Annotated in this window: 107 protein-coding genes, 1 other RNA gene and 1 riboswitch (1 of these 109 running past the window's edge); of the genes, 42 read left to right on the top strand and 66 right to left on the bottom strand. The window is 68.5% G+C overall.

Features of this window, described 5'->3' with window-relative positions; all coding sequences use genetic code 11:
- Positions 1-1,031, bottom strand: partial view of a DUF7224 domain-containing protein gene (locus H590_RS17195; RefSeq protein ID WP_051238204.1) — the 5' portion only. 226 nt of this gene lie to the left of the window's left edge; 1,031 of the gene's 1,257 nt are visible here — the first part of the coding sequence; it begins with the start codon at positions 1,029-1,031; its stop codon lies beyond the left edge, outside the window.
- Positions 1,028-1,756, bottom strand: a complete 729-nt coding sequence (locus H590_RS0105420; protein ID WP_027588144.1) for an ATP-binding cassette domain-containing protein — start codon at positions 1,754-1,756, stop codon at positions 1,028-1,030. Before H590_RS0105420 ends, H590_RS17195 begins: the two co-directional genes overlap by 4 nt.
- 1,141 nt (positions 1,757-2,897) lie before the next feature.
- Between H590_RS0105420 and H590_RS0105410 the strand changes: the two genes are divergently transcribed.
- The 3 genes from H590_RS0105410 to map all read left to right on the top strand — a co-directional run bounded on the left by H590_RS0105410 (position 2,898) and on the right by map (position 5,695).
- Entirely contained in the window at positions 2,898-4,031 is a 1,134-nt protein-coding gene (locus H590_RS0105410) for a sensor histidine kinase (RefSeq protein WP_036925738.1), read from the top strand.
- The gene (locus H590_RS17835) at positions 3,997-4,662 is read left to right on the top strand and encodes a response regulator transcription factor (protein ID WP_084149290.1); all 666 of its coding nucleotides are present in this window, start codon (positions 3,997-3,999) and stop codon (positions 4,660-4,662) included. Before H590_RS0105410 ends, H590_RS17835 begins: the two co-directional genes overlap by 35 nt.
- A 292-nt stretch (positions 4,663-4,954) precedes the next feature.
- Complete coding sequence (gene map / locus H590_RS0105400) at positions 4,955-5,695, top strand: type I methionyl aminopeptidase (RefSeq protein WP_269471513.1); 741 nt, start codon at positions 4,955-4,957, stop codon at positions 5,693-5,695.
- Between the two features lie 23 nt (positions 5,696-5,718).
- On the opposite strand, the gene H590_RS0105395 is transcribed toward map, so the two are convergent.
- The 5 genes from H590_RS0105395 to H590_RS17190 form a co-directional block, all read right to left on the bottom strand.
- Positions 5,719-7,434, bottom strand: a complete 1,716-nt coding sequence (locus H590_RS0105395; RefSeq protein WP_028702766.1) for a dipeptide ABC transporter ATP-binding protein — start codon at positions 7,432-7,434, stop codon at positions 5,719-5,721.
- Positions 7,434-9,104 (bottom strand): ABC transporter substrate-binding protein, encoded by a 1,671-nt coding sequence (locus tag H590_RS0105390; RefSeq protein ID WP_028702765.1) that lies wholly within the window; start codon positions 9,102-9,104, stop codon positions 7,434-7,436. The genes H590_RS0105395 and H590_RS0105390 overlap by 1 nt, the downstream gene beginning before the upstream one ends.
- Before the next feature lie 46 nt (positions 9,105-9,150).
- Positions 9,151-10,137, bottom strand: a complete 987-nt coding sequence (locus H590_RS0105385) for an ABC transporter permease (RefSeq protein ID WP_028702764.1) — start codon at positions 10,135-10,137, stop codon at positions 9,151-9,153.
- Positions 10,134-11,144, bottom strand: a complete 1,011-nt coding sequence (locus tag H590_RS0105380; protein WP_232020980.1) for an ABC transporter permease — start codon at positions 11,142-11,144, stop codon at positions 10,134-10,136. The genes H590_RS0105385 and H590_RS0105380 overlap by 4 nt, the downstream gene beginning before the upstream one ends.
- 160 nt (positions 11,145-11,304) lie before the next feature.
- On the bottom strand, positions 11,305-12,000 hold the full coding sequence (locus H590_RS17190; protein ID WP_051238203.1) for a rhomboid family intramembrane serine protease: 696 nt from the start codon (positions 11,998-12,000) through the stop codon (positions 11,305-11,307).
- A gap of 166 nt (positions 12,001-12,166) precedes the next feature.
- On the opposite strand from H590_RS17190, the gene H590_RS0105370 reads away from it, so the two are divergent.
- Positions 12,167-13,261 carry a magnesium and cobalt transport protein CorA gene (locus tag H590_RS0105370; RefSeq protein WP_028702762.1) on the top strand — a complete coding sequence of 365 codons (1,095 nt, stop codon included), beginning with the start codon at positions 12,167-12,169 and terminating at the stop codon, positions 13,259-13,261.
- Here the strand turns inward: H590_RS0105370 and H590_RS0105365 are convergent.
- The 3 genes from H590_RS0105365 to H590_RS0105360 all read right to left on the bottom strand — a co-directional run bounded on the left by H590_RS0105365 (position 13,193) and on the right by H590_RS0105360 (position 16,303).
- Positions 13,193-14,485, bottom strand: a complete 1,293-nt coding sequence (locus H590_RS0105365) for a hypothetical protein (protein ID WP_028702761.1) — start codon at positions 14,483-14,485, stop codon at positions 13,193-13,195. The two genes, H590_RS0105370 and H590_RS0105365, sit on opposite strands and share 69 nt — an antisense overlap.
- A 682-nt stretch (positions 14,486-15,167) precedes the next feature.
- An RNA gene (gene rnpB / locus H590_RS17215) (RNase P RNA component class A) lies at positions 15,168-15,548 on the bottom strand.
- 14 nt (positions 15,549-15,562) lie between these two features.
- A complete protein-coding gene (locus H590_RS0105360) occupies positions 15,563-16,303 on the bottom strand; it encodes a zinc ribbon domain-containing protein (RefSeq protein ID WP_028702760.1) in 741 nt (246 codons plus the stop codon).
- A gap of 370 nt (positions 16,304-16,673) precedes the next feature.
- Here H590_RS0105360 and H590_RS15035 point away from each other — a divergent pair, with 370 nt between their 5' ends.
- Both H590_RS15035 and H590_RS0105350 read left to right on the top strand, forming a co-directional pair.
- The gene (locus H590_RS15035) at positions 16,674-18,056 is read left to right on the top strand and encodes an APC family permease (RefSeq protein ID WP_084149289.1); all 1,383 of its coding nucleotides are present in this window, start codon (positions 16,674-16,676) and stop codon (positions 18,054-18,056) included.
- The gene (locus H590_RS0105350; RefSeq protein WP_028702759.1) at positions 18,053-18,925 is read left to right on the top strand and encodes a carbon-nitrogen hydrolase family protein; all 873 of its coding nucleotides are present in this window, start codon (positions 18,053-18,055) and stop codon (positions 18,923-18,925) included. Before H590_RS15035 ends, H590_RS0105350 begins: the two co-directional genes overlap by 4 nt.
- 61 nt (positions 18,926-18,986) lie before the next feature.
- Here H590_RS0105350 and gabT read toward each other — a convergent pair whose 3' ends face one another.
- Positions 18,987-20,318: a 4-aminobutyrate--2-oxoglutarate transaminase gene (gene gabT / locus H590_RS0105345; protein WP_028702758.1), complete on the bottom strand. Its 1,332-nt coding sequence runs from the start codon at positions 20,316-20,318 to the stop codon at positions 18,987-18,989.
- 228 nt (positions 20,319-20,546) lie between these two features.
- Between gabT and H590_RS15030 the strand changes: the two genes are divergently transcribed.
- Complete coding sequence (locus tag H590_RS15030) at positions 20,547-22,082, top strand: aminopeptidase P family protein (RefSeq protein WP_051238202.1); 1,536 nt, start codon at positions 20,547-20,549, stop codon at positions 22,080-22,082.
- Between the two features lie 133 nt (positions 22,083-22,215).
- Here H590_RS15030 and H590_RS17830 read toward each other — a convergent pair whose 3' ends face one another.
- Together H590_RS17830 and H590_RS0105330 are read right to left on the bottom strand one after the other, a co-directional pair.
- Complete coding sequence (locus H590_RS17830; protein WP_084149287.1) at positions 22,216-23,046, bottom strand: COX15/CtaA family protein; 831 nt, start codon at positions 23,044-23,046, stop codon at positions 22,216-22,218.
- 229 nt (positions 23,047-23,275) lie between these two features.
- Positions 23,276-23,782, bottom strand: a complete 507-nt coding sequence (locus tag H590_RS0105330; protein WP_028702756.1) for a YflT domain-containing protein — start codon at positions 23,780-23,782, stop codon at positions 23,276-23,278.
- Between the two features lie 198 nt (positions 23,783-23,980).
- On the opposite strand from H590_RS0105330, the gene H590_RS0105325 reads away from it, so the two are divergent.
- From H590_RS0105325 to H590_RS0105315, 3 genes are all read left to right on the top strand, one after another.
- Positions 23,981-25,255, top strand: a complete 1,275-nt coding sequence (locus H590_RS0105325) for a magnesium transporter MgtE N-terminal domain-containing protein (RefSeq protein ID WP_051238201.1) — start codon at positions 23,981-23,983, stop codon at positions 25,253-25,255.
- 34 nt (positions 25,256-25,289) lie between these two features.
- Positions 25,290-25,838: a DUF1003 domain-containing protein gene (locus tag H590_RS15020; RefSeq protein ID WP_097799897.1), complete on the top strand. Its 549-nt coding sequence runs from the start codon at positions 25,290-25,292 to the stop codon at positions 25,836-25,838.
- 128 nt (positions 25,839-25,966) lie between these two features.
- Positions 25,967-27,127 (top strand): Mrp/NBP35 family ATP-binding protein, encoded by a 1,161-nt coding sequence (locus tag H590_RS0105315; RefSeq protein WP_028702754.1) that lies wholly within the window; start codon positions 25,967-25,969, stop codon positions 27,125-27,127.
- A 144-nt stretch (positions 27,128-27,271) separates the two neighbouring features.
- Here H590_RS0105315 and H590_RS0105310 read toward each other — a convergent pair whose 3' ends face one another.
- Positions 27,272-27,697, bottom strand: coding sequence for a Sec-independent protein translocase subunit TatB (locus H590_RS0105310; RefSeq protein ID WP_028702753.1), 426 nt, complete (start codon positions 27,695-27,697; stop codon positions 27,272-27,274).
- A 62-nt stretch (positions 27,698-27,759) separates the two neighbouring features.
- Entirely contained in the window at positions 27,760-28,641 is an 882-nt protein-coding gene (gene dapA, locus H590_RS0105305) for a 4-hydroxy-tetrahydrodipicolinate synthase (RefSeq protein WP_028702752.1), read from the bottom strand.
- 89 nt (positions 28,642-28,730) lie between these two features.
- Here dapA and H590_RS0105300 point away from each other — a divergent pair, with 89 nt between their 5' ends.
- Positions 28,731-29,393 (top strand): O-methyltransferase, encoded by a 663-nt coding sequence (locus tag H590_RS0105300; protein ID WP_414973646.1) that lies wholly within the window; start codon positions 28,731-28,733, stop codon positions 29,391-29,393.
- 71 nt (positions 29,394-29,464) lie between these two features.
- Complete coding sequence (locus H590_RS0105295; protein ID WP_028702750.1) at positions 29,465-30,064, top strand: vitamin K epoxide reductase family protein; 600 nt, start codon at positions 29,465-29,467, stop codon at positions 30,062-30,064.
- A 152-nt stretch (positions 30,065-30,216) separates the two neighbouring features.
- Here H590_RS0105295 and glgC read toward each other — a convergent pair whose 3' ends face one another.
- Positions 30,217-31,443 carry a glucose-1-phosphate adenylyltransferase gene (gene glgC, locus H590_RS0105290; RefSeq protein WP_028702749.1) on the bottom strand — a complete coding sequence of 409 codons (1,227 nt, stop codon included), beginning with the start codon at positions 31,441-31,443 and terminating at the stop codon, positions 30,217-30,219.
- 118 nt (positions 31,444-31,561) lie between these two features.
- Between glgC and glgA the strand changes: the two genes are divergently transcribed.
- On the top strand, positions 31,562-32,749 hold the full coding sequence (gene glgA, locus H590_RS0105285) for a glycogen synthase (RefSeq protein ID WP_028702748.1): 1,188 nt from the start codon (positions 31,562-31,564) through the stop codon (positions 32,747-32,749).
- Between the two features lie 100 nt (positions 32,750-32,849).
- On the opposite strand, the gene H590_RS17610 is transcribed toward glgA, so the two are convergent.
- The 4 genes from H590_RS17610 to dapE form a co-directional block, all read right to left on the bottom strand.
- A complete protein-coding gene (locus tag H590_RS17610; protein ID WP_071161704.1) occupies positions 32,850-33,017 on the bottom strand; it encodes a DUF3117 domain-containing protein in 168 nt (55 codons plus the stop codon).
- Between the two features lie 40 nt (positions 33,018-33,057).
- Positions 33,058-33,420, bottom strand: coding sequence for a DivIVA domain-containing protein (locus H590_RS19345; RefSeq protein ID WP_071161703.1), 363 nt, complete (start codon positions 33,418-33,420; stop codon positions 33,058-33,060).
- Entirely contained in the window at positions 33,420-34,127 is a 708-nt protein-coding gene (locus H590_RS0105270; protein WP_051238218.1) for an LOG family protein, read from the bottom strand. Before H590_RS0105270 ends, H590_RS19345 begins: the two co-directional genes overlap by 1 nt.
- A gap of 179 nt (positions 34,128-34,306) precedes the next feature.
- On the bottom strand, positions 34,307-35,398 hold the full coding sequence (gene dapE, locus H590_RS0105265) for a succinyl-diaminopimelate desuccinylase (protein ID WP_028702746.1): 1,092 nt from the start codon (positions 35,396-35,398) through the stop codon (positions 34,307-34,309).
- A 53-nt stretch (positions 35,399-35,451) separates the two neighbouring features.
- On the opposite strand from dapE, the gene dapD reads away from it, so the two are divergent.
- From dapD to H590_RS17185, 3 genes are read left to right on the top strand one after another with little or no spacing between them, the layout of a single operon-like run.
- Positions 35,452-36,396 (top strand): 2,3,4,5-tetrahydropyridine-2,6-dicarboxylate N-succinyltransferase, encoded by a 945-nt coding sequence (gene dapD / locus H590_RS0105260; RefSeq protein WP_028702745.1) that lies wholly within the window; start codon positions 35,452-35,454, stop codon positions 36,394-36,396.
- Positions 36,397-36,402: 6 nt separating this feature from the next.
- Positions 36,403-37,317 (top strand): hypothetical protein, encoded by a 915-nt coding sequence (locus H590_RS0105255; RefSeq protein WP_414973635.1) that lies wholly within the window; start codon positions 36,403-36,405, stop codon positions 37,315-37,317.
- 52 nt (positions 37,318-37,369) lie between these two features.
- Positions 37,370-38,236, top strand: a complete 867-nt coding sequence (locus tag H590_RS17185) for a serine hydrolase (RefSeq protein WP_051238199.1) — start codon at positions 37,370-37,372, stop codon at positions 38,234-38,236.
- A 65-nt stretch (positions 38,237-38,301) separates the two neighbouring features.
- On the opposite strand, the gene dapC is transcribed toward H590_RS17185, so the two are convergent.
- The 18 genes from dapC to H590_RS0105155 form a co-directional block, all read right to left on the bottom strand.
- Positions 38,302-39,429 carry a succinyldiaminopimelate transaminase gene (dapC, locus tag H590_RS0105245; RefSeq protein WP_028702743.1) on the bottom strand — a complete coding sequence of 376 codons (1,128 nt, stop codon included), beginning with the start codon at positions 39,427-39,429 and terminating at the stop codon, positions 38,302-38,304.
- Positions 39,426-39,746, bottom strand: coding sequence for a ferredoxin (fdxA, locus tag H590_RS0105240; RefSeq protein ID WP_028702742.1), 321 nt, complete (start codon positions 39,744-39,746; stop codon positions 39,426-39,428). The genes dapC and fdxA overlap by 4 nt, the downstream gene beginning before the upstream one ends.
- 142 nt (positions 39,747-39,888) lie before the next feature.
- A complete protein-coding gene (locus tag H590_RS0105235) occupies positions 39,889-41,622 on the bottom strand; it encodes a VanW family protein (RefSeq protein WP_028702741.1) in 1,734 nt (577 codons plus the stop codon).
- A gap of 115 nt (positions 41,623-41,737) precedes the next feature.
- A complete protein-coding gene (locus H590_RS15005; protein ID WP_051238198.1) occupies positions 41,738-42,997 on the bottom strand; it encodes a serine hydrolase in 1,260 nt (419 codons plus the stop codon).
- Between the two features lie 8 nt (positions 42,998-43,005).
- Complete coding sequence (locus H590_RS0105225; protein ID WP_028702740.1) at positions 43,006-44,439, bottom strand: NAD(P)(+) transhydrogenase (Re/Si-specific) subunit beta; 1,434 nt, start codon at positions 44,437-44,439, stop codon at positions 43,006-43,008.
- Between the two features lie 3 nt (positions 44,440-44,442).
- A complete protein-coding gene (locus tag H590_RS0105220; protein WP_028702739.1) occupies positions 44,443-45,984 on the bottom strand; it encodes a Re/Si-specific NAD(P)(+) transhydrogenase subunit alpha in 1,542 nt (513 codons plus the stop codon).
- 136 nt (positions 45,985-46,120) lie between these two features.
- A complete protein-coding gene (locus H590_RS15000) occupies positions 46,121-47,425 on the bottom strand; it encodes an MFS transporter (protein WP_051238197.1) in 1,305 nt (434 codons plus the stop codon).
- Complete coding sequence (locus tag H590_RS0105210; protein WP_028702738.1) at positions 47,422-47,865, bottom strand: MarR family winged helix-turn-helix transcriptional regulator; 444 nt, start codon at positions 47,863-47,865, stop codon at positions 47,422-47,424. The genes H590_RS15000 and H590_RS0105210 overlap by 4 nt, the downstream gene beginning before the upstream one ends.
- A 60-nt stretch (positions 47,866-47,925) precedes the next feature.
- The gene (locus H590_RS19290) at positions 47,926-48,966 is read right to left on the bottom strand and encodes a hypothetical protein (RefSeq protein ID WP_126412632.1); all 1,041 of its coding nucleotides are present in this window, start codon (positions 48,964-48,966) and stop codon (positions 47,926-47,928) included.
- A 162-nt stretch (positions 48,967-49,128) separates the two neighbouring features.
- A complete protein-coding gene (gene tkt / locus H590_RS0105195; RefSeq protein ID WP_036981171.1) occupies positions 49,129-51,207 on the bottom strand; it encodes a transketolase in 2,079 nt (692 codons plus the stop codon).
- Between the two features lie 48 nt (positions 51,208-51,255).
- Entirely contained in the window at positions 51,256-52,020 is a 765-nt protein-coding gene (locus H590_RS0105190; RefSeq protein WP_036981169.1) for an L-ribulose-5-phosphate 4-epimerase, read from the bottom strand.
- Complete coding sequence (locus tag H590_RS0105185) at positions 52,013-53,743, bottom strand: ribulokinase (RefSeq protein ID WP_028702734.1); 1,731 nt, start codon at positions 53,741-53,743, stop codon at positions 52,013-52,015. Before H590_RS0105185 ends, H590_RS0105190 begins: the two co-directional genes overlap by 8 nt.
- A 72-nt stretch (positions 53,744-53,815) precedes the next feature.
- Positions 53,816-55,177, bottom strand: a complete 1,362-nt coding sequence (locus H590_RS0105180; protein ID WP_028702733.1) for a sn-glycerol-1-phosphate dehydrogenase — start codon at positions 55,175-55,177, stop codon at positions 53,816-53,818.
- 173 nt (positions 55,178-55,350) lie between these two features.
- Positions 55,351-56,913: an FGGY-family carbohydrate kinase gene (locus H590_RS0105175; protein ID WP_028702732.1), complete on the bottom strand. Its 1,563-nt coding sequence runs from the start codon at positions 56,911-56,913 to the stop codon at positions 55,351-55,353.
- Between the two features lie 95 nt (positions 56,914-57,008).
- Positions 57,009-57,863: an HAD-IIA family hydrolase gene (locus H590_RS0105170; RefSeq protein ID WP_028702731.1), complete on the bottom strand. Its 855-nt coding sequence runs from the start codon at positions 57,861-57,863 to the stop codon at positions 57,009-57,011.
- Between the two features lie 45 nt (positions 57,864-57,908).
- Positions 57,909-58,988, bottom strand: coding sequence for a DUF7973 family transport facilitator (locus H590_RS0105165; protein ID WP_028702730.1), 1,080 nt, complete (start codon positions 58,986-58,988; stop codon positions 57,909-57,911).
- Positions 58,989-59,205: 217 nt separating this feature from the next.
- On the bottom strand, positions 59,206-59,697 hold the full coding sequence (locus tag H590_RS0105160; protein ID WP_028702729.1) for a ribose-5-phosphate isomerase: 492 nt from the start codon (positions 59,695-59,697) through the stop codon (positions 59,206-59,208).
- Between the two features lie 152 nt (positions 59,698-59,849).
- Positions 59,850-60,680 (bottom strand): DeoR/GlpR family DNA-binding transcription regulator, encoded by an 831-nt coding sequence (locus H590_RS0105155; protein ID WP_028702728.1) that lies wholly within the window; start codon positions 60,678-60,680, stop codon positions 59,850-59,852.
- A gap of 81 nt (positions 60,681-60,761) precedes the next feature.
- Between H590_RS0105155 and H590_RS0105150 the strand changes: the two genes are divergently transcribed.
- Positions 60,762-61,265, top strand: coding sequence for a phosphoribosyltransferase (locus H590_RS0105150; RefSeq protein ID WP_028702727.1), 504 nt, complete (start codon positions 60,762-60,764; stop codon positions 61,263-61,265).
- Between the two features lie 7 nt (positions 61,266-61,272).
- Here the strand turns inward: H590_RS0105150 and H590_RS0105145 are convergent, their stop codons facing one another.
- Complete coding sequence (locus H590_RS0105145) at positions 61,273-62,973, bottom strand: dihydroxyacetone kinase family protein (RefSeq protein ID WP_028702726.1); 1,701 nt, start codon at positions 62,971-62,973, stop codon at positions 61,273-61,275.
- 192 nt (positions 62,974-63,165) lie between these two features.
- Between H590_RS0105145 and H590_RS0105140 the strand changes: the two genes are divergently transcribed.
- Positions 63,166-64,233, top strand: coding sequence for a zinc-binding dehydrogenase (locus tag H590_RS0105140; RefSeq protein ID WP_028702725.1), 1,068 nt, complete (start codon positions 63,166-63,168; stop codon positions 64,231-64,233).
- 3 nt (positions 64,234-64,236) lie between these two features.
- Here H590_RS0105140 and H590_RS0105135 read toward each other — a convergent pair whose 3' ends face one another.
- On the bottom strand, positions 64,237-67,800 hold the full coding sequence (locus H590_RS0105135) for a bifunctional proline dehydrogenase/L-glutamate gamma-semialdehyde dehydrogenase (protein WP_028702724.1): 3,564 nt from the start codon (positions 67,798-67,800) through the stop codon (positions 64,237-64,239).
- A gap of 384 nt (positions 67,801-68,184) precedes the next feature.
- On the opposite strand from H590_RS0105135, the gene H590_RS18265 reads away from it, so the two are divergent.
- The 17 genes from H590_RS18265 (at position 68,185) to H590_RS0105050 (ending at position 83,554) form a co-directional block, all read left to right on the top strand.
- Positions 68,185-68,610, top strand: coding sequence for a hypothetical protein (locus H590_RS18265; protein ID WP_027588104.1), 426 nt, complete (start codon positions 68,185-68,187; stop codon positions 68,608-68,610).
- Positions 68,611-68,640: 30 nt separating this feature from the next.
- Positions 68,641-69,711: a hypothetical protein gene (locus H590_RS0105125; RefSeq protein ID WP_126412633.1), complete on the top strand. Its 1,071-nt coding sequence runs from the start codon at positions 68,641-68,643 to the stop codon at positions 69,709-69,711.
- Positions 69,708-70,406 carry an ABC transporter ATP-binding protein gene (locus tag H590_RS14995; protein WP_051233047.1) on the top strand — a complete coding sequence of 233 codons (699 nt, stop codon included), beginning with the start codon at positions 69,708-69,710 and terminating at the stop codon, positions 70,404-70,406. The genes H590_RS0105125 and H590_RS14995 overlap by 4 nt, the downstream gene beginning before the upstream one ends.
- Positions 70,406-71,572, top strand: coding sequence for a hypothetical protein (locus tag H590_RS0105115; RefSeq protein WP_028702721.1), 1,167 nt, complete (start codon positions 70,406-70,408; stop codon positions 71,570-71,572). The genes H590_RS14995 and H590_RS0105115 overlap by 1 nt, the downstream gene beginning before the upstream one ends.
- Positions 71,569-72,333: a hypothetical protein gene (locus H590_RS0105110; RefSeq protein ID WP_027588101.1), complete on the top strand. Its 765-nt coding sequence runs from the start codon at positions 71,569-71,571 to the stop codon at positions 72,331-72,333. The genes H590_RS0105115 and H590_RS0105110 overlap by 4 nt, the downstream gene beginning before the upstream one ends.
- A gap of 57 nt (positions 72,334-72,390) precedes the next feature.
- A complete protein-coding gene (locus tag H590_RS0105105) occupies positions 72,391-73,851 on the top strand; it encodes a purine-cytosine permease family protein (protein ID WP_028702720.1) in 1,461 nt (486 codons plus the stop codon).
- A complete protein-coding gene (locus H590_RS0105100; RefSeq protein WP_028702719.1) occupies positions 73,851-74,402 on the top strand; it encodes a cysteine hydrolase family protein in 552 nt (183 codons plus the stop codon). Before H590_RS0105105 ends, H590_RS0105100 begins: the two co-directional genes overlap by 1 nt.
- Before the next feature lie 167 nt (positions 74,403-74,569).
- Positions 74,570-75,493 carry a metal ABC transporter solute-binding protein, Zn/Mn family gene (locus H590_RS0105095; RefSeq protein WP_028702718.1) on the top strand — a complete coding sequence of 308 codons (924 nt, stop codon included), beginning with the start codon at positions 74,570-74,572 and terminating at the stop codon, positions 75,491-75,493.
- A 99-nt stretch (positions 75,494-75,592) separates the two neighbouring features.
- Complete coding sequence (locus tag H590_RS0105090) at positions 75,593-76,462, top strand: metal ABC transporter ATP-binding protein (protein WP_028702717.1); 870 nt, start codon at positions 75,593-75,595, stop codon at positions 76,460-76,462.
- Positions 76,455-77,309, top strand: a complete 855-nt coding sequence (locus H590_RS0105085; protein ID WP_028702716.1) for a metal ABC transporter permease — start codon at positions 76,455-76,457, stop codon at positions 77,307-77,309. Before H590_RS0105090 ends, H590_RS0105085 begins: the two co-directional genes overlap by 8 nt.
- A 119-nt stretch (positions 77,310-77,428) precedes the next feature.
- Complete coding sequence (locus tag H590_RS0105080; RefSeq protein ID WP_232020981.1) at positions 77,429-77,794, top strand: PadR family transcriptional regulator; 366 nt, start codon at positions 77,429-77,431, stop codon at positions 77,792-77,794.
- Position 77,795: 1 nt separating this feature from the next.
- A complete protein-coding gene (locus H590_RS0105075; protein WP_051238195.1) occupies positions 77,796-79,313 on the top strand; it encodes a permease prefix domain 1-containing protein in 1,518 nt (505 codons plus the stop codon).
- Positions 79,314-79,486: 173 nt separating this feature from the next.
- On the top strand, positions 79,487-80,425 hold the full coding sequence (locus H590_RS0105070) for an ABC transporter substrate-binding protein (RefSeq protein ID WP_028702713.1): 939 nt from the start codon (positions 79,487-79,489) through the stop codon (positions 80,423-80,425).
- 43 nt (positions 80,426-80,468) lie between these two features.
- Complete coding sequence (locus H590_RS0105065; RefSeq protein ID WP_028702712.1) at positions 80,469-81,410, top strand: ABC transporter substrate-binding protein; 942 nt, start codon at positions 80,469-80,471, stop codon at positions 81,408-81,410.
- 5 nt (positions 81,411-81,415) lie between these two features.
- Positions 81,416-82,357, top strand: a complete 942-nt coding sequence (locus tag H590_RS0105060; RefSeq protein ID WP_028702711.1) for an amino acid ABC transporter permease — start codon at positions 81,416-81,418, stop codon at positions 82,355-82,357.
- A 56-nt stretch (positions 82,358-82,413) separates the two neighbouring features.
- A complete protein-coding gene (locus H590_RS0105055) occupies positions 82,414-83,175 on the top strand; it encodes an amino acid ABC transporter ATP-binding protein (RefSeq protein ID WP_028702710.1) in 762 nt (253 codons plus the stop codon).
- A gap of 163 nt (positions 83,176-83,338) precedes the next feature.
- On the top strand, positions 83,339-83,554 hold the full coding sequence (locus tag H590_RS0105050) for an RNA-binding S4 domain-containing protein (RefSeq protein WP_028702709.1): 216 nt from the start codon (positions 83,339-83,341) through the stop codon (positions 83,552-83,554).
- Between the two features lie 82 nt (positions 83,555-83,636).
- Here the strand turns inward: H590_RS0105050 and meaB are convergent, their stop codons facing one another.
- The 4 genes from meaB to H590_RS0105025 all read right to left on the bottom strand — a co-directional run bounded on the left by meaB (position 83,637) and on the right by H590_RS0105025 (position 90,419).
- Positions 83,637-84,665 carry a methylmalonyl Co-A mutase-associated GTPase MeaB gene (gene meaB, locus H590_RS0105045; RefSeq protein ID WP_028702708.1) on the bottom strand — a complete coding sequence of 343 codons (1,029 nt, stop codon included), beginning with the start codon at positions 84,663-84,665 and terminating at the stop codon, positions 83,637-83,639.
- Positions 84,666-84,935: 270 nt separating this feature from the next.
- Complete coding sequence (gene scpA / locus H590_RS0105040) at positions 84,936-87,128, bottom strand: methylmalonyl-CoA mutase (protein ID WP_028702707.1); 2,193 nt, start codon at positions 87,126-87,128, stop codon at positions 84,936-84,938.
- Positions 87,125-89,032 (bottom strand): methylmalonyl-CoA mutase small subunit, encoded by a 1,908-nt coding sequence (gene mutA / locus H590_RS0105035; RefSeq protein ID WP_028702706.1) that lies wholly within the window; start codon positions 89,030-89,032, stop codon positions 87,125-87,127. The genes scpA and mutA overlap by 4 nt, the downstream gene beginning before the upstream one ends.
- Before the next feature lie 82 nt (positions 89,033-89,114).
- Positions 89,115-89,380: riboswitch (cobalamin riboswitch) on the bottom strand.
- Positions 89,381-89,492: 112 nt separating this feature from the next.
- Positions 89,493-90,419, bottom strand: a complete 927-nt coding sequence (locus H590_RS0105025) for an alpha/beta fold hydrolase (protein ID WP_028702705.1) — start codon at positions 90,417-90,419, stop codon at positions 89,493-89,495.
- 96 nt (positions 90,420-90,515) lie between these two features.
- On the opposite strand from H590_RS0105025, the gene H590_RS0105020 reads away from it, so the two are divergent.
- Complete coding sequence (locus H590_RS0105020) at positions 90,516-91,691, top strand: nucleotide sugar dehydrogenase (protein ID WP_036981162.1); 1,176 nt, start codon at positions 90,516-90,518, stop codon at positions 91,689-91,691.
- A gap of 64 nt (positions 91,692-91,755) precedes the next feature.
- Here H590_RS0105020 and tpx read toward each other — a convergent pair whose 3' ends face one another.
- The 3 genes from tpx to H590_RS0105005 all read right to left on the bottom strand — a co-directional run bounded on the left by tpx (position 91,756) and on the right by H590_RS0105005 (position 94,698).
- Positions 91,756-92,259, bottom strand: a complete 504-nt coding sequence (gene tpx / locus H590_RS0105015) for a thiol peroxidase (protein ID WP_028702703.1) — start codon at positions 92,257-92,259, stop codon at positions 91,756-91,758.
- Positions 92,260-92,452: 193 nt separating this feature from the next.
- On the bottom strand, positions 92,453-93,424 hold the full coding sequence (locus tag H590_RS0105010; RefSeq protein WP_028702702.1) for an aldo/keto reductase: 972 nt from the start codon (positions 93,422-93,424) through the stop codon (positions 92,453-92,455).
- 68 nt (positions 93,425-93,492) lie between these two features.
- Positions 93,493-94,698 (bottom strand): PQQ-dependent sugar dehydrogenase, encoded by a 1,206-nt coding sequence (locus H590_RS0105005; protein WP_084149284.1) that lies wholly within the window; start codon positions 94,696-94,698, stop codon positions 93,493-93,495.
- A gap of 85 nt (positions 94,699-94,783) precedes the next feature.
- On the opposite strand from H590_RS0105005, the gene H590_RS14990 reads away from it, so the two are divergent.
- Positions 94,784-95,590 (top strand): hypothetical protein, encoded by an 807-nt coding sequence (locus H590_RS14990; protein WP_051238194.1) that lies wholly within the window; start codon positions 94,784-94,786, stop codon positions 95,588-95,590.
- 58 nt (positions 95,591-95,648) lie between these two features.
- Here H590_RS14990 and H590_RS0104995 read toward each other — a convergent pair whose 3' ends face one another.
- Both H590_RS0104995 and H590_RS0104990 read right to left on the bottom strand, forming a co-directional pair.
- Complete coding sequence (locus H590_RS0104995; protein ID WP_028702700.1) at positions 95,649-96,167, bottom strand: glycine cleavage system transcriptional repressor; 519 nt, start codon at positions 96,165-96,167, stop codon at positions 95,649-95,651.
- A gap of 27 nt (positions 96,168-96,194) precedes the next feature.
- Positions 96,195-96,827 (bottom strand): peptidyl-tRNA hydrolase, encoded by a 633-nt coding sequence (locus H590_RS0104990; protein WP_028702699.1) that lies wholly within the window; start codon positions 96,825-96,827, stop codon positions 96,195-96,197.
- Positions 96,828-96,924: 97 nt separating this feature from the next.
- Here H590_RS0104990 and H590_RS0104985 point away from each other — a divergent pair, with 97 nt between their 5' ends.
- On the top strand, positions 96,925-97,557 hold the full coding sequence (locus tag H590_RS0104985) for an HAD-IA family hydrolase (RefSeq protein WP_028702698.1): 633 nt from the start codon (positions 96,925-96,927) through the stop codon (positions 97,555-97,557).
- 143 nt (positions 97,558-97,700) lie between these two features.
- Here H590_RS0104985 and H590_RS0104980 read toward each other — a convergent pair whose 3' ends face one another.
- From H590_RS0104980 to H590_RS0104965, 4 genes are all read right to left on the bottom strand, one after another.
- Positions 97,701-98,111, bottom strand: a complete 411-nt coding sequence (locus H590_RS0104980; RefSeq protein WP_028702697.1) for a hypothetical protein — start codon at positions 98,109-98,111, stop codon at positions 97,701-97,703.
- Positions 98,112-98,305: 194 nt separating this feature from the next.
- On the bottom strand, positions 98,306-99,160 hold the full coding sequence (locus H590_RS0104975) for a CHAD domain-containing protein (protein ID WP_028702696.1): 855 nt from the start codon (positions 99,158-99,160) through the stop codon (positions 98,306-98,308).
- Between the two features lie 12 nt (positions 99,161-99,172).
- A complete protein-coding gene (locus H590_RS0104970) occupies positions 99,173-100,690 on the bottom strand; it encodes an MFS transporter (protein WP_028702695.1) in 1,518 nt (505 codons plus the stop codon).
- A gap of 77 nt (positions 100,691-100,767) precedes the next feature.
- A complete protein-coding gene (locus H590_RS0104965) occupies positions 100,768-101,493 on the bottom strand; it encodes a response regulator transcription factor (RefSeq protein WP_028702694.1) in 726 nt (241 codons plus the stop codon).
- 181 nt (positions 101,494-101,674) lie between these two features.
- Between H590_RS0104965 and H590_RS0104960 the strand changes: the two genes are divergently transcribed.
- The 3 genes from H590_RS0104960 (at position 101,675) to H590_RS0104950 (ending at position 103,984) form a co-directional block, all read left to right on the top strand.
- Positions 101,675-101,854 (top strand): hypothetical protein, encoded by a 180-nt coding sequence (locus tag H590_RS0104960; RefSeq protein ID WP_028702693.1) that lies wholly within the window; start codon positions 101,675-101,677, stop codon positions 101,852-101,854.
- 45 nt (positions 101,855-101,899) lie between these two features.
- On the top strand, positions 101,900-103,132 hold the full coding sequence (locus tag H590_RS0104955) for a sensor histidine kinase (RefSeq protein ID WP_084149283.1): 1,233 nt from the start codon (positions 101,900-101,902) through the stop codon (positions 103,130-103,132).
- 285 nt (positions 103,133-103,417) lie between these two features.
- Positions 103,418-103,984, top strand: a complete 567-nt coding sequence (locus H590_RS0104950) for an isochorismatase family protein (RefSeq protein WP_028702691.1) — start codon at positions 103,418-103,420, stop codon at positions 103,982-103,984.
- A 95-nt stretch (positions 103,985-104,079) separates the two neighbouring features.
- On the opposite strand, the gene H590_RS14985 is transcribed toward H590_RS0104950, so the two are convergent.
- From H590_RS14985 to H590_RS14965, 11 genes are all read right to left on the bottom strand, one after another.
- Positions 104,080-104,607: a methylated-DNA--[protein]-cysteine S-methyltransferase gene (locus H590_RS14985; RefSeq protein WP_197720493.1), complete on the bottom strand. Its 528-nt coding sequence runs from the start codon at positions 104,605-104,607 to the stop codon at positions 104,080-104,082.
- Positions 104,604-104,981, bottom strand: coding sequence for an iron chaperone (locus H590_RS14980; RefSeq protein ID WP_051238192.1), 378 nt, complete (start codon positions 104,979-104,981; stop codon positions 104,604-104,606). Before H590_RS14980 ends, H590_RS14985 begins: the two co-directional genes overlap by 4 nt.
- 86 nt (positions 104,982-105,067) lie before the next feature.
- Entirely contained in the window at positions 105,068-105,367 is a 300-nt protein-coding gene (locus H590_RS18875) for a hypothetical protein (protein WP_197720494.1), read from the bottom strand.
- Positions 105,368-105,409: 42 nt separating this feature from the next.
- The gene (locus H590_RS18870; protein WP_197720495.1) at positions 105,410-105,667 is read right to left on the bottom strand and encodes a hypothetical protein; all 258 of its coding nucleotides are present in this window, start codon (positions 105,665-105,667) and stop codon (positions 105,410-105,412) included.
- Between the two features lie 16 nt (positions 105,668-105,683).
- Complete coding sequence (locus H590_RS14970; RefSeq protein WP_051238191.1) at positions 105,684-107,579, bottom strand: ABC transporter ATP-binding protein; 1,896 nt, start codon at positions 107,577-107,579, stop codon at positions 105,684-105,686.
- Between the two features lie 28 nt (positions 107,580-107,607).
- Complete coding sequence (locus H590_RS0104925) at positions 107,608-107,946, bottom strand: hypothetical protein (RefSeq protein WP_127843543.1); 339 nt, start codon at positions 107,944-107,946, stop codon at positions 107,608-107,610.
- A 278-nt stretch (positions 107,947-108,224) separates the two neighbouring features.
- On the bottom strand, positions 108,225-108,764 hold the full coding sequence (locus H590_RS0104920) for a GNAT family N-acetyltransferase (protein ID WP_028702689.1): 540 nt from the start codon (positions 108,762-108,764) through the stop codon (positions 108,225-108,227).
- Positions 108,765-109,013: 249 nt separating this feature from the next.
- Positions 109,014-109,268, bottom strand: coding sequence for a Txe/YoeB family addiction module toxin (locus tag H590_RS0104915; protein ID WP_028702688.1), 255 nt, complete (start codon positions 109,266-109,268; stop codon positions 109,014-109,016).
- The gene (locus H590_RS0104910) at positions 109,269-109,529 is read right to left on the bottom strand and encodes a type II toxin-antitoxin system Phd/YefM family antitoxin (protein WP_028702687.1); all 261 of its coding nucleotides are present in this window, start codon (positions 109,527-109,529) and stop codon (positions 109,269-109,271) included. It abuts the gene before it with no gap.
- Between the two features lie 281 nt (positions 109,530-109,810).
- Positions 109,811-110,131 carry a HigA family addiction module antitoxin gene (locus tag H590_RS19085; RefSeq protein WP_028702686.1) on the bottom strand — a complete coding sequence of 107 codons (321 nt, stop codon included), beginning with the start codon at positions 110,129-110,131 and terminating at the stop codon, positions 109,811-109,813.
- Between the two features lie 486 nt (positions 110,132-110,617).
- Positions 110,618-111,265 carry a TetR/AcrR family transcriptional regulator gene (locus H590_RS14965; protein WP_197720496.1) on the bottom strand — a complete coding sequence of 216 codons (648 nt, stop codon included), beginning with the start codon at positions 111,263-111,265 and terminating at the stop codon, positions 110,618-110,620.
- Between the two features lie 87 nt (positions 111,266-111,352).
- Between H590_RS14965 and H590_RS0104895 the strand changes: the two genes are divergently transcribed.
- Complete coding sequence (locus H590_RS0104895; protein WP_028702685.1) at positions 111,353-113,110, top strand: oleate hydratase; 1,758 nt, start codon at positions 111,353-111,355, stop codon at positions 113,108-113,110.
- A 295-nt stretch (positions 113,111-113,405) separates the two neighbouring features.
- Here H590_RS0104895 and H590_RS14960 read toward each other — a convergent pair whose 3' ends face one another.
- On the bottom strand, positions 113,406-113,885 hold the full coding sequence (locus tag H590_RS14960; RefSeq protein ID WP_197720497.1) for a hypothetical protein: 480 nt from the start codon (positions 113,883-113,885) through the stop codon (positions 113,406-113,408).
- Between the two features lie 189 nt (positions 113,886-114,074).
- The coding region (locus H590_RS0104885; RefSeq protein ID WP_028702403.1) for an integrase core domain-containing protein at positions 114,075-114,428 on the bottom strand (354 nt) is incomplete at its 5' end.

Here is a 114,428-nt window from a genome sequence, read left to right as displayed (position 1 = left end):
TGGTAGGAGGCCGTGGCGAGAGCCTGGCTCACCTGGTTGAGAATGTCGAAGTCCGTGTCGTATCTGGCGTTGGCCACGAGCGCGGCGGCATCCCGGCTCCCCGGCTCAAGGCCGGTCGCCTCGGTGAGGGAGGTCGGCGTGCGCACCCCGTACACCTGCCATCGCGAGAATGCGGCGTCCGCCAACGAGACGATGTGGCGCGCCTGTCCGTCATGCTCAGGCAGGACGCAGACGGTGACCCGCTCGCCCGTCGTGCATGCGACGGCGGCGTGGCGTGGATCAACGGGCTCCCACCCGAGATGGTGGACCTGCACACCACCGAGTACCAGTCCAAGCGCCAGCGCCGCGACCACCCCGGGGCCTATCGACAGCCGGACCGATCTGCTCATGGTCCGGCTCCGCCCCCAGATTGCGAGTCCGGCGGCCACGAGCACGCCTGCCAGCACAGTGAGCGTCCCGGTGACCGCCGCTGGAGCCAGCGTCTGGTCGACCTGGCAGCAGACAACCCAGTCTCCGTTGAGATGACGCAACCACGGCACCGAGTTGACCGGGGCCAGGATCAGCCACAACACGGGGACGGCGAATGAGACCGGCAGAGCGACGACTGGCGGGGACCACAGGCCGGCGGCGATTCCCGCCAATGCCCACACCCACAACGACAGGATGGTCGTGGTGACCACGGCCATGGAGGCCCCACCCGAGAATGCCCGGTGCCGGGCGAAGACGATGACTGCGACGGCGGTGGCGGAGACCACCGACATCAGCCAGGGTGCCGCCAGGACTCGTGGAACGGATCGCCTGCGGGGCCAGGTGAGAACTCCCGCCCGCCTCAACCTTCCGCCTTCCCACGCCCCGGCAAGCGCACAGAGACCGGTGGCCAGCAGCAGATCGAAGGAGTCACGGGTGGCCACCGCCAGCCGGTATCCCTCGCCGGAACCCTCCTGACCGCCGAGGTTGGCTGCGACCAGCAGGGCGACGAGCGGGGTCAGCCACATCCCGGCGGAGACGCGCACTCTGGTGAGCCACCTCACAGCGCGATCTCCTCTGATCGGAGCAGGCTCAAGTAGGCTCGTTCCGCCTGACCGGGGCCGGGACCTGCGAGCCCGAGGAACTCTTGGGGGGTGCCGGTGAATCGCATCTGCCCCGCCTCGATCACCGCCACGACGTCGTAGAGCTCGCTGATGTCGTCGATCTGGTGGGTGGAGACGATGGTCACCCGGTCTCCGGGAATGGAGCGGAGGACGGACCGGAATCGCAGCCGCTGGGCCGGATCGAGGCCGGCGGTGGGCTCGTCAAGGAGCAGCACCTCCGGTTCGGCGACAATCGCCTGGGCCAGCCCTACCCGACGCAGCTGTCCCCCTGAGAGCCTTCCCGCCTTGGCGTCAGCCTTGCCGGCCAGATCCACCTGCTCGAGCGCATCCCCCGCGCGTCGCGCGGCCCGCCGGGCCGACAGTCCGGCGAGCCAGCCTGCATAGGCCACCTGCTCGGCGACGGTCAGGCCCGGCACTGGCGCGATGGACTGCGGCATGATTCCGACTCGTGATCGCAGCTCACGGCGGGAGGTCGGGCTGTCGGCTCCCGGCAGCAGGACCGCGCCGGAGCGTGCCGCGAGCGCACCCGACAGCACGCCGAACAGGGTCGACTTGCCGGCCCCGTTCGGACCGAGCAGCACCGTTCTGGAACTGCCGAACTGGCAACTGAGGGATCGTAGGACAGGCGTCGAGAAGTAGGAGAAGTCAAGTCTGTCGATCCGCAGCGATCCACTGGTGCTTGCGGAGAACACTTCAACCATCCCCTGAATTCGTGAAACTTGGGTTTGGATGACCTTACGACGACGTTTCACTCCGGTACAGATACGAGACCAAGATCGGTACATTTGGACACCTCTTCCGGCTCTCCGGGAACCGAGGCCATCACCGCAAGAGATCACGGACCCCCCGGGACCACGCCATTGCGTCATCTGCTACGCCGCCGAAAACCTTCATCGGTACCCTCCCAAGAGTCCCATGCTGTCCATGCGGCCACCCAACGCCAGCGCCAGGAGGTGGCGCCAGTTCCGTCCACCGGGGTCAGGGATGTCCCGCACAGTGGTGTGGCACGGTAGCCGAGATCTCTCTCGGAGATCGCGCGGGTCGGTCGCTGCCCGGTGACAACCCTGCGCACCCGAGGCGACGAGCGGCTCAGATGCCGGAGCCTTCACTCGGCTCGAGTGGATCTTCCAGGACGCCCACGACCAGACGTCTTGGCAGACGACACCGTCGGCGGGCGCATCATCAAGGCTGTCTGAGACGGAACCACCTTCACGAAGGCCTCGGACTCACGGTCCCCCTGGTGATGACCGACAACGACGCCTGCCTATGATCAGCTCTGCCGCAGGACGTCGAACGGATCCATCCGGGACACCCTGCGAGCTGAGTAGAGTCCAGCAGGGCCGTCGACCAGCAGGCCAGCAACATCGCTGATGACTGCGAGACGCAAGCACAGGAAGACCATCCGCTGTTCAGCCCAGCAGGTCAACACAACTATGACCGTCCCCAGGTCGGCACCTGCGCGAACCCGCGCCCACAGCGTGAAGCGGCCGGCACCGAGTAGTTCCGAACAAAGTCCCACCGGACCGCACTCACCTCGATTGTCCGCCGCCACGGGCATCAGACGATCGATGTCTGCCGCGTCTGCCTCCCCAATCACCGGCTGTGTAGCTCGCCGGCAGAACTCCCATCCGGACCGATTCCAGAACGGCCAACGAGCCGGACAACCACATCCTCCCCCCACCGCCTCGATCATCAACCATTCCCCGACCGGCTTGCGCTCTCTACTTGATCAAGCGCTACTCTCCACCTGTGAACGCGGGGGGACTGAAGCGACTTCGAGCGAGACTCCGCACCTTCGAGAGTATCGTGACCGCGGTCGCAGCCGCGATCGCAATCCTGTTCATTGCAGTGCTGATGACAGCGCCTCCTCGGCACGGTGCAGAGGTCGCGCCGTTCGCCTTGGAGATCGCCCTGTGTACCGCGGCGGCCTTCTCTGGCCGCTGGCCGCTCCTGGCCGGATGCGTGGCCATGGCCTTCCAGGGAGCATTGCTCCTCTTTCCAGGTACTGACTCGACATTCGCCACCCTCGCGGGCCTGCTTCCGGTGGCCAGTTGCAGCGCCCTCGGGCGGTGGCGATCAGGAGCCTCCCTCACGCTCGCGTACTTGACGCTGAGTTGCATCGCAGAGACCCGTGCTGTTCCTCCTCAGTCACTCAGGAGAGTGGTCTTCGCCACTTTCGGATGGGCATTCATCCTTTCCCTGACATGGTTGACAACATTCGGTTTTCATCAGCTTCAACGCGCACTGAAGTACAAGTACGCATCCCAGCGACAACAGCAGCAACAGATCATCGCTCGCCAGTTGCACGACACAGCCTTGCAGTCGTTGTCCCGGATCTCGCTCATTGCGGCCTCCGCCGATGCGTCCGCCCAGCCTGACCCGAACATCCGAGGCTCCCTCGAGAAGGTGGGCGATCTCGCTCGCGCCACCGCCGATGATCTCAACGAGATCCTGATCGCCCTCCGGGATCCGGATCCCGATCTCGACTCGGCCTTCCTCAACCACTCCCCCCTCCAAGAAGTCCTGGACTCAGCAGCCGAGTCACTCCGCGGCGATGGATTCCAACCCGTGGTAGTGGGCTCAGCGACCGGCTTGGCGCTCAGCCCGGCGTGCCATGGCTGCCTGGTGGCTGGGATCCGCGAAGCGGCGCGAAACATCGCCAAGCACGGAGCCCCAGGGATCTGCACGCTGCGCCTCACCGTCAATGCAGAGCGACGCTCGGTCACGTTCACCGCTGCGAATCAACTCGCCACCGGTCGCCAGGAGTCACGTGTCGGCGGACACGGCCTCATTGGCATGCGAGAGCGAGTCGCGATCCTCAACGGACGATTCAGTAGCATGAGGAGCACATCTGATCCCACGACATGGCTGACATCGCTCTCCCTACCGATTGGAGGTGATTCCCATGACTCGTCCGATCACCGTAGTCATCGTCGATGACGACTTCATCGTCCGCGACTCATTGATGTCACTACTGAACGCAACCTCAGGAATTCATCCAGTCGCCGCATTCGGAAACGGAGATCATGCGATTCGATATGCCTCCGAGCATTCCGCAGATGTTTATCTTGTGGACCTCGCCATAGGTGAGACCAATGGATATGACACCACCGCTCAACTTCATTCCATCTCACCATCATCATCGATCGTGATTCTGACAAACAGTTCCAGTGCCAGTGCCGAGATCGCCGTCAGTGCTCTCGGGGCATCCGCCTATTTGCGGAAGACAGCAAATCCCTCTGCAATAGTCTCAACTATTCAGAACTTGGGTCGACGGATCACCAACTCGAGCGAGCCACCACCCGGGACCGAAGACAGACTATTCCCCGTGGCAGAACTCACCGAACGCGAACACCAGGTCCTCACCCTTCTCGGTCACGGCCTCTCCAACAGGGAGATTGAGGAGAACCTATTCCTCAGCAGCTCCGCGATAAAGAAGCACATGTCGGCTCTGTTCAAGAAATTCGAGACACAATCTCGCCTGGAAGTAGTTGTCAAGGCAGCCGAGCTCGGAATGATTCGCCTTGCAACACTGAGAGATTGGAGCTCAGACGACAAGAGGGAAAGCTAGGAAATAGGTTGCAGAAGGAGTTTTCAGGCCCTTGACTGGGAGGGGCCAAGAAAGTGACAGTCAAGAAAAGAACAATACCTGCAGTGTAGGTTCTCCACGAACGCATGTCGGTCGCCTTCCAAGAGACGGTTGCAGAGTAGTACACGTCCCGATCGACGGCCTCGTACACTAGGCAGACGTGACTGCCATCAAGCCCTACCCCGTGAGTCCCCGTCTCGACGTCCCCGCATCCATCCCTCGGCCCCCCTATGTCGGCCTGGGCGATGTCGATGAGGACTACCAGGGCTCCCATGTGCAGACCCCCGAGGTGATCGAGGCCATGAAGGAGGCCGGCCGGATCGCCTGCGGTGCGATGCACGAGGCGGGCAAGGCAGTGGCCCCCGGCGTCACCACCGACGCCCTGGACAGGATCGCCCACGAGTACATGTGTGACCACGGCGCCTACCCGTCGAGCCTGGACTACCGCAACTACCCCAAGTCGATCTGCACCTCGGTCAACGAGGTGATCTGCCACGGCATCCCCGATGCCCGCCCGCTGGAGGACGGTGACATCGTCAAGATCGACGTCACCGCCTACAAGAACGGCGTCCACGGCGACAACTGCTACACCTTCCTGTGCGGTGATGTCGACCAGGCCTCCCGCGACCTGGTGACGCACACCCAGGAGTCGATGAACCGGGCCATCAAGGCGGTCCGGCCCGGCCGCTCGATCTCCATCATCGGGCGGATCATCGAGAACTACGCCAAGCGGTTCGGCTACGGCGTGGTCCACGACTACACCGGCCACGGCGTCCACACCGCCTTCCACTCCGGTCTGATCGTCTTCCACTACGACGAGCCCCGCTACGACGTCACCCTGGAGGAGGGTATGACGCTGACGATCGAGCCGATGCTCACCCTGGGCGACTACCACTCCCACCAGTGGGACGACGGCTGGACGGTCATCACCAATGACGGCTCCCGGTGCGCCCAGTTCGAGCAGACCATGGTGATCCGCGCCGACGGCGCCGAGATCCTCACCACCCTGGACTGAGTACTCGCGGGGACCGCCCGGGCTCAGACCCCCGCCGCCCGCCTGGATCTCTGCACCCGGGGATCGGGCACCGGGACCGCGGCCACGAGCCGTCTGGTGTAGTCCTCGCGAGGATGCGCCAGCACCTGGTCGGTCGGCCCCTCCTCGACGACCCTGCCCTGGCTGAGAACCACTGTGCGGGCGGCGACCTGCTCCACCACCGCCAGGTCATGAGAAACGAACAGGCAGGCGAACTCCAACTCGGACTGCAGGGAGGCGAGCAGGTCGAGCACCACCGCCTGCACCGAGACATCCAGCGCGCTGGTCGGCTCGTCGGCGATGACCAGGCGCGGCCGCAGGGCCAAGGCTCGGGCGATCGCCACCCGCTGGCGCTGTCCGCCGCTCATCTCGTGGGGATAGCGCTCGGCCATCGAGACCGGGAGCCGGACCTGCTCGAGCAGCTCGCGGACCCTGGCCCGCCGCTGGGCGGACTCCATCTCGGCATGGAGCATCAGCGGCTCGGCGATGGAGGCCCCCACGGTGCGGCGGGGGTTCAGCGCCGAGGCGGGGTTCTGGTACACCACCCCGGTCTGGCGGCGCACCGGCAGCAGAGCCCGGCGGGAGGCCCCGGCCACCTCGACACCGTCGACCCGTACCGATCCCGAGGTCACCGGAACCATCCCGGTCAGGGTGCCCGCGATGGTGGACTTCCCCGAGCCGGACTCCCCCACCAGGCCCAGCACCTCACCGGGGGCGATGGTCAGCGAGACACCGCGCACCGCGTGGACGGGCCGGCGCCCCCGGGCCCGGTAGACCACGTCGAGGTCGGTGACCTCCACGACCGCCGAAGCCTGGCGGCCGGTCTGCTCCGACTCCCTCCTCGCGGGGGCCTCGCGCAGCGCGTCGAGCCGGGGCACGGCCCCCAGCAGCTCCCGGGTGTAGGGGTGGCTCGGTCGGCTGAAGATCTCGTCGACCCCACCGCGCTCGACGATGTGCCCGCGCCTCATCACGGCCACCTCATCGGCGATGTCGGCCACCACTCCCATGTCATGGGTGATGAGCAGGACGGCCATCCCGTCGCGGGTGAGGGCCCGCAGCAGATCGAGGATGCCGGCCTGGACGGTGACGTCCAGGGCGGTGGTCGGCTCATCGGCGACGATCACCGGCGGATCGCAGGCCAGTGCCAGGGCGATGCAGGCCCGCTGCTGCTGCCCGCCGGACAGTTGATGGGGGTAGGAGGCGGCGATCCGCTCGACCTCCGGCAGCCCGACCCGGGTCAACAGCTCCCCGACCCGCTCCCTCAGCCGGGAGCGCGAGATCCCGTGGCGGTCGCCGTGGGCCCTGATGGCCTCGCTGATCTGCGCCCTGATGGTGAGCAGCGGGTCCAGGGCGCTGGCCGGTTCCTGGAAGATGGTGCCCACCAGGCGGCCCCGGGCGTCGTCGAGAACGGGGCGGGCGGCCCCCACGAGTTCCACCTCCGAGGTGCCACCTCCCTTGTCACCGGGTCTGCTGAGCAGCGCCGAGCCGCTCACCCGGGCGGTGGTGGGCAGCAGGCCGAGGCTGCCGAGCGCGGTGACCGACTTCCCCGAACCCGACTCCCCGACCAGGGCCAGCACCCGGCCGGGGGTCAGATCCAAGTCGATCCCCTCGGAGGCCGCCACCGCCGAGCCGCCGAAGTGCACCGACAGGTCGCGCAGCCTCAGCACCGGCTGGTCGGAGTCGGACTCTCCCGACGCCCCGGCCTGCTGCCCCGCGACCATCAGGCCGTCACTCCCAGGGTGAGGTAGTTCGGGTAGGAGGGGAAGGGGTTGACGAAGAAGTTCGACACCCCGGACCCGTGCAGGAAGGAGTTGCGACGGTAGACCAGCGGCACCACCGGCGCGTCCTGGGCGATCCGCTTGTCGATCGCCGCCCACTGGGACTTGGCCTCGCTCACCGACAGGGCCGCGGCCGAGGCCAGCAACTTGTCCACCTCGGGGTTGCGGTAACGGGAGACGTTGTAGCCGCCCGAACCGATCTCACTGGATGCGAAGAGAGGCTGGAGGTTGGCATTGGCCGACGGGTAGTCGGGATTCCAGGCGCTGATCGCCAGGTCGTAGGCCGACCCGTTGCCCTGGGTGGCGCGCTCGGTCCAGGTGTCGTCCTCCACCGGGCTGATGCTCACCGTCAGGCCGACCTTCTGCAGGGACTGCTGGACGGCCTGGGCGATCGCCACCGAGGCGTCGTCGTTGGCGGTCAGCAGCACGAGCTTGCCGACCTTCCTGCCCTTCAGCAGCTGCTCGGCCTTGCTGGTGGAGGTCGGGTAGAGGTCGTACTCCTGACGTCCGGGGACGCCGGGGGTGATGTAGGTGCTGGCCACGGCGGCGCCGAGGCTGCCTCCCAGAGCGGCCTGCACGGCCTTCTTGTCAACGGCGTGGGAGATCGCCCGACGGACATCGACGTCAGTGACCCGTTCGACGTTGATGGCCAGGTAGAGCAGGGGCCCGGCGCTGGCGGTGGCCAGCCTCGACCTGGCCGACGGATTGCCGGTCACCTGGGCGAGCTGGGCGGCCGCGACCCGGTCGGCGCCGAATGCGTTGCGGTCGGCTCCCGAGTCGGCGATCAGCCGCTGGGAGGCGACCGACTCGTCCTGGCCCATCGAGACGACGATGGTGTCGGGAAGGGCGGTGCGGATCGTGTCGGTGGAGGCGCTCCACCTCGGATTGCGCTTGAGGGTGGCGGAGACCCCCTGCTTGTACTCGGCGACCCGGTAGGGGCCCGAGGCGACCGGCTTGCGGGTGTAGGTGGCAGGGTTGTCCCCGGCGGGCACCGGGGAGAAGGCCGGGGTGGAGGCGATCCAGGGCCAGTCGCCGTAGGGCTTGGTGAGGTGGAAGACGATGGTCCTCGCGTCGGGGGTCTCCACCGATGCCAGGTGCTTGCCCTGGTAGGGGCCGGTGTACCCCTTCGTCCCGGCGAGCAGCGCCTTGTGGTAGCCGAGACCTCCCGACAGCGAGTCGGCGAAGGTTCGTTCGATGCCGTGCTTGATCTGGGCGGATGTGATCGCCGAGCCGTCCTCGGCCACCAGCCCGTCCTTGAGGACATAGGTCCAGGTGAGGCCGTCGGCCGAGACCTTGCCGGTGTCGGTGGCGAGGTCGGGCACCACGGCGGCCTCCTGGCCGTTGACGATCCGCCAGGTGGTGAGTCGCCGGTGCACCAGGGCCAGCGAGGTGACGGCCATCGACTGGCTCTTAGCCGGGTCCCAGTTGATGTCGGTCGCCGACTGCAGGATGGTCAGCGTCCCGCCCTTGGTGGGGGTGGCCGAACCGGTTCCGGAGGCCGATCGTTCGTTGGCCCCGCAGGCGGCCAGGGCCAGCGTGAGTGCGGTCGCCCCGGTGCCGGCCAGGAAGCCGCGCCGGGAGAGGGCCTTGGAGGGGTGGATGGGATTGACCATGTGACTGTCCTTGTGGTGTCGGAAGGGTGTCGGGAGGAGAGAGGTCTCAGACCCGTGGGTCGATCGCCGCCGCGAGCACGTCGGCGACCAAGTTCATCAGGATGACGGCGGCCGCGGCGACCAGGGTGATGCCCATCACGAGCTGGATGTCGGTGGCGCCGACGGCGTCCATGAACAGGGCGCCCAGGCCCTGGATGGAGAACACCTTCTCGGTGATGACCGCGCCGCCTAGAAGGCCGCCGAAGTCCAGTGCGAAGTAGGTGAGGACAGGTACCGAGATGTTGCGCAGGACGTGGTTGCCGATCACCCGGCGCTCCGGGAGACCCGCCGCCCGGGCGGTGCGCACGTAGTCCTCGCCGAGGTTCTCCAGCATCTCGCCGCGCACCATCCGGGCGTAGACCGCCGCCGAGATGAGGGCCAGCACGGTCCACGGGAGGGCCAGGTGCCAGGCCCAGTCGACCGGGCTCTGGGAGAGCGGCACATATCCCGAGACGGGGACGATGTCGGCGGTGAACCCGAGCAGCAGGATCCCCAGCAGCCCCACCAGGTAGGAGGGCGCCGAGACGCCGAGCACGGTGCCGGTCATGATCACCCGGTCCAGGGTGGTGCCGCGGCGCAGCGCCGAGGCGATGCCGGCGACGACGCCGATCACCATCCACAGCACGGCGGCGCCGACGGCGATGGAGAAGGTGATCGGGAACCGGGAGGCGATGAGTTCGGTGACCGGGGCCGACAGCCGGAAGGAGTAGCCCAGGCAGGGAGCCGAGCACCGGACGAGATCGGCGCCGGAGCCGTAGCTGGTGCCGGTGATGATGCCGGACAGGTAGTCCCAGAACTGCAGGTACCAGCTCTTGTCGAATCCCATGTAGGCCCGGGCCCGGGCCAGGCTCTCGGGGGTGCAGGGTTTGCCGCAGGCCAGCTGCGCCGGGTCGGCGGGGAACAGCTGGAAGATCGCGAAGGTGATGAAGGTGATGAGCACCAGGACCAGCAGGGTCTGGAGCAGCCGGGAGGCCAGGAATCGCAGGCGGTTCATCGGGCCTCACCGGTCCTGGGGTCGATGGCGTCGCGCAGCCCGTCGCCGAACAGGTTGAAGGCGAGGGTGACGAGGAACAGGGCGGCACCGGGGAACAGCAGGTACCAGGGATCGGTGCTCACCCAGGTCACCGCCGAGCCGATGGTCCGTCCCCATGAGGGGGTCGGCGGCGTCACCCCCACCCCGAGGAAGGACAGGGCGGCCTCGGCGCCGATCTTGCCCGGGATGGAGATGGTGGTGAAGACGATGATGGTGGCCACCAGGTTCGGCAGCAGCTGGGTGGCCAGGACGTGGAACTCGCCGGCCCCCATCGCCCTGGAGGCCTGGACGAAGGTGCGTCCCCGCAGCGACATGGCGCGGCTGCGCAGCACCCGGGCGGTGGAGGGCCAGCCCAGGACGCCGATGATGAGGATCATCATCGGGACCCGTGGCGCACTGGCCGGGACGACCGCGGAGATCGCGATCATGAACACCAGCTGCGGGAATCCCAGCACGACGTCGGTGGTCCTGGAGGCCAGGGCGTCCCACCAGCCGCCGAAGTAGCCCGCGGTGACGCCGACGACGATGGCGATGACCATCGACAGGATGGTGGCGCCCAGTCCGATGAAGAAGGAGGTACGGGTGCCCTCGACGACGATGGCGAACAGGTCGCGGCCGGTCTGCGGCTCCACCCCGAACGGATGGGCCGCGCTGATCCCTCCGAACGGCCCGAGCGGCAGCCCGGATCCGTCGAGGGCGGACAGGTTGTAGCTGTAGGGGTCTCGCCCGCTGAGTCGGGTGATCAGCCGCGCGAACACCGCCACCAGGGTGGTGAGGACGACCACCACCCCGCCGGTCACCGCCCAGCGGTCGCGGCGGAGACGTCGCCACACGTGGTGGGTGGACACCGGGCGCCCGTCGGGGGACGGATCGGGAGTCCCGTCGTGGGACGGCGCGGAGGGGGTGTCGGGATGGTGTCTGTCGGCGTTGTCCACGTCAGACAGGGCTCCCGGTTCGGGGGTGGTCACAGAGTTACCTCAGAGGCGGAATCGACGAATGGTGCAGTGGTGCTGTCTCAGCGACAACAACAACACATTCGCTCGTGCATCGTCCTCTTCCCGGATCTCCCGACGGCCCGCAGGTGCGGTCCGGAGTTGTTGTGACATTATCACCGCTTGAGACGCGAGCTCAATCCTCGAGACCTTCGCGACTGCCCTGGGAGCCCCGGCGAGAGCCCTGGTGAGGGCCCTGTGGGTCCGGGTTCTGGGGGCGCGGACCGTGAGGAGGCACCAGCCCGGCCGCCAGCCCGATCGCACAGGAGACGGCGTGATAGTCGCGTCCGGCCGCCATGAGCGCCATGCAGGCGATCGCGACGCCCGCCCAGAGGAGGGCACGGCGGTCCGGCCGGGAGAGCAGCAGGTTCGAGACGAGAGCCGAGCCGAGAGCGAACACCGCCATCGAGTTGCCCCCGCCGACCGGTTCCAGGACGGGACCGACGGCGAGGTTGGAGAGGACCGCCCCCGACCAGAAGGTGATCCAGACCCGCCCGGCCGACCAGTACCGCTGGGCCGGGACGAGGACCAGGGTCAGGCAGAACAGATTGAACACCAGTCCGAGGGGGCCACCGTCTTGCACGACGACGGAGGTGACCAACCGCCACAGCTGCCCCGAGCCGATGCGCGCCCAGTCCCGTTCCAGGGCGGGCAGCAGGGCCGGGACGACCAACTGGATCAGGGAGGGCACCACAACCACCAGCCACAGCGCGGCGGTGGAGGCCCGGGGCCGCTGCCACGGGCCGCCGGGACGCCTCGCGGCGGTGCTGGCGGCCAGCAGAACCGCCACGACCAGAACCCACGAGGAGACGGCGACCAGCGAACCCATCATTGGCGCGATGCTACCCGGGCATGGCGACGCTTCCGGGTGTGCCGGTTCGTCCGGGCATGCCGACCCGAGCCCCTCCTCGACTCGACCCCCGGCGAGGAGTGGCCGTAGAGTGACGTGCCGTCCGGCACCACATCCGCCGGGGCGTCGTCAGGCAGAGGAGCCGCACATGAGGAGTCCAGTCCAGAACCGCGACCGCTCCCACCGGCTCATCGACCTCATCGGCCGCCACGACAAGCCGGCTACCGCCGAGGAGCCCGAGGCCTCCACGGTGAAGGTGGTACGTCTGCGGCACGGCGAGGTGCACGGAACCGCAACGGCCGGACCGGACGCCTCCGGCGGGGTGGTCGAGGACGCCCTGGCCTACGCCAATGGCGACCCCGAGCGTCTGGTCGTGCTGGACTACGACTGCCCCAGCCCCCAGCAGATCCGACACCTCGCCAGAGCATGGCACCTCCACCCGGTGCTGGTGGAAGACCTCCTCAAGGCGGGCCAGCGTCCCAAGATGGAGCGCTACCCGGAGGTGCTCTTCGTGGTGGCGCGAATGGCGACCTATGTCGATGAGATCGAGGACGTCCAGGTCACCGAGTACCACCTGGTCACCCACCACAATGTGGTGGCGATCCTGCGGCAGGACGGCCACAACCCCGCCACCGACAGGGCCGAGCGCCTCTCCCAGAATGTCGAGCTGACGAAGCTCGGGGCCGACGCCGTCCTCTACTCCTTCCTGGACCTGGTGGTCGACGGGTATCTGCAGGTGCTGCGCGAGCTCGGCGTCGACCGGGAGCAGATCGAGAGGCAGGTCTTCGCCGGGGACCCGAAGGTCACCGAGCGGATCTACCGGCTCAGCCGCGAGATCATCGATCTCCAGCAGTCCTGCGTCCCCCTGGCCGAGGTGATCCAGGATCTGCGCGCCGGCTTCGCCAAGTACCGCACCCTCGACTCGTTGAGGGCCTACCTGCAGGACGTCTCCGACCACCTGTCTCGGGTCAACACCAGGGTGGAGGACCTGCGTTCCGGGATGGGTCAGATCCTCGACGTCAACTCGATCCTGGTGACCCAGCAGCAGAACGAGGACATGAAGAAGATCTCCGGCTGGGCGGCCATCGGACTGGCGCCCACGGTGATCGGCGCGATCTACGGGATGAACTTCGACGTCATGCCCGAGTTGCACTGGGCGCTGGGATACCCGTTCTCACTGGCGCTGATGCTCACCGCCGGAGTCCTGCTGTGGGTGATCTTCAAGCGCAAGCACTGGATGTGAGTCCACGCCGGGCCGGGCGAGGATGTGGCGGCTGATCCACTGCGAGGTGAGGGAGCCGCCCTTGGTGACATTGAGGGTGACATCGGCCTTGAGCTGGTTGCCGGAGATCGTCGCCCGGCACAGTGCCCTCAGGCCCCGCTCGGAACAGGCTCTCAGCACCGCCTCGAAATGAGCGCCACTGGCGGATGTCAGTTCCCCCACCGGACGGCCATCGATACGCACCCCGACGATCTGCTTGAGAGTGCGCGCCGTCTGTCTGGTGAACAGGTACAGCTCGGCGACCTTGATCACCTCGTGCTCGTCACCCAGCATCGCCACCAGCTCGTCCAGATGTTCCTCCTCACCGGTCACCTGAACCGTCGAACCCGGAGGCAGCAGCACGTGCGGGTCCTCGATCTGCGCGCCTGGGGGGAGAATCTGATCGACCTCCGGCAGCCAGATGCGCACCCGCACACTGGGGCGATCCCCGGTCCCCACCCGTACCGAGACCTTCACCCGCAGTGAGTGCCCGCCGGCAGCCAGGTCCTCGAGCACCTGCCGGTGGCTGATCTCGTGTGCGGCGGCCAGCCAGCCGATCTGCCGGTCATCGATGAAGACTCCGATCCGGCCCTGACCAGTCGGGAAGATCTCGGCATCGAGCCCGCTGAGGGTCCGTCCCGAGGTCCCCGAGGGAGGTCGGCCGTCGGGATAGAGAGCGCTCAGCTCGGTGAGGAAGAAGTCGCAGCGGACGGCGTCCACTGTCGTGGTGGCCGACCCCCAGGCCTCGACCGGGACCGGCACCGGGAAGGCGCGCGCCGGGCCGGCGGGCAGTTCCGGGGTGGCCGGAGAGAAGTCGTAGGGCAGCACCACCCGACCCTCGTGGCGTCCGGTGAGCTCGCCCTCCACCAGCAGCCGCGCGAGCCTGCGCCTCCTCAGCTCGGCATTGATCTTCCGCGCTGCAGCACCCTCGAGGACGCCGATCCGCTGGCCCCTGGCGAGCACCACCACCGGCGAGCCGCCGAAGGATCTGGTGCTGGATCCGACCAGCTCGAACCGTCGAGTGTCGGCCAACTCGGAGGGTATCGGCGCCCAGGACAACCCGCCGATCGGCACAACGACGCCTCCGCGGCGTCGGGTGACGCCCGGGACCTGGGTCCAGTCCAACCGGGAGCGACGCCTGATACCAGGGCCACCCCACCAGATGCAGACGACGATGCAGACCGCCAAGAACACCATGTAGAGCATCGCCACTCCTCCCACTGGGTCTCACGGCCTTGTCGTCGGCCCATCGCTGGCCTCGGGATCCTTCGCCGGCTCAGGGTATCGCCAGCCCCCGTCAATACCCGGGCTTCGATGTCATCGCGCCTGCTCGCGCCGCCCTCTTCTGACCCTGGCCCCAGAGCCGCGGTCGGGGCCCATTGGAGTCACCCACCTCAACCCTCTCGAGGTCCTCGAGAAGACCTCTGGGACGCCCAGCGGTGGGGCTTTCACTCGCCCAAGGAGCCTCTCCGCACTCACCAACGCCCGGAACGCCGTTCCGCGAGTGAAATGCTCACCCCAGCCCGATGCCCAAGGCTCTTCCAGCAGGTCCAGCCGAATGGAGACGTGGGACACCTCCCCTGGCGCTTGCCACCCGACACCGCCCCAGACACGGGGCTCAGTTGGAGTCTTCTCCCCCACCTCGATCCTCGCGAGGTCCTCGAGAAGACCTCCGAGACGCCCAGCGGTGAAACTTTCACTCACCAAAGGGACTCCTCCGCGCTCACCAGCGCCCAGAACGCCGTTCCGCGAGTGAAATGTTCACCCCGGCCCGGATCTCCCACGACATCACACGACCTCAACAGATGTCACGGGAGTGACGCGGCGACCAGAGAGCGACCAGAAGCCTCAGCGTTCCACCATCACCCGTGGCCAGAGACGCATTGTGGGGACGAGCCACCCTGTAAGCCGGGTTCTGTACTCCCGAAGGAGCGGTGATCATCCATCTGTGAGTGCCGTTGCCGACACCCTCCAGCCGAATGGCTGCGCAGCCTACCCGGACGCTCGGGCGGGCAGCCCTCGAACGCGTCCGCGACCTCTCGGTCTTCTTGGCCTTGCTCCAGGTGGGGTTTGCCCTGCCGTCACCGTCACCGATGACGCGGTGGTCTCTTGCACCGCCGTTTCACCCTTACCGGTCCGAGGACCGGCGGTCTGTTCTCTGTGGCACTGTCCCGCGGGTCGCCCCGGGTGGGTGTTACCCACCACCATGCCCTCTGGAGCCCGGACTTTCCTCGACAGCAATGGCTGCCGCGATCACCCGGGTGGCTCGTCCAGCGGCCAACTCTACAACCCGGAGTCGGCCGTCCGCACCAGAATCCGGTCGCACTCCTCGCAGCGCAGTACCTCGTCCTCGCCGGCCGACGCGAACCGTCGCAGATCGGCGGCATTGATCGTGATCCCGCAGGACTCGCACACCCCGCGGTGGAGTCGGCCGGCACCCTGACCGGTCCGGGTGCGCAGGGTCTCGTAGAGCTTGAGCAGGTCGGCGGGAATCCCGGCCGCCTGGGCACGACGCTGCTCGGTGAGCTGCTTGAGCTGGCGGTCGATCTCTGCGAACTGGTCATCGCGGGACTTCAGCACCCCGCGGATGTGGTCGTCGAGGGTCAGCCTGCGCCGATCGGCCTCCTCGTGGACCTTCTGGGCGTCCTCGAGACGCTGCATGGCCTCCAGCTCAGTGTCCTCCAGGTCCGAGATCCGGCGTTTGAGGTGCTCGATCTCATCGGTGAGACCGACCAGGGCCTTGTGGTCTGACAACAGGCCGTCGTCGACGGTCTTCTGGTTGCGCTCAAGACGGGCCCGGGCAGGTTGCAGGTCGTGCTCAACCTGGGCCTCCTCCTCCTGGGCATCGGAGACCTCGGTGGCCAGTCGGACGACCTCCTCGGCGAGATCGCGTCGCTGGACCGCGAGCTGGGACAGTTCGGCCAGCTCGGGAAGAGTCTTGCGGCGGTGTGCGGCCTGGGCCAGGAGACGATCGGTCTCGGCGACGTCGAGCAGTCGCCACTGCTCCTGCGGTGTGGCTTTCACAGGATTCTGTGCCTCCTACTGAACGGGCGGTGGCGGCTCCACCGTCCACGAACGGGTCCGGCTCAGCCTAGTCGCTCGGCCCCTGTCCCGATGGCGCCACCGGTCTCCCCCGACCCCCGACCCCCCGTCTCGCACCGGGGATGACCCACGCACCACGGCGGGGAAATATCGGTCGTCGGCCCGGCGGAATGCACCGCCCGAAAAGCCGCGGGCACCGCCCCTGGGCATTGTTACAGCTGAATCACAGCGGTGGACAGAAACAGAATCGCCAGTCAGAACAATTATTCTCCTGGCAACGGGCCGGCACCAGAACGCGACCCCATCACCGTTTCGGAACCCTTCGGGACGGAGCTGAGGGAAGGACATCCCCATGTCAGCGACACCCACCACCCGATCGGTCGTCGGCGGTACCGGCCCGACCGGTCAGGCCGACTCCTCCCATGACCTTCGCCCGCAGCTGCGCCTCCACTCGGTGCTGGCCTTCGGGCTGGCCTACCTGGCGCCGATCATCGTGCTGGGCACCTTCGGGGTCATCTCCGACAAGTCCCACGGCGGCACCGCCGGGTCTTACCTCATCGCCCTGGTCGCGATGCTGCTCACCGCGGCGAGCTACGGCCGACTGTCCCGGGAGATCCCGATGGCCGGATCGGCCTACACCTACGTCCGTCGGATGGTCAGCAACCATCTGGGCTTCCTTGTGGGCTGGGGATCCCTGCTCGACTACGTCTTCATCCCGATGGTGATCTGGCTGATCGGCGCCTCCTACCTCAACGCGGCCTTCCCGGCGGTGCCCGACTGGACCTGGATCCTCATCTTCATCGTCTCCACCACCACCCTGAACATCCTCGGCATCAAGGTGGCCGACAAGGCCAACCTGGTGCTGCTGGCGATCGAGATCCTGGTGATCGCGCTGTTCACCGTGTTCGCGGTCTACGCGGTCCTCCACCACGGACGCAGCCTGATCAGCCTGACCCCCTTCACGGGGACCCCGTTCAACGTTCTCGCGCTGTCGGCGGGCGCCGCCACCGCCGCCTACTCCTTCCTCGGGTTCGACGCGGTCACCACGCTCACCGAGGAGACGGTCGATGCCCGGCGCACGATCCCCAAGGCCATCATGCTGACGGCCCTGGTGGGCGGCGGAATCTTCGTCGTGTCGATTTACTTCACCGAGCTCGTCCATCCCCTGGTGGCGGTCGTCGACATCGACTCGGCCGCCTTCGAGATCGCCAAGAGCATCGGCGGCGCGTTCCTGTCGGCGGTCTTCCTGACCGGCCTCATCGTCGGACAGTTCGCCTCCGGGATCGCCGCCCAGGCCTCCGCCTCCCGCCTGATGTTCGCGATGGGTCGCGACGGCGTCCTGCCCAAGCGGTTCTTCGGCGTGGTCTCCAAGCGAACCGGCACCCCGCGCAACGCCATCCTGGTGGTCGCGGTGGTCGGCCTCATCGGCTGCCTGCTCGACGTCAGCACCTCCACCTCGTTCATCAACTTCGGGGCCTTCATCGCCTTCGGGATGGTCAACGTCGCGGCCATCGCGCTGTCGCGCAAGCACGCCTCCGAGGCCCATGGCCCCGGACGCCTGGTCGGCTATGTGCTGCCCGCCCTCGGCGTGCTCGTCGTGTTCTACCTGCTCACCCAGCTCGACACCCCTGCCCTCGTGGTGGGAGGCTCCTGGCTCGTGATCGGAATCGGCGTGCTCACCTGGCTGACCCGCGGGTTCCACCGTCCCCCGCCCGAGATGGGCGACGCTGCGTGACGCAGCGCCACGAGCTGACGGCTCTGGGCGTCCAGGGGGTTCCCGTTCCTATCGGGACTCCTCTGGACGTTTTTGAACGGTCCTGCCGCGACCTCCTGGACCGGCATCCGGGAACCGGGATGCTGGTGTGGCCCGAACTCCACCTGTTCGCCGACGGGGTCCCCGATCGGGCCCGGGAGGCCCGGCTGCGCGCTGCGGCCCAGCCTCTGGACGGCCCCCTCATCGCCGGTCTGGCCGCCATCTCGCGGCGTCTCGGCATCTGGCTCATTCCGGGCAGCGTCTGCGAACGGGGCCCCGAGGGCGCCCTGTTCAACACCTCGGTCGTACTCTCCCCCGATGGCGATCTCACCGCCAGCTACCGCAAGATCTTCCCCTGGCGGCCCACCGAGCCGTACACCCCGGGGGATCGGTTGTGCGTCTTCGACATCGAGGGGGTCGGCCGCCTCGGGCTGTGCATCTGCTTCGACTCGTGGTTCCCCGAGATCTCGCGGAATCTGGCCTGGTTGGGCGCCGAGACGATCATCAACCCGGTGAAGACGACGACCCCCGACCGGCCTCAGGAGATGGTGATCGCCCGGGCCAACGCGATCACCCAGCAGGTCAACTTCCTCACCGTCAATGTCGCCGGACCGGTCGGGGTCGGCGTCTCGGCGCTGTTCGGACCCCAGGGGGAGCGGATCAGCGGGATCAACGACGACCGGCCCGGATCCTTCGAGGCGGTGCTCTCCTCGGACCGGGTGCACCGCACCCGCCGCGAGGGCACCGCCGGGGTGACCCGGCCGTGGGACTTCTTCCGCCCGGGCGACTCCCCGGTGGACCTGCCGGCCTACCGGGGGACGATCGACCCGGCGTCCTGGAACCGAATCTGATTCCTGGACGCCGGGCCGATGGAGTGGCTCCGGCGGGTTGCCGCCGGTGTGTCGGGACCGGTCAGCGGGAGGCTGCGGCCACGAACAGGTCGAGCGCCTCGTCGAGCAGATCTGCCGGAATGGTGAGAGAGGGCAGGAACCGCACGCAGTTGCCGTAGATCCCGCAGGTGAGGACGATGACCCCCTCGTGGAGCAGCTCAGAGGCCACCTGACCGGCGCGGGCCGCATCGGGCTCCTTGGTGCCGGGCTTGACGAACTCGACGGCCATCATGGCCCCGCGCCCGCGCACGTCCCCGACCGAACCCGATCCGACCAGCGGACCGACCTTGCTGCGGATCGCGGACTCGATGGCGCGAGCGCGAGCGGGCAGGTCCCACTCCTTCATGGTCTCGATGGCACCGAGGCTGGCAGCGCACGAGATCGGGTTGCCGCCATAGGTGCCGCCGAGGCCGCCGGCCTGAGCGCTGTCCATGATCTCGGCCCGGCCCGTCACGGCCGCCAGCGGGAGCCCACCGCCGAGCGCCTTGGCGGTGGTGATGAGGTCGGGCTCCACGCCCTCGTACTCGCAGGCGAACCACTTACCGGAACGGCAGAAGCCGCACTGGATCTCGTCGAGGATGAAGACGATCCCGTGCTCGTGGCACCATGCCTGCAGGGTCGGCAGGTAGCCCTCCGCCGGGACGATGAATCCGCCCTCGCCCTGAATCGGCTCCTGCAGCAGACAGGCGAGATGATCGGCGCCGACCGTCGTCTCGAGGTAGTCGATGGCGCGCTGGGCGGCCTGCTCACCGGTGATCGGCTCGGGCTCGCGGAACGGGTTGCTGCTCGGGAAGTGGTAGATCTCCGGGGCGAAGGGCCCGAATCCCACCTTGTAGGGCATCGCCTTGGTGGTGAGTGCCATGGTGAGGTTGGTCCGGCCGTGGAAGGCGTTCTCGGCGACCGCGACGGCGGCCCTGCCGGTCGCGTGACGGGCGATCTTGATGGCGTTCTCAACGGCCTCGGCACCCGAGTTCACCAGCACCGTCTTCTTGGCGAAGGTTCCGGGGGTGAGCTCGGCCAGCTGCTCGCAGACCGCCACATAGCCCTCGTAGGGGGTGGTGGCGAAGCTCGAGTGGGTGAAGTTGGCCACCGCCTCCTGGACGTTGTGGACGACGTGCGGGGCCGAGGCTCCGACGCTGGTCACGGCGATGCCGGCGCCGAGGTCGATGACCGAGTTGCCGTCGGCGTCGACCAGGACGCCGCCGTCGGCCTGCGCGACGTAGAACGGGGACGATGACGAGACACCCTTGGCAACCACGGCATCGCGCCGAGCCGCGAGCTCCTTGGACCGGGGACCGGGGAGCGCGGTGACCAGCCGACGCTCCTGGGCGAGGTGATAAATCGGATCGGCCATGAAAAGAACTTCCTCTGCCATCGAACGATGGGTGTCGGGATGCGACACCCCTGTTTGAATAATTGCACGACTCACATCCTTCCGGGCCACCACCTCAGCCAATGAAACGCCAGCGCTGAATTGTGACATTTCTGACATTTCTTGGGGGTTCGTCGAGACGCCGCGACTAGAATCGGCAGCGGCGGCCGACCGGCCGCCCTCACCATTCCGACCCTGAGGCGGGGACATATGACAGAGGTCCAGTCGACGACCAACAGCTCTTCGACGGGAGACCGGCACACCGAGGAGGACGCCGCCGCACAGCTGGCGGTGGCCGAGGAGCAGAAGCTGCCCAAGCGGCAGACCCCCTTCTCCCAGGCATTCGTCGACTTCATCCCGACCGGATGGGCCCCCTACGACACCGCTCCCGAGCAGCAGCTCGACTCGGTGCCCTCGGCCACCGCGCACCGCGATGCCCTGGCCGCTCGCTTCCCCGGGGAGCGCCTGGTGATCCCGGCGGGCACCCTGGTGCGCCGCAACAACGACTGCGACTACCCGTTCCGGCCCAACAGCGCCTTCGCCTACTACACCGGGCTGGGCACCGACCGGGAGCCCAATGCGGTGCTCATCGTCGACGGCTCCGTCGAGAGCCGCGACGTCCTCTACTTCAAGCCGCGCGCCCCTCGCACCGACCGTGAGTTCTACGCCGACCCGACCTATGGGGAGATGTGGGTCGGCAAGCGGGAGTCGCTGGCTGAGATGTCGGCGATGACCGGCCTGGAGTGCCACGACATCTCCCGCCTCCAGGAGGCCGTCTCGGCGTCCGACCCGCAGGTCAGGGTGATCCGCGATGCCGACCCGGGAATCACCGAGACGGTGGACTCGCTGCGCTCGACCGGTTCCGAGGAGGCCGACCAGGAGCTCTACGAGGCCACCTCGGCGGCCCGGTTCTGCAAGGACCAGTGGGAGATCGGACAGCTGCGCCAGGCCTGCCGCAAGTCCAAGGTCGGGTTCGAGGCGATGATCGAGCAGATTCCGGCGGCCGTGGCGAACGGCCGCGGAGAGCGCTGGCTGGAGGGAACCTTCAACCTGCACGCCCGTCACCTCGGCAACAACGTCGGGTACGGCTCCATCTGCGCCGCCGGCGACAACGCCAACACCCTGCACTGGATGCGCAATGACGGGGACCTGAGGCCCGGGGAGCTGGTCCTCATCGACGCCGGGATCGAGGTAGACTCGCTCTACACCGCCGACATCACCCGCACCCTGCCGGTCTCAGGCCGGTTCTCGCCGGCCCAGCGGAAGGTCTACCAGGCGGTTCTGGAGGCTCAGGACGCCGCAGCGGCGGTGGCCCGGGTCGGCCACGACCACCGGGAGATCCATCAGGCGGCGATCCGGGTGATCTGCGAGTACCTCGCCGAGTGGGGGATCCTGCCGGTGTCGGTCGATGAGGCGCTGTCCCCCGAGGGCGGCCAGTTCCGCCGCTGGATGGTGCACGGCACCAGCCACCACCTCGGCTTGGACGTCCACGACTGCTCGGAGGCTGCCCGCAAGGACTACTCCGGACCGCTGAAAGTGGGCATGACGGTCTCCGACGAGCCCGGCATCTACTTCAAGAAGAGTGATCTCCTGGTGCCCGAGGAGTTCCGCGGTATCGGGATCCGGATCGAGGACGACATCCTCATCACCGACGGCGACTGCGAGTGGCTGTCGAAGGACACCCCCCGCCAGATCGACGAGGTCGAGGACTGGATGGCCGAGATCTGGGGTCGCAGCACCAAGTAGTGGCGAGGGCCGGGGGGTTGCCAGGGGGTCGCCCCCCGGCCCCTCACCCCATCCAACGGGCCGGCGCGGCGGACCCCAGCCACCCACCGAGCCCCCGCCCGGGGGTTGCCAGGGGGTCGCCCCCCGGCCTCAGTCAGACAGCATCGCGCATGGTGCCGGTCATCACGAGGTTGAGGATCAGCACGGTGCCCACCGCGTGCACCACGGCCAGCCCGTCGTTGGCTCCGGCAGCGGCGATGACCACCCCGACCACCAGCACCATGACGACGAGGGCGGCCAGCAGCAGGTCCCAGAGGGTGACCCGGTGACGCAGCCGCATCACGACCAGGCCGATGGTGAGCAGCTCCCCGACGGCCATCACCGCCTGCTGGACGACCCATCCGGCCAGCGGGGCGTCCCCGACGCCGCGGACGAACAGCGCCCACCCCATGCACCGGGTCAGGGAGCTGCTGCCGGCCACCAGCACGGCGCCGACATGGGCCGCCATCAGAGTCACGACGGCCGCCACTCCCCATCTCACCCGCGGCCGCCACGTCCAGCCGGCTCCGGGATGGCGGGTGACGAACCAGGCGCGCCACATCGCACCCATCGCGATCAGGGCGGCGAGCAGGTCCAGGGAGGCCTCGACGCTGTTGATACCCCACTTGATGGTCATCATCCCGAACACCCCGGAGGTCAGCGCCCCCAGCAGGGCGATGACCGGGAGCACCACGAGCGCCCGGTTGCGACGTCGGTGGGCCACGCCGGCGAGCACCGAGGCGACCGCGAACAGCCCGATGCTGCTGGAGATCACCCGGTGGATGAACTCGACCACCGGCTGGGTGTGGGCGCTGGGGGTGAGCTTCCCGACGTAGCAGCCCGGCCAGTTGGGACACGACGCGCTGGCGTCGGTCGCGCACACCGTCGAACCCAGCGCCAGGGTGATGGTGATGAGCACCGCGGTGGCGGCGAAGAGCACCTGCATCCAGCGCGGTGCCGGTTCTGTCGGACTCCCGGGGATGCTCGACGGGCGGCCGTTTCCGGATGTCTTCGCGTGTGCCATGGGTCTTTCCTCGCCGGCGGACAGGTCCCTGGCATCCTTGCATCCGCCCGCCATCGCCCCGCCGCCGGGGGTCCGGCGAACCTCTCGGCGGGGTCCGGCTCAGCCCTCAAGCGCCTGAATCAGGTTCGGCTCCCGGCAGCGGGGGTCGGGCTCAGCCCTCGAAGGCCCGGGCCCGGAACTCGGGCATCGCGTTGACGATCTCGCGGGCCTTCGCGGCGACCTTGTGCTCGGCGAGCACCTCGTAGTGGGTGGCCACCACCTGCTGGACGGAGTCGAAGTCGCGCCGGCCGCCGGTCATCGAGTAGCCGATCGCCGCGGTGATGATTCCGATCACCACACCGATCAGCAGACCGGTGATGAGCATGGTGAGGAAGTTCCCGGAGGATCCGGTGAAGAAGGCCAGCATCAGGCCGACGAGCAGGCCGGTGCCCAGTCCGGAGACCGCCCCCTGCCCGAGCACGCTCCCCCAGGTCTTGCGCCCGGTGACCCGCTCGACGGTGCGCAGATCGGTGCCGACGATGCACAGGTTCTCGACCGGGAACTCCTGGTCGGAGAGGTGGTCGACGATCTTCTGCGCGGTCTGGTAGTCGTCGACGACGATGACCGACTGCGGGTAGTCGAGCTGTAGAAGGGACGCCGGAACGTGCTGCCCAGCCATGATGGACCTCCTGAGGTGGTGACACCTCCACTCTACGAAGCACCGTGGGCGCTGGAAACCACGGCGCCCGCCGCGAACCACCCCGCTCATCGCGATCCACCCTCTCCTCGGGAACCACAGTGCCTCCCCCACTCGGCCACCGGGTGCCTGGCCGCGGGGCGCGTGTCGCCGATTCTCCGCGACTTGTAGATTGAGCGGGTGAGCAGGTCGTCCGCAGTATTCATCTCCCGGTTGCGGGGTCTTCCCGTGCTCGACGCCGCCGGTGACCAGGTGGGGAAGGTCCGAGACGTCGTCATCCAGCTGCGTACCCAGGGCCGAGCACCCCGAGTGCGCGGACTGGTGGTGGAGCTCTTCGCGCGACGCAAGATCTTCGTGCCGATGCCCCGGGTCCATGCCATCGACGTCAACCAGGTGATGATCGCCGGCACCGTCGACACCCGGGTCTTCTCCCGGCGCGAGGCCGAGACCCTGGTCGTCGATGACCTGTTCGACCGCACCTTCACCCGGGACGGCTCCCCGGTGAACATCTTCGACGTGGCGATGAGATCGGTGCGCACCCACGACTGGGAGATCTCCCAGGTGGCGGTGACCCCGGCCGGCGGCCACAACCGGTTCACCTCGCTGCGCAAGAAGGCTCTGTCGACGATCATCGTCGACTGGGACGAGGTGCCCGCCCTGGTGATGATGGGACGTCAGTCCACCGAGCGGACCGTCGCCGAGATGCAGGACATGAAACCCGCCGATGTTGCACGGGAGCTCCACGACATGTCGCCGAGACGCCGTGCCGAGGTCGCCAAGGCCCTCGACGACGACCAGCTGGCCGACGCCATCGAGGAACTCCCCGAGGACGAGCAGGTGTCCCTCATCCTCATCCTGGATCCGGAACGGGCCGCCGACATCCTCGAGGAGATGGACCCCGACGACGCCGCCGACCTCGTCCAGGATCTTCCCGACAACCTGGCCGAGAGACTGCTGGCCAGGATGCGCCCCGAGGACGCCGAGGACGTCCGCAACCTGCTGGTCTACGACGACTTCACCGCCGGCGCCATGATGACCCCCGAACCGGTCATTCTCGGCCCCGACGCCACCGTCGCCGACGCCCTGGCGAAAGTCCGCAGTGAGGACATCACCCCGGCCCTGGCCTCGATGGTCTTCGTCTGCCGGCCTCCCCTGGACACCCCGTCGGGGCGCTACCTGGGAGTGGTCCACGTCCAGCGGCTGTTACGGGAACCGCCGTCGACGATGGTCTCCCTGCTGCTGGACACCGACCTTCAGCCGCTGGCCACCGACACCCCGGTGGGCGCCATCAGCCGGTACTTCGCGACCTACAACCTGGTGGTCGCCCCGGTGGTCAACTCCGGCAGGGAGCTGGTCGGGGCGGTCACCGTCGATGATCTTCTGGACCACCTGCTGCCGGCCGACTGGCGCGGCGACCAGATGGATGGACAGCTGGCAGGAGTGAGACGTGGCTGATCACGAGCGCGACCGGGAGCGGACCCGCGACGACATGCGGCTGGACCTGCCCGGCCCCCGCACCGGACGCCGGATGCCGCGGGTCCAGCTGGACTCCGAGACCTTCGGGCGGTTCGCCGAGTCGGTGGCCCGGTTCATGGGCACCGCCAAGTTCATCGTCTACATGACGATCATCGTGATCGTCTGGGTGACCTGGAACCTGGTGGCCATCTTCCGGCTGCGCTGGGACCCCTACCCGTTCATCCTGCTCAACCTGTTCTTCTCCACCCAGGCCTCCTACTCGGCACCGCTCATCCTGCTCGCCCAGAACCGGCAGGAGGACCGTGACCGGATGTCGATGGCCGAGGACCGTCGGGTCACCGTCCAGAGCCGCTCCGACATGGACTTCCTGGCCCGCGAGGTGGCGGCGATCCGGATGCAGATGGGCGACCTGGCGACCCGCGACTACATCCGTTCCGAGATGCGCGACGAGCTGCAGGACCACCTGCGGGAGGAACTCAAGGCGGCCCTCGCCGACCTTGATGGGAACCCGGAGGATGAGGACTCCGAGCAGGCCGCCAGCACACCCGAGCGGCACGACTGAGACGGCCGGTCCGGGGGCGTTCCGCCAAGGGCGGAACTCCCGTCCTCCGGCGGTCAGCTGCGACGGTGTGTAGTGCACACCTGTGGCAACGACTTGCCGGGCCATTCTGCGGCATGTAGACAGAACACATGAGCACCGAGAATCCCCTGGTCCCGCTCATCCGCGAGGCGCTGGCCTCCGTGGTTGATCCGGAGATCAGGCGTCCCATCACCGATCTCAACATGGTCGATGAGATCACCGTCGACGAGTCCGGACGCGCCTTCGTGCGAGTCCTGCTGACCGTGTCGGGATGTCCCCTCAAGACCGAGCTGCGGGAGAGCGTCACCGAGGCCGTCCAGGGCATCGAGGGAGTCTCCGGTGTGCACGTCGAGCTCGGCACGATGTCCGACGAGCAGCGCGACGCCCTCAAGGTGCAGCTGCGCAACGGCGTCCCGGAGCGGGTCATCCCCTTCGCCGAGCCGGGCAACATGACCAAGATCATCGCGGTGGCCTCCGGCAAGGGCGGCGTCGGCAAGTCCTCGGTAACCGTCAATCTCGCCCTGGCGCTGGCCGCCCGCGGTCGCAACGTGGGGCTGCTGGACGCCGACATCTACGGCCACTCCATCCCCGACATGCTCGGCGTCGGCGAGGCACGTCCCACCCCGCTGGACGACCTCCTGCTGCCGGTGCCGGCCCTCGGCATCAAGACCATCAGCGTGGGGATGCTCAAGCCGAACCGCTCCGATGTCATCGCCTGGCGCGGACCGATCCTGGACCGGGCCCTCACCCAGCTGCTGGCCGACGTCCACTGGGGCGATCTGGACTACCTGCTCATCGACCTTCCGCCGGGCACCGGAGACATCGCGATGAGCCTGGGCCAGAAGCTCCCGAATGCCGACGTACTGGTCGTCACCACCCCGCAGCCGGCGGCCTCCGAGGTCGCCGAGCGGGCCGGCACGATGGCCGGCATCATGCAGCAGCAGGTGATCGGGGTGGTGGAGAACATGTCCTGGCTCGAGACGGTCTGCCCGCACTGCGGCAAGAGCCACCGGGTCACCCTGTTCGGCGAGGGAGGCGGCCGCGCCGCCGCCAACGCGCTGTCCAAGCGGCTGGGCACCGAGGTGCCGCTGCTCGGCCAGATTCCGCTGGACCAGCAGGTGCGGGTCGGCGGGGACGACGGTGACCCGATCGTCCTGTCCCACCCCGAGTCCCCGGCAGCCCAGGCCCTCACCGAGCTGGCCGAGGGTCTCGACTCCCGTCCGCGCGGACTGGCCGGAATGCACCTGGGGGTCACCCCGGTCGCCAACTGAGCACGCACCAGGCTGACACGGTTCGGCCCCGCCACGATGATCGTGGCGGGGCCGAACCGCATTCACGGCCTGCTGGCAGGCGCTGTGTTCACGACGTTGCTTCAGCCGATGCCGTGCTCGGGAGTCCGTGGGTGGGGGACCCTGTCAGGTCGCCTCGGAGTCGAAGGGGACCGGCACCGATCCCAGGGCCACCGTCCTGGCCGCCGGCTCATTGGCCGAGCTTGGGGACTGCGGCGCATCGGCGGTCGCGGTCTGGAAGTCGTTGATGCTGGAGTCCAGGTCGTTGCGAACCCCCTCCAGGTCGGCCTTGATCCCGTTGATGTCGTCCTGGAAGTCGTCCATGACGTACTTGCGGACGAAGGTCTTCGGGTTGAGGTCGGTGATCTGGAGGTCGGCGTACTTGGGGCCCAGATCCTCACGCAGCTGGTCGCGCGTGGAGTTGGCGATGTTCTTGAGGAAGTGGAAGACCCGGGCGGCCTTGCGGGCCATGTCCGGCACCTTGTCGGGTCCGAACATGACGACGCCGATGAGAATGAGGAACGCAAGTTCGGTCGGACTCATCATGGACATGGTGTCAGGATAGTCCGTCGGGACGGTCCGGCCGCTCCCCGATCAGCATCGGGGCGCCTGTCTCACAGCCCGGCGGCGTCCAGGACTGCGGCGAAGGTCTCCGCCTGGGACCGGGTTGCCGGGACCAGCGGTGCGCGAACGCCCCCGACCCCGAACCCCTGGTGGGCGAGCCCGGCCTTGACCATCACGACCCCCTGGGCGGCGAAGACGCCGGTGAGGACGGGCAGGATCTGCCGGTAGACGGCGAGACCTTCCTCCCTGCGCCCGGCCAGGTAGTGGTCGACCAGCTGGTGCATCGACCGTCCGGTGAAATGGGTGGAGGTGCCGATCACGCCGACGGCACCGAGTGACAGCAGAGCCGGGGTGATGGCGTCGTCCCCCGAGTAGTAGGACAGGTCGGTGGCGGCCATCACCTGGGCGGACTCGACCACCTTGCCCTTGGCGTCCTTGACGGCCACGATGCGGGGGTGCTCGGCGAGTCTGATGAAGGTCTCCGGGGCGATCGCGGTGCCGGTGCGCCCGGGAATGTCGTAGAGCATCACGGGCAGGTCGGTGGCATCGGCCACCGTGGTGAAGTGGCCCACCAGGCCGTCCTGGGAGGGCTTGGAGTAGTACGGGGTGACGACCAGCAGGCCGTCCGCCCCGGCCTGCTCGGCCTGCCGGGCCAGTGCCACGGTGTGTCGGGTGTCATTGGTCCCGACCCCGGCGATCACCTGGGCACGGTCCCCCACCGCCTGCCGCACGGCGCGGACCAGGGCGGACTTCTCCTCGTCGGTGGTCGTCGGCGACTCGCCGGTGGTGCCGTTGACGAGCAGCGAGTCATTGCCCTGCACGTCGACGAGCCGGGTTGCCAGCTCCGCGGCACGGTCGAGATCCACCTCCCCATCGGGGCTCATCGGAGTCACCATGGCCGTCAACACACGGCCAAAGATGGGATCGGACATGACGTGCCTCCTGGTTGGCAATGGACACGGCTCCTCGGCCGCCGACCATGTTGTCGACCACCATCGTAACGAGGGCTGCACCGGCTACGCTGGGGGCCGTGAGCGAAGCAATCGAGTTCCCGACCGGTCCGGATCGGCGATCCTGGGAGTACGCCGACGGTTTTGTCGCCGTCTCGGAGCCGGTGGAGGCTGCCCACGAGGCGGCCGGTGAGGCCGGCTGGACGCCGGTCGGCAACGGCACGGCCACCTTTCTCACCTTCCTCGCCCGGTCGATCGATGCCCACGCGGTCGTGGAGATCGGCACCGACGCGGGTGTCACCGGACTGTCCCTGCTCGAGGGGATGTCCGAGCACGGAGTGCTCACCAGCATTGATGTGGAGGCCGATCGTCAGGACGCCGCGCGCCGGTGCTTCCAGCGCGCCGGGTTCCGCTCCAACCGGTTCCGGCTCATCTCGGGGGTGCCGCTGAGCGTCCTGCCGAAGCTGCGGGACGGCGCCTACGACCTGGTGCTGGTCAACGGGGATCGCCTGGAGTACGTGGAGTACGTCTCCCAGGCCCTGAGACTGCTGCGCCACGGCGGGATCGTCGTGGTCAATGACGCGCTGGCCGGAAGTGCGGTCGCCGACCCGGACAATGAGGACGACGAGACCCTCATCATCCGCGAGGCCCTGGACTTCGTCGCCGACTCCGAGGAGTTCCTGCCGGTCCTCCTGCCGGTCGGCGAGGGGCTCCTGCTGGCCGCCAAGGCGTGAGGCTGCTGGGGGTACTCTGAGCCGCGGCGCGCGGAGCACCGCCGCAACCGGCTGAAGGAGCACCCACGCAGATGTCCAGCAACGGAGTCGACAACCCCGAGAAGTGGCGTCGCGGCACAGCCATCGAGATGATCGTCTCCGGGGCGATCGGACTGGTGGCCTCCTTCGTGCTGTCCATCGAGGCGTGGAAGCTGGCGAAGAACCCGCACGCGATCTTCACCTGCGACGTCAACTCCGTGCTGTCCTGCTCCACGGTGGCGCTCACCTGGCAGGCCCGGGTGCTCGGTTTCCCCAACGCCTTTCTGGGGATCATGTTCGAGGCCGTGGTGCTCACCATCTCGGTGGCGACCCTGGCCGGCGTGCGCTTCCCCCGCTGGTTCATGCTGTGCGTCGAGGGGGTCTACTGCATCGCCCTGCTGTTCGCCTGGTGGCTCTTCCTACAGTCCTACTTCGTGATCGGGGCGCTGTGTCCGTGGTGCCTGCTGATCACCATCACCACCACTCTGGTGTGGGCCGGACTCACCCGGATCAACATCCATGACGGGTCGATCCGGGTCCGCGACGGGGTGCGCGAGTTCGTCAACTACAACACCGACTGGTGGGTCACCGGGCTCGTCATCCTGGTGATCCTGGCGATGGTCGCGATCGAACTCATCCCCGCCCTGATCTAGGCGGGGACTCCCCCCGCTACGAGGGGGTGCAGGGGGAGTCGCCTCCCCCGCCCCTGACAACAGCGCAGGTGGCCAGCGCGACGTACGCCGACCACCCGCAGAGCCCCCGCTACGAGGGGGTGCAGGGGAGTCGCCTCCCCCGCCTCGAACACTCAGTACGGAACGGTCACACCCTTGCCGACGACGGTCACCCCGGCCGGTGAGACGGTGAATCCACGGGCCCGGTCGTGCTCATGGTTGACGCCGACCTGGGCGCCGTCGGGGACCACGACGTTCTTGTCGAGGATGGCCCGGTGCACGGTGGCATTGGCGCCGATCCGGACATTGTTCATGAGGATCGACTCATCGACCCGGGCCCACCTCTCGACCCGGCTGCGGGGTCCCAGAACGGTCCGGTAGATGTCGGTTCCCGAGATGATGCAGCCGGCCGAGACGAGACTGTCGTCGCAGGTTCCGCGCATCACGAACTTGGCACCGGGGGCCTGCACCTGACTGGTCCAGATCGGCCACTCGGTGTTGTACAGGTTGAACTCCGGCTCCACCGAGACCAGGTCCATGTGGGCCTCGTGGTAGGCGTCGATGGTCCCGACGTCGCGCCAGTAGTCGGCGTCCTTCTCGGTGGCTCCGGGGACCTGGTTGTCCTTGAAGTCGTAGACTTGGGCGTCACCGGCATTGACGAACCGCGGAATGATGTCGCCGCCCATGTCGTGGCGGGCGTCGGGAGCGTTCGAGTCGTCGTAGAGGGCCTGGACCAGGGAGTCCCGGCTGAAGATGTAGTTGCCCATCGAGGCGAATGACTCGTCGGGAGAGTCGGGAAGGCCGGGCGGGTCGGCGGGCTTCTCGAGGAACTCCTTGATCTTGTGGTCCTCGCCGGCGTCGATGATGCCGAATGCCGACGCATCCTTGCGCGGCACCCGGATGCCCGCGACGGTGCATCCCATCCTGGAGTCGATGTGGGCCTCGAGCATCTGCTCGACATCCATCCGGTAGATGTTGTCGGCCCCGAAGACGACGACATAGTCGGGGTCCTCGTCATTGATGAGGTTCAGAGACTGGAAGATCGCGTCGGCGCTGCCCTGGAACCAGCGCGGCCCCAGACGCTGCTGGGCGGGCACCGGGGTCACGTAGTTGCCGAGCATCGTGCTCATCCGCCACGCGATCGAGATGTGACGGTCCAGCGAGTGCGACTTGTACTGGGTCAGCACCGCCGTCTTGGTGAGGTCGGAGTTCGCGAGATTGCTCAACACGAAATCGATCAGTCGGTAAGTCCCGCCGAAGGGGACTGCGGGCTTGGCGCGGTCCATGGTCAGGGGCATGAGGCGCTTGCCCTCACCACCGGCCAGGACGATGGACAGCACCTTCGGACGCGTCATTGCCATGGCCTGAACTTATTCCCCGAAACAGGCGTTGACAACCGGAATGGTGAAACTGACGCCATCCGTTCACAATGTGTCGCAGCAGCCCCCGGACCGCAAAGACATGTGGGACGATCTGGGCATGCTCGTCTCCATCCTGACCCGTGAGTACCCACCGACCATCTACGGCGGAGCGGGGGTCCACGTCGCCCAGCTCGTGCCCCAGCTGCGCAAGTTCATCGACGTCGACGTGCAGTGCATGGGCGAACCCCGCGAAGGTGCGACCGCCCACCCCGAGACCTTCCCCGAGGGAGCCAATCCGGCGCTGCGGGTCTTCGGCGCCGACCTGTCGATGACCGCCGCCGTCCCCGAGGACGTCGAGCTGGTCCACTCCCACACCTGGTACGCCAACTTGGCGGGGCTGCTGAGCAGCGTCTACCACGACATCCCGCACGTCATCAGCGCCCACTCCCTGGAGCCCGACCGGCCGTGGAAGGCCGAGCAGCTGGGCGGCGGGTACCGACTGTCCTCCTGGGCGGAGCGCACCGCCTATGACGCCGCCGACGCCATCATCGCCGTGAGCTCCGGGATGCGCCGCGACGTGCTGGCCGCCTATCCCGAGCTCGACCCGGACAAGGTGCACGTGGTGCGCAACGGCGTCGACACCGACGAGTTCCACCCGGTCACCGAGACCGACGTGCCCGAGCAGATCGGGATGGACCCGAACTCCCCCTCAGTCGTCTTCGTGGGCCGGATCACCCGCCAGAAGGGGCTGATCCACCTGGTGCGCGCGGCCGCCGACCTCGATCCCGACATCCAGCTCGTGCTGCTCGCCGGTGCCCCGGACACTCCCGAGGTCGCAGCGGAGTTCCACGAGGCCTTCGCGAGGGTGCAGAAGTCGCGCCGCGCGCCGGTCATCTGGATCCAGGAGATGCTCCCCCGCGCCAGCGTCCGTCAGGTCCTCTCGGCGGCCACCGTCTTCGCCTGCCCCTCGGTCTACGAGCCCCTGGGCATCGTGAACCTGGAGGCGATGGCCTGCGGCACCCCGGTGGTCGCCTCGGCCGTCGGAGGGATCCCCGAGGTCGTGGTGGACGGAGAGACCGGATTCCTGGTCCCCGGCGTCCCGACCGACGAGTCGACTCCCGAGCAGGTGGCCACATTCGAGCACGCCTTCGCCGAGCGGCTCAACGAGCTGGTGGCCGATCCCGCCAGGGCGAAGGCCTTCGGGGCTGCGGGCAGGCAGCGCTGCATCGACGAGTTCGACTGGGAGCGGATCGCCGAGCAGACCGTCGACGTCTACAAGGCGGCCATCGCGCGACACGACTCCTGAGAGACGGACAGAAGACAGACAGAAGCAGCGGGGGTCACAACCAAGTTCGGTTGTGACCCCCGACTGCCGGAGTACTGGTTTCCGCGCGGCGGAAAGCAGATCAGCCGACGACGTCCTTCAGGCAGGCGAACAGCTCGCTGGCCTCATCTGAGCTGAGCTCGACCACCAGGCGACCGCCGCCGTCGACCGGCACGCGCATGACGATGCCGCGCCCCTCCTTCGTGACCTCCATAGGACCGTCGCCGGTACGCGGCTTCATAGCTGCCATGTCACTCATCCTCGCTCACTGGTCAGTGGTAACACCCCTATTATTCCGTATTCGTCCCGGTTCCGCTGACCGGCGGGGGCTGGTCGTCGCCCGGGGCCCGGGACTGCGGGCTCTCCTCGGACTCCCCACGCCGTGCCGCAGCGCGGTCGGCGGGGAGTTCGTCGGGCATCTGCATCTCGACCGCCATCCGTGCCAGCAGGGCATCCACCTGGGCCATCGAGTACCCCCGGGCGACGACGTCGAAGCGCACCGCACGCAGGTCGTCGGGGGTCAACCGGTCGGCCGGCAGGTCGGGGGCGGGCCGGTCGTCGACCACCGCCGGCACGGCGCCGAACCGCCCCGAGGAGGCCATCACGGCGGCGCCGATGATGACGATGACGACCGCGCACAACACCCACACCATCACCGACTCCTCACGATCACGTGGTTGACGACCTGCTGGAGATCATCGCTGCAGATGAACATCTTCAGATCGTCAGGGGAGATATTGCCCTCGGCGAGGGTGGACTGGCGCACCCACTCCCACAGGCCGCGCCAGTAGTCACGGCCGACCAGGGCGACCTGGGCATGGGTCTTCTTGCCGGTCTGGGCCAGGGTCAGGCTCTCGAACAGCTCGTCGAAGGTGCCGTAGCCGCCGGGCATCACGATGAATCCCTGGGCGTACTTCACGAACATCATCTTGCGCACGAAGAAGTAGCGGAAGTTGATCCCCAGATTCACCCACCGGTTGAGGGAGGACTCGAAGGGAAGCTCGATCCCCAGTCCCACCGAGACCCCGCCGGCCTCGGCGGCACCGCGGTTGGCGGCCTCCATGGTGCCCGGTCCACCGCCGGTGATCACCGCCATCCCGCGCTCGGCGCACATCCTGCCCAGTTGGCGGGCGGCCTCGTACATCGGGTGGTCGGCCGGGGTCCGGGCCGACCCGAAGATGGTCACCGCCGGTCCCAGGCCGGCGAGAGTGTCGAAACCCTCGACGAACTCGCTCTGGATGCGTTGGACCCGCCACGGGTCGGTGTGCACCCAGGCCGCGTCGGCACCGCCGTCCAGCAGGGCCTGGTCGGTGGTCGTGGGACGCACATAGGGTCCCCGTCGAATCACCGGCCCCAGCACCTGACGATCCTCGCCGGGCCTGGGGCGTCCCCAGTCGCTCTCGAATGTCCGCGAGACGCCGTCCTCCACCGTGCTCTCGCCGATCCGGTCGTGCCCGGTCTCACCGGTCTCGATCCGACCGTCTCCGGTCTGGTCGTGCCCGGTCCGGTTCTCGTCGCCCTTCCCGGCGTCGTGATCGCTCACCGCGCCGCCTCCCCGCTGCCGTCCAGCCAGCCGCCCAGGGCGGATGCGCACTCGTCGAGAGCGGCCACCCGGCAGCACTCGTCGGCCTTGTGGGCGCACAGCGCATCACCCGGTCCGAAGTTCAGGGCCGGGATCCCCAGTCCGAAGAACCGGGCGACGTCGGTCCAGCCGTACTTCGGCAGCGGCTCGGTGCCGACACCGTCGACGAAGGACCTGGCCAGCGGTCGGTCGAGTCCGGGCCGGGCCGGATCCGACAGGTCGAGCACCTCCATCGGCCAGCCGTCGAAGAGCCGTCGCATCTGCGCCTGCGCCTCGGCGGCGCTCTTGTCGGGGGCGAAGCGGTAGTTGATCTGAACGACCGCCCGGTCGGGAATGACATTGCCGGCGACTCCGCCGGAGACCATGGTCGCGTTGAGGCCCTCGTGATAGGTCAGTCCGTCGACCTCCACCAGCGGGTCGTGGCCCTGCCAGTCCCGCAGGATCTCCAGGATCGGCCTGAGATCGTGGATCGCATTGTGGCCCGTCCAGGAGCGCGCCGAGTGGGCGGCGGTCCCCAAGGTCGTGAGGGTGAATCGCATGGTGCCCTGGCAGCCGCCCTCGACCCGCCCGTCGGTGGGTTCCATCAGGATCGCCAGATCGGCCTCCAGAAGGTCGGGCCGCTGGGTGGCGATGAGCCCCAGGCCGTTGTACTCGGCGGCGATCTCCTCGGCCTCGTAGAACACCCAGGTGACGTCCTTGGCAGGCTCGGTGAGACGGGCGGCCAGCCACAGCGCCACGGCCACCCCGCCCTTCATGTCGCAGGTACCGCGGCCCACCAGGTAGTCCCCGTCGGAGCGGTGCTCGAGTCGCGAGGGCAGGTTGTCGACCACCGGGACGGTGTCCAGGTGTCCGGCCACCAGCACCCGTTCCGGGCGTCCCAGGGTGGTGCGGGCGACCAGGCTGTTGCCGATCCTGGTGACCTCCAGATGGGCCAGTCCGCTCAGTGCCGCCTCCACGGCGTCCGCCAGTTCCTTCTCGTGCCGGCTCACCGACTCGCAGTCGACGATCTGCCGGAAAAGGGCGTGAAGGTCCCCGAGGTCAAGTGCCATGGCCCGAATTCTAGTGGGCGGGGTGTGTGGGTGCGGTCATCTAGAGTGGCCTCATGACGAGCAGCACGATGAACCCCGCCCGCACAGCCTGGGGCTGGGGGCTCGCCACCGTCCATGACGGCGGCGAGATCCTTGACACCTGGTTCCCCCACCCGGCCCTGGGCGCCCCCGAGGAGGGCGAGGCCCCGGCCGAGCTCACCGCGGCGGCCCACGCCGACCCGGTTCGCGAGGTCCACCAGGAGGTGGTGCGCACCGTCATCGATCTCGATGTCGCCCCGGCCGATGTCTCCGACGCCTACCTGAGGCTCCACGTGCTGTCCTGGCGGCTGGCCGCCCCGCGCACCATCAATCTGGACGGCATCTTCGCCGTCCTGCCCAACAACGTCTGGACCACCACCGGTCCGCTGCGCGTGGAGGACTACCCAGCGGCCTCGCTGCGGGCCCGCACCGCCGGCGCCCCGTTCACCGTTCTGCTCATCGACAAGTTCCCGCGGATGACCGACTTCGTGGTCCCCAGCGGGGTCCGGATCGGCAATGCCGACCGTATCCGACTGGGCGCCCATCTGGCCGAGGGGACCACCGTGATGCACGAGGGGTTCGTCAACTTCAACGCCGGCACCCTGGGCACCTCGATGGTCGAGGGCCGGGTCTCCCAGGGAGTGATCGTCGAGGACGGCTCCGACATCGGGGGCGGTGCCTCCATCATGGGCACCCTCTCGGGCGGCGGCAGGGAGCAGGTCACCATCGGCAAGGGATGCCTGCTCGGCGCCGAGGCCGGAATCGGGATCTCGCTGGGCGACAACTGCGTCGTGGAGGCCGGCCTCTACGTCACCGCCGGGACCAAGATCACCCTGCCGGACGGTTCGGTGACCAAGGCCCGCGAGCTCTCCGGATCCGACAACATCCTGTTCATCCGCGACTCGGTCTCCGGCGCGGTGCGCGCTCTGGGACGCAAGGGCGCCTCGGTCACGCTGAACTCCGCTCTGCACAAGAACTGACCTCTCGTGGCACGCAGGTCGGCTCCCCGCAGGGCCATCCGATCCCCACGCCGTTGGCTTCGTTCGCTGGCGGCGCTGGTGGTGACCCTCGCCCTGCTCGCCGGGCTGGGGTACGGCGGATGGCGGGTCTGGCAGAAGGTCGACCCGCTGTTCAACGTGCCGGTCAACGAGGGCTGCCAGACGACGGTCGGGGGCAACAGCTACACCCTGGACCTGGAGCAGTCGGGCAATGCCGCGATCATCGTGGCGGAGTCCATCCGACGGGGGCTGCCGAGCCGGGCCGCCACGATCGCCCTGGCCACCGCCATGCAGGAGTCCGGGCTGCGCAATCTCGACTACGGGGACCGCGACTCCATCGGCCTGTTCCAGCAGCGTCCCTCCCAGGGGTGGGGCACCCGGGCCCAGATCAAGGATCCGTGGTACTCCAGCGGCAAGTTCTACGACGAGCTGGTCAAGGTGGCCAACTGGCAGACCGAGGACATCAACGACGCCGCCCAGTCGGTCCAGAAGTCCGGGGTTCCCGACGGGTACCGCAAGCACATCGATGCCGCGAAGGCCTGGGCCAGCACCCTCACCGGCAACTCTCCCCGGGCGCTGAGCTGCGTCAACCGGTCCACCGATGCCGGTCGGGCCGGCGCCCTGGCCGCCACCACGGTCAAGGGGCTGGCAAACCGGGCGACGGTCACGGCCAAGGGCACCACGGTGACGGTGCGCAGCACCGACGCCACCCTGGTCTGGGCCGGGGTGGCCCTCACGATGGCCAGCACCGACACCGCGCCGATCGCCTCGGCGACGGTCGGGACCGCCGGATGGACGCTGGACCCCAAGCAGTTCGCGGCCTGGTCCACCTCGACCGGACCCTCGTCCAGCCCCTCGGGAACCACCTCGGCGACCACCGGGACGGTGAAGGTGCGAGGCTGAGACTCGGGTGCCGGACACGTAATGTGTCAGGCACCACCGAGGAAAGAGCATCATGGACCTCAAGATCGACAGGCGGACGGTCAGCCGGACGATCGGCCGAATCACTGCCGCCGTGCTGCTGCCGGCACTCCTGACGGCCTGCGCACATCCGGCCGCCACCTCCCCCACGAGCAGCCCGCCGCCCTCCGGTGCACGGCCGGCGCCGTCGTCCCCGCCGATCCTCAGGTCCCAGCTCGCCGCACTGGTCGCCGACTCGGGGGTGGACCTTCAGATCGTGGTGGCCGGCACCGGTTCCACCGCGACCAGCGTCGGCAAGGTCGACCAGGACACCGCTTGGTCGACGATCAAGGTGCCCATCGCGATCGCCGCGATGACCACCGGCTCACCGGACCCCGATGACGTCGAGCAGGCGATCTCGGTGTCCGACAACGACGCCACCATGCACCTGTGGAGCCTGCTGGGCGAGGGCACCGGGGCGGCCGACACCGTCCAGAAGGTCATCAGCCGGCTCGGAGACTCCCGCACCGTCGTCCTGCCCGATGACGACGCCGGCCCCGACCAGCCCTTCGGGATGACCCGGTGGAGGGCCACCGACCAGCTGCGGTTCACCGAGGGACTGGCATGCGCCACCGACGCCGCGAGTGTCCGGGTGCGCGGCCACATGGCCCGGATCGATCCCTCCGAGCAGTTCGGTCTGGCCGGGATCCATCCCTCGATGGTCAAGGGCGGGTGGGGTATCGAGGACGACGGGGACTACACCATCCGCCAGATGGCCGTTCTCCCCCACGGCGGCGGCTACTCGGCGGTGGTCTTCATCGCCCAGGGACCGCAGGGCGACGTCGACCGGACGGTCGCCACCCTCCGGACCTGGTTCACCGCGCACCGCGACGACCTGCCCCTCAGACGCTGCCCCCGCTGACCGGTCCTCGGCAACAGGGTGAGCGGGGGCGCGCCCTCCGGCGCGCCCCCGCTCGACCGCAGGTCTCAGTTGCCGCTGGACAACCGTCGGGCCGCCTCGACGATCCGGTCGTCGGGGGCGGTCAGTCCGATCCTCACGTGGTCGCTGTGCCCCTCGACGTAGAAGTCGCCCGGGGAGCACAGGATTCCCCGCTCGGCAAGCCAGTCGAGTGTCTCGCGGCAGTCCTGGCCGCGGGTCGCCCACAGGTAGATCGATCCCTCGGAGTGGTCGATCCTGAATCCGGCTCCGGCCAGAGCCGGCATCAGGACCTCGCGGCGACGTCCGTACCGTTCGCGCTGCTCGGCCACCTGGCCGGCGTCACCCAGGGCGACCCTCATCGCCTCGGCGATCGGGGCCGGGACCATCATCCCGGCGTGCTTGCGGATCGCCAGCAGCTCGGAGGTCAGTGCCGGATCGCCGACCACGAATCCCGCCCGGTAGCCGGCCATGTTCGACCGCTTCGACATCGACATGCAGCTCAGCAGTCCGCCGATGTCGCCGTCGCTGACGCGGGTGTCGAGCACCGAGACGGCCTCGACCTGCCAGGAGAACTCTCCGTAGCACTCGTCGGAGGCCAGCACTGCACCGGTGCGCCGGGCCAGCTGCACCCAGGCGCGCATCTCGTCGATCGACAGCACCCGCCCGGAGGGATTGGCCGGCGAGTTGATCCAGATGAGATCAGGTTCACCCTCGACCCGGTCGGGGTCGTCGGTCACCTGCACCCGGGCACCGCACAGCAGGGCGCCGACCCGGTAGGTCGGGTAGGCGCACTCCGGGATCACGATCAGGGAGTCCGGGCCGAGCCCGAGCTGACTCGGCAGGGAGGCGACCAGCTCCTTGGTGCCGATCACCGGGAGCACCGACTCCTCGGTGAGCTCGGGGGCTCCCCAGCGGCTGGTCATGTGCTCCAGGATGGCGGCGCGCAGGGCCGGGGTTCCCCAGACCTGCGGGTAGCCGTGGGCGTCCGATGCGGCCGCGAGGGCGTCACGAACGGGGCCGGGGGTCGGGTCCACCGGGGTTCCCACCGACAGGTCGATGAGCCCTCCGGGATGCTCGGCGGCCCGCTCCTTGGCCGCCCGGATGGTGTCCCACGGGAAGGTGGGCAGGGATGCCGAGACCCGCCTGCGGGTCCCCCAACCGAGGGCGGAACTCATTCGCCCTGCGGGGGAAGCGCGGCGACCTCCGGCGGATCCTTGTGGGTCGGCCCGAGCCGGGCGGCACCGCCCGGGGAGCCCAGGTCGTCGAAGAACTCGGTGTTGATCCGCAGGAAGTCCTGCTGCTCGTCGGGCAGGTCGTCCTCGTAGTAGATCGCCTCCACCGGGCAGACGGGCTCGCAGGCGCCGCAGTCCACGCACTCCTCGGGGTGGATGTAGAGGCTGCGCTCACCCTCGTAGATGCAGTCGACCGGGCACTCCTCGACGCAGGCACGGTCCTTGACGTCCACGCAGGGCAGACCGATGACGTAAGTCATGTCGCTCTCCTTGGTATCTCTTGGAAATCCGGTGACCCGTGGGGGCCGTCGGTCACGATCGACCCCACTCTATCCTCTCTCCACTACAGCGTGTCGTGCCGATTCCGCGAGGGTGGGAGTCCCGGGCCGGTCACAGCCAGGACTACCGGCAGACGACCTCGTCGGTCGGGTCGTAGCGCCAGAAGAAGTTCTCCTTCCTGGCCACCGCCCCGTCGCGCCAGAACAGCCGCGAGTAGTTCACGTCGAATCCCGGGGAGGGGGACTGCGGGTGGCAGTCGGCGTCGGTGGAAGTGACCGTACGCCCGTAGGCGTAGTTCGATCTCGCCAGCTCGCTGGAGGTGATCCACTGCCAGGTCGGAGTCGACCAGATCCGCACCGTGATCGATCCGCTGCCGTCGACCGGGGCCTTGCGGGTGAAGGCCTGGACGAGGACCCCGTAGCGGGTGTCGTTGCGGAACTTGAGGTCGAGCTTTCCGTAGTAGAGGGTGGCCTCCCGGCCGGCCGGGTAGCGGGAGAAGTACAGCGAGTGCGGATGGTGCTCGACGTCGGTCATCCCGGCGAAGAAGGCCGCGTTGAAGGTGGTGGTCGCCGACTGGGAGATGCCGCCGGCCGACTCGCGCTTCATGACGCTTCCGGAGATCACCCATCCCTCGACGTAGCCCTTGTCCGCGGTGCGAGGACCCAGCACCTTGTCCATGCTGAAGGTCTGCCCCGGGGCCAGGTAGGTGTTGTTGATGGTGTTGGCGGCGATCGTGAGGTTCGTGTTGCGGTAGGGGGCGTAGGGGAACTGGGTGGTGAACTCCCCGATCACCCGGTTGACGCCGGCTCTGCGGGCGTCCTCGGTGCTGAACCGGGCCGGCACCGAGGTGATCTGTGCGGTGCCGGTGCGCTGGGCGCCGGTCCGGACCAGGGCCGGCTGAATCGCCCTGGTGAACTCGGCCAGGCTGATCCCCCGGCCGTCGACCGAGGGCCGAATGGTGGGTTTTCCGCCGGAGATGAGGATTCTCGCGTCGGTGCCCTGGGTGAGGCCGAGCCGGTCCCGGCCAGCCTGGGTGGAGCGGTACAGGGATGCCATGTCGGTGGTCACCTTGACCGTGCCGCCGGCGGTGCGCACCGAGGTGGCCGCGGCGATCTGCTCGGCGGACACCGCGACGTCCCCCTTGTCGGTGGTCACCGTCACCGGCCCGGAGACGGTGGGTCGCAGGGTACTGGAGACGGCCTGCTGGACGGCCTTGTCGGTGATCGCCGGATCCTTGCGGATGACGGTGGCAGCCATCGGTTCGGAACTGTCGGTCGGCCAGCCGTCGGCGATCGTCTGTACGGTGGCGGCGGTGTCGAGGGTCCGGCCGGTCACCGCCCCGGTGGTGAGGATGCGGGTGCCCTTGAGGGTGACCCCGGCGTCCCGGGGGCTCACCGCGAACCGGCTGGACGCAGCGGTGACCGCGGCATCGAGCGCGGTCCGGTCGACGGCGGTCACCAGCGGGACCCGTCCTCCCCCGTGCAGGGTGTTCCAGATCACCCGGGGGTTCCAGGAGTTTCCGGGATCCACCTGCGCCATGGTGGCCGGCCAGTCGACCGACAGACCTGCGGAGGCCGGTCTCACCGCGACCACGGTCCTCCCGTCGGCTATCGGGACCTCCCTGGACAGGGTCGGGGCGAGGTCCGTCCGGGCCTTCTGAAGGGCCTGGTCGGAGGACAGCCCGCCGACCGCCACGCCGGAGATCTCGGTGCGGGCGGGCAGGGTGTCGGTGGTCATCAGATGACCGACCAGGTATCCGCCGGCCAGCACCACGGCGAGACCTCCGAGGCCGATGCCGACCATCCGGCGGCCACGCCGCGAGGGGTGTCGGATGGTCTCGTCGGTGCTGTCGCTCACGCTGGTCCACCCTCCCCTTGCCGCCGGCCGCTGGTCGCCTGCGAGGTGTGGGCATTGTAGGCAGACGATCCTGCCCGAACGCGAATGCCGATCCCGGGGCCGACGGCGGCCGGGCTCAGAGGGCCGCCCGGTAGACGGCGTCGACGATCCGGGAGTAGTCGACGGGGCGGTCCCTGCCGACGTCGGTGCCGAGCCGGTGACGCGCACCGGTGAGCAGACCGAGGGCCAGGTCCCACTGTCGATCGACCACGGTCAGGGTGCCGGTCCACCCGGTGTGCCCGATGCTGCCGGGGGCAGGACTGCTCCCGAAGGGCGGATAGGGGTCGCCTGCGCTGGGCGCCACCCGCCACCCCAGGCCGTGACTGGACTCGGCCCGCTCTCCCGCGGTGCGCCCCTGAGGACGGGCGAAACGCCGCCAGACCTCGGGGGCGATGTACTGCTTGCCGTCCAGGCGGCCCTCCCCCAGGCCCAGTCGCAGCAGCACCGCGAGGTCGCCGGTGTCGGTGAACAGGCCGGCATGGCCGGAGACCCCGCCCATGCAGTACCAGGCCTTCTCGTCGTGCACCTGACCGCGCAGGGTGTAGCGGCGCATCGGGGCCGGTGAGCCGTCGGGGGCCGGACCGAGGTCCACCGACCCTCCCCGGGTGTTGCCCTCCGGTTCGGTGGCGGCGATCCGGTCGGGGTCGAACCCCTTGTCCAGAGGGTTGAAGACGGTGGAGACCAGGCCGAGGCGCCGGTAGAGGCCGTCCTCCAGCACGTGGTCCAGACGCTGCCCGCAGATCTGCTCGACCAGCAGCCCCAGGATCATGTAGTCCAGATCGGAGTAGCAGTAGCCCTGGTGCGGCGGCCGGGCCGAGGGGGTCCGGCAGATCGTGGCGATGATCCGCTCGCGGGGCACCGGATCGAGGGGGGTGCCCGAGCAGTACAGCGGGCCGGCCGCACGAGGGTCGAAGTAGCGGGGGTCGGCGATTAGTCCGGCCTCGTGGCGCAGCAGATCGGCGACCGTGACACCGCGGCGTCCCGGCTCGCCGAACCGCTGCCAGCCGGCGAAGGTGCAGACCGGGCGGTCCAGGTCCAGTGCACCCCGGCCGACGAGTTCCATCAGGGCCAGATTGGTGGCCCACATCTTGGTGTTGGAGGCCAGGTCGAAGAGGGTCGACCCCCTCACCGGCACCCGCCGGTCGGCGGGCAGCAGGACGGCCGGACCCGGGTCGGCGTCCGGTTGTGCGGTCGACGGTGTGGAGTAGCGCAGCGCGTCACCGCAGTGGTGCTCGTGGAGCACTCCGGCCGACGAGACGACGACCAGGCCGGCCGAGGAGAGCTCCCCGGCCGCCTGGTCGTCGAGATACCGGTCGAGATCCGACCAACCGGCCATGGTCGGGCTCAGTGGGCCGCCGCGGGCACCGGAAGTGCGGCGTTGATGGCGTCCACCGAGGCCTTGGCGTCCCCGAACAGCATCTGCGTGTTGTCCTTGAAGAACAGCGGGTTCTCGACGCCGGCGTAACCGGGCTTCATGGAGCGCTTGAAGACGACCACCTGACGGCCCTCCCAGACGTGCAGGACCGGCATTCCCGAGATCGGGGTGCCCGGATCCATCGCCGCCGGGTTGACGGTGTCATTGGCTCCGATCACCAGAACGATGTCGGTGTCGGCGAAGTCGTCGTTGATCTCATCCATCTCCATGACGATGTCATAGGGGACGTGAGCCTCGGCGAGCAGCACGTTCATGTGCCCGGGCAGACGTCCGGCGACCGGGTGGATCGCGAACCGCACCTCGACCCCCTGCTCGCGCAGCCGCTTGGCCAGTTCGGCCACCGGGTACTGGGCCTGGGCCACGGCCATCCCGTAACCCGGAGCGACGATCACCGAGGAGGCGTCGGCCAGCTGGCCGGCCAGGTCCGCGGCGGTGGTCTCGTGGATCTCCCCCTGCGGGCCGTCGGCGGCCACCATCGGGGCGTCCCCGAAGCCGCCGAGGATCACCGAGACGAAGGACCGGTTCATGGCCCGGCACATGATGAAGGACAGGATCGCACCGGAGAATCCGACCAGTGCGCCGGTGATCGTCAGCACCGAGATGTGCAGGCTGAACCCGGAGAAGGCGGCGGCCCAACCGGAGTAGCTGTTGAGCATCGAGATGACGACCGGCATGTCGGCGCCGCCGATGGCAGCCACCAGGTGGAAGCCGAGGAACAGCGACAGGCCGGTGAGGATCGCCAGCGGCAGCCAGGCGATCGGTCCGTCGACATTGGAGAACCAGACCCCGCAGCCGATGATGGCGACCACGATGGCCAGGTTGATCCAGTTGCGGCCGGGGATGGCCAGCGGCTTGGAGGCGATCTTGCCCGACAGCTTGCCCCAGGCCACGATCGACCCGGTGAAGGTCAGGGCGCCGATGAACACGCCGATCCAGATCTCCGAGCGCTGGAAGGCCGAGGCGGCGGCGCCGTCCTCCATGAAGGCGTTGAAGCCGATGAGCACGGCTGCCAGACCGACGAAGGAGTGCAGCTGGGCGATGAGCTCGGGCATCCCGGTCATCTCCACCTTGGTGGCCTTCCAGATGCCGATCCCGGCGCCGATGAGCATCGGCACGAAGAGCAGCACGAGGGCGACGGGGTGGTAGTGAGGCAGTGCGACCAGCCAGACGATGGAGGCGATGACCGCGATGATCATGCCGAGGATCCCGAAGGCGTTGCCGCGCTTGGAGGACTCGAACTTCGCCAGCCCGGCGAGGGCGAGGATGAACAGCAACCCCGCGACGATGTAGCAGGCGTCGACGAAATTCGTCAGCCGCCCTGAAACCAGCATCACTGCATTCATCGGTCAGGCCTTCCTGAACATCTTGAGCATTCGAGCGGTCACCAGGAAGCCGCCGAAGACGTTGATACTTGCGATCAGCACGGTGACCGCGGCGATGATCCGGATCGTCCAGGACTCGGACCCCAGCTGGGTGATGGCGCCGACCATGATGATTCCCGAGACCGCGTTCGTGACACTCATCAGCGGGGTGTGCAGGGCGTGGGAGACATTCCAGACGACGTAGTAGCCGACCACCACGGCGACCGCGAAGGTGCCGAACAGACCCAGGAAGTAGGACGGTGCGAAGGTGAGCAGGGCGATCAGCAGGATCGCCAGCCCTCCCACCATGGCGTAGGTCTGGGTCCACGGCCGGGGCTGCTTCTCGACCTTGACCGGCTCGGCGGGAGCCTTGGCGACCGGCGCCGGAGCGGCGGCGACCTGGACGGGCGGCGGCGGGAAGGTGACCTCGCCGTCGCGGCAGACGGTCATCGTGCGGATGACCTCGTCCTCGAAGTCGATGACGAACTGGCCGTCCTTCTCGGGAGTGGCCAGCTTCACCAGGTTGACGAGGTTGGTGCCGTAGAGCTGGGATGACTGCCCGGCCAGCCGGGAGGCCAGATCGGTGTAGCCGATGATCGTCACACCGTTGTCGGTGACGTACTTCTCACCGGGGTGGGTGAGCACGCAGTTTCCCCCGCCCAGGGCCGCCAGGTCGACGATGATGCTGCCGGGCTTCATCGCCGCGACCATCTCGGCGGTGATGAGCTTGGGGGAGGTGCGGCCGGGAATGGCCGCAGTGGTGATGATGACGTCGCAGACCTTGGCCTGCTCCATGTACAGCTCGGCGGCGCGGGCGTTGTAGTCGTCGGAGGTCTCCTTGGCGTAGCCGTCGGAGGACACCCCCTGGTCGGTCTGGGCGGTCCGCACGTGGAGGAACCGGGCCCCCATCGACTCGACCTGCTCGGCGGTCTCGGGGCGGACGTCGGTGGCGAAGACCTCGGCGCCCATCGAGTTGGCGGCACCGAGTGCGGCCAGGCCGGCGACTCCGGTGCCGATGACGAAGACCTTGGCCGGGGGCACCTTGCCGGCGGCGGTCACCTGACCGCCGAAGGTCCGGCCGTAGGCGAAGGCCGCCTCGACCACGGCACGGTAGCCGGAGATGTTGGCCATCGACGACAGGGCGTCCATCGACTGGGCGCGCGAGATGCGCGGCACCATGTCCATCGACATCCCGGTGATCCCTGCCGCGGCCAGCTTGTCGGTCAGCGCGGTGTCCTGGCGGGGCGCCAGGAAGGTCACCAGCACCGTCCCGGAGTGCATCAGCGCAATCTCCTGGTCGGTGGGGGGGTTGACGGCCAGAACCAGATCGGCCCCCCAGGCATCACCTCCCGAGCCGAGCGTCGCGCCCGCTTCCTCGTAGGCTGCGTCCGGGAACGACGCGCGTTCCCCGGCACCGCGTTCCACGGTCACGTCATAGCCGAGTGTGACCAGTCGTGGGACTGTCACCGGCGTCGCCGCGACCCTGTTCTCACCCGCGAGTGACTCCCGCGGAACACCAATCCTCATGGCACCTGATCCTATTCTCTCGACATCGAGCGATCTCCGGGGGCCCCTCCCCCGGTGCACATCTGCTCACCAGCGCAAATGCGACCACGAATGGGGTGGTCCAGGATCCTCCTGACGCCCCCGGACGGAGGGCCGCTCAGCCGGCACCGCCGCCCGATGGTGGCCCGGATCCGTGTACCACGGCCACCTTCGGCGGCCACCCGGAGCGCACGGCCATCCGCATGCCGTCGTGAAGGGTCACGAAGAGCAGCACCCCGATCACCGTCAGAGCGGTGGCCGCCGACCCGATGAGCAGGGTCCACCTCGGCCCCCAGGCGTCTCCGATCCAGCCGATGATGGGCGCCCCGATCGGCGTCCCACCCAGGAAGATCGCCATGTAGAGGGCCATCACCCGACCCCTGACATCAGGATCGGAGGCCATCTGGACGGTGGCATTGGCGCTGGTCATCACGGTGAGGGCGCACAGCCCCACCGGCACCAGGGTGAGGGCGTAGACCTGATAGCTCGGGGCCACCCCCAGCACCGCGGTGAAGACCGCGAACCCGGCCAGCGGGATGAGCAGGGTGCGCAACCGCGGATGGGCCCGTCGGGCGGCCAGCAGGGCGGCGGCCAGGGTGCCGACGGCCATGATCGAGCCGAGCAGGCCGTACTCCCCGGCCCCCTTGCCGAAGACCTTCGTGGCCATCAGCGCGTTGGTGATCTGGAAGTTCATCCCGAAGGTGCCGAGCATGAAGACGATCACCATCGGGACGAGGATGTCGGGACGCCTGCGGACATAGCGGATCCCCTCGCGGACCGCTCCCCCGCCGCGTCTGACCGGCGCGGGGGTGAGCCTGCGCCGGTCCATCACCGCCAGTGAGACGATCACCGCCGCGAAGCTCAGCGCATTGATGAGCAGACAGGCCGACACCCCGACGCCGGCGATCAGCAGCCCACCCAGACCGGGCCCCAGCAGCCGGGCGCCGTTGAACTGGGCCGAGTTGAGCCCGATCGCATTGGGGACCAGACGCATCGGGACCATCTCGGGGACGAAGGCCTGCCGGACCGGGTTGTCCAGGGAACTGAAGACGCCCTGCAGGAAGGCCAGCGCCAGGACGTGCCAGAGCTGGATGACGCCGGTGGCGTCCAGCAGCCACAGGGCGGCGGCGTCCAGAGCCAGCAGACCCTGGCTGAGGTAGAGCAGGTTGTGCTTGGGCCAGCGATCGGCGACCGCACCCATGGTGGGGGCCAGTACCGCGATCGGCAGGAACTGCAGGGCGGTGACATAGCCCAGGGCGCTCGAGGAGTGCTGGGTGAGCTGGGTCAGCACCATCCAGTCCTGGGCGGTGCGCCCCATCCACAGACCCAGGTTGGAGACCAGGGAGCCGATGAAGTAATAGGTGTAATTGGGAACCGAGAAGGACGCGAAGGTGCGCCCCACCTCGCCCGGGGCGGCGCTCATGCCTGTCCGATCCGGGTGAGCACCCCGGCGGCCCGGGTGAGGACCGCCAGGTCCTGCTCGGACAGCCCCTCCAGGTGCCTCATCATCCAGGAGTCCCGGCTCGCGTAGACCCGATCGATGACGGCGGTCCCCCGGTCGGTGAGACTCACCAGCACCGACCGGGAGTCCTCGGCATTCCTGGTGCGCCGGACCAGACCCTGACCCTCCATCGCGTTGAGGGTCCGGGTCATCGCCGGTGTGGAGACGCGCTCCCGTTCGGCCAGGGCGGTCGGGGTCTGGGCCTTCGTCCTCACCGCGAAGAGGACGCTGATCTGGTGAGGGGGGATCTCGCTGGTCGACTCGAAGCGGACCCGGCGGGAGATGATCTGGCAGGCCAGCCGAAGGTCATTGGCCAGCTCGGCCAGGTCGGGCTCAGTCGAGATCGGGCGCGGTGATGCCATGGTGACCTCCAGTAATTAGTTCCGGTAATTACCTTAGGCCGCTACTCAACCCCTCGGAGATCAGTCGTCCTGTGGCGACCCGGGGTGCTGGCCCGGTCCCGACTGCTGAGGCGGGTACGGGGACTGACCGTGCTGGGGAGGATAGGGAGGCTGACCCGGGTACGCAGTGCGACCCTGCTGCGGCGGGTACGGGGACTGACTGCGCTGGAGCGGGTACGGGGACTGACCCTGCTGCGGAGGGAAGCCGGGCCGCGGCTGTACCTGCGCGTCGGACTGCTGGTTCCACTGGGGCGGCAGCGGGCCCGGACCGAGGGGACCGGATCCCGGGGCGGCCGGTCGGGCAGCCCGCCCGCGGTTCACCACGACCTGCCAGATGGCACCGCCGAGAGTCGCCAGCACCGTGACGATGAACAGCCACAGCCCGAATCCCGTCGACACGCTCACCTCCGAGGTCTCGACGGAGGCCCGGCCGAGGACGATGTACAGCTGCTGGGCGACGCCGAAGACCATCAGCACCGCGAGGATCCCCGACCCCAGCAGACCGACGAGATCCCACCGGGCGGGCAGCGCCTCGTCCAGGGCCAGCGCGATGGACCCCATCACGATCAGCGCCAGGAGCAGGACCAGACTCAGCAGCACCCAGGTGTTCCACAGCACCGGGTTCTCCTGACCCTGCCCACCAACGCCGGAGCTCACCCACTGGAGTCCGTTGGACCGCACCGTTACCGAGCCCGACGAGGGCATGGTGATGCGCGTCACCAACCACGGCGCCAGCATCATGAGGACGCTGAGCACTGCCCCGGCGAGCAGCACCACCCGGGGGTAGCGCCTCAGCCAGGTTCCCGGAGCGACCCGGCCCTGCGGAGCGCCCGGCGTCCAGGAGTCGGGCACCGGACGGTGCTGTCCGGGACCACCCTGCCCGGGACCGTGCTGTCCGGGACCACCCTGCCCGGGACCTTGCTGTCCGGGTCCGTTCTGGGCGGTCCAGCTCTGGGCGGGTCCGTGCTGGCCACCCGCCGGCGCCGGAACCCCCGAGGGGGTCTCCCCCGCCGAACTCTGCCAGTGGTTCTGGGGTTCTCCCCAGGGCGGTTGCTGTGACATCGGTTCTCCTCATCGCGACGACCGGTCCAGGACCCACCCTAGGGGGAGGCGGCTCCGGCCACCACAGCGGAACGGGCCGGGTCCGCACGAGGAGAACCCTCGTGCGGACCCGGCCCGACACCATCGGGGACCAGACGGCCCCGTGCTCACGGCACCACTGGGTCACTCCGCCAGCACGGCGCCTGCGACCTCGACCACATGGTCGGCGGTGATGCCGAACTCCTCGAAGCACTTGGATCCGGCGGCCGAGGCCCCGAAGTGCTCGATCGACACCGACTGGCCGGCGCACCCGACGTACTTCGCCCAGCCCATCGCGATCCCGGCCTCCACCGAGACCCTCGCGGTCACCGCGGAGGGCAGCACAGACTCGCGGTACGTCTCGTCCTGGGCGTCGAACCACTCCTGGCAGGGCATCGAGACCACCCGGGTCGGGGTGCCCGCCTGCTCCAGGGTCTTCTGGGCATCCAGCGCGACACCGACCTCCGAGCCGGTGGCGATGAGGATCAGCTGCGGGTCCGCGCTGGCCTCCGAGACGACATAGCCGCCCTTGGCCACTCCCTCGGCCGAGGCGTACCGGGAGCGGTCGATGGTCGGCAGGTTCTGACGGGACAGCACCAGACCGGCGGGACGATCGGTGTGCTCCAGGATGGTCCGCCACGCCACCGCGGTCTCATTGGCATCGGCCGGGCGCACGACGTCGAGTCCGGGGATGGCCCGGCAGGCCGCCAGGTGCTCGATCGGCTGGTGGGTCGGACCGTCCTCGCCGACCCCGACGGAGTCGTGGGTCCACACGAAGATGCTCGGGATCCGCATCAGGGCGGCCAGTCGCACCGCCGGGCGCATGTAGTCGGAGAAGACGAAGAAGGTGCCTCCGTAGACCCTGGTGAGACCGGAGACGGTGATGCCGTTGACGATGCCCCCCATCGCGTGCTCGCGGATGCCGAAGTGGAGGGTGCGTCCGTAGGGCCCGCCCGGGTACTCGTCGACCACCCGGTTGGCCGGCAGGAAGGAGTCGGCCCCCTTCATGGTGGTGTTGTTCGAGCCGGCCAGGTCGGCCGAGCCGCCCCACAGCTCGGGCAGCTGCGGTCCGAGTGCGCTCAGTACCTCTCCGGAGGCCTTCCGGGTGCTCATCGAGCCGGGCTCGAAAACCGGCAGCTCCAGATCGGCCGGCAGTCGGCGGGCGCTGATCCGCGCCAGCAGGGACGCCCGCTCGGGGTTGGCCTGCTGCCAGGCGGCGAAGGCGGCGTCCCAGGCCGCGCGGGTGGCGCCGTTGCGCTCGGCGAAGGCCTTGCGGGTGGTGGCGACCAGATCCTCGTCGATGGCGAAGGGGGTGTCCTCGAAGCCGAGCACCTTCTTGAGGGCCGAGATCTCGGTGGCGCCCAGCTTGGACCCGTGCACCGATTCCTTGCCCTGGAGGTGGGGAAGCGGCCATCCGATGACGGTGGTCACCTTGATGAAGGAGGGCTTGTCGGTGACAGCCTTGGCGGCCTCGATGGCCTCGGCCAGGGCGTCGACGTTCTCGGAGTAGTGGGTGCCGCCGTGGGTGAAGTCGACGGTCCGGACATCCCAGCCGTAGGCCCGGTAGCGGGCGCAGACGTCCTCGGTGAAGGCGATCTTGGTGTCGCCCTCGATGGTGATCCGGTTGTCGTCGTAGAACAGGATGAGGTTGCCGAGCTCCTGGGTGCCGGCCAGCGAGGAGGCCTCGGCGGAGACTCCCTCCTGCAGGCAGCCGTCCCCGGCGATCGCGTAGATGTAGTGGTCGAAGGGGCTGGTCCCGGCGGGGGCGTCGGGGTCGAGCAGGCCGCGCTCACGGCGGGCCGCCATCGCCATCCCGACCGCATTGGAGACGCCGGCGCCCAGCGGGCCGGTGGTCGTCTCGATGAACCGCGTGTGGCCGTACTCCGGGTGGCCGGGGGTCAGCGACCCCCAGGTGCGCAGGGACTCCAGGTCCGACAGCTCCAGGCCGAGACCGGCCAGGTAGAGCTCGGTGTACTGGGTCAGCGAGGAGTGGCCGGCCGACATCACGAACCGGTCGCGTCCCAGCCACTTCTCGTCGGCCGGGTCGATGTTGAGCACCTTGTGGTAGAGCAGGTAGCCCAGCGGGGCCAGCGAGATCGCGGTGCCGGGGTGGCCGTTTCCGACCTTCTCCACGGCATCGGCGGCCAGCACCCGGGCCGTGTCCACGGCCTTCGCGTCCGTCTCAGTCCATTCAAGATGTGCCACTTTGTGATGTCCTCTCATTGGTGTGCCCCGGCCCGGTCCAGGACCGGACCGGGGCGTGATAAAACCTCAGGCGTTGCCAGCCGGGCTCGGTTCGTGCTGCCCGTAGTCGTTCTGGTATCGAGCGTACAGACGGTCGATGGTGTGTTGGGGAATGGGGACGGGCTCACCCATCTGTGCAGAAACCTGGACGGTGTGGGCCACCTCCTCGCACATCGCCGCGGTCTTGACGGCAGCCGTCGCGTCGACGCCGATCGTGAACGGGCCGTGGTTGGCCATCAGCACGGCCCGGGACCGGGATCCCCGCAGGGTCTCCACGATTCCCCGCCCGATCGAGTCGTCGCCGATCACGGCCAGCGGTCCCACCGGGATCTCGCCGCCGAACTCGTCGGCCATCATGGTGAGCACGCACGGGATCGGCTGGTGGCGGGCCGCCCAGGCGGTGGCGAAGGTGGAGTGGGTGTGGACCACCCCGCCCACCTCCGCCATCTGCTGGTACACGTAGCCGTGGGCGAAGACGTCGGAGGACGGGCGCAGCGAGGCGTCGGTCCCGTCGTCGACCTTGTGGCCCGCCAGGTCGCAGACCACCATCGCATCGGGGGTGAGCAGCTCGTAGGGCACCCCGGAGGGCTTGATGACCAGCAGGTCGGTGCCGGCCTCCTCGGCGCAGCGGATCCGCTGAGAGACATTCCCGGCGGTCCAGACCACCAGGTTCCAGCGGATCAGCTCCCCGTGGAGTCGGGCCACCTTCTCCCGGGCGGCGTGGATCTGCGCCTGGGTCCGGGCAGACAGGTCGGCGATCCGGATCTGCTTCGGGGTGGCGGGACTAGTCATTGAGGTAGGCGTCCTCCGAGTGGTCCCCGGCCCGCCGCAGCAGCGGTCCGCGCTTCTTCTCGGCCCGGATGTGCGCGGCCCGGCGGATTTCCTTGAGCCGGTGCATCACCGGATTGGCTCCCCGACCGAAGTAGTCGTGCAGGATCTGGTACTCGCGGTAGAGCTCGTCGTACTGGCCGGCGCGCTCCTCGTCGACCTGGTAGACCCCCTCCTCCTTGGCCCCCATCGCCGCAGCGGCCGCCTTGACGTCGGGATAGACGTCGGCCGCCACCGCACCGAAGACCGCCGATCCGCGGGCCCCCGGCTGAGTGGTCAGACCCAGTGACAGCGGCACCCGGCAGATGTCGCAGAGCAGCTGCATGAGGAAGCCGTTCTTGGTGAGGCCGCCGGCCACCACCAGCTCGTTGATCGCCACCCCGGCCTGGCGGAAGGACTCGATGATGGTGCGGGCGCCGAAGGCGGTGGACTCCAGCAGGGCCCGGTACTGGTCCTCGGGGGTGGTGGTGAGGGTCTGTCCCACCATCAGGCCCGACAGGTTGGCGTCGGCCAGCACCGAGCGGTTGCCGTTGTGCCAGTCCAGCCCGATCAGCCCGTGCGCGCCGACCTCCTGGTCGCGGCACTTCTCGGTGAGCAGGTCATGGACGCTGATCCCCCGCCGGGCGGCCTGGTCGAGATAGGACTGCGGCACGCAGTTGTCGATGAACCAGGCGAAGATGTCGCCCACCGCGGTCTGGCCGGCCTCGAACCCCCAGGAGCCGTCGACGACGCCGCCGTCGACCACCCCGAACATGCCGGGGACCTCCTTGAGCTCGGGTCCCGGCACGATGTAGCAGGCGGAGGTGCCCATGATGGCGGTCATCTGGCCGTCCTCGACCGCCTGGACTGCGGCGGCGGTGACGTGGGCGTCGATATTGCCCGAGGCCACCGCGATCCCCTCCGGCAGTCCGAGCCGGGCGGCCCACTCGGCGGTCAGGCCGCCGACCCGGGCACCCAGGGGCAGCACCGGGGCGTTCATCTTGGTCTCGAAGACATCCTCGAACTCAGGGTTGAGGTTGCGCAGGAACTCCTTCGACGGGTACTTCCCGTCCTGGAACATTCGCTTGTACCCGGAGTCCCCGGCCGCGAAGGTGAGGGTGCCGGTGAGGGTCCAGGTGAGCCAGTCCAGGGCGTCGACGAAGACGTCGGCGGCGTCGTAGACCCGCGGCGCCCACTCCAGGGTCTCCAGAACCTTCGGCATCAGCATCTCGGCGGACAGGATCCCGCCGTAGCGGGCCAACCACGGCTCACGGCGCACCTGGGCCAGCTTGACGATCCGGTCGGCCTGGTCCTGGGCGCCGTGGTGCTTCCACAGCTTGACCCACGCGTGCGGCTCATTGGCGAACTCCTCGCTCAGACACAGCGGGGTGCTGTCGGACCGGCAGGCCAGCACGGTGGCGGAGGTGAAGTCCAGACCGATGCCGACGACATCGGCCGGGTCGACCCCGGCGTCCTTGAGGGCGCCCGGGACGATGTGCTCCAGGGTCTCGATGTAGTCGGCGGGAGACTGCAGGGCGAAGTCCGGCGGCAGCTTCTGCCCGTCGGCGGCATCCAGGGTGCGGTCCATCACCGCGTGCGGGTAGTCGTGGACATCGGTGCCCATCTCGGCACCGTCGCTGGCCCGCACCACCAGGGCGCGGCCGGACAGGGTGCCGTAGTCGAGACCGATGATGTACTTCTGGGACATGGCTTCCTACCTCTGTGTGGGAATGTGAGCGGGTGAGGGTCGGGGCCGCGGACGGCCCCGACCGTCGTCTGATCAGTGCTTCCAGGGGCGCTTGGCCCAGAACCCGTCGCCGACGAAGAGCTTGTCGACCTCCTCCTGGAGGACGCCGGCCTCCAGCAGGAAGTCCAGCAGGGTGTAGCGCGACCGGATCATCTGGCAGCGGAAGTAGGTCTGGTGGAAGCGCTCCTCGGTGAGGCCGATCTGGCCGGGATGGTAGACCCCGCCCACCTCCTTGAGGATCTTCTCGACCCGCTCGGCGGGCATCACCTGGTCGGCGCAGCGGCGCTGGATCTCGGGCCACTTCTGGGCGACCAGTTCGAGACGCTCGCGCAACTGGTCGGCGGTGAGGTACTTGTCCATCGTCTGCTTGACGGCGGGCTCGAGCATGTCGCCGGTGAAGTTGCGGCGAACCTTCGCCTCCATCTCCTGGGCGCTGGGCCACTTCGCGACGGCGGCGTCGATGTCGAGGCTGCTGAAGTCGATCGTGAGGATCTCGGCCCACAGGGCCAGCACCGCGATGGTGCCCAGGCCCACCTTCATGCCATGGGTCAGCGGGGGCTCCTGATCCATCCCGAGCTTCTCCATCTCCCAGGTGTGGGAGAACTGGTGGCCGGCCCCGGATGCGGGCCGGGAGCTGATCCGGTACTTCTGCATCGCCAGACCCGACATCACCAGGCCCTCGACCAGGCCCTCCAGAGCCTCGGGCTTGCCGACCGACAGGCCCTTGGGGTCGGAGATGGCCTGCGGGAGGGGCCCCTGGACCAGATCCCAGACCTCCTTGTCGATGGGCTCGATGCCCAGTTCGTCGGCGATGATCCAGTCGGCCCCGGCCGGCACCTTCTCGATGAGGTCGCCCAGCCCGGTGGCGGTGCACCGCTGCGGCGCCCCGGCCATCGTCGGCAGGTCGGCGATGAGGGCCTGGGGGGCCCGGCAGCTCATCGTGTGCTTGAAGCCGTTCTCGGTGATGGAGGCGCCGAAGGCGGCGTAGCCGTCCATCGAGGCGGCGGTGCAGACATTCATGTAGCGTCGTCCGAGCTCGTCGGAGGCGCGCTTGGTGAGGTCGTTGAGGGTGCCCGAACCGATCGAGCAGGCGATCACGCCGTCGAGGCCGGCCAGGTGGTCGCGGATCTTCTGGACGTTCTCGTAGGCGGCGTAGACGGTGGGGTGGGCCGGGAAGATCATCGGCTCGACCAGCTCGACGCCGGCCCCGGTCAGGGAGGCCTTCACCGCCTCGCCGGCGACCCCCCAGGTGTTGCCGTCGGCGATGATGATCGCCTTGGCATCGCCGAAGAGCTTCGTGAAGACGGGTCCCGTCTGGTCGAGGACTCCGTGCCCCATGACCACCACATCGGTGTCGTCGGAGTCGGCAAGAGCTCTCTCAATAAGTTCGGACATGTCATTCCTCTCGTGGAAACTGTGGGACTGGCCCCCATCGGTGGCCGGTCTGTGCGACCGGCCACCGATGGGTCCAGTGCGTTGCGTGCTGTGCCGCGCGTGCTGTGCTGCTCGCACTGCCCGGTGCTGCCCGGGCCCCCGCGGGGCCCGGTCAGCTCAGTGCTTCTGACAGCTCAGTGCTTGGCGGCCTCGTGATCGACGAGCTCGTGGATCAGCGACTGCATCAGCGGGAAGGAGCGCATGTACTTGTCCAGGTAGAACTGGTACTGCTCGTGACGCTGCGGGTCGGGCTCGATGATGTCGATCTCATGGACCATGTTGGCACCGGCCTCCGGCAGGTCCTTGTACAGGCCCGCGCCGACGGCGGCGATCATGCAGGTGCCCAGGACGACGGCGTCGCCCACCTCGGTGAGTGCGATCGGCACGCCGGTGACGTCGGAGTGCATCTGGATCCAGTCGCGGCTCTTGGTCGAACCGCCGCAGGCGACCATCTTCTCGACATTGACGCCGGCATCCTTGAAGGCCTTGACCGAGTGGCCGATGCCGTAGCAGACGGCCTCCTGGATGGCGTGGTAGACGTGCGCCGGGGTGTGGGCCAGGGACAGCCCCCACATGATGCCGCGCGCCTTGGAGTCGGTGTAGGGGGTCCGGTTGCCCTGGAAGTACTCGTTGACGATCAGCCCGTCGGATCCGATCGGGATGTCGCGGGACTGGGCGTTGAGGACGTCGTAGGGGTTGAGCCCGACCTTCTCGGCGGCCGCGACGACGTCGGAGGCGAAGTTGTCCTTGAACCACTTGAGGACCGATCCGGTCGACACCCCGGAACCCTCGACGGTGAACTGTCCGGGAACCACGGCGTCGGTGTAGGACCCCCAGAACCCCTCGCCGTGGATCTCGCGGTCGCTCTGACCGCTGAGCACGTGGGAGGAACCGGTGATGAGGGCGAAGGTGCCCGGGCTCAGCACCCCCAGGCCGATCTGGCCCGCCCAGGCGTCGCCGGGGCCCTGGGCGACCGGGATTCCGGGACGCAGGCCGAGCAGCTGGGCGGGAATCGTGCCGAGCACGCCGATCTGCTCGCCGAGGTTGACGACCCGCTCGGGAACCTTCTCGAACAGATCACCGCAGCCGACGGCCTCGTAGAAGTCGACCGGCCAGCCGCCCTGGGCCCGGTTGTAGTAGGAGCGGATCGAGTGGGTGTTGATGTTGGCGGTCCACTCGCCGGTCAGCTTGTAGGTGACCCAGTCGGCGGCATCGACGATGTGGGCGGCGCGGGCGTAGTTCTCCGGCTCGTGCTCCTTGAGCCAGGCGGCCTTGAAGGGGAAGTTCTCGGCGGGGGCGGCGCCCTTGCCGCCGTTGTTCATCAGCCGGGCGACGGAGTCGGACTGCTCAGCGCGGGCCGCCTGGGTGGTGGCGCGGTTGTCCATCCACATGATCGCCGGCCGGATCGACTCCCCCTTGGAGTCCAGGGTGACCATCGTGAAGGTCGTCGCATCGTAGGAGATGCCGGCGATCGCCGAGGGGGAGATCCCGGCGTTGGAGATCGCCCGGTGGGCGCTGGCCTGCAGGGCCTTCCACCAGTCCTCCGGGTCCTGCTCGGCCCAGCCGGGGTGCGGGAAGTTCGTCGGGTAGGGGGTGGCCGCGAAGGTCAGCGGTCGGCCGGCCAGGTCGAAGATGGCCACTCGACACGACTCGGTGCCGTAGTCGATGCCGAGAACGTAGGGTCCGTTGTCAATCATGAATCTCTCCTTTGAGGGCGCCCGTCACTGGGCACCGGAACACAACAGGGGATGAGCAGAAGGTCTGCTCGAGGGTGACGTCCCGTCCCGGGAGGTCACTGGTCGTCGTCGCTCCATCCGAGCTCGTCCCACACCGAAGCCGGGATGAGCCGGTCGATCCGGTCCAGCACCCAGGTCGGGCGGTGGGCCCGGTCGAGGGCCGCGACATCGTCGGCGGTGGCCTCCCCGGTGAGCACGCAGGCCGATCCCATCCCGGTGTCCAGAGCCATCTGGATATCGGTCTGGAGCCGGTCGCCGACCATCACGCAGTCCTCCACCGCGACGTCCAGACCCTCCAGTGCTGCGGTGAGCATCACCGGCGAGGGCTTGCCCAGGTTCACCTGGCAGGTGGTCCCGGTGCAGGCCTCGATGGCCGCGGTGATCGCCGCGCAGTCGGGCTCCCCGCGTCCCCCCGGGAAGGGGCAGAACCGGTCCGGGTTGGTCTGGACGAGGAAGGCCCGCTTGTGGAACCAGATGGCGTCGAAGGCGATCTGGAGTTTGCGGTAGTCGAACTGCCGGTCGTAGGAGGCGACCACGATGTCGATCTCGGTGGGGTCCTCCGACAGCCGGATCCCCGCCTCGCGCAGACTGCGCTTCAACGGCTCCTCGGATATCGCGAAGACGGTGGCATCGGGATGGTTGGCCCTCAGCCAGTTGGTGGTGGTCACCACGGTGTTCGAGATGTCGGAGACCTCGGTGGGAAGTCCCAGCCGGGCCAGCTTCTCGACGTACTGGTGGGGATCCTTGGTGGGGTTGTTGGACAGGAATCGGACCGGGATCTCCCGCCGACGCAGTTCCTCGATCATCCGCTTGGCCCCGGGCAGCAGGTGGTCACCGAGGTAGATGGTGCCGTCCATGTCGAAGACATAGGCCTGCTGGAAGGTGGTCGGGGCGTTCACGATGTCATTCATTGAGTTCTCCTGGTCGGCGGGAGGTCCGCAGCACGAGTGGACGGGTCAGGACATCCAGGCGGCCAGGGTGACCACCAGGGTGTTCGAGATCCAGATGGCGGCGGCAGGCGGGTCGATGTGGCTCGTGCCACGGTTGTACCAGAGGCGGGCGGCCAGCTCGGCGAGCACCGCGGCGACGATGCCGGCGACGGCAGCGATGATGAGGGCCACCACGACCATCAGCCAGGTGTGGGAGTCCCAGGTGCTGGTGGCGGTCCACTTGAAGGATGCGAAGGTGCTGCCCATCAGCAGCGGGAAGAACTGCACGGCTGCCAGGCCGGCGATATTGGTGACGTGGTGCTGGACGGGCATGTTCCGGTTGGTGATGAGGAACAGGATGATGATCGCCGAGATGCCGAAGGCGAAGCTGTTGGCATTGGCGGCGGCCAGGTGGTTGGGCAGCCCGCGGGAGGTGAGGTAGGCGCCGACATTGGCGGCCAGGAAGATCGAGGCGGCACCGGCGAAGATGCCGAACAGGGAGCCGATGGTGATCAGCTGGGAGGGCTTCTCCTGCCACTCGAGCCAGCGGCCGTTGGGTCCGGGCTTGATCTTGGCGGGGAAGGAGGAGGCGTCCTCGTGGAACAGCTCGGGGTTGTGCATCGACCCGGTGAACAGCTGCTGCTTCTTGACACCGCCGAACATCCAGCGGGCCGCCAGGCCCGAGATGAGCACGGTGAGAGCCACCGAGTCGGTGTGCTTGCCGAACCAGGGGATGTAGGAGATCCCGATCTGGACCAGGTAGCCGAACACGCCGAAGAGCGAACCGACCATCAGGACGTCCGGCTTGCCGAGTCCGGCCAGCGGCGAGTTCACATCCTTTCCGTCGGTCATGTAGCCCTTGTAGGTGGCGTAGATCGCGCCGGCGACACCGCCGGCGAAGGCCACGTACGGGCCGAAGAACGGACCGAAGGCCAGGAAGTCGAAGCCGAAGGTGTTGCCCGTGGCGGCGAAGATGCCCCACGAGACCAGCACCATGAAGCCGGTCATCACGAATGCGTAGTTGCCGCCGATCGCTGCGCCGACGGCGCCTCCCGCGATCGCAGCGAGGAGTCCGAAGATGAAGACTCCCAACGAAGCTGTGAACATCAGTGTCCCTAGTGGTCAGGCGGGTGCGGCCCGCGCTCATGTCACCGTCGGCCGGATGCCGCGGCGTGACCCCGTCGCGCCGATGGCGACGAACCGGGGTGGCCCTGCGTCGCACCGTCACAGGTGCGGCTCGCGAGGCTGGGTCCGCGTCGTGGCGGACCCGGTCTGGGCCGGCGCGTCCGCACCTCACTCGGAGGGCCGGACACGCCGACGGGTCTCAGCAGTCCTGGCCGGCTCCAGCGATCTGGCCGCCGGCGTTGGCCTCGTACTCGCTGATCAGGTCCACATTGGCCTTCGAGTGAGAGGTCGGGTCGAAGGTGTAGTCGAGGAACTCGCGGGCCAGTCGACGGGCCAGCTCCAGTCCGATCACCCGCTCCCCCAGGCACAGCACGTGGGCGTCGTTGGACATGATGAGTCGCTCGACCGAGAAGCTGTCATGGGCGGTGCACGCCCGGATCCCGGGAACCTTGTTGGCCGAGATGGCCATCCCCATCCCAGTTCCGCAGATGAAGATCCCCCGGTCGGCCCTGCCCTCGGCGATCACTCGGGCACCCGCGACACCGATGTGCGGGTAGAGAGTCTTCTCACCAGGGGTGATACCGACATCGATGACCTCGTCGACCCGCGGATCGGCCTCGAGATCGGCCTTGATGGCCTCCTTGTAGTCCACTCCGGCCGGGTCTCCGGCCACCACGATTGTGAATCCCATCGCTCCTCCGAGCCTCCTTGCGTTCGGAACGGGCCTTGCGGTCCGCCAGGGCGAATCGCCCTGATGGCGCTAAAACTAACACAGCTTGTGACAAAAACACCATGAAACGTGTGAGAACTATGAGCGATCGGGGATCGGTCGGGACCGGCGGCTCACCGGCGGCCGCCGTCGCCGCCCGGCGAGGGGGCCACGCTCACCTGGACGCCGGTCTCCCGCAGGTGGCTGAGCATCTCGGGGGAGGACTTGTCATCGACCACCACGTGGTCGAACTCCTGGAGGTCGGCGAACTTGAACAGGGCGCGTCGGTTGAACTTCGTGTGGTCCAGCAGCAGCACCCTGGTCTCGGCGGAGTCGAGCATCGCCCGTTTGACCTCGACCACCTCCTGGTAGGGGTGGTAGCAGCCCATCTCGAAGATCCCCGAGGCTGAGACGAAGGCCAGGTCGGCGTGCATCGACCGGATGGTCCGCACCGCCGTCGGCCCCATCAGGGAGTGCGCCCAGGCCTGGTACTCCCCGCCGGTGACGACCAGCTTCGCGCCACGGCAGGCGGCCACCTCATCGGCCACCAGCAGGGAGTTCGTCACCACCGTGACATTGCTGATGTCAGGCAGGGCGCGCAGCAGCCAGACCCCCGAGGTGGAGTCGTCGAGCATCAGCGAGCAGCCGTTGGTGACCAGGGTGGCGGCCTCGGCGGCCACCGACTGCTTCTCCGCCGAGGACTGCTCCAGCCGGAAGTCGGCATCCGCCTCGTGCAGCCCGCTGGCCACCGCGACCACCTGGCCGCGATGTCTGGTGAGCACGCCGCTGTCCTCCAGCACCGACAGATCCCGGTAGATCGTCATCGCGGAGACCCCGGTGAGGCTCACCAGGTCCTCGACGCTCATCGAGCCGTTGCGGATCACCGTCTCGGCGATCGCCAGCTGGCGGCCCCGCGGGCCGTCCTGTCCGCGCCTGCCCGACTGGTCGGTTGCACTACTGGGCATGGTCCCATCCCTTCATGAACCGGTCCGACGGCCGTGGTCGCGGGGCCGGAGAGGTGCGTCGATCTCGGTAGTGTGGTGCCTATGACCGCTTATCATGCCGATTCCTCCGACGTCGTCGACAAGGAGGTCCTCACCTGGTCTAGGTTCGGGACCGCCCAGGAGGAGCTCGCCCAGCAGATCGCCGACTCCGGATTCCACCCCGAGGTGCTCATCTCGATCGCCCGGGGAGGGATGCTGCTGGGCGGTGCCCTCACCTACTCCCTGGGCGTCAAGCTCACCGATGCGGTCAACGTCGAGTTCTACACCGACGTCAACCAGACACTGCCCGACCCGGTGCTGCTGGCCCCGATGCTCGACACCGCCTCGATCAAGGGCAAGCGGATCCTGGTCGTCGACGACGTCGCCGACTCGGGGCGCACCCTGGCGCTGGTCCTCCAGCTGCTGAGCGGCTACGGCGCCGAGGTCCGCTCGGCGGTGCTGTACACCAAGCCGGGCACGGTGGCCCACCCGGACTACCAGTGGAAGACGGTCGACCGGTGGATCGTCTTCCCTTGGAGTGCCAAGCCCCCGGTCACCGCTCACTGAGACCTCCTCAGCCGATCACGCTGCCGACGGCGCGCACGACCTCGACGAAGGAGACCGCCCCGGGATCCGGGGTGCCCAGGGACTTCTCGCCGAGGGGCCGGGAGCGTCCCAGCCGGGCCACGATGCCGGCGGTCGACCGCGCCCCCTGGTCGGCGGCCAGCACGGCTGCCCCCCAGGCGGTGGGCAGGTCGGCCGTCGACCCCTGGAGGGTCCTCACGAAGGGCTCCATGGCGTCGACCATCGTCTTGTCCCCGAGCTGGGCGCCGCCCAGCCGGGTGACCGCCTCCAGGGCGGCGCCGGCCGCCCGCACCACGAGTTCCGGACGGCACGGCTGATCGTCGCCCAGGGCCGAGCCGAAGGCCGTGAGTGCGGCCCCCCACAGTGCCCCCGAGGTGCCGCCGGCCTGCTCCGACCAGGCCGCCCCGGCGGCGGCCAGGGTGGTGAGCGCCCCGGCCCCCTCGGCAGCGACCTCCCGGGCCGCCTGCACGGCGGCGGCCGATCCGCGGGCCATCCCGATGCCGTGGTCCCCGTCCCCGGCGATCGAGTCCAGCCGTCCGAGCTCGTCCTGGCGCTCGACCAGCATCGACCTCATCAGGTCCAGGGCGCCGACGACCGTGCCGGCCACCTCCTGGGAGACGGGGCTGCCGGGGGTCGCGACGGTCACCGCCTCCGCCTGCTGGGACAGCTCGGCGGTGTCGAGCTCCACCTCGCCGATCGCCCCGCGGCGGTAGGCGGGGGTGTCGCAGGGGGCCAGCCAGAGCGGCTCGATGACCTCGTCGAGCCACACCAGGGTCAGCGACAGTCCGGCCATGTCGAGGCTGGTGACGAACTCGCCGACCTGGGGGTCGACGACCTCCAGACCGGCCTCGACCAGGCGCCGGCGGATGTCGTTCCAGATGACGAAGAGCTCCTCGTACTTGGTGTCGCCCAGCCCGTTGACGATCGGCACCACCCGGACTCCGGCGTCCTCGGGACGGTCGGCCAGCAGGCCGTCGACCAGCATCTGCGCCAGGTCGTCGGCGGTGCCCAGATCCGCGTCGTGGATGCCGGGCTCGCCGTGGATCCCCATCCCGACACCCATCCGGCCCTCGGCGACCCGGAACAGCGGCTGGTCCGCGCCGGGCAGGGTGCAGCCCTTGAAGGCCACCCCGAAGGACCGGGTCCGGTGGTTGACGCGGTTGAAGACCTCGACCACCTCGTCAATGCCCAGACCGGCCTCGCAGGCGGCACCGGTCACCTTGAAGGTCGGCAGGTCCCCGGCGATGCCGCGACGGCGGGACAGGTCGTCGGGGCCGGCCGAGGCGATGTCGTCGGTGACCAGCAGGCAGCGGGTGTCGATCCCTTCGCTCTTGAGCCGCTCGGCCGCCTGGCCGAACTGGAGGACGTCGCCGGCGTAGTTGCCGAAGCCGATGAGCACCCCGGCGCCGCGGTCGGCGGCCTTGCACACCGAGTAGGCCTGCGCGCCCGAGGGGGAGGAGAAGATATTGCCGCAGACCGCGCCATCGGCGAATCCCTGCCCGACCCATCCGGCGAAGGCCGGGTAGTGGCCGGACCCTCCTCCCACCACCAGGGCGACCTTGCCGGGGCGGGTGACAGTGGCCCTGGCCACCCCGCCGAAGACCGGCTTGAGGTGCTGGGGGAAGGCACTGGCCAGGCCGGCCACCGCCTGGGCGGGGAAGTCATCGGGGTCGTTGAGTACTCGGGTCATCCACGTCTCCACTTCTGTCTGGGGAGGAAGCATGCAACCGGGATCCGATCAGCTGTGATCGATCCCGATCATGTCGTTTTTTCACGTTCAGGACTAGCCTTTTCACATCAAATCATGAGAAGTTCGGATCAACAAGCGGGACCATCGGTCCGTTCCCGCGCCTGCGACATGCCAACCGGGAGGATCACCGAGATGACCTCAACCATGCCCACCCTCACCCTGCGCGGCCCCGGCGACGTCGCCCTGGTCGACAAGCCGGTCCCCTCCCCCGGACCCGGCGAGGTGCTGCTGGCGGTGGAGGCGACGACTATCTGCGGCACCGACCTGCGCATCATCTCGGGGGAGAAGACCAGCGGGGTGAGGCCGGGGGCGACCCTCGGTCATGAGGTGGCCGGCCGGATCGCCGCGATCGGCGAGGGGGTGGCCGGTTCACCGGGCGGCGCCGATCTGGTGGTGGGACGCCAGGCGACGGTCTCCATCGTCGTCTCGTGCGGATGCTGCCGGGCCTGCCTGATCGGTCGGGAGCACCTGTGCAGCGGTCTCGAGCTGGTCGGGTACGGGATCGACGGGGGCCTGGCCCCCTACCTGCTGGTGCCGGCCCGGGCGGTGGCACGGGGAAATGTCATCGTCTCCCCCACCGAGCTGCCCGCTGCCCGGCTGGCCCTGGCCGAACCGCTGTCCTGCGTGCTCAACGGGCACCACCGGCACGGCGGGGTCAATCCGGGCGAGACGGTGGTGGTGATCGGTGGCGGACCGATCGGGCTGCTGCACACCCAGCTGGCCCTGGCCGGCGGTGCGGCCCGGGTGATCCTGTGCGACCGCCACGAGGAGCGGCGCGCGGTGGCCCGCGGACTGGGAGCGACCGGGGTGGCGCCCGAGGAGCTCGCGGACAGGGTCGCCGACCTCACCGGCGGCTGGGGGGCCGATGTGGTGGTGGTCGCGATCGGGCGGACGGAGCTGGCCGAGACCTCCCTGGAGCTGGCGGCCCCCGGTGGCCGGGTGAGCTGGTTCGCCGGATTCCCGAAGGACTCCCAGTCGCTTCTCACCCCCAACACGGTGCACTACCAGGAGCTGACGGTCTCCGGAGGCTCCAACGCCCGACGGGCCGACGTCCATGACGCCGTCCGGCTGCTGGCAGCCGGTGTGATCGACGAGACGCCGATCGTCACCCACACCTTCGGGCTGTCCCAGTGGCCGAAGGGGATCGATGCGGTGCGGTCCCACCTGGGGATCAAGATCGCCATCGACCCCCGACGCTGAGCCTCAGATCGCCAGCTCGGCCAGTTCGGCGCTCGGGGTGCCGAACCGGTGGGCGGTCAGGGACACCGACTGCTCGCGCAGGAAGGCCAGCAGCTCCACCCTGGGTGCGGCGGTGACCGGCCAGGACCAGACCGCCAGATCGGGGTCGCCCGCGGTGGCCGCGGCGACCTCGGTGGGGTCGGCGCCGATCAGTCGGACCCTGCGAGGGGCTCCGGGGGCGCCCATCGAGACCAGCCAGTCGGGCTGGGCGACGACATCGCAGACCACCCCAAGAGCGGTCAGGGCACTGGCCAGGACCGGGTCGACCCGCGGGTCGAGGCTCACCGAGAGCACCGGGCCGGCGGCCAGCAGGCCGGCGCTGCAGGCGCGGGCGGCGTCACTCAGATCGGCGTCGGGGCCGATCCGGATCAGGGTCGCGGCGGGTCGGTAGCGGAACTCGTCGCGCTCGTGGATCAGACCGCCGATGTCCCGGGCGATGCCGAACTCGTGGGCCCAGGCGGCGGCGTCGCGGTGGGCGGCGTCCCACAGCCATCCCTCCCGGACGGCCTCGGCCCGGCGATGGGCGATGTGGGACAGGAACTGCTCGACCCGCGGCGACAGCGGGCCGTCGGGGGCCGGGGTCCTCGGTTCGGCCGGAGCCCAGGAGCCGAGCACGGCCAGATAGTTCGGGCCGCCGGCCTTGGCGCCGGGGCCGACCGCCGACTTCTTCCACCCGCCGAAGGGCTGACGGCCCACGATCGCACCGGTGATGCCGCGGTTGATGTACAGATTTCCGGCCTGGACGTGGTCCAGCCACCAGGAGATCTCGGCGGGATCCAGCGAGTGGATACCGGCGGTCAGGCCGTAGGGGGTGCCGTTCTGGTAGGAGACGGCGGTGGCCAGGTCGGGGGCTGACATGATGCCGGTGATCGGGCCGAAGTACTCGGTGAGGTGGTAGCGGTCCCCCGGCCTCACCCCGGCGCGCACGCCGGGACTCCAGAACCGGCCCGAGGGGTCGATCCGGCGGGGTCTCAGGGCCCAGGTCTGGCCGGGGTCCAGGGTGGTGAGGCCCTCGAGGAGTTTGCCCTCGGCGGGCTGGATGAGGGGCCCGAGCTGGGTGGCCAGGTCACTGGGGTCGCCGAGCCGCAGGGAGGCCGCGGCGTCCAGGATCTGGTGGCGCAGCCGTTTCGACCGGTAGGCCTGACCTACCAGGATCACCAGGGAGGCGGCCGAGCACTTCTGGCCGGCGTTGCCGAAGGCCGAGCGCACGATGTCTGCGGCGGCCAGGTCGTAGTCGGCGTTCTCGGTGACGATGATGGCGTTCTTGCCACTGGTCTCGGCCAGCAGTGGCAGGTCGTGGCGCCAGGAGCGGAACAGCGTCGCGGTGTCATGGGCCCCGGTGAGGATGACCCGCTCGACGTCGGGATGGCTGATGAGTCGGCGTCCCACCTCGTCCTCGGCGGCGTCGCCCAGCTGGAGGACCTCGCGCGGGACCCCGGCCCCCCAGAGGCACTCGGCGATCACCGCGGCGCAGCGTCGGGCCTGCGGGGCCGGCTTGAGCAGCACCGCCGATCCGGCGGCCAGCGGGGCCAGCACCGATCCGGCGGTGATGGACAGCGGGAAGTTCCACGGCGGGGCGACCACCGTGAGCCGGGGCGGGGTGAAGGTCGCCCCGTCCACCTGTTCCAGGCCGATCGCGTGGTTGGCGTACCAGGTGGCGAAGTCGATCGCCTCGGAGATCTCGACATCCCCCTCGGCGACGATCTTGCCGGTCTCGGCGCCGGCGATCGCCAGCAGGTCCCCGCGACGTCGGGCGAACTCGGCGGCCACCTCCCGCAGGATCTCGGCACGGCGGGCGGCGCCCAGACCGTTCCAGCCCGGCTGGGCGGCCAGGCCAGTCGCGACCGCGTCGTCGACCTCCTCGACGCTGGCGAGGTGGTGGGAGGCCACCGTGGTGGCTCCCAGTCGGCAGTGGTCCATCACCGCCGCCACCTCGGCGGCCCACTCGCGCACCGGGGCCAGGGCCGGGTCGGAGTCGGTACTGGGACGGTAGCCATCGGCCGGGTCGGGCACCCGGTCGATCTCCTGGTGCCGGTTGGGCGCCGGAACGGTGCGGGTCAGGCCGTCGAGGGCGGCGCGGAACCGGGCCTCCTCGCGGGAGAACAGGTCCGGGTCGCGGCCGAGCTCGAAGACCGCCGACATGAAGTTCTCGGCGGCGGCCCCCTCCTCGAGGCGTCGCACCAGGTAGGAGATGGCGACGTCGAAGTGGTCGGGATGGACGACCGGGGTGTACAGCAGAACCCCGCCGACATCGGCACCGACCCGTTCGACCTGGTCGGGGACCATCCCGAGCAGCATCTCGAACTCGACCCGGTCGCCGACCCCGCGCCGATCGGCCAGCAGCTTGGCCATGGCGATGGAGAACAGGTTGTGCCCGGCCACCCCGTAGCGCACCGATCGGGTGCGCTCGGGGGTCAGCGCCCAGTCCAGGACGCGCAGGTAGTTGCTGTCGGTGGCGACCTTGGAGTGCCAGGGGGCCTGGGCCCAGCCGTGCAGCTCGGCGTCGACCTTCTCCATCGGCAGGTTGGCTCCCTTGACCAGCCGGATCTTGATGCCGGCTCCCCCTCGGGCGGTGCGCCGGTCGGCCCATGCGGTGAGCCGCTGGGCGGCGGCCAGGGAGTCGGGGAGGTAGGCCTGCAGCACGATGCCGGCCTCCAGGGTCAGGAACTCCGGGCGGTCCAACAGGTTCTGGAAGACGTCGATGGTGAGGTCCAGGTCGTGGTACTCCTCCATGTCGAGATTGATGAACTTGGCGGTGGCCGAGCGGGCGGCCAGTCTGAACAGCGGTGCGAGCCGGTCGGCGACCTCCTGGACGGTGGCGTCGTGGGCCCACAGGTCCAGCTGGTTGACCACCGCCGAGATTTTCACCGAGACGTAGTCGACGTCGTCGCGGGCCAGCAGCCTCTTGGTGCCGGCCAGTCGGGCGGCGGCCTCCCGGTCGCCGAGCACCGCCTCGCCGAGCAGGTTGAGATTGAGCCTCACACCGTCCTTGCGCAGCCGGCGCAGGGCGCGGCCGAGTGCCCGGGGGCGGGCGTCGATGATGAGGTGTCCGACCATCTGTCGCAGCACGCCACGGGCCAGGCCGACCACCAGGCGGGGGGCGTGGGGGGCGGTCCGGCCGGCCATCCGGACCCCGGCGCGCAGGACCGGGGGAAGGAAGGATGCGTCGGTGCGGGACAGTCGCGCCAAGGCCGCCGCGGCGGTGCCGGGATCCTCGGGGCGCATCACCCGGTCGATGAACTCCACGGTGAAGGGCAGCCCGGAGGGTTCCCTCAGAACCTGGGAGAGCAGGGTCGCGGCGACTCTGCTGCGGTCCCGGGGGAGCATCCCGCGCCACCGTGCGACGGTCCCGGTCCGGCGCTGCTGCGATCCGGCCCGGCCCTGCTGCGAAGAGTTGTCGAGGGCCCATCGACGGGCGAGCTGGACGGCCTCATCGGCGAGTTCGGCCGGACGGGGACCGGCAGAGCTCCAGGAATCCTCGGGGTTCTCGTCGTGGCGGTCGTCATGGTCAGTGCCGTGGGTGCCCATGACGGGACGATAGTCCCGCCGGGCGGTATGTGTTCGATCCTCGGGTGAACTCAACCGACGATCGCACACTGAACAACGCCGACGACATGCAGCGAGTCAACCATCCCGGCCACCGAGGTGACTCCCGTCGGACAACCGTCGCGTCCATGCCCCGTGACCCCAGTTCGCGGACTTCGGCGGAGCCTGGATCGAGGTGGGCCTCACTCCAGCGATGTGGGCACCAACGACATGCGCCTCCCGATGCCGTGACTTTCGACCAAGATGCCGAGAAAAAGGAAACCGTCTCTCCTGATTCCGTGACTTTCGACCAAGATGCCGATGGCAGAAACTCCGTATCCATGGACGGTGCTAGCGTCACACCAGACAGTTCGAGAAAGGTCCGATATGCTCATCACACGATGGAGGGCGGCGGGTGCCGTTGCCGCCGCGATCGCTCTGGCTGTGGGGGTCCCCACCGCAGCCGAGGCAGGCAATTACACCGCAACCGGGAGTTGTTCCGCGAGCGGAAACAATCTCAACGCGCAGGCCACATACAGCGACAGTGGTGGCTACCACGTCTGGAAGCTCGCGAGCTGGACCATCAATGGCACGCCGACCGGCGGAAAGAACAATGTCAACATCAGGCTCTACTCTGGTGCTACTCAGAAGTGGGCATGGAACTCACCCGACAGCATGCCCTTCGGAAACGGCCACACCGGAATGCAGAACGCCAAGACTCGCCCTATTGATCATGAGTCCATCTTCTGGACGGCCATCTTCGATCGTTCCGGTGTCGATCCTCAGTGCACCGCCGCCAGGAAGAATTTCTGAGCCCGCACAACCATGAAGAAGAAAGCCCTCGTGAGCAGTGTCGCCGCGGTCGTAGTCGTGATCGCGGCGGTACTGCTGTTCAGGCCGCAGTCCGCCTCGAGCCCGTCCCCCGAGGATCTCAGCACCGGCAAGGACGCGTTGACACCGTTCATGTTCCTCGCCGCCGACGACAGTGGCGCGGTGATCGCCAGCTCCGACAGCACCCGCGGGATCGCCTCCTCGGGCCGGACGGTGTGGATGGGGCCGTCCTCCAGGACGAACGCCGTCTGCGTCGACTCGTGCCCCAACGCGATCCTCACCGGTGACATCGACGCATGGAACTCGCCGGTGGTGAAGACCCCCACCCCACTCCTCAGGGGCCAGCCCGCTGTCCCCCTCGCCGACGGTTTCCAGCTGTGGGCCCCGGTACGACTGGGCGGGGCAGTACTCGTCCTGCGCACCTCCAAGGACGGCACCACGAAAGCCACCTGGGCCACCGCCACAGGTGAGTCGGCCCCGATCCGCATTCCCGGCCGCGCCCCCACCTGGGGCGGTACGCAGGACGGCCCCGGGGTCATCACGACGACCGAGGGCAGTACCACCTGGGCCACCGTGGCCACACAGGTCAACGGCAAGCCGTCCCTGGGTCATCCGTTCAAGATCGCGGGCGAGGGCGGAAACTGCGTCGGCCCCAACGGGACATCCCTCGTCCCCATCGGCGAACAGGCACGGCTGGTCGATCAGCAGGGCAGAACCCTGCCCCTCGATCTGGGCGTCACGGCCAACGATCTGGGAGCCTGCACCATCAGCCGCACCGGTTTCATCACCGCATCGCTCAGCGCCAGTCTCGGAGCCACGACCAGCTACACCTCGGTCCTGAGGTTCTTCAGTTCCAAGGGAGCTCTTCTGCGAACCGTGAAGGAACCGACGGAGTCAATTCCGACCGCGTCCCGCGACGGGTCGACGGCCAGTTTCCGGACTCCTCAGGGTATCGCGGTGTCCACTGCGAACGGGAGAATCCGGACCACCTACAAGGGCGCTATCGCCTCCCGATTCACCGCGTCCGGTGCCCTCGTGCTGCTGTATCCCGACGGCCACGTCGAATGGCGGAAGAACCCGTGAGCAGCACCCTTGCGGTGTCCGGACTCTCGCACACCTTCTCCAACGGGTCGCGCATCGGGCCGGTCACCTTCACGGTGGAAGCGGGTTCGTGCCTCGGGCTGGTCGGCGCCAACGGGGCCGGGAAGACCACTGAGCTCAAGATGATCTGCGGGCTGGCGTCGATCGCATCGGGAACCCTCACGGTCGGCGGGAAGGAGCCCGTACGGCTGGGCCCCGAGGTGTCGATCACCGGAATGATCGAGGAACCCGCCTTCTACCCGTTCCTGTCGGCACGGGAGAATTTGCGGGCCTTCAGTGGCGGGTACTCCGAACGCATCGGACGCATCGCCGCAGCCCTGGCGAACGTCGAGCTGGAGGACTCCCGGCTGCACTACTCCAAGTACAGCCAAGGCATGAGGCAGCGCCTGGGGATCGCCCGGCTTCTCGTCTGCTCCTCCCCCGTCATCGTTCTCGACGAGCCCACCAACGGACTCGATCCAGTCTTCCTGCACCGGTTCCGCGAGATCGTCGCCAATCTCAAGGCGGCCGGCCACGCCATCGTGCTGTCCAGCCACATGCTCCACGAGGTGCAGCAGATCTGCGACTCCTACGTCATGATGAACGGCGGCGAACAGATCCTTGGAGGCGCCACCGCCGACCTCGCCGAGGGAGCCACCATCGAGGACCTGTACTTCTCCGCGATCGGCCTCACCTGATGCGCACCGCATGGCGCATCGCGCTGCGCTCGCCGCTCCTGGTGGTCGGGCTGGCCGTGTGGGCCGTCGTCGCTGCCTGGATGGGCGTCATCAAGGGCGTCACCCTCAACTGGCGCCAAGTGCTCGGCGGTTTCGACTCGATGGCCGACCAGATCCTGCCCGCCACCTGCGTGCTCATCTCCTTCTGGGTATTCGGACCCGACGCCCAGGACTCCATTCGCCGAGATCGCCGGTCCACCGGCCTGGACGAGCGCCGGTGGACCGCCCAGCGCCTTCTGGTGGCCTGCACTCTCGCTCTCGCCTGGTGCCTGCTCGCCGGTGGGGCGTCACTGGCCCTGTCCCGGCTCGGCCCGGCTCTCACGGTGACGGCTCTGGCCCCATGGCCGGCAAGTATCGGGCTGATCCTGCTGCGCGGCCTCCTCGTCACAGCCTGGGCCGCAGCCCTGATCCACGCGGTACGTATCGGACCAGCCATAGGTCTGGCTGTGGCTGCCGTGGGAGTCGCCCTGGCGCTGGTGTACCTGCCCGACAATCCTGTCCTCGACCTGGTGCGCGTACTGCTGCCCACCGCGGCTCTGCGCGCCCTGCACGCCGCCCCCAGTATCTACTACCCCTACGGGACGCGGGTCCTGCAACTCTGTCTGCTCTCTGGGGCAGTTTGGACGGTGGTCGCCCTCAACGCCCTGTTCTCCCGCCCCGCTCTCCGCGAACCCCGGACCACCACCACGGCCACCCGGGGGGACCGGCGGCGGAGCCTGCGCGGATGGATCGCCATCCCCCTGGCGGGCTGCCTGGCCGCCGGAGCTGTGATCCCCGGCCTGGCGACCGCCACCGTTCCGATGAATGCACGGCCCTTCCTCCTGCTCGAGCGGTTTGCCGGTACATCACCCCAACAGAGGGCCGAGGACTTCCTGCTCTCCCTGCGCACCAACTCCAGCCGGGCCGACAGGCTGTCGGTGGACGGTTCGGCGCGAAGAACCCTGGGAGACTCCGTCTGGGCCTTCGCCAGTCTGCCGTCCGGAGCCACCGTCCTGCTGGACCGCGTCGACGACAAGGGACACGCTCAGGTGCGGGTGAACGGCTCGCAGATGGGGCTCTGCATGGTGAAGAACGAGAAGGGCTGGCTCGTCTCCGGAGTCTCGGAGCAGGAGGACTGCTATCGATGACCGAGCTGCACACCCGTGTCCTCATCGCCATTCGTCGGCTGAGGACGAGACGACTCCTGACGGCGACCCTGATCACCGGCGGGATCCTCGGCCTGTGGAGACCGCTCATCGACGGACTCTCCGCCATCAACCCCATCGGGGCAGCCACCACCGCCCTGACACTGTGCCGTTGGCCGGGAGGGCTGGCCGCGGTGGCGATCACCGCGTCGCTGTGCGGAGCCGACCGGGACGCCGGTCTGGACCGCGAACAGCGGCTCTGCGGGACCCATGGACACACCCGCATCGCCCTCGACCTGGCCTGCGCCCTCGCCGCCTCCCTCCTGCTGGCGGCCGGCAGCTGCCTGGTCGCCGCGCTGGTCGGGCTGGGCGGCTGGCTGCGCGATGGTCTTCCGGCCCTCTCCCTCGCAGGAGCCGATCCGCTGCGCGAGGCGGGCGTCTCGACCATGGTGATCGTCGTCGCCACCCTGGCGACCGCCCTTCTCTGCCACGCCTGCGGATGGTCGGCGAGGACCGCCCTCGTGGTGCTGCTGGTTATGGCTGGATCCTTCATGGCCGTTCTCATGTACGTGGGAACGGGACGGACCGCCATTCAGGTACTCCATCCCCTGAGTGGCCCCTGGCGGCTTCTCTACCACGATCCGGCGAGCATCCTCTTCATCGACATCTCACGTCGGACTGCGATCCTCCTCGTTCTCGGATGGGGCATGCTGGCCGTGCTGATCGGTGTCCTGGTGGCACGACGCCGCTACTCCTCCCGTTGAGACCGCTGGGCTGACACAATTGGGCGCGCATGCAGCCGTCCGCCGCCCACCAGGAGAATGACCATGTCCGCATCTGAGTCGACACGTCGCTCCGCAGGCATCGAGATGACCGGGATCGAGATCATCGAGGAATCCGAGCGCACCGCCAGGCCGCGCAATCTGTTCCTGCCATGGTTCGCCTCCAACATCTCGGTGTTCGGGATGTCCTACGGGGCATTCGTGCTCGGTTTCGGGATCTCCTTCTGGCAGGCGACGGTCGCCACCCTGCTGGGAGTCGTCGTCTCCTTCATCTTCTGCGGGGTGATCGCGATCGCCGGCAAGCGCGGCTCGGCGCCGACCATGGTCGCCTCCCGGGCGGCCTTCGGGGTGCAGGGCAACAAGGTTCCGGGCATCATCTCCTGGATCACCTCGATCGGCTGGGAGACCTCCCTGGCGATCAGCGCGGTGCTGGCCACCGCGACGGTCTTCTCCCGACTCGGCTGGAGCTCCGGGACCACGGTCAAGGTCATCGCCGCGATCGTCGTCGCCCTGCTCATCGTGCTGGGGGCGGTGGCCGGCTATCACATCATCATGAGGATGCAGTCGGTGCTCACCTGGGTCACCGGCATCGTGACGATCATCTACCTCGTGATGGCGGTGCGGGCGATCCACTGGGACGCCGTCGCGGCCATCCCGTCGGGACCCTGGCAGTCGGTGGTCGGGGCGCTGACCATGGTGATGACGGGGATGGGGCTGGGCTGGGTCAACATCGCCGCCGACTGGTCGCGCTACCAGAGCCGCGAGGCCCGGGGCGGCTCGATCGTGTTCTGGAACACCTTCGGCGGGTCCCTCGGACCGGTCTTCCTCATCACCTTCGGCCTGTTGCTGGTGGGCTCCTCGAAGAACCTGTCCGAGGCCGTCCAGGTGGACCCGGTCGGCGCCCTCGCGACGATCCTGCCGACCTGGTTCCTGGTGCCCTTCCTGGTGGTGGCGGTGCTCTCCCTGCTGTCGGGGGCGATCAACGGCATCTACTCCTCCGGCCTCACCCTGCTCAGCCTCGGGATCAGGATCCCCAGGCCCGCCGCCTCCCTCATCGACGGTGTCATCCTCACCGTCGGCACCATCTACGTGGTCTTCCTCGCCCCGAACTTCATCTCCCCCTTCCAGTCCTTCCTGGTCACCCTGGGAGTTCCGCTGGCGGCCTGGGCGGGGATCATGATGTCCGACATCGCGCTGCGGCGCCGGGCCTACGACGACGCAGATCTGTTCCGCCCCGAGGGTCGGTACGGTGCGGTGGACTGGGTCTCCCTGATCACCCTCGTCGTGGTCACCGCGATCGGCTGGGGTCTGGTCATCAACCAGTACCCCGGGGTCGGCTGGAACGACTGGCAGGGATACCTCCTCGGGCCGTTGGGCCTGGGCGGCAGGGAGGGCTCCTGGGCGTGGGCCAATATCGGGGTCATCGCCGCCCTGGTGCTGGGATTCCTGGTGACCTTCCTCGCCCGGCGTTCCCGGGTCCGCCACCAGGAGTCGTTCTGATGTCCGGATTCGATCTGCCCTGGCTGGTCGTCATCGATCCCCAGCGGATCTTCGCCGATCCCTCCTCGCCGTGGTGCGCCCACGACTTCGAGGCCGTGGTCGGACCGATCGGACGGCTGTCCGAGCGCTTCGGAGACCGGGTGCTGGTGACCAGATGGCTGCCCGGCAGCGAGCACCCGGGGGCCTGGGCGGACTACTTCGATCGCTGGAGCTTCGCCGACCGTCCGGACGATGACCCCTGTTTCGATCTGGTCGACGCCGCCCGCGGCTGGTCGCGGCGTCCCGGCCTGGACCTCACGACCTTCGGCAAGTGGGGCCCCCAGCTGGCCGGGATCACCGGCCCGACACCTCACCTGGCGCTGGTCGGGGTGGCCACCGACTGCTGCGTCATCTCCACGGCCCTGGCGGCGGCCGACGCCGGGGCGTGGGTCCAGGTGGTCTCCGACGGGTGCGCCGGATCCACACCCGAGAACCAGGCGGCGGCACTGCGGCTGATTGGCCTCTACTCCCCGCAGATCGAGATCACCTCCAGCTCCGACCTGCTCGGCTGAGCCCCGCCCCGGGCAGCGCGCACCACGCACCCCCGGGCCGCCGCCACCACGCAGCTGGGCCCGCGCCACGACGCGGATTTGCCTCCGCGTCGAGATGACTTGATAATGGTTTTCAGTTACAACACGAATTGAGGACATACATGTCATCCCGTTTCCTGACACACTCCATCTCGCGCCGGGTGCTGGCGACCGTGGCGGTCGCTGCGCTGCCGCTGAGTCTGGCGGCCTGCTCGGGCAATGGATCAGCTGACGCCGCCGGCTCCGCGAGCTCCGGCTCCTCCGCTGCCGGCAAGGTCAAGGTCGTCGCCTCCACCAACGTCTGGGGATCGGTCGCCGAGGCGGTCGGCGGGGATCACGTCGAGGTCACCTCCGTGATCATCAGCCCCGCCCAGGACCCGCACGACTACGAGGCCACCGCCAAGGACAAGCTCACCTTCAGCAACGCGAAGATCGCCCTGGTCAACGGCGGCGGGTACGACGACTGGGCATCGACCCTGGCCAAGGGCAGCAGCGCCACCCTCGTCGACGCCGTCAAGATCTCCGGCTTCAACTCCTCGGTGGAGGGGTTCAACGAGCACGTCTTCTACTCGATGGACACCGCCCGCAAGGTCGCCGAGGTCGTCGCCACCGATCTGGGCAAGGCCGACCCGAGCCACGCCGCCGACTACACCAAGAACGCGCAGTCCTTCGGTTCCGAGATAGCCAAGCTCAAGGAGCGGGCCAAGACCGCCGGAGCGGCCCACAAGAATCTCAGCGCCGTGGCCACCGAGCCCGTCGCCGGATACCTGCTGACCGACATGGGGATCAAGAACATCACCCCCGAGCAGTTCGTCGAGCAGGCCGAGACCGACGCCGGCCCCTCGGTCAAGGTGATCAACGAGACCACTCAGCTCCTCACCACCAAGAAGGCGGGCCTGCTGGTCGTCAACGGACAGACCTCCGACGACGTCACCAAGCTGCTCCAGGCCGCGGCCAAGAAGGTGGACGTGCCGAACGTCGGCGTCACCGAGACCTTCCCCGAGGGAGTCACCAGCTACTCGCAGTTCGTCGGCGACACCATCACCCACATCTCCGAGGCACTGTCCAAGTGAAGTAATCCGATCCTGAGGGATCGGACCGGGAACAACTCCCGATATCATCATCGTCTGGGCCGCGGGGTCTCCCGCGGCCCAGACAGCTTTGGAGACTCAATGGACGCACAGACACCCGTTCCGTCCGGTCACGGGACCGAACCGTCAGACCCGGACACCCGCTCCCAGGCCGCCCAGCTCAAGGGGGCCGAGGTGACCTTCGGCGACCGGGTGCTGTGGCATGACGTGGACCTCACGGTCCACACCGGCGAGTTCGTCGCCGTGCTGGGGCCCAACGGCGCCGGCAAGACCACCATGCTGAGGGTCCTGCTCGGCCAGATCCCCCTGTCGGCCGGCACCGCGACGGTCGCCGGCCACCCCGTCACCAAGGGCTCGGCCGACATCGGCTACGTCCCCCAGCAGCGCGCCATGGACACCCTGGCCCCCATCCGGGGCCGCGACCTGGTGACGATGGGGGTCGACGGGCACCGCTGGGGTCCGCGATGGCCCTCCCGGGCGCGACGCCGCAAGGTCGACGACACCATCAGGCAGGTGGGCGCCACCTCCTACGCCGAGGCCCCGATCTCCCAGCTGTCGGGAGGCGAGCAGCAGCGCCTGCGAATCGCCCAGGCCCTGGTCACCGACCCGGCCCTGATGCTGTGCGACGAGCCGCTGCTGAGCCTGGACATCCGCCACCAGGACGAGGTCACCCTCCTCATCGACCAGGCGCGCCGGGCCCATGAGATCGGGGTGCTCTTCGTCACCCACGAGATCAACCCGGTGCTGCCCTACATCGACCGAGTCGCCTATGTGGCCGGCGGGCGGGTGCTGGTCGGCACCCCCGACGAGGTGATGCGCTCGGAGACCCTCAGCGAGCTCTACGGCTCCCCGGTCCAGGTGTTCCGGCGCAACAACCGGATCGTCGTGCTGGCCGACGAGGAGCACGGGCCCCACGAACACGGAGAGCACCAGGCAGGAACCCGTGACTGACATCAGCGTCATCCTCAACTTCACCAATTTCACCGAGCTGGTCCCGCTGGTCAGCGGGTCCATCCTGGCCGGCGTGGTGCTCGGCGTGCTGGCCGGACTGATCGGCCCGATGATCCACGCCCGCGATCTGGCATTCGCCGTCCACGGCACCTCGGAGCTGTCCTTCGCCGGAGCCTCGGTCGCACTGTTCTTTGGCCTCAGCGTCACCAGCGGAGCCGTCGTCGGATCCCTGGTCGCCGCCGTGATCCTCGGCCTGCTGGGGGTGCGCGCCAAGGACCGCAACGCCTCGATCGGCATCATGCTGCCCTTCGGGATGGGCATCGGGGTGCTCTTCCTCAGCCTCTACAAGGGACGCTCGTCCAACAAGTTCGGCCTGCTCACCGGACAGATCGTCGCCGTCGACGGCACCCAGCTCACCACCTTGTGCCTGGTCGCCGGACTGGTCGCACTGGCCCTGGCGATGATCTGGCGACCGCTGTTCTTCGCCTCCGCCGATCCGGCGGTGGCCAAGGCACGCGGGGTCCCGATGCGCACCCTGTCGATCGTCTTCATGGTGCTGCTCGGCCTCACCACCGCGATGGCCATCCAGCTGGTCGGCGCCCTGCTGGTGCTCAGCCTGCTCATCACCCCGACCGCGGCGGCCGCCCGGGTGACGGCCAGACCCACCACACTGTCCCTGCTGTCGATCGCCTTCGCCGTCACCGCGGCAGTGGGAGGCATCCTGCTGTCCCTGGGGCCGGGCCTGCCGATCAGCCCCTATGTCACCACCATCAGCTTCGTGATCTACCTCATCTGCCTGCCGATCGGCGCCCTGAGACGCCGGCTCGGCTGGTCGAGGCGCGGCTGAGTCCACCGCCTCCCACCAGGTGCTGACCGGTTGCCTCACGGTGCCGGTCCCTCACCGTGCCGACGGGTTACCTCACGGTGCTAGGCTTCAGGAGATCTGATACCTAGGACTGTGAGGTAATGATGCAGGTCTCCAAGGAGCTGGTCGCCGCCTCGGCGACCCCGATCGTCCTCGGGGTGCTGAGTCACGGGCAGGACTACGGCTACTCGCTGCTCAGACGCATCGCCGAGGCCTCCGGCGGTCAGCTGGAGTGGAAGGAGGGGATGCTCTACCCGCTGCTTCACCGTCTGGAGCAGCAGGGGCTCATCTCGTCGCGGTGGGGAGTCTCGCCGGAGGGACGCCGTCGCAAGTACTACGACATCACCGAGACCGGACGCAGCGAGCTCGAGACCCACGTCTGCCAGTGGCGGCTGGTGATCTCCACCCTCGGAGTCCTACTGCCCACCGCGGCCGGCGACTCCCCCATCCCCGCGGCGGGGATCTGAGATGGCGACCACCGTCGGCTCCACGGACGGCCCCTCGAACGACCTCACAGTCGGCGCCACGGACGGCCCCACGGTCGGGCCGGACATCGCCGAGAACATCGCCCAGTGGCGCAGGCTGATGAGCGGGCGGCCCGGGATCAGCGCAGACGACGTCGACGAGCTCACCGATCACCTCGAGGCCGAGACCGCCGACCTGCGGGCCCTGGGACTGACCCCCGACGAGGCCTTCCTCATCGCCGTCAAGCGGATCGGCCCCCGCGACGAGGTCGGCCGGGAGTTCACCCGGGTCCACCCCGACCGGCTGTGGAGACAGCTCGTGCTGGGCGCCGACGAGCAGTCGGCCGCGTCCTCCACGGATCCGGCACCCGGCGGCAGATCCGCCCGCCGACAGCTGGTCAGCCTGCTCCCGGCCCTCCTGCTGGCCGTCATCGCGAGCCTGGCCGCACGACTGCCGATGGCTCTCCTCGACGACGCCACCGGCGCGCGGTTCTACCCGCGCAACATCGGTCTGCTGGTCCTGCCGCCGCTCATCTGCCTCCTCCTGCTCGGACACTGGCGGACCCGCACCCCCGCAACCAGGCGGATCCAGCGGATCGGCGGGATCGGCGGGATCGCCACCCTGCTGGCGGTCTTCGCCGGCTCGGCGGTCCTGGTCAACGTCTTTCCCGCCGGGGCACACGGCCAGACCTTCTGGCTCACCGCGATCCATCTGCCCATCGCCCTGGTGGCGGTGACGGCGATCGCCTACCTGGGTCCGCGGTGGCGACACCTGGGAGCATGGATGGACTGGGTGCGGTTCCTGGGCGAGGCCGCCCTCTACTACGTCCTCATCGCCCTGAGCGGCGGGGCGCTGACCGGGGTCGTGGTCGCCATCTTCAGGGCGATCGACATTCCCATGTCGACCATCGACGACGTGCTCGGCTGGGTGCTGCCGATGGGGGCCGCCGGGGCCGTCATCGTGTGCGCCTGGCTGGTCGAGCACAAGAAGTCGGTGATCGAGAACATGGCACCGGTGCTCACCGCCGTGTTCACCCCCCTGCTGGGGCTGGCCCTGCTGGTCTTCCTGGTCGTGCTGGTGGTCACCGGCAATCCGGTCACCACCGACCGCAATGTCCTCATCATCTTCGACGCCGTCCTCATCGCGGTCGCCGCGATCGTGCTGTTCACGGTGTCCGCGCGCAGCTCGGAGCGGCGCAGCCCCGCACTGGACTGGATGCAGCTGGGCCTGATCGTGGTGTCCCTGGCGGTCGACCTGGTGATGCTGTGGGCGATGGCCGGGCGGCTGGCGGAGTGGGGGCCGTCCCCGAACAAGATCGCCGGGCTGGGCTGCAACGTCCTGCTGCTGGCCCATCTATCAGTCTCCGGGTGGTGGTACCTGCGGATCTGTCTGGGACGTCGAGACCGCGCGGTCGCCGCCTCCACCAGGCTCGAGCGCTGGCAGTGCGTCGCCGTCCCCGCATTCGGGATCTGGGCGCTGGTCGTCGCCCTGGCGCTCCCGCCGCTGTTTGGATGGATCTGAGGCCCCGGTCCATCTGCCGGCGTCCGCGTGTTGCCGCACGCCCACGCGACCGCGTGCTGCACCCTGTGTGTTGCAGTTTGGTGACATCACCCGCGCCGAGTTGCAAGTATTCGCGTTGATGCATAATTATGTGTTCAGCGGCGTCGACCGGCGCCCCCTCCCAAGGAAGTTCCATGAACAAGCTCACCCGCCTCGCCCCCATCGGCCTGGTCGTTCTCGCCCTGGCCCTCTCCGGATGCACCAATGCATCCCAGCAGGAGTCCGGCGGTTCGGGTCCGAGCGCCACCTCCTCCAGCATGGCCAAGGCCAATGACGCCCTCATCAACTCGATCCAGAAGGACGACGCGATCGCCAAGCTGGTCCCCGCATCGATCGCCAGCAAGGGCACCATCACGATCGGCTCCAGCGCCGACTACGCCCCGGCCGAGTTCGCCGACACCGACGGCAAGACGATCATCGGCTACGACATCGACTACGCCAGGGCGATGGGCAAGCTGATGGGGGTCAAGGTGGCCCCCTCCAATGCCACCTTCGACACCCTGCTCCCCTCGATCGGCTCCAAGTACGACATGGGGGTCTCCGCCTTCACCATCACCGCCGAGCGCGAGAAGCAGGTCAATCTCGTCTCCTACTTCACCGCGGGCATGTCCAAGGCGGTCCTCAAGGGCAACCCGAAGAAGGTCCCGGCCGACTCGCTGTGCGGGGTCACCGTCGCCGTCTCGACGGGCACCTCCGAGGACGACTCGGCCCAGAAGCAGTCCAAGGAGTGCACCAGTGCCGGCAAGAAGCCGGCCAACATCCTCTCCTACAAGACTCTGCCGGAGGCCACCACCAATGTCATCGGCGGCAAGGCCGATGTCTCCTTCGGCGACTCGATGATCATCGCCTACTCCATCAAGCAGACCAACGGCACGCTCGAGCAGCTCGGCGGGATCACCGACGCCGCCCTGTTCGGGGTGGCGACCGCCAAGAACGACGGCGGGCTGTCCAAGGCCGTCCAGGCCGCGACCCAGAAGCTCATCGACGACGGGACCATGAAGAAGATCCTCGCCACCTGGGGCAACGAGGGCGGAATGATCGCGAAGTCCGAGATCAACCCCAGCGTCAAGTAAGCCCCTCCCACACGGCACATCGCGCGACGATCAGGAAGTTCTCATGGGCACACTCACATTTCCCCGCACTCTGGCAGCCGTCGTCGTCGCAGCGGCGATGGCACTGACCGGATGCACCAACGCCTCCGACTCCTCGACCACCGGAGCGGGCAGCGCCTCGGGATCGGCGTCCACCCCCTCCAGCAAGGCACTCATCGACTCGATCCAGAAGGACGACGCGATCGCCAAGCTCGTTCCCGCGTCGATCGCCAGCAAGGGCACCATCACCATCGGCACCGATGCGAGCTACGCCCCGGCCGAGTTCATCGACGCCGACGGCAAGACGATCATCGGCTACGACGTCGACTACGCGAAGGCGATGGGCAAGCTGATGGGGGTCAACGTGACCTTCACCAATGCCACCTTCGACACCCTGATCCCCGCCGTCGGCCCCAAGTACGACATGTCGGTGGCGTCCTTCACCATCACCTCGGAGCGTGAGAAGCAGGTCAATCTGGTCTCCTACTTCACCGCAGGGATGGCCAAGGCGGTCCTCAAGGGCAATCCGAAGAAGGTCCCGGCCGACTCCCTGTGCGGGGTCACGGTCGCCCTGGAGACTGGTACCTCCGAGGAGGCCGACGCCCAGAAGCAGTCCACCGCCTGCAAGGCCTCCGGCAAGAAGGAGACCAATGTGCTGTCCTACAAGGCGCAGACCGATGCCACCACCAATGTCATCGGCGGCAAGGCCGACGTCACCTACGCCGACTCGATGATCATCGCCTACGCGATCGAGCAGACCAACGGCGCCCTCGAGCAGCTCGGCGGGATCACCGACGCCGAGCCCTTCGGGGTGGTCACCGCCAAGAACGACGGCGGGCTGTCCAAGGCCGTCCAGGCCGCGACCCAGAAGCTCATCGACGACGGGACCATGAAGAAGATCCTCGCCACCTGGGGCAATGAGAGCGGAATGATCGCGAAGTCCGAGATCAACCCCGCGGTGAAGTGATCACGATGGCACACCAGGAACACGCCCGGATCCCCAACCGGATCCAGGCGAAAGAGGTCTTTCACCCGGGAACCGTCGTCGCCGCGATCATCGTCGCGGTGCTCGCGCTGATGCTGATCCACGGACTGATCACCAACACGAACTTCAAGTGGCCGATCGTCTGGATGTACCTGCGCGACGTCAAGGTGATCGAAGGTATCGGCTACACCCTGCTGCTGACCGTCTGCTCGATGATCCTGGGCACCATCCTGGCCCTCGTGATGGCGATCATGAGGACCGCGTCCAACCCCGTCCTGCGGGGCGTCTCGTGGGCCTACATCTTCATCTTCCGAGGCATCCCGGTCTACACCCAGCTGATCTTCTGGGGGCTGGTCGCGGTGCTCTACCCGGTCCTGGGGATCGGCATCCCCTTCGGCCCGCAGTTCATCACCTTCGAGACCGGCAAGCTGATCGGGGCCTTCGCGGCCGCGGTCATCGGCCTGGGACTCAACGAGGGCGCCTACCTCGCCGAGATCATCCGCTCGGGGCTGGAGTCGGTCGATTCCGGCCAGCCCGAGGCGGCCAAGGCCCTGGGCATGAAGCCCTCCCTCATCCTGCGGCGGATCATCATCCCCCAGGCGATGCGGGTGATCATCCCGCCGCTGGGCAATGAGACGATCGGCATGCTGAAGACCACCTCCCTGGTGCTGGCGGTGCCGTTCACCCTGGATCTGCAGTTCGCCACCAATGCCATCGCCAACCGGATCTACGCGCCGATCCCGCTGCTCATCGTGGCGGCCTTCTGGTACCTGGTGATGACCAGCGTGCTGATGGTCGGGCAGCACTACCTCGAGCGCTACTACGGCCGCGGCTTCACCACCGGCGGCTCCAAACGGCGCAACCGGCAGGCGGCCATCAACGCCGCCGGCACCGCCCACACCAACCCGTCACTGGAGGTCGAGCAGTGAGTACCACGATGTCGACGACGGGCGGCTCCCAGCAGCGTCCGCCGCTGGGCTCCCCGATGGTGGCGATCACCGACCTCCACAAGGAGTTCGGCGCCCTGCACATCCTCAAGGGGATCAACCTGAATGTCAGCGTCGGCGAGGTGTGCGTGCTGCTGGGACCCTCGGGATCCGGGAAGTCCACCCTGCTGCGCTGCATCAACCAGCTGGAAACCTTCGAGGCCGGCGAGATCCGGGTCGGCGGGGAGCGTGTCGGGTTCGCCGAGAAGGCACTGCCAGACGGCCGCCTGGCCCGGCTCACCGAGCGTCAGATCGCCGCCCAGCGGGCCCGGGTGGGGATGGTCTTCCAACGGTTCAACCTGTTCCCCCACATGACCGCCCTCCAGAACGTCATGGAGGCTCCGATCCATGTCGCCGGGGTGCCGAGCGCCCAGGCCCGCACCCGGGCCGTGGATCTCCTGGAGAGGGTCGGGATGGCCGACCGGGCCAGCCACTACCCCTCGGAACTGTCGGGCGGCCAGCAGCAGCGGGTGGCAATCGCCCGGGCGATGGCGATGGACCCGGAGCTGATGCTCTTCGACGAGCCCACCTCGGCCCTCGACCCGGAGCTGGTCGGCGAGGTGCTGGCCGTCATCAAGGATCTGGCGCGTTCCGGGATGACGATGGTGGTCGTCACCCACGAGCTCGGCTTCGCGCGGGAGGTGGCTGATCAGGTGGTCTTCATGGCCGGCGGGGTGGTCGTGGAGTCCGGCCCGCCCGACCAGGTCATCGATCATCCGCAGTCCCCGCGCCTCCAGGACTTCCTCCGGTCGGTCCTGTAGGCCCCTACCAGGTCATCGGCGCACGGGGTCGCGACCCCGTGAATCCGGGCGGGTCATCGTGAAGGCCGCGTCGCATGGTCACAGGGACCACGCGACGCGGCCTTCTCGGCACTGTGGGGCCTTCTCGGCACTGTGGGAGACTGAGGGGGTGGTGCGCGACGACATGATCCGGTTGGGACAGTTCCTCAAGTTCGCCAATCTGGCCGAGACGGGGGGCCGGGCCCGGGAGCTGATCGCCGAGGGTCTGGTCTATGTCAACGGGGAGCAGGAGACCCGGCGCGGCCGCCAGCTCCATCCCGGCGACGACGTCGCGGTGCGAAGCGGCGACCAGGAGGTCCACCAGACGGTGGAGCTGGGAGAGATCGACGTCCCCTGGTGACCCGGCCCGCAGCTGAACCCCGGGCCGGCGGGGAGCCCCGCTCCCCCGGTGGAGTACCCGGCGGCCGCCCGGCGGACCGGGCTCAGCTGCCGGCGTGCATCTCGCCGTGGGCCCAGGACATGTCCGGGACCCGCTTGGCGAACAGCTGAAGGATCTGTGAGGCACCGTCCAGGGCGTTGGTGGCCTCGGTGCCCAGCCCCGCCTCGATGGACTCGGCGGCGGCCTGGATCGTCCGGTCGGTTCTCAGCGACTCGAGGACCTCGTTCTCGACCATGTTCCACAGCCACTCGCGCTGCTGGGAGATCCGGCGGCGGGTGAGGGATCCGTCCTTCTCCAGGTAGGCGCGATGGTCCAGCACCGCCTGCCAGACGTCGTCCAGCCCCGACCCGGTGTAGGCCGAGCAGGTGAGCACCGGGACCCGACGCTTGTCGGCGTCCGAGGAGACCAGCTTCATCGCGATCGACAGGTCGCGGGCCGAGACGCGGGCATTTCCGGCGTTGTCGCCGTCGGCCTTGTTGACGGCCACCACGTCGGCGAGCTCGAGAATGCCCTTCTTGATCCCCTGCAGCTGGTCCCCGGTGCCGGTCACGGCCAGCATCAGGAAGGTGTCGACCATCCCGGCCACCGCGACCTCGGACTGGCCCACGCCGACCGTCTCGATGATGACGACCCCGTATCCGGCGGCCTCCATCACGATCATCGCCTCACGGGTGGCCCTGGCCACCCCGCCGAGGTGTCCTCCCGAGGGGGACGGGCGCACGAAGGCCTCGTCGCGGTTGGCCAGGTCACCCATCCTGGTGCGGTCGCCCAGGATCGATCCGCCGGTGCGGCTGGAGGAGGGGTCCACCGCCAGGACGGCGATCTTGTGGTGGTACTCATCGATGAGCTTGCAGCCCATCTTGTTGATGAAGGTGGACTTGCCCGCCCCCGGGACGCCGGAGATGCCGACCCGGATCGCATTGCCGGTGTGCGGGGCCAGCAGCCGCAGCATCTCGTGGGCCTTCTCCCGGTGGTCGGGTCTGCTGGACTCGACCAGGGTGAGAGCGCGAGCTATGTGCATCCGGTCGCCGGCAAGCACCTGCTTGACCAGTTCCGGTACGTCGATCTTCATCGGGCCAGTTCCTCCATCCTTGGGGACACTCCCCCCACCGTATCGTTCACCCACCGGGTCGTTCACCCACGAGGTCGTTCATGGGGCTGATCGGTTCGCGCACATGTCCGGTCGGGCCTGAACCCGTCCAGATGCCGCAGCGCCGGGGACCACGACCGGCAGGGCCCCGGTGCGACGAGACGGCCGGCTCCGGGATCTCTCCCGGAGCCGGCCGTCTCGTCGTGTCGCACTCAGGACCGGTGGTGCCGGGACCGCGCCCCGGTCAGCCGATCACTTGTCCGCGTCAACCCTGTCCAGCAGGTGCTTCATCAGGTCGACAGCGGCCTCCGGGATGTTGGTGCCCGGAGGGTAGATCGCGGCAGCGCCGTCATCCTTGAGCTCCTGGAAGTCCTGGGTCGGGATGACACCTCCCACCACGATCATGATGTCGGACCGGCCGAGCTTGGCCAGCTCGTCGCGCAGCGCAGGCACCAGGGTGAGGTGGCCGGCAGCCAGCGAGGAGACGCCCACGACGTGGACGTCACCCTCGACAGCCTGACGGGCCGTCTCCTCAGGAGTCTGGAAGAGCGGGCCGACGTCCACGTCCATGCCGAGGTCGGCATAGGCCGTGGCAACGACCTTCTGACCGCGGTCGTGGCCGTCCTGACCCATCTTGGCGATGAGGATACGGGGGCGACGGCCCTCCTTCTCCTCGAACTCCTTGACCATGCTCTGGACCTTCTTGGTGGTCTCAGAGGAACCCGATGCCTTGCTGTACACACCGGATATGGTACGGATCTGCGCGGTGTAGCGCCCGAAAACCTTCTCCATCGCGTCGCTCATCTCGCCCAGGGTGGCGTTGGCGCGCCCGGCCTCGATGGACAGCTTGAGCAGGTTGCGGTCGGGATCGGTCGGGTCGGGGTTCGCGGCGGCCCAGGTGAGCTTCTCGAGGGCTGCCTGGGTGGCGGCCTCGTCGCGGTCGGCACGCAGCGACTCCAGCTTGGCCTTCTGCTCGGCCAGCACCTGGGAGTTGTCGACCTTGAGGACCTCGAGGGGCTCCTCCTCGTCGAGCTGGTACTTGTTGACGCCGATCAGGGGCTGACGACCGGAGTCGAGGCGGGCCTGGGTACGAGCCGCAGCCTCCTCGATCCTCATCTTCGGGATGCCCTTCTCGATGGCCTTGGCCATACCGCCGGCGGCCTCGACCTCCTGGATGTGACCCCATGCCTTGCGGGCCAGTTCCAGGGTGAGCTTCTCGACATAGGCCGAACCGCTCCACGGGTCGATCACCCGGCAGGTGCCCGACTCCTGCTGCAGGAACTGCTGGGTGCCTCGGGCGATGCGGGCCGAGAAGTCGGTCGGCAGCGCGATGGCCTCGTCCAGCGAGTTGGTGTGCAGGGACTGGGTGTGACCCTGGGTGGCCGCCATCGCCTCGACACAGGTGCGGACGACGTTGTTGTAGACGTCCTGGGCGGTAAGCGACCAGCCGGAGGTCTGCGAGTGGGTCCGCAGGCTCATCGACTTGGGGTTCTTCGGTCCGAACTGGTGGACCAGCTTGGCCCACAGCATCCGGGCCGCGCGCATCTTGGCGACCTCCATGTAGAAGTTCGTCCCGATGGCCCAGAAGAAGGACAGCCGCGGCGCGAACTGGTCGACCTTGAGGCCGACGTTCTCACCGGCGCGGATGTAGTCGACGCCGTCGGCCAGGGTGTAGGCCATCTCGATGTCGGCGGTCGCGCCGGCCTCCTGCATGTGGTAGCCGGAGATCGAGATGGAGTTCCACTTCGGCATGTTCGCGCTGGTGAAGGCGAAGATGTCGGCGATGATCCGCATCGACGGCTGCGGCGGGTAGATGTAGGTGTTACGAACCATGAACTCCTTGAGGATGTCGTTCTGGATCGTTCCGGCGAGCTGCTCGGGCTTGACGCCCTGCCGCTCGGCGGCCACCACATAGAGGGCGAGGATCGGCAGCACGGCGCCGTTCATCGTCATCGAGACGCTCATCTGGTCCAGCGGGATGCCGGCGAACAGCTCCTCCATGTCCTTGATGGAGTCGACGGCCACACCGGCCATGCCGACGTCACCGGGGACGCGCGGGTTGTCGGAGTCGTAACCACGGTGGGTCGGCAGGTCGAAGGCCACCGACAGGCCCTTCTGGCCGGCCGCCAGGTTGCGGCGGTAGAAGGCGTTGGACTCCTTGGCGGTGGAGAATCCGGCGTACTGACGGATTGTCCAGGGGCGGAAGGCGTACATCGTGGCGTAGGGGCCGTGGACGTAGGGCGGGATCCCGGCGTAGGTGCCGAGCCAGTCCATGTCCTTGTAGACGTCCTCGCTGTACAGGTGACCGACCGGAATCTGCTCCGGGGTCATCCACGGCTCGTGCTCGCCTGCTGCTTCGGCAAGTTCGGCGAACCGCTTCTGCGCATCGGCAGGAACCTTCGCGTCGCCGAGATTGACGGAATCAAAACGGGGCAGGGTGCTCACTTGGCAACTCCCAACGTGTCCAGAGTGTCGGAGAGGACCGAGACGACGTCCATCCCCATGGCGACCCGACCGTCGAAGACCTGCTCGGCCTCCGCGGCGTCATCGCCGAATTCCTTGAAGGCGCCAGACAGGTAGACCTTCTTGGCGCCCGCCTCCTTGAGTGCCTTGACGGCTGGCAGGCCCTGGGCGGCGTACACCTTCTTGTTCGAGCACAGGTCGGCAACGGTGGACCCGGAGGCCTTAAACGCTGCGACGACCTCCTCGAGGGAACCGCCCTCGACCTCGGGGGTCTCGATGCCGGCGATGTGCCACATCGGGGCCGAGAAGCCCTCGCGGGCGCCGAAGTCGCGCCGGGTGCCCAGGCAGGCCAGGAACACCTTCGGGCGCTCGGCGGCCTTGCCGGCCCGGTCGACCAAGGCCTCGAAGACCTCGGAGTCGCGGTGCCAGGCCAGTCCCTTGCGCTCAGGGGCGTCCGGGAAGGGCTTGGCCTCCACCGAACGGGCCCCGATCATCGGGAACTCCGAGACGGCGGTGATGGGCTGCTTGCGGGTGGCCAGGCGCTTGGCCCGCTCGGCGTTCAGGCCGTCGAGCTCCTCGACGACCTTTCCGCTGGCGAGGTAGGCGGCGAAACCACCGGCCGCCTCCACCTCCTGGAACTTGCTCCAGGCCGCCTCGGCGAGGGTCTTGGTGAGCGACTCGACGTAGAAGGAGCCACCTGCCGGGTCGTTGACCCGCCCGATGTTGCACTCCTCGGACAGCACGATGCCGGTGTTGCGGGCGATCCGTCGGGTGAACTGGTTCTTCGGCAGGCCGATGGCTCCGTCGAAGGGGAGCGTGGTGATCGCCTCGGCGCCGCCGACAGCTGCACCGAAGGTGGAGATCGTGCCGCGCAGGATGTTGACGAAGGGATCGTCGCGGGTGAGCTCGCGCCAGCTGCTGACGGCCTGCTGACGGGCTCCGCGGTGATCCTCGGGAACCTCGAAGACCTCACCGATCCGGTTCCACAGCACACGCAGGGCACGCAGCCGGGCGATGGTGAGGAACTGGTCGTGGGTGGCGGTGACGCGGAAGTTGATCGCGTCGAAGGCGTCGGTGGCGGAGACTCCCTGCTCGACGAGGGCGCGCACGTACTCGACGGCGGTGGCGATCACCCAGGCGAGCTCGGCGACGTCGCCGGCACCGGCGTTGTGATAGATGGTCCCGTCGGCCACCAGGGCCCGCGAGTTCTTGTAGGGCTTGGTCTTCTCGACCCAGCCGGCGAGCCCCGACAGGTCGGCCTTCCCGCCGTTGAGGGCGGCGAAGCCGATCGGGTCGATGCCCAGGTTGAAGGACAGCTCCTCGGGGGCCTGCTTCGAGGAGGCGTAGATGTCGAGGAGGGCGTTGGCCGCAGCGGCCTGGTCGTCGCGGCTGGAGACCTCGACCTTGGCCAGGTTCAGCAGCACGTCCTTGAGGTCTCCGGCGATGTCCTCGGGCTTGATGGCGTCGGCTCCGACGCGCAGCCAGATGGAGGTGACGCCGCGCTCGAGGTCGGCGATGATCGCCTTGCGGGTGAAATCGGTGTCGGGATCCTCGTGGAGGGAGCGAACATCCCACGCGTCGATGTCACCGGTCTTGATGGTGGTGCCGCGCCTGAACGGGGCGACGCCGGGAGCACCGAGGCTCTCGGGGGCGTCATCCCTGGTGTACATCGGCTCGAACTGCACACCGTCGACGGTGGTGGGCTCCATGCGCTTCAACGACTGCGCAAAGGTGAGCTGCTTGCCCTCGGGGCGACCACGGTTGAAAACCTTGGCCACCTCTTTCTCCCACTGCTCCTGGGAGGGGGCCGGGAAATCGCCGGCCAGGGTGAGCGCCTCGGGAACGTCGGACACTGCCGACTCGCCGGGGTTGTCGGGATCAGTCATACTCTGCAGACTCCTGCTCCGCTGTGGATGGACATGTGCCGAAGACCTCCCCTCGAGGCCCGCGGTACCGCATCGCACGCGGCGGTGCGAAGACGTGCTGGCAGGTATTCGGACTTGTGGGCACCCCGCCCATCGGCACCAGGCCGACGGCAGGTCCTACGTCACCGCTTCCCGGACCGGAGCCCAGTGCTTGATCACCGTCACGCCCGCGATCTGAACCGCGGACCCGGCGGCGATGGTGATGTCGTTCCCACTCACCGCTGCGGGGCAGCGCCGGAATTCCACCGGCTTCCCTCTTGTGGCCGAAACTGCGTTGACAGCTCCGGCACCAGCAGCTCCATCGTATCCGGAAGGCCTGCGCCGCCACCGCCGGGGTGCCCCTGTGGGGCGGCCCCTCGGGACCCGTGCGCGCGGGCCGGCGGACCGGTCCGCGGCCCGACCGGCGCAGGTGTGAGCGGGCTCACACCGTGACGCCCACCGTCTCGTCGATCCACCGGCAGATCTCATCGTGGACCTGGCCGCGGTTGATGTCGTTGAGGATCTCGTGGCGACCCTGCGGATAGAGCACCACATCGACCCGGCGGACCCCACTGGCGCGCAGTCGGCGGGCCACCTGATGCACCCCGCGACCGGCCGAGCCGACCGGGTCGGCGGCCCCGCTGAACAGGCCGACAGGCAGCTGGGGAGGGGTCGCCCGCAGCACGTCGACGCTGTTGGCCGACCTCATCAGGATGAGCAGCTCGCGGTAGAACCCGGCGCTGCAGATGTAGTTGCACAACGGATCGGCCAGGTACCTGTCGACCATCGCGTGGTCGCGGGAGAGCCAGTCGAATCTCGTCCGGGCGGGCCTGAAGCCGGCATTGAAGGTGCCGAAGGTGAGGCGGTTCATCAGGCGGCTGGGACGGTCCTCCCCGCCCAGGGCGACCTCGACCTCGGCGATCCCGATGCCCACCGACTCGACCGGGCCGAGGGAACCGCCGGTGCCCACCAGCACCAGGGCGGCGATCTCGCGGCCCCGCCGGGCGGCCATCATGCGAGCCAGGAAGGACCCCATCGAGTGGCCGACAAGCACCCAGGGCAGCGGGTGCGGCCCGGTGCGGAAGTGGTCGATGACCGTCGACATGTCGTCGAGGAGCTGGTGGAAGCCACGATCGGGCAGCTGGCCGAGCTCGCCGGTCGCCAGGGCTCTGGGGCCCTCGCCGCGGTTCTCGCCGGCCACCACCAGCCAGCCGTCGGCGGCCAGCCGTCGGGCGAACTCGTCGTAACGGGCCGCGTACTCGCACATCCCCACGACGATCTGCACGACCCCTCTGGGTTCGCCCGGCGGTTCCCAGACCAGCACGTCGAGATCGGCACCGTCATCGGCCACCAGTGTGATGCAGTCCATGCCGCCACACTATTCGGAGTCGCACCTTCACCGCCCGGGTCCCCTAGACTTTCGCCCGACATCAACGGGGCGCACAAACCATCCCCAGGGGAGTACATGGTGAAGACGAGAATCGCGGTTGCCGGACTCGGTTACGTCGGGATGGCGATGGCCGTCCTGCTGGCCCAGCACAATGAGGTGGTGGCGGTCGACATCGACGCCGAGCGGGTGGATCTGGTCAATGCCGGCCACACCACCATCGTCGACCCCCAGATCCAGGAGTTCCTGGGCGACCGGGACCTCGACCTGCGCGCCACCGTTGCGGCCGACCAGGCCTATCCCGGCGCCGACTACGTGGTGATCGCCACCCCCACCAACTACGACCCCCAGGCCAACTACTTCGACACCTCCTCGGTCAACGCCGTCATCAAGCAGGTGGAGGAGCTGGCCCCGCAGGCCACCGTCGTCGTCAAATCGACCGTCCCCGTCGGGTTCACCGAGCAGACCCGTGCCGAGCACCCGGGCCTGCACATCATCTTCTCCCCGGAGTTCCTCCGCGAGGGCAAGGCCCTGACCGACAATCTGCATCCCTCGCGGATCATCGTCGGCGGCCATGACGAGCGGGCCCGCAAGTTCGCCGACATGCTCCTGGAGGGAGCCGCCGACACCGACGTCCCGGTGCTGCTCACCGGTTCCACCGAGGCCGAGGCCACCAAGCTGTTCGCCAACACCTACCTGGCGATGCGGGTCTCCTTCTTCAACGAACTGGACACCTACTCGGCCAAGCGCGGACTGGACACCCGCCAGATCATCGACGGGGTGTGCCTGGATCCCCGGATCGGCGACCACTACAACAACCCCTCCTTCGGCTACGGCGGCTACTGCCTGCCCAAGGACACCCGCCAGCTGCTGGCCAACTACCAGGACGTCCCGCAGACTCTGATCGGTGCGATCGTGGACTCCAACACGGTCCGCAAGGACTGGGTCGCAGCCGACATCGTCTCCCGGGACCCCAAGCGGGTCGGGATCTACCGACTGGTGATGAAGGCCGGCTCCGACAACTACCGGTCGTCGTCGATCCAGGGAGTCATGAAACGGATCAAGGCCAAGGGGATCGAGGTGGTGGTCTACGAGCCCACCTTCGAGGGCACGGACTTCTACCGGTCGACCGTCACCCACGACCTGGACGCCTTCAAGCGCGACTGCGACCTCATCGTCGCCAACCGGATCACCCCGGAGCTGACCGACGTCGCCGAGAAGGTCTACACCAGGGACCTCTTCGGCAGCGACTGATCGCTCGACCCCCCGGGACCGCGAACCGGGTCCCGGCAGACCGACAGCGGGGCGAGGACCCGGTTCAGGCCTTCTTGGCAGCCGCCAGGGCCGCCTCGTAGTCGGGCTCCTTGGCGATCTCGGAGACCAGCTGGGTGTAGAGGACGGTGCCGGAACCGTCGACGACGACCACCGAGCGGGCCAGCAGGCCCCTCAGCGGGCCGTCGGTCATCGTGACCCCGAAGTCATTGCCGAAGGAGGAGCGGAATCCCGATGCGGTGGTGACGTTGTCGATCCCCTCGGCGCCGCAGAACCGCGCCTGGGCGAAGGGCAGGTCGTCGGAGATGCACAGCACGGTGGCGTCGGGAACCTCAGCGGCCTTCTTGTTGAAGACCCGGACGCTGGTGGCGCAGGTGCCGGTGTCCAGGCTCGGGAAGATGTTGAGGATGAGCCTGGTGCCCTTCAGCGAGTCACTGGTGACGTCGCTGAGATCGGATCCGACGAGGGTGAACGCGGGGATCACCGACCCCACTTCGGGCAGCTGTCCGATGGTGTGAATGGGATTTCCCTGGAACTTAGTTTCGGCCATGATCCCCATTCTTGTGACTCCGCTGTCGGGCCGCAACGCCTTGCGCCGCAGACGAACACCCGGCACCCGGCCCCGACAGTCACCACGCCGTCCCGACAGTCACCACACCGTCCCGACAGTCACCACACCGTCCCGACAGTCACCACACCGTCCCGACAGTCACCGCACAGCCCCGAGCGGGCCGCCGTCGGCGTCAGGGGCGACCCACGAAGGGAGAGGAGGCCCTGTCCAGAGCCGCGGCCTCGTCATCGGCGAGGGTCAGCTCGGTCCCCGCGAACAGGGCGGAGAGCTGACCGGGCACTCGGGCGGAGGCGATCGGGGCGGTGACTCCCTTCGACAGCAGCCAGGCCAGCGAGACGCTGGTCACCTCGGCATGGTGGCCGGCCGCGATCTGCCGCTCCACGTCGATGACCTCGAAGGCGGCCCGGGTGGCGGTCTCGTCGGACAGGTAGTCGGAGATCATCGCGCCGCGCGCGGCACCGCTGAGGTCCTTGACGCTGGTGTACTTGCCGGAGAGGAACCCGGAGGCCAGGGAGAAGTAGGGGAAGAGCGCCAGGTTCTTCTCGGCCGCCAGGGCGCCGTAGCCGTCGCCGCCCTCCACATCCCCGCGGTGGAGCAGGTTGTACTGAGGCTGCAGGGCGACCGGAAGGGCGAGTCCCTCGCGCTCGGCGACCTCGAACCACCCGCGCTCCCGGGCCACCGAGAAGTTCGACAGCCCGATGTGGCCGATCTTGCCCTGCCGCACGAGCTGGTCGAAGGCGGTCGCCATGTCCAGCACGGTCTGGGAGGGGTCGTCGAAGTGGGCGTAGTACAGATCGATGTGGTCGGTGCCCAGTCGTGCCAGCGAGGCGTCGGCAGCGGCGGCGATCGTGCTCGGCGCCAGGCCCTTGAACTGGGGGTGGGTGGCGACCTTGGTGGCGATGATCACCTTGTCGCGACTACCTCTGGCCCTCAGCCAGTGGCCGATGATCGTCTCCGACTCGCCACCCTGGTTGCCCGGCGCCCAGGCCGAGTACCCGTCTGCGGTGTCGATGAGGGCGCCGCCGGCGGCGACGAAGGCGTCGAGGACCGCGAACGACTCCTTCTCATCGCTGGTCCAGCCGAAGGTGTTTCCACCCAGGGCCAGGGGGCGGACGTCCAGTGTCTTTCCGGCGAGATGAACCATGTGCACTCCTGAAGTGGTTGACGTGTCGACATCATTGATATGCCTCATTGATATCGCACCGCCCCAGATCAGCTGATCCGAAGCTCCAGCAGACGGTCGTCGCCGGACCGCGGGTCGCCTCGGCCGTCGGTGTTGCTGGTGCCCACCAGCAGGGTCTGGTCGTCCAGGGCCAGGACGCTTCGCAGCCGGCCGTGCGCGCCGTCCAGGAAACTCTGCGGGGCGGCCACCGGGCGGGTGCCGTCCAGCGGGATGCGCCACAGCCGCTGTCCACGCAGAGCCGCCATCCACACCGACCCGCCGGCGACGGCGATGCCGCTCGGGGAGTCCACGTCGGTCCCCCACTGGGCGACCGGATCGGTGAAGCGGGCGTCTCCTCCCCGACCCTCGACGACCGGCCAGCCGTAGTTGTGGCCCTTCTGGATGAGGTTGAGCTCATCGGCCTTGTTCTCGCCGAACTCCGAGGCCCACATCCTGCCGGCCCAGTCCCATCCCAGGCCCTGGACGTTGCGGTGACCCATCGTCCACACCGGTGACCCGCCGAACGGGTTGCCGGAGGCGGGGCGGCCCTGCGGGGTGATCCTGAGGATCTTGCCGGCCAGGTTGCCGCGGTCCTGGGAGTGGGCCGGCTGGTAGGCGTCGCCGGTGCTGGCGAACAGGGAGCCGTCGGGGCCGAAGGCCAGCCCGCCGCCGTTGTGGTTGCTCGAGTGGGGGATCCCGGTCAGCACGGCGGTGTAGCCCGACAGCTGGCGTCCGGGGGCGGCGGACTCGTCGTAGCTCAGCCGGGCGATCCGGTTATCGGAGTCGGTGGAGTGGTAGATGAAGATCTGCCGGTCGGAGGCGAACCGCGGGGAGACGGCGATCCCGAGCAGTCCGCCCTCTCCGCCGGCGTTCTTGTTGCTCACCGACTCCGAGACGGTGCCCAGGGCGGTTGTCGCACCGTTCCTGACCGCGACGCGGGTGATGGCGGCGGTGTCCCGGGAGGTGACGAGGACATCACCGCCGGGCAGCCGGGCCATTCCCCATGGCACGTTGAGTCCGGTCGCCAGGGTGCGGACCACCGACGCGGAGCCCTTCGCAGGGGGCGCCGATGCGCTCGAACCACCGGCCGAGGCAGAGGGCGAGCCCGAGGAGCTGGTCGACGATGGCGGGGGCGCCTCGGAGGTGGCGGGGTCCGAGGGTGTCGGCGACACCGTGGAGGTGCTGGTGGAGGGTCTGGTGCAGGCTCCCAGAAGAAGAAGGGGAATCGCTGCGATGACGGTGCGGCGGCCTACCATTCAGGCAGTGTACCGGGCCTCGGCTGTGGATCCGCTGTCCCTCCGGTGTGCCTCTTCGCAGCGATCCCTCCCGGAAGGAGCCACGATGAGCGAGCAGCGTGCGGCCGGCGAAGGTGCGACCCGATCCTTCGCCGCCGACGTCTTCGGGCCGGGGTTCGAACTCGTGGATCATCGGGGGCCCGGTGACTGGATACCGCTGTCGGCGATGTCCGCGCCGCCGGTGCTGCGGGAGAGGGTCGAGAACACCCGGCTGGCGATCGGCGGGGTGGGCACCTCGCCCCGTCAGATCCGGGCCGTGGCTTCCACTATGGCCCTGGGGTTGTTCTCCCGGTTGATCTCCCCGGTGCTGGGAGCGGCCGTGCTGGACGCGGCGACGCTGGCTCCCGATCCGCAGACCACCTGGCTGCGACGGGTCGAGCGGGGGCTGATCCCGCTGGCCACCACCCGCGCACCGGTCGACGCCGATCCGGCAGCGGCGCTGGACGGTCTGGTCCTTCCCCTGGTGTCGGTGATCGCACAGGTCTTCGGGCTGTCCCGCAAGGTCCTCATCGGCGACGTCGCCGCCGCGGTGGCCGGTGCCTGCGGGGTGATCGCGGCGGCACGCCCCGACCTGTCCGGGCGCGCCGCGAAACTGCGTGCGGATCTGCTGACCACACCGGACCTGGTGGGTTCGGGGACTCCCCGTGGTCCCTTCGTCCGGTCCTCCTGCTGCCTCATCTGGCAGCTCCCGATGAACTACATCTGCAGCAACTGCGTGCTGGTGGACGCCCGCACCCGGATGGTCCGGGAGCGCGACGACGATCGCGCCGGCTCCCCCGGCTTCCGCCGCCGCTTCAGGGATCAGCTGGAGGAGGCCGAGAGCACCCACACCTGGCGCGGGTCGAGGCCCTGACGACAGGAGGTCCGGGCCGCCGGTTGGGGTCCGGGCCGGTTGAGTCCCTGGGATCTGGTCAGTCCGCCTCGACCATGTCGATGTCGACCATCAGCTCCGAGGCGATCGCCTCCAGGGCGGCCCGCAGGTCGTCGACGGTGGTGGCGGTGGTGAGCCTGACCTTCGCCGAGGCCTCGAACAGCACCCCGTCACCCATCGGGGCGTCGCGCACCCCGGTGTCCAGATCGTCGATGGTGGCTCCCAACCCGGCCAGCGCCCCGGTAACCTGGCTGACGATGCCGGGCCGGTCATGGCCGATCAGACGCACCGACAGGATGGCCTGGTCGGGGTGCACGATCGGCCGGGTCGGGGTGACGGTGACATCCAGGCCCTCCCCCGCCAGGCCTGCCAGGCCGGTGCGCAACTCGTCGACCCGGTCATCGGGGATGTCGACGAGCACGATTCCGGCGAATGCCCCGGCCAGTAGAGCCATCCGGCTCTCCAGCCAGTTCCCGCCGTGCTGAGCGACCTCGGCGGCCACCGATGAGACGATTCCTGGACGATCTTCGCCGACTGCAGTGAGGAGAAGCTGTGCCATGCCCAGATGCTACCGGAGGCGCCGTTCTCACCACCGGGCGCGGGTGGTCTCTGTCGGTCCGTCCAACTCGGTGAACCCGGCGTCGACGATCGAGACCGGGCGGCCGGCGTCCCGCCACTGAGGCTCGGTGGCGGTGACCACCCGGACCCTGAACCGGTCGGCGCGCCAGACCTCCCGGACGGCATCAGGCATCGTCTGGAGGGCGATCTGGGCGGCGTGCCCGCACTGGGCGGCGATCTTTCCGGTGGTCATCTCCAGCGCGGGGTTGATCTCGATCGTCACGACGGCGCCGACGGTGGCGCTGGTCCCCTCGTCGGGAAAATGTGTGCCGGAGACCTGCAGCTTGTCCAGCATCTTGGGCAGCGGATGAACCGGGGCGGGCGGGAAGGCGCGCACGGCGGCGGGACCAAACCCCTCGACCCCGGCCTGTTCGACGGTGACCCCGTCGAGTCCCTGGACGTCGGTCCACCGCTTGCCGTCCGCGCGGCGGACGAGTTTGCGGATCCGGTCGTCGTTCCAGTGCCGGACGGCCTGGAACCAGGGTCCGCCCTCGGCCGCGCGGGGGTCGTCCAGCAGGGTGACCACGGCTCTGGCCGCCGCCTCGCAGACGTCGACCTGACGGGCCGGCAGGTGCCGGTCGCGCATCACGACCAGCTGCATCGCCCACGGATCGGGTTCATCCTCGTCCATCACGTCCGCCGAGGCTACCCGTGCCTGGCAGGACGCCACCACCGCCGCTCTGCCACACTGGTCGGTGATGAACACGATCATCTGGGACATGGGTGGAACCCTCATCGACACCTATCCGGAGGTGGACCGCGCCCTGGCGGAGGCCGTCTGGGGGCCGCACCCGGCAGCGGAGCAGATCCACCGGGTGTCCCTGCTCAGAGCGGAGTCGATCGCCCACGCCATTGATGTGCTGGCCACCCGCCACGGCGTCGACCGCTCCCGGCTCGACGAGGCCTACAGCGCGCTCAAGCACCGGTGGGCAATCCATCCCGCTCCCGTGATGGACGGTGCGGTGGAGGTGATGGCCGCGGTCCATGCCGCCGGCGGGCTCAACCTGGTGGCGACCCACCGTGACCGGACGAGCGCCCAGGCGCTGCTCGACGCCCTGGGGCTGCGACCCGACGACATGGTGTGCGCCCCCGACGGCTTTCCGCGCAAGCCCAGTCCGGCGATGAACCTGCTCCTGATGAGACGCCATCATCTGGTTGCGCACCAGGTGCTGTGCGTCGGCGACCGGCCGATCGACGTCGAGGCCGCGGCGGCGGCCGGGTTGGCCGGCGCCCTGCTGGTTCCCGACGGGGAGGAGACGCCGGTCCCGCGGCTTCCGGAGGGCAGCGTCGTGATCTCGGCCCTCACCGATCTGCTGGCGATGATCGGCTGAGGGTACGGGAGATGATCGGCTGAGGGTACGGGATCAGTGAGCGAATGGGGATCGCGTGAGTGAACGGTGGTCGGCGCCTGCGAGCCCGATCACCCCGTCGAGCTCCTCGACACGAGTCACGGCCGAGATCCTTGACCGGTGTCTCAGACGAGATCCTCGAATGCGTAGTCGCCGGGCCACCAGGCCATCCAGCGCCCGTCCTCGAAGCCGGACAGCAGCGCGATCTCCCGCGAGGGGTCGGCCCGTCTCGGACTGATGATGAGGTGCCCGCGGGTGAGGTCGATGCGCAGGCCCTTGCGACTCTGCTCCCGGGTGCCGGTGACCTCGGCCCCGATGAGCTGGCGCAGCAGATCCGTGTATCCGGTGTCGCCGTCGCGCCAGGTACCGCCGGAGCGCTCGATGCTCGGCCACGCGCGACTGCTGAGGACCCGGTCGGTGGACCGTCCGGGCTTGCTGAACACCAGCCGCAGGGGTTCGCCGGCCGCAATCTCGAGGGCCCGCAACCGGTCGCCTACCAGCTGGGAGAGCACATCATTGGGGGCGTACTGGGACACTGCCGATCACTCCGCCGCAGTATCGAGTTCAGTCTGTGTCACGTGGACCCCTCCTGCGCTGGAGCCGTGAAGGCCGCAAACCCGCCCTGTGCGAGCGCACCGCCAATGGTGCCACATCCGGGGATCCGCGGCAGCCCGGCTCGACCTGCCGGTGAGACGTGCTCGACCTGCCGGCGGGACCGGGAAGCGGCAGATCACGACAGCGCCTCGCCGATGATCGCGGTCGCCTGCCCGGCGGCCTGCTCACTGCGCTCCCGCAGCACCGCCAGGACCGTCCTGGCGGCCTCCCCGCCGTCGGCTGCCAGCACTCCCTCGAGGACCACGGCGTCCTGCATCTGTCCCAGGACGTCGGAGGCCCGGGCGAAGGCCTCGGCGCGCTGGGCAGCGCCCTTCACGGTGTCTGTGAGGGACTCGTGGGCGTAGCGGGCTGCCTTGATCCGGCGTCGCAGCCGGTGCCGGGTGGGAGCCAGCGTCGGGCTCACCAGTCCTGCTCCGTCCAACTGCTCCCAGACGGCCATCGCCCGGCTCTCGGCCCAGGCCACCCGCTTGAGGATCCGCGACCGGCCGGGTCCCCGTCCGCCGCGTCCCACCGACTTGCGCCACGGGTCGGTGCAGAACGTCGCAAGGGCATCGACCAGCGCGGTCGCGGCCGGCGAGTGGACCATCTCCTCGGCCGTCCTCGCGGTGCGCTCCTGCTCCTGGCGGAGCCGATCGATCAGATCCCGGGCGCCGGCCAGCTCCGATCCCTCCGGGACGGCGTCCAGCACCTCGGCGACGTGCTGGGTGGCGACCTCGGCGTCGCGTGCCCGCCCGAGGACGTCGTTGTAGTGACTGAGCTCGTCGAGCAGCCGGACCGCCTGCTTCTGGTGCAGCAGCGGGCGGTAGATCCGGATGGTGGCGCGCAGTCGGCGTCCGGCCGCGCGCAGATCGTGGACGGCGTCGGCCTGGCGCTGCGCGAGGTCGTCGGGCAGGGATCTCATGAGCTCGACCTGGTCGGCCCAGTACCGCTCGACGCTCGCGGCGACCCTGGCTCTGGAGACTCGTGACATCGTCGACCGGCCTCAGCGCGACCCGGAGGCCGATCCGGATGTGGTGACGTCTCTCTCCTCGTCGAACCGCCGGAACAGCTCGTCGACGTCCAGGTCGGGGTTGTCGTCCTGTCCGTCGACCAGGGCCTGGGCCTCGGCCGGGGTGGAGACGGCCGGCATCGCGGCCGGCAGCGGACGGCGCGCCGACTCCGGCAAGAAGAAGATCGCGATGAATCCGGCGATCGAGGTGAGGATCACCCAGAAGGCGGGCGCCAGCGGCTCGCCGGTGATCGCCACCAGGGCCTCCATGATGAACGGGGCGGTTCCCGAGAACAGTGCCGCCGCCACGTTGTAGGAGATTCCCATCCCGCCGTAGCGCGAGGAGGTGGGGAACAGTGCGGGCAGGCAGGAGGCCAGATTGGAGACGTAGAGGGCCACCGGCACCGACAGCACGAACAGACCGAGCAGGGTCGACCAGATCACCCCGTGCATCATCAGCAGGAAGGCCGGAATCGCGAGCACCACCCCGCCGACCGAGGCGATCCGCAGCACCGTGCGACGGCCGATCCGGTCGGAGAGGGCACCGGCCAGCGGGATGCACAGCGACATCACGACCAGGACCGGCAGGGTGAGCAGATTGCCGTGGGTCTCGTCATAGCCCAGGGTGCTGGTGAGATAGGTCGGCATGTAGCTGGTCAGGGCGTATCCGGCGGTGTTGGCGGCGGCCACCAGGGTGATGGCGACCAGGATCTCCCGCCAGAAGGCGCCGATCAGGGAACGCACCGAGCGGGGACCCGTCGCGGCCTCGCTCTCCTGGAGTTTCTGCGCCTCCTGGAAGGCCGGGGTCTCCTCGATCCGGGAGCGGAAGTACAGCGCGACGACGCCGAAGGGCAGTGCCAGCATGAAGGGGATGCGCCATCCCCACCCCTCCATGAAGGAGGGCGAGAGTGTCAGCTGGAGGATCGAGACGACCGCCGCTCCGGATGCGAATCCGAGGTAGGAACCCACGTCCAGCAACGAGGCGAGGAATCCGCGGCGCCGGTCGGGGGCGAACTCGGTGAGGAAGGTGGTGGCGCCGGCGTACTCCCCGCCGGTCGAGAACCCCTGGAGGAGCTTGAGCACGATGAGCAGGATCGGCGCCCAGAAGCCGATCTTCGCGTAGTCCGGCAGGATGCCGATGAGGAAGGTGGCCGAGGCCATCATGAGCAGGGTGAAGGCCAGCACCTTCTGGCGGCCCATCCGGTCGCCGAACTGGCCGAGCACCACCCCGCCGAGGGGCCGGGCGATGAAGGTGACGGCGAAGACCCCCAGGGAGAACAGGTTCTGGGCGGTGGTGGATCCTCCGGGCAGGAACATCCTCCCGATGATCACGGCGAGATAGCCGTAGACCCCGATGTCGTACCACTCCATGAGGTTGCCGACGATCGTCCCGGCGAGTGTCCTCCTCAACACCTCGGGCCTCACGACGGTGACGTCGGAGACCTCCAGGCGTCGACGGCCGCCGGTCTGCCCCGGTTGCGCTGCGACTCCCGAGTCATCTGTGGTTCCCATGATGTGCTCCCCTGCCGTGTCGCTGCTGTCCCTGTGGCGTCTCCGAATAGCGGTGTCTCCGAAGAGACGCCTCGGGGTCACAGCCCTTCGTCGTCAATCCGCGGGGTCACCATGCCGAGCTGGGTCGCCAGGATGAGGAGTTGGACGCGATCGCGCACCCCCATCTTCTCAGCGGCCCTGGCGAGGTAGCCCTTGATGGACCCGACCGAGACCCCCATGGCGGAGGCTATCTCGGCATTGGAGTATCCGTGAGCCAGCCACCGCACCGACTCCTCCTCACGATCGGTGAGAATCAGGCGGTGACGCGTCGGCGGATCGAGGTCCGGTCCGGGCCCGCCGCACGCCTCGGGAGAGGCAGTCGACGTCTTGGACTGGTCATCCATCGCCATTCTCACCAGGACGCTGGAGACCTTCGGGGAGATGTAGAACTCGTCGGTGAGAACGGCCTGGACCGCCCCGACCAGTTCATCGGTGCTGTCCTTGACCAGGTAGCCACTCGCCCCTGCCGCGAGCATCGGTGCGACGTACTCCTGGGTGGTGAAGGTGGTGAGGGCCAGCACCTTGATCTCGGGATGCTCCCGGACGATTCTTCGGGTGGCCTCGATGCCATTCATCCGCGGCATCCTGATGTCCATCACCACCACGTCCGGCGGGTCGGCGATGCAGCGGACCAGAGCCTCCTGACCGTCTCGGGCAGTCCCGACCACCTCGGTGTCCAGACCCTGGTCGAACCGCAGCAGCGCAGCGAGCCCCTCACGCAGCACCGGATCGTCGTCGACGACAAGTATTCTCAGCTTCCCCACGCGCTCAGCGTATCGGGTGGGTGCAGATGGGAGCGGCAGAGGGAGAATCCCTTCTTCCGGGTGCTAGCTTCTTCACAACGACTCGCGCCGGGTGGGCCATCGGGTCGGGAAGCCCCCACGAATCACGGGTTCCGAAGAACTCCCTTTCACGATCTTTTTCAACAGCACAGGAGAAACTGCCATGAGACGTCGTTCACTCGCCTCCATCGTCGCCGCCTGCCTGCTCGGCGCCTCCCTGGGCCTCGGGGCACTGCCGGCCAATGCCGCTCCGGTCAGCTCCAATCGGGGATCAACCTCGACGGTCTCGACCCAGGGGCTCTCCTCCATGATCTGCTTCTGGCTGCCTGCCTACTGCCGGTGAACCCCGGCTGGCCGGGCGAGACTGATTGACAGGACATCACAGGACATGACATCGGACGCGGCTGCGCGAGAGGGATTCTGGCGAGTTCCTCATCGCGTGCCGCGCCCGGTGGCCATCGTGGTGTCCTGTTTCGCCCTGCTGTTCAACATGGATGATCTCGTCGGCGCATCGACGAGGCTCGGATCCCACGGCTCCTTCGTGGACCTTCTCCGTGTCGTCCTGGGTGGGCTGGCCCTGGGGATCGTGTGCTGGTTCCCCAGGATCGGAGCTGTACTGGCCTGGCTCGCGATTCCAGTCACCATCGTTAGTGGGAGTATCGCTCCCACCGTTTTGGTCAGCCCGCTGGTGTGTGTGGCTGTTACGGCCACCTGCACCCTGCCGTTCATCATCATCAACGGTGTCGTGATGGTGGTGGGGACCATTGGCATCGCGATCCGGTGGATCCAGTGGGTCCATACCCCGGTGCCGATCCTGTGGACCGGTGCCTTCCTGCTCTCGGCCAGCACGGCCCTGGGAATGGCCCTGCGCGCCCTGCTCGGGTCCCGGGCCGAACGGCGTCTCCAGGACAGACGCATCGCCGCCATCCAGAAGCAGGCCGAACAGGCCGCCGAGCACGAGCGCCAGCGTCTGGCCCACGACATGCACGACTACGTCGCCCACGAGCTCACCGTGATCATCGCCGCCCTGGCGGCCGCTCGCACCAGACGGCCGAGCCACCAGCAGGATCCCGATCAGGACGCGGCCCTGCTGGAGACCGTCGAGACCACCAGCCGCAAGGCTCTCGACGAACTGAGGCGGGTGCTGCGCCTGCTCGACGGCGAGGGCGACCCGGTCATCGGATCACCGGTACCCGTCTCGGGCGCCCCCCGGGCCGAGCCCGTGGAGACGATGATCACCGATGCGGCCCAGGATCTGGAGGCGATCGGGGACGAGGTGACCATCAGCATCAGTCCCGACGCGGCCTCCCTGGTTCCCCCGGAGGATCATCGGCTCCTGCTGGAACGGTTCCTCAGCGAGGCGGTCACCAATGCCGTCAAACACGGCGGGCTGGGCTCCCGGGTGACGATCCGCGCGAGTACCTGCTCCGGCGTCCTGCAGATCACCCTCAGCAACACCATCGAGAAGGCCAGGGCCGGACTCGACGTGTCCACAGGGCTCGGCATTCGCGGTCTTCGGGAGAAGGCGGAGGAACTGCACTGCTCGGTGTCGGCCCAACCGGCGCCCGGCAGGGATGGCTGGATCGCGACGCTGAGTCTGCCCGAGGATCTCGCGGCCTGAGGCTCCGGCCACGCGCGTCCTGGTCGACCAACGGCTGGCCGACCGGGACGCCGTAGTCCCCAGATCCCTCGTCGGGCCAGGGACCCGACACCACCCACTCAACTCCCTCGAAGGCCATCTGACCAGCAACTTTCGTCCGGACTTTGCCGGTCCCGGACCCGACTTTCGGTCAGCCTCGGCCGGGGGTTGCAGTCGCCCGACCGGCGGGACCGGTTGAGCGACCCAACCGGTTGACCGGCCCGACTAGGTTCATTCCTGACTGTTGTCACCAGACTGGGAGAACTCATGGCCACGGCACTCATCGTCGTCGACGTCCAGGTCGACTTCTGCGAGGGCGGATCGTTGGGGGTGGACGGCGGAAGCGCTGTGGCTGCGAATGTCGCCCGGCTGCTGGAGTCCGACCACGGGTACAGCGCACTGGTCGCCACCCGCGATCACCACATCGACCCGGGCGATCACTTCTCCGACCATCCCGATTTCATCGACAGCTGGCCGCCGCACTGCGTGGTGGGTACTCCCGGCCAACAGTTCCAGTCCGCGCTGGGGGGCAGTCGGTTCGACGCCGTCTTCGACAAGGGCTCCTACCGGGCCGCCTACTCAGGCTTCGAGGGCACGATCGGCGGTGGTGACGACGGGGTGACGCTGGCGCGATGGCTGCGGGACCACGACATCGACCGGGTCGACGTCTGCGGCATCGCGACCGACTACTGCGTGCGGGCCACCGCACTTGATGCCGCCCACGAGGGGTTCTCCACCCGGGTTCTGGGCCCCCTGACCGCGGCGGTGCACCCCGACGCCGTCCCGGCGGTGATCCAGGAGTTCGCCGGGGCCGGCATCCAGTGGCAGGCCTGAGGTCCGCCAGAAGGAGGACCAGCAGGGCTGCGAACCGACACGACGAGGACCGACAGAACGCACACCGGCACCAGGGCCGGCCGCACCCGGTGGGTTCAGCGTGCCGTGTCGGCCTCCAGCGCGATCAGGAAGGCCTTGGTCGCCAGCCCGCCGCGGTAGCCGCCCAGTTGACCGTCGCTGCGCACCACCCGGTGGCAGGGCAGCACCAGGGGCACGGGGTTGGTGGCACATGCGCTGCCGACCGCCCGCACCGCGCGAGGCCGGCCCAGTCGTGCGGCGACCTCGCTGTAGGTGGCCGTGGTGCCATAGGCGATTGCGGGAAGATCGGCCTGCACGGCGCCCCGGAACCCGACCAGGACGGTCGGGTCGACCGTCAGGTCGAAGGTCCGTCGCCCCCCGGTGAGGTACTCATCGATCTGCCGGGCGGCGTCCTCGAGGCGCTCCGGGTTCTGACTCAGGCCGGCGCCGAGGGTCCGCGAGAGCGTGTCCAGCACATCGTCGAAGTCCTCGTTGTCGAAGGCGATCCGCACCAGTCCCCGGCCGGTCGAGGCCACCAGCAGCGCTCCGATCGGGGTCTGGAGGATGCGGTAGGAGGCCTCGAGGGCCTCGGTCCCGGCACTCACCACGCCGCCCCGGTGGACTCGAACTCGTCGCGGCGCCCGGCGATGAGCCGACTCAGCAGATCAACCGGAAGCCCGGTGTCGTAGGGCAGCTTGATGAAGCCGGCTCCGGCATCGAATCCCGCCGAGGCGACGTCCTCCGCCACGGTGGAGAAGTACCGGGTGGGGAACCTCAGTGAGGCGTGCTTCTTGAACGACTGCAGCATCACCAGCCGGGTGCCGTCCTGGACGAATGCCGGGGTGTTCCAGTGGAGCACCTCCTCGGCACGGGGAAGCTCCTGCTGGCACAGTCGTCGCAGCTCGCCCAGGTGCGGCTGAGCCACCCCGGGCAGTTTCGAGTAGTAGTCAGAGACGTTCGCGCGTCTGGCCTGAGCCATCGTGGTCCTCCTGTTGTCCGGCCGGCGACGGTCCCGGACCACTCTAGGTGGCAGAGGGTTTCGTCCCGGGTGTCCGGAGAGAGGCCTCAGGCGACGGCGTCGTCGACCCCGCAGCTGGCGAAGTACCGCCGGCAGCGCGCCGGGCTCCAGCCGTGGGCCTGGGACAGGCCCTCGCTGAGCATCCGCAGGTAGCGCTGCTCGGGCTGGTTGGGCACCACGTCCGCTGCGCGTTCGGGACAGGTGAAGGTGAGCATCGCGACCCCCTCCCGCTGGCCCACCCGGACCAGGGTCTCGTAGCGGCCGGGGCCCGCGACATGGCGACCGCCGGGCACCCCGGCCCTCACCACCGCCTCCAGCGGACTGCTGCCTCCCGGTTCCCGGTGCATCTCCTGGGTGGCGACGTCGACGAACTGCTCGGTGCTGATGAGTTAGGCGCGACCGGGTGTCGGGCCCTGGCAGTCGGGGTCGTAGAAGCCCATCCCGTCTCCCCAGACCGAGGATGTGCCGGCGAAGAACAGCCGCCCGGGAAGCATCACCGCGGCGTCGGCGACCGGCGGGGTGTGGTCGCGGGCTCCGGGGTAGCTGACCCGCGCACCGGGCGGCCGGCCACCCTGGAGGTAGCAGGCCAACCGGGACGCGTTCATGTTCGACCCGTAACTGACGTACCAGACGTGATCGGCGTTCATCGCGGTCCAGTGTGCTTCACGACGTCCGTCCGGTCGCCGGTGTTCGGATGGCGACACCCCCGGCGAGCTGCTGGGCGGCCAGCTCGGCGTAGAGCCCGCCCCGGGCCATCAGGTCGGCGTGGCCGCCGCTCTCGATGATGCGGCCGTCCCGGATGACGTGGATCAGGTCGGCGTCGACGACAGTCGACAGCCGGTGGGCAACGGTCAGCGTGGTGCGGCCGTGGGCCAGGGCGTCGATCGCCTCCTGGACCAGGTGCTCGGAGACCGTGTCGAGGGAGGACGTCGCCTCGTCGAGGAGGAGCACCGGCGGATCCTTCAGCAGGACCCGGGCGATCGCGATGCGCTGCTTCTCGCCTCCGGAGAGGCGGTACCCGCGCTCCCCCACCACGGTGTCGTAGCCGTGCTCGAAGCCGACGATGACGTGGTGGATGTTGGCGGCGGTGCACGCCTCGATCAGCTCCTCGTCGGAGGCCCCGGGCCGGGCGTAGCGCAGGTTCTCGGCGATGCTCGCGTGGAAGAGGTAGGTCTCCTGGGAGACGATCCCGATGTCGTCGATCAGGGAGGCCGACTGAAGGGTGCGCACATCGGCACCGGCGTAGACGACACGGCCCTCGGAGGCCTCGTAGAGCCGTGAGATGAGGGAGAGGATGGTGGACTTCCCCGATCCCGAGGGTCCGACCAGGGCGATGTGCTGACCCGGTTCGGCGACCAGGCTCACATCGTCGAGGGTCGGCCTGGAGCCGGGGGCGGCGTCGGGGTACCGGAAGGTGACGGCGTCCAGGACGATGCGCCCGCGGGGTCCGGGGGCCTCGGCGACCGGGCAGGCGTCGGGCCTGTCGCGGACCGCCGGAACCAGGTCGAGGTACTCGAAGATCCGGGCGAACAGGGCCTGGGAGGTCTGGACCTCCAGGGTCACCCGCATGAGGCCGACCAGCGGGTTCAGCAGCCTCGCCTGGACGGTGGTGAAGGCCACCACGGCGCCGGCGGTGAGACCGGACCAGCCGCCGATGATCAGCCATCCGGCGAGCAGATAGATGATGGCCGGCACCGACGCCATCAGAACCTGGACGACGGCGAAGAAGCTCTGCCCGCTCATCGCACGGCGGACCTGCAGACCGACCTGGTTCCGGTTCTCGGTCCGGTACCGGGCGGCCTCGGCGGCCTGCCGGTTGAACGACTTGGCGAGCAGCACCCCCGAGACCGACAGCGTCTCCTGGGTGATCGCGGTGAGTTCGGACAACGACTCCTGGGTCTGGCCGGCGATCCGGGCGCGGATCTGACCGACCCTGCGCTGGACCACGACCAGGACGGGCATCAGGATGACGGCGACCACGGTGAGGCGCCAGTCGATGAGCACCATGGCCACCAGGGACGCGATCACGGTGACGGCATTGCCGAGGATCGAGGTGACGGTGGAGGTGAGCACGCTGGAGACCCCGCCGACGTCGTTCTGCAGCCGTGACTGGATAACGCCGGTGCGGGTATGGGTGAAGAACCCCAGTTCCATCTCCTGGAGGTGCTCGTAGAGCCTGACCCGCAGGTCGCCGGTCACCGAGTTGCCCACCGTTGCGGTGAGCCAGGTCTGGAACACGTTGAGCGCGGCCGCCAGCAGGTAGAAGCCGATCATCGCCGCCACCAGTCCGGCCAACAGACCCATCACCGGATGACTGCCGGGTGGGAAGAGAGCCTCGTCGAAGACCCTCTTGACCAGCAGCGGCGGGATGACTCCCAGTCCCGCACTCACCACCACGATGATGCAGGTGACCGCGATGCGGCCCCGATAAGGAGCGAACAGGCTCATCGCCCGACCGCGCAGGTTCTCGATCCGGGGAGCCTGGGCGTTGATGGCGCGCTGGGCGGTCTCGTCGATCCGCCGCATCCCGCCGGTACGGACCATGCCAGGGAAGCTCATGCCCGAATGATAGGAACCGGGTCCCAGATCAACCCAGAGCCCGAAGATTCAGAGTCACGACAAGCGCGAGCACGACCGCCAGGACGGCCATGATGATGAGAAACGGGCCCATGCCCTTGCGCTGCTGCCTGACATGCCCGATCGAACCGGTCGAGAACTGGTGCATGGGTGCGGCGTAGAAGACCGGGACGCACTGACCCGCAGCCAACTGGAAGTCCAGGGATGCCTGGCCGTAGGTGCGCGTCCACTGGGCGAAGGCGTCCACGTGGACCGGGCCGGCGGGCACCGTGATCCTCTGCCATCCGTAGTGAGCACCGATGTGGTGGCCGTTGATGACCACGGTCGGGGTGATCATGTTCGAGGTCATCACGGAACCCTGGATCGTGAGATCCACGGCGCCCATCAGAGGCAGCGCCGGATGCGGGGTCGGATACTGCGGGGTCGGATACCGCGGGGTCGGATACCGCTGGGGCAGCTGCGCGGCCAGGTACGGCAAGGCCGGCTATTGGGGAGCCATCCCTGGGTAGGGCTGCTGCCATGGGGAGGCCCCTGGCCCCGGCTGGCCGGGCGCGTCCGGGGCCAAAGGGTGCTGGGTCATGGTCGAAGGGTACTGGAGGAGTCGTCATCAGCCCGATGTCGAGCAGCTCAATCGCGTCGGTGCGTGCTGATCCAGTACCGGCGCTCGCACCGTCCGTTCTCGAGAGTCACGGTGTTCTCCAGTGCGCCACCATTGCACTCGATGACGCCGATCGATCCCCGGTTGACGTCATCGCAGGTGACGAGCGCCCGCTCCACACCCAGACCGCTGAGGATCTCCAGGCCCTGGCGCAGCATCTCCGATCCATATCCGAGACGGCGGAAGGCGGGCCGAACCGCAAATCCGATGTGCCCGCCCTCGCGCAGCAGCGAGGGCGTGAGTGCATGACGCATGTGGACACGGCCGACGATCTGCTCACTGACCACCGCGACGAGCATCGTGGCCGGAACTCTGCCCTCGGCGAGTCCCACGCCACGGCGGACCCGATCGGTGTCGCGCAGATACTCGCTCCAGGACTGCCCCTTCTTCCCGAGCATGAAGTCGAAGTCCTCTGCGGCGAGCTCGGCCTGAGCTGCCCGCACAGAGACCTCGTCCCCCGGCAGCGGCTCGCGCAAAAGCAGTGGTATCTGCGCCTGTTGTCCGGTCATGTGACCTCCCACCGTGTGATTCGGTTTGATCCTGTCAGTGGTAGTCAACGATCTCCACCTTGTATGGTCCGTACTGAGCCTGCCCTAGTCGCATCTACCCGGTAAGGGTGCGGCCCGCCCACTGTTCGGAGAGGGAGGCAGCCCGTTCAAGCCGGGCCAGGTCCGGGAGACTCACTTCTCAGTGGGAGATGTCGGAGTCTCCACAGTCACACACGTCACGCATCAAGGCAGCACTTGACCAGGTTCAGCTCAGTAGTGGTAGCGGGCCTGGAGGATCACGAGGTCATCCCCGTCGACGAGATACACCAGCCGGTGCTCATCGGTGATACGGCGCGACCATGCCCCCTGCGCGCCATACTTCAACTGCTCCGGTTTCCCGATACCAGCGAACGGCTCACGAAGGCAGGAGTCGATGAGCGTGTTGACTCGCTTCAGCACGCGACGATCGATGGTCTGCCAGTGCGTGTAGTCCTCCCATGCAGACGGGTCCCAGACCAGCCGCACTCAAGCATCCTCGTCCGCACGGTCGAGGGCGTGCGTCTCGACCTTCCCAGCGCGGGCACGCTCGTAGGCATCGAGCAGTCGCCGAGCATTCGCAGGTGAGCGGAACAGATAGGCCGTCTCCTGCCAGGCCGTGTACTCGTCGGCGGGCATCAACACTGCGTTGCCCTTGCGGGAGACGATCTCGATGGCCTCGCGGTCTTCATTGATGCGCTCGATGAGCGGGAACAGCGTCCTGCGCGCCTCGCTGGCACTGATAGACATGATCACGATCCTCCTCGTGCGTCTCTGGTACGAGATTATGGTACCACTGGTGCGTCGATGGTCGACGGCGCGCAGGACCTGTCCGCCACGTCATACCCGATGACGTTTTTCGGTGACGGAACTCGACCCCGTTCCTCGCGTTGATCACGCTGAAGACCGGTTCTGTGCGCACAGCCAAGATGGCTGCAAGCGCATCGGCATCGTCCGGCTAGGCTGAACGCGTTTCGAGGGATAGTCAGGACCTGACGAGTGCAAGCCAGGCGCGTAGTCGGAGAAATCGTTCATGCGCCCCGCAGTGGTGTGATTGACGCGACGGTGTCCCGCAGTGCACGCCGCTCCATGCGCAACTCGTAGTTCGATTGCAGGTTCATCCAGAACTCCTCGGACGTCCCGAAGTACCGCGCCAGCCGGATCGCCGTGTCCGCAGTGATGCCACGCTTGCCGTGCACAATCTCGTTGATTCGCCGCGGCGGAATGCCAATCGACACCGCGAGCTTGTTCTGCGTGATCCCGAAGCCCTCGATGAAATCCTCCATCAGGATCTCTCCCGGATGGATCGGCTCGATCAGGTCGCTCTCAGCGGTAGTCGACGAGTTTGACACTGTCCGCACCTCCCTCTCCCCAGACGAAGCAGAGACGCCATTGCGCGTTGATGCGGATGCTGTGCTGACCACGACGGTCACCGTCATGAACGCTAGACGTTAAACCGGAACTCCACCACGTTCCGTAGCCGAATAACCTTTGACGTCCATTGGCTCCATGAGTGCTGAGCCTCGGCGGGCCGCCGTCTACCTGCGGATCTCTCAGGATCGCGAGAACCGTCGCCTGGGTGTGGACCGCCACAGGGAGAACGCCGAGGCGCTCATCAAGGCTAGAGGATGGACTCCAGCAGGGGTCTACGAGGACAACGACATCTCCGGCAGTGGAGTTCTCCGATGGCGCCATCGCCCCCGCCCTGCTGGGCGAGGACCTGACCGTGGGGCCCTACACGACCGTGGCGGGCACGCGCCTGCCGGCCGCGCGGTGGGCAATCGCGGCGGCGCCGGCCGGTGCCAGCGGCGGCCCGAACGGCCCGGACGGCTTCCGGGTCACCGGGCGGCGCCCGCCCCCGCCACCACGAGGTCGATGAGCCGGCGGAGCACCAGATCGACGTCCTCGCCGTCGATGCGCACCCGCCGGGAGCGGTTGAGCTCGGCGAGCACCCCGGTGACGATGAGCCGGGCGCCGGTTGCCGCAGCCGCGCCGGGGGCGCCGGCCCGGTCGTGGCGCAGGCGCGCGGCGATCTGCTCCTCGAGCCCCTCGACGCGGCCGAGGACCCGCTGGCGGTGCGGCATATCCGCACCGAAGAGGATCTCGCGGGCGACCCACGTCGTGGGCTCGGGCCAGCGGCGCATCGCGGCGACGAACGGCGAGATAAGGGCCGCGATCTGGGCCGCGGGCTCCCCCGCCGCCGGCGCGGAGCGCGGCGGGGCCGTGTTCGCCTGCTCGTGGGCGCCCCAGAGCGCCTCGGCGACCATCATGAGCAGCTCCGCCTTCGTGGCCGCGTACTGGAAGACGGTCCCCTGCGCCACATCCGCGGCGCGCGCGACCTCGCTCATCGAGGTCCGTTCGAACCCGCGCTCCTCGAACAGCGCGCGCGCCGCGGCGAGGATGCGGGCGCGCTTGTCCGCCTTCGCCCGCTCGCGCCTGCCCGGCGCCGCCGCTTGCCCGTGCCGCATGGCATCTTGAGTCCTCATACCGCGATTGTAGTCGACTCATTATTGAGTACACTCAATTACGAGGCCGGATGACCGCCGTCCGGCACGCGTCGGGAAGGACGGACCATGGAACACACGGCAGGCAACTACGAGGCATTCGCGCGCCCCCGCCCCGCGCGGCACGCCCAGGAGACGAAGGCCTACATCGTCGGCAGCGGGCTGGCCGGGCTCGCGGCGGCCGTCTTCCTCATCCGCGACGCCGGGGTCCCCGGCGCCAACGTCACGATCCTCGAGAAGGGCGGGATAGCCGGCGGTGCGCTCGACGGCCTCGACGTCCCGGAGAAGGGCTTCGTCATCCGCGGCGGCCGGGAGCTGGAGAACCACATGGAGTGCCTGTGGGACATGATGCGCTCCATCCCCTCCCTGGAGCTCGAGGACGCCTCCGTGCTCGACGAGTTCTACTGGCTCAACAAGGACGACCCCAACTACTCGCTGCGCCGCGCCACCGTGCGCCGGGGCGAGGACGCCGGCCACGAGGGCCGCTTCGACCTGCCGAAGCGGGCGCAGAAGGACCTGTTGAAGATCTTCCTCGCCGAGCGCTCCGAGATGGAGGGCAAGCGCATCGACGAGGTGATGGGCCGCGAGTTCCTCGACTCGCCGTTCTGGATGTACTGGCGGACGATGTTCGCCTTCGAGGAGTGGCACTCCGCGCTCGAGTTCAAGCTCTACCTCCACCGCTTCATCCACCACATCGGCGGGCTGCCCGACTTCACGGCGCTGAAGTTCACGAAGTACAACCAGTACGAGTCCTTCGTCCTGCCGCTCATGCACTACCTCACCGAGCACGGCGTCGTCTTCCGCTCCGGCACCGAGGTCCTCGATGTGGACTTCGCCCACCGCAACGGCGAGATCCGCGCCACCGCGATCCGCTGCCGCCGCGACGGCGCCGAGGAGACCATCGAGCTCGGCGCGCACGACCTCGCGCTCATGACGATCGGCTCGCTCGTGGACAACTCCGATGACGGCGACCACCACACGCCCGCCGCCCTCAACGAGGGCCCGGCCCCGGCCTGGGACCTGTGGAAGCGCATCGCGAAGAAGGACACGGCGTTCGGGCGCCCGGAGGTCTTCTGCTCCTCGATCGAGGAGACGAAGTGGGAATCGGCCACCGTCACGACGCTTGATGAGCGCATCCCCGCCTACATCGAGCGCATCGCCCAGCGCGATCCGTTCAGCGGCCGCGTGGTCACCGGCGGCATCGTCACCGCCGAGGACTCCTCCTGGCTGCTGAGTTGGACGGTCAATCGCCAGCCGCACTTCAAGAAGCAGCCGAAGGATCAGATCGTCGTCTGGGTCTACGGACTGTTCGTCGACGTCGACGGCGACTACGTGAAGAAGCCACTGGCGCAGTGCACCGGCGAGGAGATCACCCAGGAGTGGCTCTACCACCTGGGCGTGCCCGTCGAGGAGATCCCCGAGCTCGCGGCGACCGGCGCCCGGTGCGTGCCGGTCATGATGCCCTACGTGACGAGCTTCTTCATGCCCCGCCGCGCGGGTGACCGGCCGCAGGTCGTGCCGGAGGGAGCGGCGAACTTCGCGTTCCTCGGGCAGTTCGCGGAGACCGGCCGCGACACGATCTTCACGACCGAGTACTCGGTGCGCACCGGCATGGAGGCCGTCTACGAACTCCTCGACGTGGAGCGCGGCGTGCCGGAGACCTGGGGCTCCACGTACGATGTGCGCGACCTGCTCGAGGCCTCGTCGCGCATGCGCGACGGCAAGAAGGTGGAGATGCCCGGCCCGGCCGCGCTGCGCGGCTACCTGCGCGGCAGGCTCGAGCACGGGGAGATCGGCCAGCTCCTCGAGGAGCACGGCCTCATCTGAGCCCCGCCCACCGCGGGTGCGCCTCGGGCCCGGTCCCGAGGCGCGCCTGGGCTGGTCCCATGTCGCCCACCGCTCCCCTCGGCTCCGAATCCCGCCTGCCCGCCGCCTGGCGGCCCTGGCGCCGGCCCCCGCCGCTGCCCGGCGATGCCGAGTCCGCGGGCCTGGTGCGCCTGCTCATCGTGGGCATCAACCCGAGCCCGCCTTCATGACCGTGGGAGGTCCTCGTCGAGCGGACGGATCCGTGGGTTGGACGTACGAGGCAGCTCCCAGCCCTGCTGCTCGTGAACGCTGAGGGTCATGCTCGTGACGTGCTCGGTGAGCTCGCTGAGCTCCGGGCCGTCATGACCCTTTGACCGGAGGTAGCGGAGGTTTTGGCCGAGCACCTGCGCCCAGGACATGAGAGGTTCAGGCTCTTCAGTCGCCGGTCGATCGAGTCGTCCGGCCTCGCCTGCTCCATGACTAGCCGGCCGAAGGTAGCGCCGAGGGTCCGCTCGGAGTCGAGCCATAGATCGAGACCTTTCCACTCGTCGCCGAGCTTTTCGACGAGCTCCATCATCGCGATGCGAGGATTTGTCAGGCGATCGTTGATTGGCTCAGCTGCGGGATCGAAGCCGACGAGGCGCTGCACCGCCTCCTGGAGCTTGGACCAGCACGCATCGGCAGCCGCACGCCGAGACTCCTCAAGCGCTTCCTTGGCGCGAGCATTCGCCAACCAGGTGCCGAGCCCGGCAACGACAAGTGAGAGGCAGGAGATTACGAAGGCGGCGACGTCCATGCGGGCATCTTCCGATCGACCGCACAGCAGCATCGCGAAGCGCTACGTTGCGGGAAGGGGACTGTTATGCGGTCAGGTATCTGCAAGGGACAACGCGGCACGAATCCCATCGGCAGTGGGCTCCCTTACGAGCGGGTAGAACCTATTCCAGCAGCGTGCCTGCGAGAAGAGGTAGGCAATCGCGCGGCGCTAGATGTACTTCCCCGTGAGGTTGTGAACACGTTCTGAGGGGGTCTGGCCGCCGATACCGGTGTGGGGTCTGTGGTGATTGTAGTGATGCAACCATTCCGTGTAGGCCGCTTCGCGTTCAGTTTCACTGGTGTAGTCGCGGGCGTAGGCCCACTCGGCGGCCAGGGACCGGTTGAACCGTTCGACCTTCCCATTGGTCTGAGGCCGGTACGGCCGGGTCCACTTGTGACCGATCTTGGCGTCGTCGAGGACCTGGCTGAAGACCCGGGACCGGTAGCAGGCCCCGTTGTCGGTCATCACGGCCTTTACGGCGACCCCGATGGATTCGAAGAAGGTCAGAGCCCGGGTCATGAA

The organism is Acidipropionibacterium jensenii DSM 20535 (assembly GCF_000425285.1).
Lineage (GTDB): Bacteria > Actinomycetota > Actinomycetes > Propionibacteriales > Propionibacteriaceae > Acidipropionibacterium > Acidipropionibacterium jensenii.
Note: the sequence above shows the minus strand (reverse complement) of the source record. Positions and strands in the feature narration are given on the sequence as shown.

Bases quoted from the DNA above. Each gene is read 5' to 3' on its own strand.
- H590_RS17835 (WP_084149290.1), top strand. From the start codon at position 3,997: ATGACTCGTCCGATCACCGTAGTCATCGTCGATGACGACTTCATCGTC.
- H590_RS0105395 (WP_028702766.1), bottom strand. From the start codon at position 7,434: ATGGTCGCGGGGCAGCAGGCCGGGGCGTCGGGAGAGTCCGACTCCGAC.
- H590_RS0105390 (WP_028702765.1), bottom strand. From the start codon at position 9,104: ATGGTCAATCCCATCCACCCCTCCAAGGCCCTCTCCCGGCGCGGCTTC.
- H590_RS0105385 (WP_028702764.1), bottom strand. From the start codon at position 10,137: ATGAACCGCCTGCGATTCCTGGCCTCCCGGCTGCTCCAGACCCTGCTG.
- H590_RS17190 (WP_051238203.1), bottom strand. From the start codon at position 12,000: ATGATGGGTTCGCTGGTCGCCGTCTCCTCGTGGGTTCTGGTCGTGGCG.
- H590_RS0105370 (WP_028702762.1), top strand. From the start codon at position 12,167: ATGAGGAGTCCAGTCCAGAACCGCGACCGCTCCCACCGGCTCATCGAC.
- H590_RS0105365 (WP_028702761.1), bottom strand. From the start codon at position 14,485: ATGCTCTACATGGTGTTCTTGGCGGTCTGCATCGTCGTCTGCATCTGG.
- H590_RS15035 (WP_084149289.1), top strand. From the start codon at position 16,674: ATGTCAGCGACACCCACCACCCGATCGGTCGTCGGCGGTACCGGCCCG.
- gabT (WP_028702758.1), bottom strand. From the start codon at position 20,318: ATGGCCGATCCGATTTATCACCTCGCCCAGGAGCGTCGGCTGGTCACC.
- H590_RS15030 (WP_051238202.1), top strand. From the start codon at position 20,547: ATGACAGAGGTCCAGTCGACGACCAACAGCTCTTCGACGGGAGACCGG.
- H590_RS17830 (WP_084149287.1), bottom strand. From the start codon at position 23,046: ATGCAGGTGCTCTTCGCCGCCACCGCGGTGCTCATCACCATCACCCTG.
- H590_RS0105330 (WP_028702756.1), bottom strand. From the start codon at position 23,782: ATGGCTGGGCAGCACGTTCCGGCGTCCCTTCTACAGCTCGACTACCCG.
- H590_RS15020 (WP_097799897.1), top strand. From the start codon at position 25,290: ATGCGGCTGGACCTGCCCGGCCCCCGCACCGGACGCCGGATGCCGCGG.
- H590_RS0105315 (WP_028702754.1), top strand. From the start codon at position 25,967: ATGAGCACCGAGAATCCCCTGGTCCCGCTCATCCGCGAGGCGCTGGCC.
- H590_RS0105310 (WP_028702753.1), bottom strand. From the start codon at position 27,697: ATGTCCATGATGAGTCCGACCGAACTTGCGTTCCTCATTCTCATCGGC.
- dapA (WP_028702752.1), bottom strand. From the start codon at position 28,641: ATGTCCGATCCCATCTTTGGCCGTGTGTTGACGGCCATGGTGACTCCG.
- H590_RS0105295 (WP_028702750.1), top strand. From the start codon at position 29,465: ATGTCCAGCAACGGAGTCGACAACCCCGAGAAGTGGCGTCGCGGCACA.
- glgC (WP_028702749.1), bottom strand. From the start codon at position 31,443: ATGGCAATGACGCGTCCGAAGGTGCTGTCCATCGTCCTGGCCGGTGGT.
- glgA (WP_028702748.1), top strand. From the start codon at position 31,562: ATGCTCGTCTCCATCCTGACCCGTGAGTACCCACCGACCATCTACGGC.
- H590_RS17610 (WP_071161704.1), bottom strand. From the start codon at position 33,017: ATGGCAGCTATGAAGCCGCGTACCGGCGACGGTCCTATGGAGGTCACG.
- H590_RS19345 (WP_071161703.1), bottom strand. From the start codon at position 33,420: ATGGTGTGGGTGTTGTGCGCGGTCGTCATCGTCATCATCGGCGCCGCC.
- dapE (WP_028702746.1), bottom strand. From the start codon at position 35,398: ATGGCACTTGACCTCGGGGACCTTCACGCCCTTTTCCGGCAGATCGTC.
- dapD (WP_028702745.1), top strand. From the start codon at position 35,452: ATGACGAGCAGCACGATGAACCCCGCCCGCACAGCCTGGGGCTGGGGG.
- H590_RS17185 (WP_051238199.1), top strand. From the start codon at position 37,370: ATGGACCTCAAGATCGACAGGCGGACGGTCAGCCGGACGATCGGCCGA.
- dapC (WP_028702743.1), bottom strand. From the start codon at position 39,429: ATGAGTTCCGCCCTCGGTTGGGGGACCCGCAGGCGGGTCTCGGCATCC.
- fdxA (WP_028702742.1), bottom strand. From the start codon at position 39,746: ATGACTTACGTCATCGGTCTGCCCTGCGTGGACGTCAAGGACCGTGCC.
- H590_RS15005 (WP_051238198.1), bottom strand. From the start codon at position 42,997: ATGGCCGGTTGGTCGGATCTCGACCGGTATCTCGACGACCAGGCGGCC.
- H590_RS0105225 (WP_028702740.1), bottom strand. From the start codon at position 44,439: ATGAATGCAGTGATGCTGGTTTCAGGGCGGCTGACGAATTTCGTCGAC.
- H590_RS0105220 (WP_028702739.1), bottom strand. From the start codon at position 45,984: ATGAGGATTGGTGTTCCGCGGGAGTCACTCGCGGGTGAGAACAGGGTC.
- H590_RS15000 (WP_051238197.1), bottom strand. From the start codon at position 47,425: ATGAGCGCCGCCCCGGGCGAGGTGGGGCGCACCTTCGCGTCCTTCTCG.
- H590_RS0105210 (WP_028702738.1), bottom strand. From the start codon at position 47,865: ATGGCATCACCGCGCCCGATCTCGACTGAGCCCGACCTGGCCGAGCTG.
- H590_RS19290 (WP_126412632.1), bottom strand. From the start codon at position 48,966: ATGTCACAGCAACCGCCCTGGGGAGAACCCCAGAACCACTGGCAGAGT.
- tkt (WP_036981171.1), bottom strand. From the start codon at position 51,207: ATGAGAGGACATCACAAAGTGGCACATCTTGAATGGACTGAGACGGAC.
- H590_RS0105190 (WP_036981169.1), bottom strand. From the start codon at position 52,020: ATGACTAGTCCCGCCACCCCGAAGCAGATCCGGATCGCCGACCTGTCT.
- H590_RS0105185 (WP_028702734.1), bottom strand. From the start codon at position 53,743: ATGTCCCAGAAGTACATCATCGGTCTCGACTACGGCACCCTGTCCGGC.
- H590_RS0105180 (WP_028702733.1), bottom strand. From the start codon at position 55,177: ATGTCCGAACTTATTGAGAGAGCTCTTGCCGACTCCGACGACACCGAT.
- H590_RS0105175 (WP_028702732.1), bottom strand. From the start codon at position 56,913: ATGATTGACAACGGACCCTACGTTCTCGGCATCGACTACGGCACCGAG.
- H590_RS0105170 (WP_028702731.1), bottom strand. From the start codon at position 57,863: ATGAATGACATCGTGAACGCCCCGACCACCTTCCAGCAGGCCTATGTC.
- H590_RS0105165 (WP_028702730.1), bottom strand. From the start codon at position 58,988: ATGTTCACAGCTTCGTTGGGAGTCTTCATCTTCGGACTCCTCGCTGCG.
- H590_RS0105160 (WP_028702729.1), bottom strand. From the start codon at position 59,697: ATGGGATTCACAATCGTGGTGGCCGGAGACCCGGCCGGAGTGGACTAC.
- H590_RS0105155 (WP_028702728.1), bottom strand. From the start codon at position 60,680: ATGCCCAGTAGTGCAACCGACCAGTCGGGCAGGCGCGGACAGGACGGC.
- H590_RS0105150 (WP_028702727.1), top strand. From the start codon at position 60,762: ATGACCGCTTATCATGCCGATTCCTCCGACGTCGTCGACAAGGAGGTC.
- H590_RS0105145 (WP_028702726.1), bottom strand. From the start codon at position 62,973: ATGACCCGAGTACTCAACGACCCCGATGACTTCCCCGCCCAGGCGGTG.
- H590_RS0105140 (WP_028702725.1), top strand. From the start codon at position 63,166: ATGACCTCAACCATGCCCACCCTCACCCTGCGCGGCCCCGGCGACGTC.
- H590_RS0105135 (WP_028702724.1), bottom strand. From the start codon at position 67,800: ATGGGCACCCACGGCACTGACCATGACGACCGCCACGACGAGAACCCC.
- H590_RS18265 (WP_027588104.1), top strand. From the start codon at position 68,185: ATGCTCATCACACGATGGAGGGCGGCGGGTGCCGTTGCCGCCGCGATC.
- H590_RS0105115 (WP_028702721.1), top strand. From the start codon at position 70,406: ATGCGCACCGCATGGCGCATCGCGCTGCGCTCGCCGCTCCTGGTGGTC.
- H590_RS0105110 (WP_027588101.1), top strand. From the start codon at position 71,569: ATGACCGAGCTGCACACCCGTGTCCTCATCGCCATTCGTCGGCTGAGG.
- H590_RS0105105 (WP_028702720.1), top strand. From the start codon at position 72,391: ATGACCATGTCCGCATCTGAGTCGACACGTCGCTCCGCAGGCATCGAG.
- H590_RS0105100 (WP_028702719.1), top strand. From the start codon at position 73,851: ATGTCCGGATTCGATCTGCCCTGGCTGGTCGTCATCGATCCCCAGCGG.
- H590_RS0105090 (WP_028702717.1), top strand. From the start codon at position 75,593: ATGGACGCACAGACACCCGTTCCGTCCGGTCACGGGACCGAACCGTCA.
- H590_RS0105080 (WP_232020981.1), top strand. From the start codon at position 77,429: ATGATGCAGGTCTCCAAGGAGCTGGTCGCCGCCTCGGCGACCCCGATC.
- H590_RS0105075 (WP_051238195.1), top strand. From the start codon at position 77,796: ATGGCGACCACCGTCGGCTCCACGGACGGCCCCTCGAACGACCTCACA.
- H590_RS0105070 (WP_028702713.1), top strand. From the start codon at position 79,487: ATGAACAAGCTCACCCGCCTCGCCCCCATCGGCCTGGTCGTTCTCGCC.
- H590_RS0105065 (WP_028702712.1), top strand. From the start codon at position 80,469: ATGGGCACACTCACATTTCCCCGCACTCTGGCAGCCGTCGTCGTCGCA.
- H590_RS0105060 (WP_028702711.1), top strand. From the start codon at position 81,416: ATGGCACACCAGGAACACGCCCGGATCCCCAACCGGATCCAGGCGAAA.
- H590_RS0105055 (WP_028702710.1), top strand. From the start codon at position 82,414: ATGGTGGCGATCACCGACCTCCACAAGGAGTTCGGCGCCCTGCACATC.
- H590_RS0105050 (WP_028702709.1), top strand. From the start codon at position 83,339: ATGATCCGGTTGGGACAGTTCCTCAAGTTCGCCAATCTGGCCGAGACG.
- meaB (WP_028702708.1), bottom strand. From the start codon at position 84,665: ATGAAGATCGACGTACCGGAACTGGTCAAGCAGGTGCTTGCCGGCGAC.
- mutA (WP_028702706.1), bottom strand. From the start codon at position 89,032: ATGACTGATCCCGACAACCCCGGCGAGTCGGCAGTGTCCGACGTTCCC.
- H590_RS0105025 (WP_028702705.1), bottom strand. From the start codon at position 90,419: ATGGACTGCATCACACTGGTGGCCGATGACGGTGCCGATCTCGACGTG.
- H590_RS0105020 (WP_036981162.1), top strand. From the start codon at position 90,516: ATGGTGAAGACGAGAATCGCGGTTGCCGGACTCGGTTACGTCGGGATG.
- tpx (WP_028702703.1), bottom strand. From the start codon at position 92,259: ATGGCCGAAACTAAGTTCCAGGGAAATCCCATTCACACCATCGGACAG.
- H590_RS0105010 (WP_028702702.1), bottom strand. From the start codon at position 93,424: ATGGTTCATCTCGCCGGAAAGACACTGGACGTCCGCCCCCTGGCCCTG.
- H590_RS0105005 (WP_084149284.1), bottom strand. From the start codon at position 94,698: ATGGTAGGCCGCCGCACCGTCATCGCAGCGATTCCCCTTCTTCTTCTG.
- H590_RS14990 (WP_051238194.1), top strand. From the start codon at position 94,784: ATGAGCGAGCAGCGTGCGGCCGGCGAAGGTGCGACCCGATCCTTCGCC.
- H590_RS0104995 (WP_028702700.1), bottom strand. From the start codon at position 96,167: ATGGCACAGCTTCTCCTCACTGCAGTCGGCGAAGATCGTCCAGGAATC.
- H590_RS0104990 (WP_028702699.1), bottom strand. From the start codon at position 96,827: ATGCAGCTGGTCGTGATGCGCGACCGGCACCTGCCGGCCCGTCAGGTC.
- H590_RS0104985 (WP_028702698.1), top strand. From the start codon at position 96,925: ATGAACACGATCATCTGGGACATGGGTGGAACCCTCATCGACACCTAT.
- H590_RS0104975 (WP_028702696.1), bottom strand. From the start codon at position 99,160: ATGTCACGAGTCTCCAGAGCCAGGGTCGCCGCGAGCGTCGAGCGGTAC.
- H590_RS0104970 (WP_028702695.1), bottom strand. From the start codon at position 100,690: ATGGGAACCACAGATGACTCGGGAGTCGCAGCGCAACCGGGGCAGACC.
- H590_RS0104960 (WP_028702693.1), top strand. From the start codon at position 101,675: ATGAGACGTCGTTCACTCGCCTCCATCGTCGCCGCCTGCCTGCTCGGC.
- H590_RS0104955 (WP_084149283.1), top strand. From the start codon at position 101,900: ATGACATCGGACGCGGCTGCGCGAGAGGGATTCTGGCGAGTTCCTCAT.
- H590_RS0104950 (WP_028702691.1), top strand. From the start codon at position 103,418: ATGGCCACGGCACTCATCGTCGTCGACGTCCAGGTCGACTTCTGCGAG.
- H590_RS14980 (WP_051238192.1), bottom strand. From the start codon at position 104,981: ATGGCTCAGGCCAGACGCGCGAACGTCTCTGACTACTACTCGAAACTG.
- H590_RS18875 (WP_197720494.1), bottom strand. From the start codon at position 105,367: ATGCACCGGGAACCGGGAGGCAGCAGTCCGCTGGAGGCGGTGGTGAGG.
- H590_RS18870 (WP_197720495.1), bottom strand. From the start codon at position 105,667: ATGAACGCCGATCACGTCTGGTACGTCAGTTACGGGTCGAACATGAAC.
- H590_RS14970 (WP_051238191.1), bottom strand. From the start codon at position 107,579: ATGAGCTTCCCTGGCATGGTCCGTACCGGCGGGATGCGGCGGATCGAC.
- H590_RS0104925 (WP_127843543.1), bottom strand. From the start codon at position 107,946: ATGACCTCGAACATGATCACCCCGACCGTGGTCATCAACGGCCACCAC.
- H590_RS0104920 (WP_028702689.1), bottom strand. From the start codon at position 108,764: ATGACCGGACAACAGGCGCAGATACCACTGCTTTTGCGCGAGCCGCTG.
- H590_RS0104910 (WP_028702687.1), bottom strand. From the start codon at position 109,529: ATGTCTATCAGTGCCAGCGAGGCGCGCAGGACGCTGTTCCCGCTCATC.
- H590_RS14965 (WP_197720496.1), bottom strand. From the start codon at position 111,265: ATGAGGACTCAAGATGCCATGCGGCACGGGCAAGCGGCGGCGCCGGGC.
- H590_RS0104895 (WP_028702685.1), top strand. From the start codon at position 111,353: ATGGAACACACGGCAGGCAACTACGAGGCATTCGCGCGCCCCCGCCCC.
- H590_RS14960 (WP_197720497.1), bottom strand. From the start codon at position 113,885: ATGGACGTCGCCGCCTTCGTAATCTCCTGCCTCTCACTTGTCGTTGCC.